Here is a 115,343-nt window from a genome sequence, read left to right as displayed (position 1 = left end):
CAGCAGGTGGATGATCGCGTTGGTGGAGCCGCCGATCGCCGCGTTCACCCGGATCGCGTTCTCGAACGCCTCGCGCGTCAGGATCGACGACGGCCGCAGGCCCTCGTCCACCATCGCCACGATCCGCTGCCCCGCCTCCTGCGCCGTCTCGAAGCGGCGCGCGTCGACGGCCGGCCACGTCGCCGAGCCGGGCAGCTGCATGCCCAGCGCCTCGGCGAGGCACGCCATCGTGGACGCGGTGCCCATGGTCATGCAGTGGCCGTTGGAGCGGGCCATGCAGCCCTCGGCGAAAAAACACTCCTCCTGGCTCATGCGCCCGGCCTTGAGCTCCTCCTCGAACTTCCACACGTGCGTGCCGGACCCGACGTCCTCACCGCGGAACTTGCCGTTGAGCATCGGCCCGCCGGTCACCATCACCGCGGGCAGGTCCACGCTCGCCGCGCCCATCAGCATCGCCGGCGTGGTCTTGTCGCAACCGGACAGCAGCACCACGCCGTCGAGCGGGTTGGCGCGGATGAGCTCCTCGACCTCCATCGCCATCAGGTTGCGGTAGAGCATGGCGGTGGGGCGCATGAGCGTCTCGCCGGTGGCCATCGTCGGGAACGCCAGCGGGAACCCGCCGGCCTGCCACACCCCGCGTTTCACCGCCTCGGCCACGCGGGTGAGGTGCACGTTGCACGGCGCCAGCTCCGACGCGCTGGTCGCGATCCCGATCACGGGCCGGCCGTCGAACACGTCCGAGCCGAAGCCCTGCGACCGCATCCACGACCGGTGGATCATCCCGGCCCGGCCCGAGGCACCGAACCACGCCGCGCTGCGCCGTTCTCCGGCCTGCTCACCCACGCGAACCTCCTGTCGCCGACGGTGCGTGCCTCCTCACTCCACCGCAGACCACCGGACAGGGCAAGTGATCAGCCCTTGACCGACCCGGTCAGCCCACCCACGATCCGCCGTTGCGCCACCACGAAGAACCCCAGCGCCGGCACCATCGACAGCGCGGTGAACGCCAGCACCCGCGCCGTGTCCTGCGAGTACTGCGACTGGAACGTCGCCACGCCCAGCGGCAGCGTGAAGTGCGCGGTGTCGTTGAACACCAGCAGCGGCAGCAGGTAGGCGTTCCAGCTCGTGACGAACGCGAGCACCGCCACCGTGGTGAGCGCGGGCGCCGAGAGCGGCAGCATGATCCGCCAGAAGAACCCGAGCCGGCTCGCCCCGTCGAGCACCGCGGCGTCCTCGAGCTCCCCGGGCACGGCGTGCATGAAGGGCCGCAGGATCACGATCGTCACCGGCAGCGAGAACGCCGCCTCGGGGATCGCGACGCCCAGCGGGTTCTCCAGCAGCCCGAGCTGGCGCAACCACAGGTACAGCGGCAGCGTCGCGACGCCCAGCGGGAACAACAGCCCGAGCGTGAACAGCGCATACACGGCTTCACGGCCCTTGAACACGTAGCGGGACAACGCGAACGCCGCCATCGACCCCAGGCTCACGGCCAGCACCGTCGCGATCACCGCGATCAGCGCGCTGTTGCCGAGGAACCGCCAGAAGTCCGGTGACGTGATCACACTGCGGTAGTTGTCCCACACCCACGGCCCCGGCAGGCCCGCCGGGTCGCGGTTGAGCTGCCCGTTGGTGCGGAAGCCGCCAAGGGCGACGAACAGCAGCGGCACCACCGTGACCACCACGACGACGACCGCGGCCACATAGCTCGCGACCAGGCCCCAGCGCCGGCCCGCCACGTCAGCTCACCGCCCGGGTCAGGGCACCCGCGGTGTCGCGGCGCAGCGCGAACCGTTGGTACACCAGCGCGAACACGAAGCAGATCGCGAACAGCACCACCGCGACGGCGCTGCCGAAGCCGAACTCGTAGCGCTTGAACCCGTGGTCCACGAGGTAGCTGGCCATCGTGGTCGACGCGTTGGCCGGGCCGCCGAGTGTCATGATCCACACGAGGTCGAACAGCTGCAGCGAACCGATGACGCTCAGGAACACCCAGATCCGGATCGTCGGGCCCAGCAGCGGCAGCACCACGTGGCGCGTGGTCTGCCACGCGGTGGCGCCGTCCAGCGCGGCCGCTTCCCGCAGCTCCGGTGGCACGCCCTGCAAGCCCGCGAGCAGCAGGATGATGCCGAAGCCGAGGAACTTCCACGTCATGACCACGAACAGCGTGTACAGCACGATCCCCGGGTCCGCGAGCCACTGGTGCACGAGCCCGCCCAGGCCCGCACCGCGCAGCAGCTCGTCCACGAACCCGTTCGGCTGCAACATGAGCAGCCAGATCACGGCGGTGATCGCCTCCGACAGCACGTACGGCGCGAACACGACCATCCGCAGCACCGTCCGGCCCTTGAGCTTGCGGTCCAGCAGCAGCGCGAGGCCGATGCTCAGCGGCAGCTGGATCACGATGGAGAGCACGGCGATGATCACGTTGTGCCCGATCGCGCCGCGGAACACCGCGCCGCCGAACGCGTCGGCGTAGTTCTGCAGCCCGACGAAGTCGGTGAGCGGGCCGAACCCGTTCCACGAGTACAGGCTGTAGTACACCGCGATGCCGATCGGCACGAGCACGAACCCGGCGAATAGCACCAGCGCCGGGCCGAGCAGCAGCGCGAGCTCCAGCCGGGTGCGGCCCCGGCGCCGCGCGGGGCGCTCGCGTGCACTGTGGACGGTCCGCGCGAGCGGCCGCGGCGGGGCGGGAGCCGCCATCACTTGTTCCCGGTGGCGGCCTGGTTCACGGCCTGCACCACCGCTTCCGGGTTGCCCTGTCCCGCGAACAGGTTCGCGACGGCGTCGTTGAGCGCCTGCCCGACGGCGGTCGGGAACGCGCGGTCGAAGTACATCTGCACGGACGAGGCCTTGCGCGTCTGCTCCGCCACGGACTTGAGCGACTCGTTCTTCAACGACGCCACCGCGTCCGCGTTCACCGGCAGGCCCGAGCCGGCCTCGGCGATCTTCTGCTGCACCGGCGTGCTCGTGAGGTACTGCAGGAACCCGGCGCACGCGGCCGCCGCGCGCGTCGTGCACGAGAACCCGTCGCCGCCGCCGAGCAGCACGGCGGGGTCACCTGCGGCGCCGGGCACGGACGGGAACGGGAACCAGCCGAGCTTGCTGTCGAGATCCTTGTCGTCGGTGAGCGAGGACATCGTGCTCGGGTCCCAGTCGCCCTGCAGTTCCATCGCGGCCTTGCCGTTGGCGACGAGCCCGGCCGAACTGCCGGCGCCCTGCTGGGCCGGCGTGCCGTTGAAGCCGGTCTGGAACGGCTGCGTCGCGAGGAAGCCCTGCAGGTCCTGGCCGGCCTTGACCCAGCACGGGTTCTGCAGCTTCACCGCCGCGATCTCGTCCTTGAGCACCTGCGGCGAGCACTCGCGCACGGCGAAGTAGTCGTAGTAGAACGCGTCGGGCCAGCGGTCCTTGCCGCCGAGCGCGATGGGTGCGATACCCGCGGTCTTCAGCTTGCCGACGGCGGCGTTGAAGTCCGCCATGGTCGTCGGCGGCGCCGTGATCCCGGCCTGCGCGAACAGATCCTTGCGGTACCAGAACCCGACGACGTGCTGCACGTACGGCACGCCGTACTGCTTCCCGCCGACCTGCCAGCCCTGCGCCATCGAGCCCAGTCCGCCGATCCAGCCCTGCACCGACGACGTCAGGTCCGCCACGCGGCCCGATTCGACCTGGGAAGCCTCGTCCCCGCCGCCCCACTGCTGGTAGAGGTCCGGCGGCGTGTTCGACTGCAACGCCAGCGGCACCTTGGTGGGGAACTCTTCGTTCTGGATCGGCTGCACCGTGAACGACACGTCCGGATGCGCCTTGTGGTAGTCGTCGGCGACCTGCTGCCACAGCGAGCGCACGGGCTCCGCGGTGCCGTTGTGCCACCAGGTCAGCGTGACCGGTCCCGACGCGGCGGCCGGGGCCTCGTCGCCACCTCCCCCGCACGCGGAGAGCACGAGCGCGGCTGTCGCGACGAGCGCGGCGAGGGGAATTCTCCGGCTGGGACGCATGGCGGATCCACTCCTGACGACTTCGGCCGAGTTGGACGGGGCGTGACGGTGCCCGGGATGGCGAAGAGTCTGCGCGCCCGAAATTCCCGTGTCAATCGTTGTCGATAACGTTTTACATCGCTAGTCTGTGCCGGTGCAGCCTCGTTCCCGTGTCACGATCCGTGACGTCGCCGCCCGTGCCGGAGTGTCGGTCGCGACGGTCTCGAAGGTGATCAACCAGCGCTACGGCGTCGCCGCCGACACGTTCGCGCGCGTCCGCGCCGTGATCGACGAGCTGGGGTACGAGGCGAGCCTCGTGGCGCAGAGCCTGCGCAACCACAAGACCAACGTCATCGGCATCCTCGTGGCCGATCTCGAGCCGTTTTCCACCGAGCTGCTCAAGGGTGCGGCCGACGCGATCCGCGGCACTGGGTTCGAGCTCGTCGTGTACTCGGCGGGCGGGCGCACCGGCGATCCGGAGGGCTGGGAGCGCCGGTACCTCTCGCGCCTGAGCGGCACGCTCGTCGACGGCGCCGTGCTCGTCACGCCCGCGGCCGAGCTCGAAGGCCTGCCCGGGACTCCCGTCGTGGCAGTGGATCCGCACACCGGGCGTTCGCCGTTGCCGGCGATCGTCTCCGACAACCTGCGCGGCGCGCAGCTGGCGACCGAGCACCTGCTGACGCTCGGGCACCGGCGGATCGCGCTGCTCGCGGGCCGGCCGGACCTGCAATCCGCCCAGCTACGCGAGACCGGCTACCGGCGCGCGCTGGCCGCGGCCGGCGTCGAGGTGGACGAAACCCTGGTCGTGGCGGGTGACTACGACGGCGAGCTGGCGGGCGCGTCGGCACGGGAGCTGCTGACGCGTCCCGACCGGCCCACGGCCGTGTTCGCCGCCAACGACACCTCCGCCCTCGCGACGCTGGACGCCGCTTCGGCACTGGGCCTGCGCGTGCCGGACGACGTGTCGGTGGTCGGCTTCGACAACATCCCCGAGTCGGCCCTGTGCACTCCCCCGCTGACCACGGTGCAGCAGCCCATCCGCGAGATGGGCCACCGTGCCATCACCGTCCTCATCGGACTCATCAACGGCGAACCCGAGGAGCGTGAGCCCGTGGTGCTCGACACGGAACTGGTGGTGCGCTCGTCGAGCGCCGCGCCGCGGGCGGGCTCGTGACGACCGAGACCGCGCCCGAACCCTGGCGCGACCCGCGGCTGCCCGTGGCCGAGCGCGTGCGCGACCTCGTCGCGCGGATGACCACGCGGGAAAAAGTGGCGCAGCTGTCCGGGATCTGGGTCGGCATGGACTCCGGCGGCGAGGTCGCGCCGCACCAGCACGACTTCGCCCACGACCCGCCGGACTGGGACGCGCTCGTGCCGCACGGGGTCGGGCAGCTGACCCGCGCGTTCGGCACGCGGCCGGTCGATCCGCAGATCGGCGCGCGGGGCCTCGCACGGACGCAGGAGGAGATCGTGACGCGCGGGCGCTTCGGCATCCCCGCGGTGGTGCACGAGGAATGCCTCACGGGCCTGGCGGCCTGGCAGGCCACGGTGTACCCGGCGCCGCTGTGCTGGGGCGCGAGCTTCGACCCGGATCTGGTGGGGCGCATGGCTTTCCGCATCGGGGAGACCATGCGGGCGCTCGGCGTGCACCAGGGGCTGGCGCCGGTGCTGGACGTGGCGCGGGACCTGCGCTGGGGCCGCGTCGAGGAGACCATCGGTGAGGACCCGTACCTCGTCGGCACGATCGGCGCGGCCTACGTCGCCGGGCTCGAGTCGGCCGGGATCGTCGCGACGCTCAAGCACTTCGCGGGCTACTCCGCGTCCAAGGCCGGGCGCAACCTCGCGCCGGTGTCGGTCGGGCCGCGTGAGCTGGCCGACGTGCTGCTGCCGCCGTTCGAGCACGCGCTGCGCGCCGGGGCGCGGTCGGTGATGAACTCCTACACCGACCTCGACGGGCTGCCGGCCGCGGCCGACCCGCAACTGTTCACCACGCTGCTGCGCGAACGCTTCGGGTTCACCGGCACCGTGGTGTCCGACTACTTCTCCGTGGCGTTCCTGCACGCCCTGCACCACGTCGCCACCGGACCGGCGGACGCGGCGGGGCAGGCGCTGACCGCGGGCATCGACGTCGAACTGCCCACAGTGGACTGTTACGGCCCGCCGCTGGTGGCCGCGCTGGCCGACGGCACCGTCGACGAGTCCCTGGTGGACCGTGCGCTGCACCGCGTGCTGACGCAGAAGTTCGAGCTGGGCCTGCTGGACCCCGGCTGGTCGCCCCACCCGGCCGGGACCGAGCTGGACGACGCCGGGTCGCGGGCGCTCGCCCGGGAGCTCGCCGAGCGGTCGGTGGTGCTGCTGTCGAACACCGGAGCGTTGCCGCTGCGTTCCGGTGTTCGGCTGGCGGTCGTGGGCCCGCGCGCGGACGAACCGGGCGCGATGCTCGGCTGCTACTCGTTCCCGATGCACGTCGGCGTCCACCACCCGGACGTGCCGTTCGGGCTCGACGTACCCACGGTCGCCGAGGCGCTGCGGGAGTCGTTCGACGTCACCTTCGCCGCGGGCTGCGGCGTCACCGGCGGCACGGACGCCGATCTCGCCGAAGCCGTCGAGGTGGCCGCGGCGGCGGATGTCTGCGTCGCCGTGCTCGGCGACCGGGCGGGCCTGTTCGGAGGCGGCACGTCCGGCGAAGGCTGCGACGCCGCCGACCTGCGGCTGCCCGGCCGGCAGGAGGAGCTGCTCGAAGCGGTGCTGGCGACGGGCACGCCCGTGGTGCTGGTGCTGCTGTCCGGCCGGCCCTACGAGCTGTCGCGCCAGGTCGAGCGCCTGGCGGCCGTCGTGTGCGGGTTCTACCCCGGGGAAGAGGGCGCGGCGGCGCTCGCCGGGGTGCTCACCGGCCGGGTCGAGCCGTCCGGCCGCCTGCCGGTGAGCTTCCCGGCCGCCGGGGCGGCCCAGCCGTCGACCTACCTCGGCGCGGCGCTGGCCGCGCGCAGCGACGTCAGCTCGGTCGACCCCACGCCCCTGTTCCCGTTCGGCCACGGCCTCGCCTACCACCCGGCCACCTGGGTCTCCGTCACCGGCGCCACCGTGTGGCCGGCGGACGGTTCGTGCCGGGTGAGCGTGACGCTGCACAACCCCCACGGCACGGAGATCTCGGAAGTCGTGCAGGTCTACCTCCACGACCCGGTCGCCGAGGTCGCGCGCCCGCTGCGGCAGCTGATCGCCGCGCCGCGCGTGACGCTCCCGCCCGGGCAGACCCGCGTGGCGCACCTGGACCTGCACGCGGACCTCACGTCCTACACCGGCCGGGCCGGCGACCGGATCGTCGACACCGGGGCCGTGGAGCTGCGCGTGGGCCCGTCGAGCGCCGTAGCGCACACCGTGCTGGCGGTGCCGGTCACGGGATCGCGGCGCGTGGTGGGCTTCGACCGCGTGCTCCAGCCGCTGGTCACGGTGGTCCCGGGCTGACCATTCGCTGATAACTCGCTGAGAACTCCGGCAAACGGGACACTCCGCGGGCGCTCCCGGCGTTGAGCCAGGTGAACGACCCACCCTGAGGAGTGTGTGATGAGCCTGATCGGAACGCTGGTCGGGTACGTGCTGACCCTGTTCATCCTCGCGCTGATCGCGCGCATGATCCTGGACTGGACGCGCCTGGCGACCACCGGGCCGGTGTGGCTCGGAAAGGCGCGCTACTACAGCCACCGCGTGACCGAGCCCGTGATCGCGCCCGTGCGCCGCGTGCTGCGGCCCGTGCGCGCCGGCGGGCTGTCGATCGACCTCGCGTTCACCGTCGTGTTCTTCGCGGCGCTGATCGTGCGGTCGATCGCGTTCGCCCTGTGACGGCTGCCCCTCGCCGCCCGGGCGAGGGGCAGCACCTTTCCCGTGCGCGAAATCGGTCCGGATGCCGGGAAAACACCACCTTGTCCCGCTTCCTGGTACGGCTACCGATCGGAGGCCGGGGTGGGTGATAGTCGGCTGGTGACCCAGGTGCTCCCCGTTCTCCCGCAGACCGCCCCGCCGGACCCCGAGCCCGCCGCCGGCCGGGTGCTCTACCGCGACGCCGTGGTAGCTCCCCTGCTCGGCTACCGGCCGCTGCTGCTCGACCTGGCCGTGCCGGCCGGTCCGCCGCCGCCCACCGGGTGGCCGGTGGTGGTGTTCGTCCACGGCGGCGCGTTCGCCCTGGGTTCGCCCAAGCACGCGCCACTCGGCCGGTACCTCGCCCAACGGTTGCCCGCGGCCGGGTTCGCCGTGGGCCTGGTCCACTTCAGACACAGCCGCGAAGCGGTGTACCCGGCGCAGCTGCACGACGTGAAGGCCGCGGTGCGCTGGCTGCGGCACCACCACGCGACGCTCGCGCTGGACCCGGACCGGTTCGCCGCGTGGGGCCACGCCGCGGGCGGGCACCTCGCAGTGATGCTCGCCGTGACCGGCGGCCGGCCCGAGCTGGAAGGCGACGTCGGCGTGCTCGGCCCGGACTCCGGCGTGCAGGCGGCCGTGGCGTGGAGCCCGCCGTCGGACTTCACGCGGCTGCCGCCGCCCCCGCCGAGCTCACCGTTCCACGCCACCGGCGAAGACCCGCACGCGTGGCTGCTCGGCGGCGCGCCCGCGCAGCACCCGGCGCTCGCCGCCGCGGCCAGCCCGCTCACGCACGTGAGCGAGTCCGCCGCGCCGCTGCTGGTCGTGCACGGCACCGCCGACGACGTCGTGCCCATCACCCAGAGCGAAACCCTCGTCGCCACCTACTGGCAGGCCGGCGCCGACGCCGAGTTCGCGTGGCTCGAGGACGTCGGGCACGTCTACGGGCTCGGTACCCGCGAACGCATGACCACCCGGGGACTCGGCTTCCTGCGCGAACAGCTCGGTGCCCCGGGCGCAAGAGCCCGAGGCACCGACGGTAACTGAGAACTACAGCTGCACACCCCGCGACAGGGCACCGTCGACGACCAGGTTCGTCCCGGTGATGAACGACGCCTGCGGGCTCGCCAGCATGGTCACCGCGTACGCGATCTCTTCCGGCGTGCCCATGCGGCCCATCGGGTTGAGGCCGAGCGCGGTGTTGAACAGCTCCGGGTTACCGCTTTCGGTGCTGTGCCAGATGCCGCCCTCGAAGTAGGTGTTGCCGGGCGACACGGTGTTGGCGCGGATGCCCTTCGGGGCGAGCTGGAACGCCAGGCCCTGGATGTAGTGCACGACCGCGGCCTTCATCGTCCCGTAGGCGGGGGCGGCGAAGTCGATCTCACGCCCGGAAACGCTGGAGATCGCGATGATCGAGCCGGCGTCGCTGCGTTCCAGGTGCGGCAGCGCGGTCTCCGCGACGCGCACGGTGTGCATGAGGTCGACTTCGAAGCTGGCGCGCCAGTTCTCCTCGGTCGGGCCGATGGACAGGGCGCTGACGTTCGCCACCACGATGTCGAGGCCGCCGAGGTCGGTCGCGGCGCGCTCGACCCACGCGGTCAGCGCGTCGGCGTCGGCGACGTCCACCGCCTCGCCCGACACCGTCGCGCCGCCGTCGCGGAACTCCTTCTCCGTGGCGCGGACCTCGGATTCGGTGCGTGCGCAGAACGCCACCGCAGCGCCCTCGCCCGCGAGCGCGGCGACGACCGCGCGCCCGATCCCCTTGGTACCGCCGGTCACCAGGGCTTTGCGCCCGGCCAGCCGCAGATCCATGCGTTTTCCTCCTAGAGCTTCGCGGCCTGCTCGCGCAGGTACCGGTGCATTCCGCCGTAGGCCTCGCCCGTGGGCAGCAGGCGCTTGGCGATCTTGGTGACGGCGCTGTAGTTCGCGTCGACGACATTGGCCAGCGGGGCCTGGCTGATCTGCGTGAGCAGCTGGTAGGCGTCGAGCGGGTCGAGCCCGTAGAGCTCGCCGAGCCAGCCGATCATGCCGTGCTGACTGGAGCGCCACGCGTCCTCCAGCGGACGCGAGGACGCGACGACCACGTAGTTCTCGTCCTGCTCGATGCGCGGCCACACCGGCGCGCCGCCCTTGATCAGCTCCACGATCAGCGTCACGTTCATGGCGCCTTCCACGGCCGTGCCGCACGCCTCGCCCTCGCCCTGGCGGTAGTGCCCGTCGCCGACCGAGAACAACGCACCCGGCACGTTCACGCCGAGGTAACAGGTGGCACCCGCCTTCATCTCCGGCGTGTCCATGTTGCCGCCGAACATGTCCGGCACCAAGGAGGTGCGGACCTCCCGCCCGGCCGGCGCGACACCGACCGTGCCGAGCATCGGCTCCACCGGCAGGTCCACGCGGAAGTCGCCGCGCAGCGCCTCGAACACCACGACCTGCTTCTCGCGGTCGAGCTGGTAGATCCAGGTCAGCTCGGGCAGCGGCTCGTGCAGCATCGCCGTGCGGTCGGTGGCCGTCAGCCCGCCGAAGAACGGGATGGTCGCCGACGCCGCCCAGTCGCGCGCCGGTTCCAGGTCCACGAAGTGCAGCGCCAGTGTGTCACCGGGTTCCGCGCCGTCCACAAAGAACGGTCCCGTCTGCGGGTTGACCTCCCGCATGTCGAGCTTCTCACTCGGCTTGTCCGACGCGCTCTGCAACCGGCCGCTGAACGCGTCCTCGGTCCAGAGTTTCAACACCGTGCCGGGCTTCACCGTCCGGATCGGGGCGACCCCGCCGAAGGTCCACGCGTACTGCTCGCGCTCGGGGGTGAACTCGACGATCTCCACACTGGCTCCTCATGCCGAAGGCTGCACACGACCGGCCCCCCGCCGCGGTCGATCTTGCCCACCCGCGCGGCCGCGGGCAAGTCAGCGCGCCGGTGTGCGCGACGGGGTTAGCATGGAATGCCTGACGTGACGGGCAGACCCAACGCCGCGCCAAACCTGTTCACCGGAGAACGAGGAAGGCGGCCAGAAGATCATGGCGGGCAACAAGGCAGTCAGCTACGTGGGACCGGGTAAGGTCGAGGTCGAGACGATCGAGTATCCCGGGTTCGTGCTCAGGGACGGGCCGGGGGTGAACCCGGCGAACGTAGGCCGGGAAACCCAGCACGGTGTGATCCTGAAGAACGTCGCGACCAACATCTGCGGCTCCGACCAGCACATGGTCCGCGGCCGCACGACTGCACCGCAGGGGCTGGTGCTGGGCCACGAGATCACCGGAGAGGTGATCGAGACCGGCCGCGACGTGGAGTTTATCAAGGTGGGCGACCTGGTTTCGGTGCCCTTCAACATCGCGTGCGGACGCTGCCGCAACTGCAAGGAAGGCAAGACGGGCATCTGCCTGAACGTGAACCCGGACCGGCCGGGTTCGGCCTACGGCTACGTCGACATGGGCGGCTGGGTCGGCGGCCAGGCGGAGTACGTGATGGTGCCCTACGCGGACTGGAACCTGTTGAAATTCCCGGACCGCGACCAGGCGATGGAGAAGATCCTGGACCTCACGATGCTCTCGGACATCTTCCCGACCGGCTTCCACGGCTGCGTCACGGCGGGGGTCACGGTGGGGTCGACGGTCTACGTGGCGGGTGCCGGTCCGGTCGGGCTGGCCGCGGCCGCGTCGGCGCAGCTGCTCGGCGCCGCCGTGGTGGTCGTGGGTGACCTCAACGCCGAACGGCTCGCGCAGGCCCGCAGCTTCGGTTGTGAGACCGTGGACGTGTCGAAGGGCGACCCGAAGGACCAGCTCGCCGCCATCCTGGGCGAGCCGGAGGTCGACTGCGGTGTCGACGCCGTCGGGTTCGAGGCGCGCGGACACGGCAAGGAGTCGGCCACCGAGCACCCGGCGGAGGTGCTCAACTCCCTGATGGACCTCACCCGCGCCGGCGGGGCGCTGGGCATCCCCGGCCTGTACGTGACGGGTGACCCCGGGGCCGGCGACGAGGCGGCTCGCCAGGGCTCGCTGTCGATCCGGATCGGGCTGGGCTGGGCGAAGTCGCATTCGTTCACCACGGGCCAGTGCCCGGTGATGAAGTACCACCGGCAGCTGATGATGGCGATCCTGCACGACCGGGTGCAGATCGCGAAGGCCGTGAACGCGACGCCGATCAGCCTCACCGACGCGCCACGCGGCTACCACGAGTTCGACCAGGGCGCGGCGCGCAAGTACGTGCTGGACCCGCACGGAATGCTCAACTGAGCACGGTTCCGGTGGAGTGGCGCTCTCGCCCGTGCCGCTCCACCGGCTCGGCTCAGACCTTGGCCAGGGCTTCGGCCTGGTCGGGCACGGGCTTTTCGAGAGCGGCGCCGTAGACGGCGATCTTCATCCGGATGTGCTCCTGGTGCCCGCGCAGCCGGTCGATCTGCTCGGCCACGCGCGTCTCGTGCTCCTGCAGCACGGCGAGGCGTTCGGCCTGGGTGCCGTCGCCCTCGCGCAGCAGCTCGACGTAGCGCAGCATCTCCGCGATCGGCATCTCGGTGTCGCGCAGGCAGCGCAGCAGGTGCAGGAACCGCAGGTCGTCCTCGGTGAAGCGGCGGCGCCCGCCCGCGGTGCGGCGGACGTCGCGCAGCAGGCCGATGCGTTCGTAGTAGCGCAGCGTGTCGATGCTGAAGCCGGTCCGGGCGGTCACTTCGGCGGGTGAGTAGGAATCCACCCGTCCAGACTCCCACCTGGAGCGCGCTCCAGGTCAAGCTCCAGGTCCGGGATCTCGGTCCGGGCTGCCACCTCAGGGGTGCTTGCGGTTCGTCGGCGAGCCGGTGGCGCCGGACCGCCGGCCGCGGTGCTCGACCGGCTCGCGGAGGTGAGCCCACCGGCGCCGCCCTTCCCGCATCCTTGCCCGGCTGCGGCGAAGGTCAGGCCTCGTCGCCGATTCGGTCCACTGTGGACGCCGGGCCGAACTCCGACTCGAAGCGCGCCAGCAGGTCGGCCAGCAGGGTGTTGAGGGCGGCCAGGCGGCCGGGTTCGAGAGCACCGGCGAAGAGGTCGCGTTCGTCGTCGGTGCGTTGTTTCGTGGCGGCGGCCCAGCGGGCGCGGCCCTTGCGGGTGAGGCGGATCGGGCGGCTGCGGCCGTCGGCGGCCGCGACGCGTTCGACCAGGCCCGCGCGGGCCAGGCGGTCGATCCGGACGCTGACGGTGCCCGAGGTGACGCCCAGCAGGTCACCGAGCTCCTTGGGCGTGAGCACGGGCGGCTCGCCGGAGCGGTGCAATGCCGAGAGGGCCTGCCAGTCGCCGGGGGTGAGGTCGTGGGCGGCGGCCGCGCGGCCCAGCACCTGCTCGAACTGCCGCGACAACCGCCCGATCCGCTGGCGCGCGGCCTCGACGTCCGCGTCGACCCCGGCGGGCATCACGCGCAGCCACGCCGCGAGGCCGGCGCCGACCGAGTCCTGGTCCACTGGACACTCCCTTGAGCCTCAAGGTAGTTTGGTTTGAGTATCAAGATACCGCGAATCGAGGAGACGGACATGAGCCGGGTCTGGTTCATCACGGGCACGAGCGCCGGTTTCGGGCGGGTGCTCGCCGAGGCGGTGCTCGCGCGGGGCGAGCGGGTCGTGGCCACCGCGCGCGACGTCGAGTCGGTGAAGGACTTCGCCGACCGGGCGCTCGTCGCGCGCCTCGACGTGACCGACCCCGCGTCGATCCACTCGGCCGTCGACGCCGCGCTCGCCGAGTACGGGCAGATCGACGTGCTCGTGAACAACGCGGGCCACGGCCTCATCGGCGCGATGGAGGAGCTCACCGACGAGCAGACGCGCAAGGTCATGGAGACCAACGTGTTCGGCGTGCTCGCCGTGACGCGCGCCGTGCTGCCCCACCTGCGGGCGCGGCGCAGCGGCCACATCGTGCAGCTGTCCTCCGTGGGCGGCGTCGTCGGCAACCCGGGCCACGCGATCTACGCGACGTCGAAGTTCGCGCTGGAAGGCATGTCCGAGGCCCTCGCCGGCGAGGTGGGGCTGCTCGGGATCCGCGTCAGCATCGTCGAGCCGGGCCCCTTCCGCACCGAGTTCGCCGGCCGCTCCATGACCTTCGCCGACCCGATCGCCGACTACGCCGACACCCCCGCCGGCCGCCTGCGCTCGCACTTCTCCGCGCAGGACGGGCACCAGCCCAACGACCCGGCCCGCGCCGCCGCGGCCATCCTGACGCTCGTCGACACCCCCGACGCACCACTGCGGCTGCCACTGGGGCCGGAAGCGGTCACGCGGATCCGGGCGAAGCTGGAGAAGCAGCTGGCGGACCTCGCGGAGTGGGAGGCCGTCGCACTGGACACGCGCTACCCGGACGCGTGAGCCGGTCCTTCCGCCGAGCCGCGTACTTCCGGTGAAAGCGATCGCCACCGGAATTGTCGGCGCCGGGCGCTACCGTGCCCGGCGTGACGATTCTGGGGTTCTGTGAGGACGACGAGTACCTGCCCGAATACGGGACCGTTGTGGTGCGTGACGTGTACCGCGAGGACCGTTTGCCCTCGCTGGGCAACGAGCTGCTCGGCGAGCTCGCGACCAACGCGTTGTCCGGCACGATCGCGACGGCGGGCGACGGATGGCTGCACGGCACGGTCGGCGATCCTGCCAAACGGTTCGCTGGGAAGCGCACGACGAGCCACCCGACGTACGGCTCGGGGACTGGGAAGACATCGTCGAGACGCCGTTTCACAGCCGCTCGGGGGTCGTGGACCTGGGAACGCTGACGGGTGGGACCTTCGGCGACGAACTGAGTCTCGGTGCGAAGGGGCTCTTTCGCGTCCGGGTGTGCCGCAAGGCCGCGGACGACGGAGAAGAAGGAGACGTCTGGCTGATCCAGTCCTGGCCGGCGCCGGGCACGCCGGAGGCACCGCGGTGGCTCAAGCGCACGCGTGCGGCGGTTCACCCGGCGAACCCGGGGTGGCAGCAGGTGCTCGGTTACCACGTCATCGAGGTGTCGTGGTTCTTCACCCTCGCAGGCATGCAGCGCCCGGACGGCTGGCTCGACGAACCGCTGCCCGACGAGCCGCGGCCGTCGGCCGGGGTGTGCGCCCAGCTGGGTGTCGATCCGCCGCGCACGCGCCGGGACGCGATCCCGTTGCTGGTCGCCGCGGGGCTGATCGTGGACGACGGTGCCGGACGATTCTCCCCGGGCACGCCACGGCGGGCCACGGAAGCGCTCGACTTACCAGGTGAACTGGCGGCCCGGGTGGATGCCGACGCAGTGCGCAGCGCGTACATCTGGCTCGCCGCCGATGTCACCGGCATCGCCGCCTGGTCGAATCCGGCGCGCATCGAGGACCTGGCCGCGTTGCTGGCTGTCCCTGGGGAAACGATCGAACCGCTACTCGAGTACGCGGCCGAAGACAACCTGATCCAACGGGGAAACGGCACTGTCACAGCGCTTCCTCGCCCGCCGTTGTGAACCGCGCCGGTACCGCGGGTGGCCCCCCGGTGCGTTCGCAGGGCGGAACCGGTGACCGTGGCCGGTGCTCCGCCGCGTGCGGGGTTCATCGCCGCCGATGGCACGGTCGTCGTGTGGCGCGCAGGGGAACCTGTCGTCTTGGGCCGGGTCGACAGCGACTGCCGCTACCGCGCGTTCGAGACCCCGGCAGGCATCTACGTCGCCGCCTCCGCCGGGCAAGGACAACTGATGACCTGGGCCGGGGCCGGGGGCCGGCTTCCGGTGGACCTGGGTTTCCAGCCCGTTCGCAGCGCAGACGGACGGCACTTGGCCAGAGTGCAGACGCACACCGGCCGGCGCCGTCTACTTCTCCACCAGATCGGGCGGAGCGGCGTTCACCACCTCTCGCTGGGTTCCGGGCCGGGAACCCGTGGCTCTCGCCTCGCCGGTGCATCGACTCGATCCGCTGTCGGGCACCGACCTGCGCGAAGACGCGCAAGGATTGGCGGTGTTCACCGCGTCGGGCGAGCGGCGGCGGAGGGTGGACACCGCGCGCGGCCGCTTCGTCCCGGGTGGCGCGAGCATGTATTCGTTCCGGCACAACCCGCTCACTTTGATGGTGCTCGACCTGACCACCGGGACCATCACCGAACACCCGCTCCCCGAGGGCTGCGAGGTCGGCGAAATCCCGCCGACCGCCCCGATCTGGGAAACCCCCGACACGCTCGTCTTCTGCCAGCCGCACCACGCGTCGACCCGCCGCATCATCCGGTGGCACCTGCGGCGAGAGGCGTTCGAGCACTTCGACCTGCCCGAGATCGCGGGGTACCGGCCGTTCCTGATCGAACCGACGCTCGCCTGATCGAGGGCCTCGCCCCGACGCCGACCCCAGATCACCCGGCCAGAAGCATGATCACGATCCGAACCACCATCGGGCAGAGCGACGTCGACCCCGGACGCGTGAGTCAGAACCGGTAGCGCAGCACGCACGTCCCCCGTCGCGACAAGGCTGTGCTGCGGGCCGCCAGGCGCGTGAACCAGCGCAGCGCGAGCGGCTGCAACGCGACCTCGGGCGCGCGGGAAGCGAACTGCTCGCCGGCCAGCTCCAGTTTCGGCACCCAGCGCTGCGGGTCGCGCGGGTCGTCGAAGCCGGGGTTGGCCACGACGCCTGCGATGGAACCGGTGCCGCGGTAGTGCTTGATGGCCCAGACGTGGAAGCGCGTGTAGCTGTTGAACGCGATCTCGCCCGTCGGGAAGCGGCCGGCGATCCCGGCGAGCAGGGCGACGAACGCGTCCTGGGGCAGGAAGGCGACGAGCCCGTCGGCGACCGCGACGGCGGGCCGGCCGGCCGGGATCCGGTCGAGCCACGCCGGGTCGGTGAGGTCGGCGGCCACCAGGTGGGCGTTCGCGGGCCGGGGCAGGAGCCGTTCGCGCACGGAGACGACGGCGGGCAGGTCGAGGTCGTACCAGTCCACTGTGGACGGCGGCTGCACGCGTTCGATCCGGCCGTCGAGCCCGCAGGCCAGCTCCAGCACCACGGCGTCGGGGTGCCGGCCGACGAAGGAGCGCACCACGTCGTCGAGCATCCGCGAGCGCACGGCGATGTCGAACACCTGGCTCTTCACCAACGGCCCCGCGGCGGGGTCGTGGCCGAGTGCCGCCACGACACCCGAGGCCGTCGGGTCGTCGAGCACCGGGCGGGGCGCGCGGGCGTCGAGCGCGCGGCCGTCGAGCGTGAGGAACAGGCTGTTCTCCACCGCGGTGAACGCCGTCGTGTCCATGGTGACCCCCTTTTCCCGATCGGGAAACTGCGACTGTCCGCCGGGGTCCGTCAACCCGGGTTTTCCTTGTGTTGCAATGGCTGTCACGAGTGCAACGACCGGCCTGCGTTGCAATGACGGCGTACGCTCGGGGGCATGCCGGGAAGCCGCCTGACCCACGAGGACCGTCGAGCCGTCGCCGAGGGGCTGACCGCCGGGCTCGCCTACGCCGAGATCGCGCGGCTGCTCGGCCGGCCGACGTCGACCGTGAGCCGGGAGGTCCGGCGCAACGGCGGCCCGCGCGGCTACCGGGCCGACCACGCCCAGGAGGCCACGCACGAGCGCGGCCGGCGCGTGCCCGCGGGCGCGCCGGCGGCGACCGGCTTCGAGGAGCGGTTCACGGAGATGATGGTCCACACCGGACTCCCCCGTATGCCCGCCCGCGTGCTCGCCGCGCTGCTGACCAGCGACCGGCGCGCCCTCTCCGCGGCGGACCTCGTGGCGCGCGTGCGGGTGAGCCCCGCGTCGGTGTCGAAGGCGATCGCGTACCTGGAGCAGCTTGAGCTGGTCCGCCGAGTCAGCGAGCCCGGCAGTCGCGAGCACTACCGCGTCGACGACGACGCGTGGTACCGCTCGTGCCGGCGCGAAGCCGACGTCTGCACCGCGTGGGCCACCTCGGCGCGCGAAGGCGCCGGCCTGCTGGCCGGCTCCCCCGCCGCCGCGCGGCTGGCCGCGATGGGCGACTACTTCGACCACGTCGGGCGCGACCTCGCCGACTCGGCCGAGCGGTGGCGGCACGTCTTCGCCGCCGGGTGAGTCAGGACGCGGCGGACAGCCCGCCGTCGATGGTGACGATGGTGCCGCTGATGTAGTCGGCGCGGCCCGAGGCAAGGAACGCCACCAGGTCGGCGACCTCGCCCGGCTCGGCGACGCGGCGCGAGGGCAGCGCGGCGAAGCTCGCGTCGACGTCTTCATTGGCGGCGCGCATGGTGGTGATCCGCTCGGTCGCGACCGGGCCGGGGTTCACGCCGACCACGCGCACGCCGTCGCGCGGGCCCTCGGCGCCGAGCGCGCGCGTGAAGGCCATCAGCGCCGCGTTGCCCGCGCCGCCGGCGATGTACTCCGGCTTGGGCCGCTCGCCGCCGGCGCCGATCACGTTGACGATCACGCCGCGGCCCTGCGCGCGCAGCCGCGCGTAGACGAGCCGGGTGAGGTCGACGTAGCCGAACACCTTGAGGTCCCACGCGTGCCGCCACCGGTCGGCACCGACCTGGTCGAGCGTGCCGGCGGGGATGTCGCCGGCGTTGTTCACGAGGATGTCGGCGTCGGCCGTGGCCTCGGCGAGCCGTTCGAGATCGGCGGTTTCCCGCAGGTCGACGACGTGCACGGTCACCTCGACCCCGTGCGCCTCCCGCAGCTTCCGAGCGAGGGCTTCGAGGGCCTCACCGCTGCGCGCGGCCAGGTGCAGGTGGCTGCCCTCGGCGGCCAGCACCTCGGCCACGGCCGCGCCGATGCCCTTCGACGCGCCGGTCACCAGGGCACGCCTGCCGCGGAGTTTCAGGTCCATCGGTGGTCCTCACGATCTTCGGGGTGGTTCCCAGTCTGCCGAAGATCGCCGGCGGGCCGCCATGTCTCGTGGGTCTCAGGGCAGGGGTCTCAGGGCAGCGTGTCCAGGAACGGCGCGTGCGCGTTCTGGAACGCCCAGCCCGAGAAGTGGTCCCAGTTGATCGACCATGTCATCAGCCCCCGCAGCCCCGGCACGGTCCCGCCGCGCAGGGTGTAGCCGCCGCAGCCGGTGCCCTTCGTGAGGCAGGTCAGGGCGGTCTGCACGTCGGCCGGGGCGGTGTAGCCGTTGCCCGCGTTGACGGTCGCCGGCACGCCCAGGGCGATCTGGTCGTCGCGCAGGCCCGGGAAGAACGCGCCGCCGGCGACGGTGAAGCCGGCTTTGAGCATGTCGGTCATGGCGATGTGGAAGTCGGCGCCGCCCATCGTGTGGTACTGGTTGTCCAGCCCCATGACCGGCCCGGAGTTGTAGTCCTGGACGTGCAGCACGGTCAGCGAGTCGCGCAGGGCGTTGATCACCGGCAGGTACGCGCCGGTGCGCTGGTCGCCGGCCGAGGAGCCGCCGTAGAACTGGTAGCCGACCTGCACGAAGAACGTCTCGGGCGCCATCGTGAGCACGAACCCGCTGCCGTAGCGGGCTTTCAGCGTCTTGAGCGCGGAGATCAGGTTGACCACGACGGGGGTGGTCGGGTTGCGGAAGTCGGTGTCGCCCGCGTTCAGCGACAGCGAGTGGCCTTCGAAGTCGACGTCGAGGCCGTCGAGGCCGTACTTGTCGATGATCGCGGAGACCGAGCTGACGAACGCGTCGCGGGCGGCCGTGGTGGTGAGCTGCACCTGGCCCTTCTCGCCGCCGATGGAGATGAGCACCTTCTTGCCCTGCGCCTGCTTCGCGCGGATCGCCGCGATGAAGTCGGCGTCGCTCTCCACGCCCGCGCATTCGGTCGCCGGGCAGCGGTTGAAGCGGATGTCGCCGGACGTCGGCGTGGTCGGCTCGCCGAACGCGAGGTCGATGATGTCCCACGCGTCGGGCACGTCGGCCATGCGCACGTAGCCGGAGCCGTTGGCGAAGCTGGCGTGCAGGTAGCCGATGAGGGCGTGCTCCGGCAGGCCGGCGTTGGTGCAGCCGCCGGTGGACCCGGACACGGTGGCGCTGCGCGGCGACTCCCCCGCCGTGTTGTAGGCGGCGACGGCGTAGCTGTGCGTGGTGCACGGCGAAAGGCCGGTGAGCGTCGCCGAGGTGCCGGTGACGGTGGCGCGCAGCGTGCCGTCCTCGTAGACGCGGTAGCCGGTCACCGTGCCCGCCGGCGCGGTCCACGTCAGGCCGATCGACGTGCTGGTGACCGCACCGAGTTTCGGCACCGTCGGAGCGCTCGGCGCGCCGGGGGTCCCGCCGCCCGGGCCGTCGAGGCTGACGTCGTCGGCGTAGTAGGTGCCGCCGCCGTACCAGCCGTGCAGGTAGAGCTGCGCCGACGTCTGGCTCGCACCCGTGGTGAACGACAGCGCCAGCCGCGTGTAGTCACCCGAGCCCGCCCAGGTCGAGGGCCCTCCGGTGACCCCCAGGTACACCGGATTGCCCCGCACCCACGCCTCCACGGCGTACGTCGTGTTCGGCCACACGGACACCGTCTGGCTGCACTGCCCGGTGTCGCTCGCGGACGCGGTCACGGCCAGCGCCCCCGCCCCCGAACGCACCGGCGAGGCCACCGTCGCCGCCCCGCCCGCACACTCCCACCCGGCCGTCGACCCGGCGTCGAACCCGGGGTTGACCAGCAGGTTCGCGGCCCCGGCACTGCCGGGCACGGCCACGAGCCCACCCAGCGCCACGGCGAACGCGGCCAGGAACACGGACAGTCGGGAACGCCTCATCGCGCACCTCCGGCTTCGGCGGGGAGGTGCTCATTGTCTGGACCAATGTGTGAAATGTCCAGACCACTTCCCGAAGCCCACCCGGACGCCGAGCCACGGCCAGGGCTTCCCCTCGCGAAGGGGGCTAGGTAGAGTTCTTGCATGGCCGGTCCGCGGATGACCCTCCCGACCCAGCTGGTGCTCCACGCGCTGCTGCGGGAGCCCACCCAGGAGCTCTACGGGCTCGAGATCTGCGCTGCCGCCGGGTTGCCCAGCGGCACGATCCACCCGATCCTTGCGCGCCTTGAGAAGGCGGGCTGGCTGCGGTCGCGGTGGGAGGAAGCGGATCCGGCGGAGGCGGGCCGGCCGCGGCGGCGCTACTACCGGCTCGACCCCGACGGTCTCGAGGCCGTGCGGGAAGCGTTGCACCGCGCGGAAACCTCGGCGCGCGCGTTGACGCGGCTGCGCCCGGGCCTGGCGGGGGACGCGCGGTGAACCCGCCGCTCGACTTGCTGCTCGGCCTGGACCGCATGCTTGGCCGGACCCACGATCGCGTCGCGGCCACGCTGCTGCCCCACCTGAGCAGCTCGTTCCGTACCGTCGACCTGCCGCTCGTCGGCGGGCTTCTCGCCGACCTGTGCCGCGAGCTCGACGTGACGGGCGACCTCGCGAGCGCCGCCGAGCTGGGGCCGGCGCTCGGCAACGCCCGCGCCTACGCGTGGCGCGCGCTGGCACTGGTCGGCGACGGCACCGGCCGCGACGACCACGACCTCGCGCGCCGCTGCGTGATCGAGGTGGTGGACCAGCTCGACGCGGCGCGCAGGGACGTCGTCACCGTGCTCTCCGACCACGGGTTCGGCTCGCGGCGTCCCCGCTGGCACGGGTGGGCGGGGCCGGCGGCGAGCCCGGCGCAGGTGATCGCGTTCTCCCGCGTGACGGCCACGTGCGCGGCGGCGCTGCTGCCGGCCGGGAGCCGGGCCGAGTACGCCGAGCTGTTCCTCTCGGAGCTGCACGACCTCGCCGAAGCGCGCAGCGGCCGGTGGGCCCAGGTGCGCTACGCCTGCCGGGTGCTCCTGAGCGCACCCCGGCTGCGGCGGGCGCTGGGCTGAGCCCGGCGGGTCGGCGGTGACACCGGTGAGCGGGCGAAATAGGCTGAGCCCCGTCCGGAAGTTCACGAACGGAGAGTGCCGGCTGATGTCCGACAGCTACACCGCAGCGATCGTCCACTCGCCCGAGGCCGGGGTGCGGCTGCGCCCCGAGGGAGGCGAGCTGCCGACGGACGCGAACGACGTCAACCTGCTCGGCATGGCCATCGCGCTGGCGCTCGGGCGGGCCGGGTACGAGCACCACCCCGAGCCGCGCGACCCGCAGTTGCAGACGCTCGACGCGCTCATCGCCGGCGACACCGTGATGCCGTGGCGCCAGCCCGGCGACGCGACCGACGAGCAGCAGCTCACGTGCACCCGTGGCGCCGGCGGCGCGTGGCGCTGCGAGGTCAAGCAGGCCTGAGCGCCGGTTCCCCGACCCTGAGGCCCGTCTCCGCGCCGGCAGGGTCAAAACGGGCCGCGTTGCTGCCCGCTCTCCCGGCAAGCCCTGTCCCCAATGGTCTGGACCTGTTAGCGTCCGGCGGTCTTCTTCCCCCGTCGAAGGGAAAACGATCGTGCTGAGACGTCTGGTCACGGCTGGGGCCGGGGTGGCCCTGGTGCTCGCCTCCCTCGCAGCGCCGGCGACGGCGACCACACCTGCTCCCACCCCGGCCGCGGCGAATCACCGGCCGGACCACAAGGTCATGGCCTACTTCGCCGACTGGGACGTGTACGCCCGCAACTACCACGTCAAGGACATCGAGACCTCCGGCTCCGCCGCGAAGCTCACCCACATCAACTACGCGTTCGGCACCGTCACGGCCGGCCAGTGCGCGTTCGGCGACGAGTGGGCCGACGCCGATCAGCCCTACGACGCCGCCACGAGCGTGACCGGCCAGGCCGACAGCGCCGAGCCCGGCGCGTTGCACGGCAGCTTCAACCAGCTGCTGCAGCTCAAGAAGCTGCACCCGAACCTGAAGATCCTGTGGTCGTTCGGCGGCTGGACCTTCTCCCCCGGCTTCACCGAGGCCGCGAAAGACCCCGCGAAGTTCGCGGACTCCTGCTACGCCCTGGTGAACGACCCGCGCTGGGCCGGGCTCTTCGACGGCATCGACGTGGACTGGGAGTACCCCAACGCCTGCGGCCTCGAGTGCGACGCCAGCGGCCCCGACGCCTTCACCGAGGTCGTCCGGGCCCTGCGCGCCAGGTTCGGCAAGCAGCTCGTGACCGCGGCGATCACCGCGGACGGCACGCCCGGCGGCAAGATCGACGCCACCGACTACGCGGGCGCGAGCCGTTACCTCGACTGGTACAACGTGATGACCTACGACTACTTCGTCGCCGGCGCCTCCCCGGCCGGTCCCACCGCGCCGCATTCGCCGCTGCGCTCGTACCACGGCATCCCCACCGCGGGGTTCTACGCGGACGCCGCGATCCAGAAGCTGCGCCGCGACGGCGTGCCGCCGGCGAAACTGTTGCTGGGCCTCGGGTTCTACGGCCGCGGCTGGGACGGTGTCACGCAGAAGCAGCCCGGCGGCACGGCGACCGGCCCGGTGAAGGGCACCACCACGGGTGAGGACGGCGTGGAGGACTACAAGGTCCTCAAGACCACGTGCCCGTCCAACGGCCTCATCGCCGGCACCGCCTACGCGAAGTGCGGCTCGCAGTGGTGGAGCTACGACACTCCCGCGACGGCGTCGGCCAAGGCCGGTTACGCGAAGTCGCAGGGGCTCGGCGGCGTGTTCGCGTGGGAGCTCTCCGGCGACACCACGAACGCCGAACTCCTCTCCGCGATCTCCCGCTGATCTCCGCCGGGGCCCGGGCCGCGAGCCCGGGCCCCGGTGAAAAGCCCGTCGTTGTCCGGTTCGGGCCGCTCTGCGAATACTGGGTGATGCCCGAAGACCCCGCCGAAGCCATGGCGGCGCGCGTGTTCGACGCCGCCGTCGCGACTTCCGACGTCATCGCCATCGCGCTCGGCGACCGCCTCGGCTACTACCGCTCCCTCGCCGGCGGCGACCGCACGCCCGCCCAGCTCGCGGAGTCGACCGGCACCGACGAGCGGTGCGCCCGCGAATGGCTCGAACAGCAGGCGGTGTCGGGGTTCCTGGAGGTCACCGGTACCGAGACCGAACGGCACTACCGCTTCGCCCCGGGCGCCGAGACCGTGCTCGCCGACCAGGACGCGCTCGCCTACCTCAGCCCGCTCGCGCGCCAGCTCGTGAGCGCCGCCGGGCACGTGCCCGAGGTCGCGGAGGCGTTCCGCACCGGCCACGGCTTCCCGTGGGCCGGCTACGGCGCCGACATGCGCGAATCCCAGGCGGCGCTCAACCGTCCGGGTTTCCTGCACCTGCTGGCGCACCAATGGCTGCCCGCGATGCCCGACGTGCTCGCGCGCCTGGCCGACGGGCCGTCGCGTGTCGCCGACATCGGCTGCGGCGGCGGCTGGGCCGCGATCGCGCTGGCGCGCGCGTTCCCCCAGACGCACGTCGACGCGTACGACCTCGACCAAGCGTCGGTGGAGCTCGCCCGGACCAACGTCGCCGAAGCCGGCCTCACCGACCGGATCACCGTGCACCGCCAGGACATCGGCACGGTCGAGGCCGAGCCGTACGACCTCGTGATGGCCTTCGAATGCCTCCACGACCTGCCCTACCCCGTCCGCGCGCTCGCGGCGATGCGCGGCCTCGGCGGGCCGGTGCTCGTGGCCGACATGAAGGTCGCCGACGAGTTCACCGCGCCCGGCGACGCCGTCGAGCGGCTGATGTACGGCTTCAGCGTGGCGATCTGCCTGCCCGACAGCATGAGCAGCACGGGCTCGGCCGCCACCGGCACCGCGATCCGCCGCTCGACCGTCGAGGCGTACGCCCGCGAAGCCGGGTTCGCCCGCATCGAGACCCTGCCGATCGACCACGACATGTGGCGCTTCTACCGGCTGGGCTGAGTGCTCACTGGATGCGCCGCTCCACGCCCGCCCAGGCCTTCTCGCGCAGCACGTATTTCTGGATCTTCCCGGTCGAGGTCTTCGGCAGGTCCCCGAACGTCACGGACTTCGGCGCCTTGAACCGCGCCAGCCGCTCGCGCACGAACTCGACGATCTCCGCCTCCGTGGCGCTCGCGCCGTCGCGCAAGGTCACGTACGCGGCCGGCACCTCGCCCCAGCGCTCGTCCGGCACGGCGACCACGGCCACCTCCAGCACGGCCGGGTGCTCGGCGATCGCCTGCTCCACCTCCACCGACGCGATGTTCTCGCCGCCGGAGATGATCACGTCCTTGCTGCGGTCGCGCAGCTCGACGTAGCCGTCCGGGTGCACCACGCCGAGGTCGCCGGTGCGGAACCACCCGTCGGGCACGGCGGCGCGCGTCGCTTCGGGGTCGTCGAGGTAGCCGAGCATGACGTTGTTGCCGCGCAAGGCGATCTGGCCGACGGTGGCGCCGTCGGCGGGCACGTCGGTGCCGTCGTCGGCGATCACGCGGGCGGTGCAGGAGATCATGTTGCCCACGCCCTGGCGGGCCTTGAGCCGCGCCTGCTCCTGCTCGTCCAGCGCGTTCCACTCGGGACGCCAGTCGCAGATCATCGCCGGGCCGTAGGTCTCGGTCAGGCCGTAGAGGTGCGTCACGTCGAAGCCGAGCTCGCTCATGCGGCGCAGGATCGCGGGCGACGGCGGCGCTCCCCCGGTGGCGACCCGCACCGTCGTCTCGACCGGCGCCGCTTCCGGGGCGTAGGCGAGCATCGACAGCACGGTCGGCGCGCCGTTGAGGTGCGTGACGCCCTGCTCGCGGATCAGCTGCCACACGCGGGCGGGCTCGACCTTCGGCAGGCACACGTGCGTGGCCGCGGCCGCGGTGACCGCCCACGGGAAGCACCAGCCGTTGCAGTGGAACATCGGCAGCGTCCACAGGTGCACGGCCGAGGGCGAGAGGCCCGTGTGGCCGACCATCGCCAGCGCCTGCAGGTACGCGCCGCGATGGCTGTAGAGCACGCCTTTCGGCCGGCCGGTGGTGCCGGAGGTGTAGTTGATCGACAGCACGGACCGCTCGTCGTCGGGCGTGATCGCCAGCGGCTCGGCGGCCGCCAGCAGCCGCTCGTACTCCTCGCCCGCGCGGATCCGGCGTGGCGCGGGCCCGGGCAGCAACGCGATGGCGTGTTCGACCAGCTCGTCGAACACCGGGTCGTGCACCAGCACCGCCGCTTTCGCGTGCTCCAGGATGTAGGCCACCTCGCGCGCCGCGAGCCGCGTGTTCACCGCGACGAGCGGCACGCCCGCCCACGGCACGCCGAAGTTGGCTTCCAGCAGCACGTGGGTGTTGGGCGCGAGCACGGCCACCGGCCGCCCGTCCGCGAGCGGCGCCAGCGCCCCGGCGAGCCGGCGGCACCGCTCGTGCAGCTCGGCGTAGGTCCAGCGGTCCTCACCGTCGACCACGGCGATCCGGTCCCCGTGCGCGGCCGCGGCGCGGTCGAGGTAGGCGGTCGGGGTGAGCGGCTCGTACGACAGGGTGCTGATGGAGTCCACGGATTCCTCTCCCGGCTTCGGCGACGGTGCCGCTGCAGAGAATAGGCCGCACTCAGCCCCCGAAACCGGGAATGTGAGGCACCAGCGACTCCGGCGGCGGCCCGGGCGGCCCCGAGACCAGCTGCACCACGGCCCCGGCCGCCGACGCCCCCGTCAGCCGCACCGCGAGCACCCCCGTCTGCGCCTGCGGCCGCGGCACGTCCCCCGAGTAGCACGCCGAGCCGCCCCCGCCTTGGAAGAACGTCGAGACGCAGCCCGTGGTCAGGTTCCCGGAGCCGCTGCCGTGGGCGCTCCTGACCTCGTAGTCCACCCCGCCGGGCCCGATGCGGGTGATCGCCACCGTGTCGACGTCCCCGCGCCCGCCGGCCGGAAGGCCGACCGGCTTCGTGACGAGGACTTCGCAGTTGCCGTCGGCGCAGGCCGCGTAGTCGCGCCCGTCGGCCGCGCCCGGCAGGTCCCCACCGGCGGGGTGTGCGTGGCCGGTCGTGCCGGTGCTGCAGCCGGTGACCGCCAGCAGAAGCACCGGGGTGAGCCACTTGCGGTCCATGGGCTGTTCCTCCCTCGCTCGTGTCGGGGGAAGGTAACGCCGCTATGGCGGGAGGGGTCCCGGTCCACTGGACCGGAACCCCTTCTCGGGCGCGTGACAACTTTCGCGCGCCAGGGTCGGGCCAGGCCGTCGGAGTTCGTCAGCCTGAAGTCGCGCTTTCCTGCTCGGCACGGCCCGGGAGCAAGTTGCCACTGCGACAGCGAAGGGGGCCCCGGTTCGCAATGGCCCGGGACCCGTCCTCGTACGCGTGACAACGTTCTCGCGCCGGAGTCGAGCCAGGCCGGCGGAGGCCGTCAGCCTGAAGTCACGTCTTCCTGCTCGGCACGGCCCAGGAGGAAGTTGCCACCGCGACAGCGAAGGGGCCCCGGTTCGCAATCGACCGGGACCCCCTTCTCGGGCGCGTGACAACGTTCTCGCACCGGGGCCGAGCCAGGCCGTCGGAGGCCGTCCGCCCGAAGTCACGTCTTCCTGCTCGGCACGGCCCAGGAGCAAGTTGCCACCGCGACAGCGAAGGGGCCCCGGTTCGCAATCGACCGGGACCCCTCCTTGCGTGCTTGCGGTCAGCCGACCGGGCCGTTGACCGGGGTCACGGTGACGTCGTGCTGCTGGCCGGTCTGGTCCACCACGGTGACGGTGAGCTTGTCGCCCGGGTGGTGGGTGTCCATGAGGGTGGTGAGGGCGGTCGCCGAGTCGACGGTCTTGCCGTCGACGGCGGTGATCACGTCGCCGCCCGTGAGGCCGGCCGAGGCGGCGGGGCCGCCCGCGACGACGTCCTGGATCTGCGCGCCGGTCGAGCTGCCCTGGGACTGGTCCGGGCCACCCTGGGACTGGCCCTGGCCGAACCCGCCGGGCGCCTGCTGTGGCTGGCCGGCGTCGCTCACCGACACGCCGAGGAACGCGCTCTGTCCGATGTGGACGGAGTCGGACGACTTGCCGCCGATGATCTGGTGGGCCAGGTCGATCGCCTGGTTGATCGGGACCGCGAAGCCCTGGTGGCCGCTCGAGGCGCCCTGCTGGCCGCTGCCGTCGCCGAGGCCGCCCTGGCCCTGGCCCGGATCGCCCTGGCCCAGACCGCCCTGACCCTGGCCGAGACCGCCGAGGCCACCCAGGCCGCCCTGACCTTGCCCGAGACCGCCTTGCCCGAGACCACCCTGCCCCAGGCCGCCCTGACCCTGACCGAGCCCGCCGCGACCGCGGCCGAGACCGCCCTGGCCCTGGCCGCCGTTGAACTGGAAGCCCTGAGACGCGGCGGTGTCGACGCCGATGACCTGGCCGTTGGCGTTGACCAGCGGGCCGCCGGAGTCGCCGGACTGGATGTCGGCGTCGACCTGAATCAGGCCGGTGAGCTGCTCCGACGAGCTGGCCGACTCGTCCGACGCGGTGATCGACTGGTTCAGCGCCGTCACCTTGCCGGCCGCCACGGCCGGGGTGCCGCCGGCGCCGCCGGCGTTGCCGATGCCGACCACGGCGTCGCCGACCGCGACCGCGGACGAGTTGCCGAGCGTCGCGGTCTTCAGGCCGGAGGCGCCGTTGAGCTTGATCACCGCGATGTCGTGGCTGCGGTCGTAGCCGAGCACGGAGGCGGTGTAGGTCTTGCCGTCGCCGATGTCGGTCACCTTGATGCTGGTGGCGCCTTCGACGACGTGGTTGTTGGTGAGGATCTCGCCGTCCGAGGTCAGCACGATGCCGGTGCCCGCCGCGGCGGCGCTCTGGTAACCGAGCTCGGTGTTCACGTCGACCAGGCCCGGGTCGACCTTCGTCGCGATCCCGTTGGGGTCGATCGACGTGCTCGACGTGCCCCCGGGAGGCGCCACGGACCCGAAGTTCTGGTTGCCCGACGCGGAATCCGAGCCCGGCGTCCACACGAAGTGCCCGATGCCGAGGCCGAGCACGACCGAAAGCCCGATGGCGCCGACGGCGATCGCCGCGCTGCGCATCGGCCGCGGCGGCCGGTGGTACGGCGTCTGCGGGAACTGCTGGGTGCCCGGGTGACCCCACGCGCCCTGCGGTGCCCAGCCCTGGTTGTAGCCGTCGTACGGGCCGTAGTGGCCCTGTTGTCCCGGGGTGCCTTGCCGGCCCGCCGCGTCCGGCTGTCCGTACTGCCCGTACGCGCCCGGCTGGGCCTGGTCACCGTGTCCGTACGGCCACCCACCGGTCGACCCCGGCTCCTGTTCGCTCATGTTCCCGCTCCAGCCTCGTCCCGCTCCTGGCTACCGCCTCGGCCAGAACACACCCCGTACCTGAGATTTTCCTTGCCGGGCTCCGTGGGAAACCTGTGGAGTTTCCCCAGGTTCGGTCGCGGATCGGGTGATTCCTCCCGCCGGCGCCCAAATCGGACTCGCCTGGTGGCCACGTGCGGCGGTGGTTACCGTCGGGGGCATGGGTGAGCTGATCGAGGACGAGGCACAGCGCGCGGCGCGGCTGCTGGACGCGCAGGCCAAGGCCGTCGAGCTGTTCGACGAGGTCGAGCGGCGCGGGTTGCTCGCGCCCGGCGTGCGCGAGACGGAGGCGAGCAACGCGCTGCGCGACCTCGCGGCGGAGCTGTTCGGCGTGGACCGCTACTGGCACAAGCGGATCGTGCGCGCGGGCGAGAACACTCTGCGGCCGTACCGGGAGAACCCGCCCGACCGCGTGATCGCCGAGGACGACATCGTCTTCGTGGACTTCGGGCCGATCTTCGAGGAGTTCGAGGCCGACTTCGGGCGGACGTTCGTGCTCGGCGACGACCCCGTGAAGCTGCGGCTGCGCGACAGCCTGCCCGTGGTGTGGCAGGCCGGGCGCGAGTACTTCGAGGCACACCCGGACGTGACCGGCGCCGAGCTGTACGAGCACGTCACCAAGCTCGCCGCCGAGGCCGGCTGGGAGTTCGGCGGCGCGCACTCCGGGCACCTCGTGGGCCAGTTCCCGCACGAGACGATCGACGGCGAGCGGATCGAGTCCTACATCGCGCCGGGCAGCGACCGGCCGATGCGCCGGCCGGACCGCAACGGGCAGACGTCGCACTGGATCCTCGAGGTCCACCTCGTCGACCGCGAACGGCGGATCGGCGGGTTCTTCGAGGAGCTGCTCGACCTCGGCCACGAGCGGTCCGGCGGCGGCTCCGACTAGACAGCGGCGGGTTTCGCGGCCAGCCAGGAGAGCTTGCCGAGCCTCGGCTGCAGCACCGTGTCCACACTCCACACGGATCCGGCGGCCGCGTAGTACAGGCCGAGCGAGGCGAAGATGTAGCCGACGGACGGTCCGAGGTCCGTCATGCCCGGCGCGTCCCACGGCAGGTGGAAGCCCTCCGCCGCCGACCAGATGCCGAACGAGAACACCGCGCTCCCGATGAACACGAGGTTCGAGAACGCCCCGAAGATCAGCCCGAGCGCGATCAGCGTCTCGATCACGGCGGTGCCCACGGCGAACGCCGCCGGGCTCCAGCTCGCAACGGTGTGCCACAGCTCCAGCCACTGGTGCACCACGGGGACTGAGATCTTGTCGGCCTTGCCCAGCTCCTTGCCGAGCGTCTGGCCGTGCACGAAGCCCGGCAGCCACTTGAACGTGGCGTCGATCGCCCACACCACACCGAACACGATCCGGGCGACCGCAGCGGCGTGCAGCCGCCGGAAGGTGGGGGACACGGAACCCGCGACGGGCGCGGCTTGAGTGACAGGGGTACTCACGGCGAAGGTCCTTTCCGGACTCAAGTGGGCTGCCCGGCAGGTCGGGCAGGGTGAGCTTAGGCAAACCTAAGCAGATGTCGAGAGTGGTGTTCGTCTCGGCTCGCGCGGTGAACCTGCGGGGATGTGTCGCCGTATGTCGGGGATTTTTCGGTCAAATCGGGATGATTGGGACTATTTCGCGTGGGGCGGTTGATCATTTGCCGTGGTGGTTTCGGCCCCGGATGACGCCTTTTCGAATATCGGGGTTTATCCCTCCCTATTGGCGGATTTGCGTGTCAGCGGGATTGATGTCGCAAAAGACGCCGGCCGCACTTTTGTCGAACCACAACGCCGAATCGTGACCGAAACGGCGTAACCGCCGGACCACCACGGCGATATGCGGGTGAACCAATGACCTCCCAGGGAGATTGCATGCGCAGAACCACTTTCGTCGTCGCCGCGGGTGCCGCGTTGGCACTCGTGCTGACGGGCTGTGGTGCCAAGGGCCAGAACGGGACGGCGTCGGGCGCCGGTGACAAACCGGAACTCGGGCTCGCCGCACCGTTCCAGAATGTGCTGGAACTGTCGGCCGCCTCGAAGCAGGTCACGCAGAAGTCGAAGTCGGCGAAAGTCTCGCTGGTGGCGAACGCGGCCGGCAAGACGGTCACGGCCCAAGGCGACTACTTGTTCCAGCCGGGCAACATCGAGCTTTCGCTGACCGAGACCGTCGAAGGCCAGCAAGTCGAGCTGCGGATCGTCGACAAGACCCTGTACGTGAAGGTTCCGCCGGGCGAGGCGAGCCAGCTGGGCACCGACAAGCCTTGGCTCAAGATCACGCCGGGTGCCGACGACGCGCTGTCGCAGGCGATGTCGGGCAGCATGGGTTCGACCTCCCAGGCGAGTGACCCGACCGAGGTGCTCGACCGGGTCGCCGAAGCCGGCCGGATCCTCAGCTCCGACCAGACCACCCTGGACGGCGAGAAAATGAACCACTACAAGGTGCAGCTCGATCTCGACAAGATCCTGGACAAGGTCACCGACTTCCTGCCGGCCGCGGCGAAGGCCAAGCTCGAGCAGCAGGTCAAGGGCAAGCACATCATGCTCCCGACCGAGCTCTGGGTGGACAAGAACCAGCTCCCGCGCCAGATCACGATGGACGAGACCGCACTGACCCAAGCCGAAGGCACGGGCGGCACCGGCCTGGGCAAGAGCACGCTCAAATACAGCGACTGGGGCACCCCCGTCACCATCACCGCCCCGCCGGCCGACCAGATCGCCGACATGAGCGAGATCGTGAAGCAGATGGGCGGCTGACCGCTTCCCTCGCCGCGAAGGGCGCCTCGACCACCGTCGGGGCGCCCTTCGCGGCGATTGCGGACTTCGAGCACGCCCTCACTGTCCGGGGCGGCGGTCTCCCCGTGCGTCGGATGCAGGAGCTTGCCCGGCCGGCTGGCGCAGCAGAACGCCGATCCGCTGCTCCTTCGGGCCGACGCGTCGGACACTATCTGCCGTGGCGATGCCGGCGCTCGTTTCGCCGGAGGACGAAGGAGCACAATGGATCTCAGACCGCCGGTACCGGAGCGCAAGCTCGGGCCACACCCGTTGACCGAGGACGGGGTCGCGGCCTTGCTGCACCGCTACGCGTTTCACGACTCCCTCGTCCGTCGCGTCATCGTCGATCAGGAATGGGGCCCGCAAGGGACACGGGTCGTCCGGCTTGTGATCGACGCCAGGGTCCTGAGCGAGGGTGCGCGCTGGGAAGATCTCCGCTGGGAACCGGTGTCCCTGGACCTGCTCGACGTGCGGCGGTTCCGCATCGACGAGAACATCGAGGGCTCGTGGGTGCTCTACGATCCCCCGCAGTTCACCCGCTTCGGCGGCCTGCTGCAGGTCGACTTGTGTGCCGAACGTTTCGGGAGCCTGCACCCGGAGAATGCCGAGGAAGTCTTCGACGGCTCGGCGCTGGTCTTCGCAGCGACCGGAGGCACCTGGAGCGCCCTGCACCCCTGGGCTCAGTGAGACTGTCGTCAATTGCGCGAACCGCACCGCGGCAACCGGATCCCGTGGGTCAGGACGCGGCGACCTCGCCCGGGAGGGTGCCGTCGAGGTCGGTGAAGGCGTAGTGGGTGGCGAGGTCCGTGGTGGTGTGGACGCGGCCCGAGCGGGTGAGCACGGCGGGGTCGGCCGCGAGGGCCGCGACGCCGCGGCCGACGAAGCGCGGGGACTCCGCCGCGGCGAGGTCGAACTCGCCGGCGCCCGGGATGTCGAGGACGGTGCGGCCGTCGGGCGTGGGGCGGCCGGCGAGGGCGAGCAGCTCGGTGCGCACGAGGCCCGGCCAGATCGAGACGGCCGCGACGCCGCGGTCGCGCAGTTCCAGCGCCATGTCGGCGGTCATCTTGTCGACCGCGGCCTTGCCGACGCCGTACACGGTGTTCTGCTGGTACGCCGCCGCGCCCGACGACGAGATGTTCGCGATGAGGCCACCGCCCGCGGCGAACAGCAGCGGGGCGGCGAACACGCTCGCCACGTAGTGCGAGCGCGCGCCTATGCCGAGGACCTCGTCCCACGCGGTCAGCGGCAGGTCCCAGAACGGCCGGTTCAGCCAGGTTGCCAGGTCAGGCGCGGAGAAGACGTTGTTCACCAGCACATCCAGCCGGCCCGCCTCCTCGGCGACGCGCGCGAAGACCGCCTCCACCTGGGCGTCGTCGTGGTGATCACACCGCACGGCGACCCCGGTGCCACCCAGCGCGGTCACCCCGGCGGCCGTCTCGCCCAGCGTGCCCGGCAACGCCCCGGGCTCCGCGGTGCGGCCCGTGACGTACACCGTCGCCCCCGCCGCCCCCAACTCGAGGGCGATGCCCTTGCCCACACCCCGCGTCGCACCCGTGACGACCGCGATCTTGCCCGCCAAAGCTCCGTTCATGATCCCGATCTTGCCCGCGCCCCGGGACCACGGCGAACGGCCGGCCCGGGAAGGCACGCTTCCTGCCCACCAGCGCCGGCCACACCGGGCCCCCGCGACGCGCCGAACCGCGATCACGCGCGCCGCCCAGGGGCGACCTGCCGCCCCGGAGGTCGCGGGTCCTGCCCACTCGCGGCGGATCCCGCGAGCCGAACTGCCTGCGTCGGCGTCACAGTCTCTTGCCCAACCGCACCGAACCAGGCCGAGCCGCCAAGCGCGAACCACCTTCCGCCTGCACCGACCGCGGCCAACTGCCGACCTCGAAGCCTCGCTTCAGGTCAGCCACGCCGGAACGCGGCAATTCGCCGGTGCGAGGGAGTGCGCTTCTTGGCCGTGCCACCAGCAGGGAGCGCACTCAGCAAGCCGCCGACCCGACGCTGCACGTCCTGCCAGACCGCACCGCGCCGAACCGCGACCACGCGCCGCGCCAAAGCCGGCTCACGCCTGCCCACCAAAACCACAGCGGGGCCGGTCCACCCTGGACCAGCCCCGCCGCGATCACCGAAACCTCAGTACCGGAACTGCTGCAACTGCCTCCCGTCGTAGGAAGGCACCCAGCCCGTGCGGGTGGCGGGGTCGAGTTGCACCGAGCGTTCGGTGAGGGAGTTGTACTCGCCGCCGAAGGGGCTCGACACGAAGTTCAGGCCGGAAACCACCGACAGCTGCTTGCCGGTCGCCAGGTCGATCACGGCGAGCTGGCTCGTGGCGTTGTTGTCGGTGATCACGCCGCCCACCTTGCCGAACTGCGAGATCACCGGGGGCGTGCGGAAGGCGACCAGGCCGAGGTGGTGCACGCCGTCCACGGCGAGGAAGGCCGCCTGCTGCTGGCGCACCGTGTACGACTCCCCCGCGGTCAGCGTGTCGCCCGCGATGGAGCCCAGCGAGGTGGTGCCGACGATGTTGAGGCTCACCGAGCGGTACACGAGCTGGTACAGCTTGTTCGCGCCCTCGTCGTAGGCCATGGCGCCGGCGCAGACGCTGCCCGCGCCCGACAGGGTCGTCGTGCCGGAGTCGAGGTCGACGCTCGCCATGGAGGCCGCGCCGCCGCCGAAGCAGATCGGGCCGCCGCCGGTGCGCGCGAGGTAGACCAGACCGGTGGCCTGGTCGAGCTCGATCATCTTGAACGCGCCCGCCACGGCACCCGGCGGGTCCGCGAGCAGCGGCGTGCCGAGGGCGCCGTCGGCCAGGGTCAGCGGCAGGACGAAGTCGGTGTTGTCCGCCGTCCGCTTGGCCAGGATCGCCACGCGGTGCCGGGTCGCGTCCACGCGGCCGCCCTGCACCGAGTAGCCGTCCGCGGTCACGGAAGCCACCCGCTGCAACGACGTCGTGTCGTACGTCTCCAGCGTCCACCCGGCGTTGGTGAAGTGCAGCAACGCCAGCCGGTGCGCCGAAGCGTCCGCGCCGAGCACCTGGTAGCCGCCGTCGCCGGATGGGTCGGACGTGAGCACCCGCCCGTACGTGCCCTTCACGGCGTCGTACTCCTGCACCGCCTCACCACCGCCGGGCGCGCGCAGCGCCGCGTACGACAGACCTTGAGCCGCCGCCGCGAAACTCGTCACCACGGCGTTTCCGGGCGCATAGCCGTCATCGACCGCGAGGAACGACGTCGGCGACGCCTGACCGAGCACCTTGCCCTGGCGGTCGGTGGCGAGCACGCGCACGTCGTAGGCCACCGAACCACCCAGCCCGAGCTTCACCGCGTCCAGCTTCGCGACGCCGTTACGCGCCGGAAGCTGCTGGTACGCAACAGATCCCGCGCTCGGGCCACCCTGGTCGCGCCGGTCGCCGTTGGCGTTGGTCACGGTGTTGAGCGAGTTGTACAACGTCGGCGCCGGAGCCGACACCTCCACCGCGGCGCCGGTCGCACCCGGCACGCCGCGCACGTCGTAGCCGAGCGAGAACGCCGGCGCCGCCCGCGTGATCTCCACGAAGTGCCCGGAAATCCCGCCCGCCGTGAGGATCGGCGCGTCGGGCCGCTGCGCCGCGCCGCCGACGCGGATCGCGGTGAACTCGCCGTAAGTCGGGTCGCCGGCGGTGCCGGTCACCGAACGCTGCACGATCCCGACGCCGTAGACGCCCGCCCCGCCGGCGAAAGCCGAAGCCGGCACGACCACGTCACCGGAAGTCGCGGTGACCGGCGCGACGAACGAAGTGCCGAACAGCGGCGCGTTGACCGGGTTCCAGTGCCCCAGCGTCGACACGACCACCTGCGGGTTCGAGAGGTTCCGCACGCCGGTGAGGTCGTAGTGCACCCGCACGTCCTTGCCCACGGCCACGGTTGCCGGCGCCACCGGGGCGAGTGCCTCGGCGTAGGTGCCGTCGGCCGGTCCGAAGGTGAGCGTCTGCGCGGCCGACGCGACCACGCGGTGTCCCGAGCGGACCTCGAAGGTGACGGGCACGGATCGGTCCTCTGTGGACACCACCGGAAGTCCCGCCGCGGCCAGGATTTCCTTCGGGCTCAGCCGCACGGCCGGAACGTCCGAAGTGAACTCGTGCCCGTGGATCTTCAGCGCGTACGTCGCGTGATCCGGCGCACCCACCACGTCGGCGCCGACGGTGACCGGGCCGACGAGGCCCTCCCCCGTGCCGCCGGTGTCGAGGTCGATGCGGCCGCCGTCGGCGTTTTCGGTGAAGGAACCGCCGAGCCCGCCCACGGTCACGCGGTGCGCCACGGAAACCCCCGCGATCGCCGGCTCCGCATGCCGATCACCGAGCACCGACTGCACCGCCGCCGTCACGTCGATCTGCGGACCGACCGTCACGGGCCGGTCCATCTGCGGCGGCGACGCGACCGGCCGCGCCGTGTGCTGCAGGACCGAGCGGACGTCGGCCGGGCTCAGTGAACGGCCGGCCAGCTTCGCCGCCTGCAGCACCACCGCCGCCGCGGCCGCGGTCATCGGCGCGGACGCCGACGTGCCGCCGTTGAGTACCGGCGTCACGTCCTGCGCGCCGCCGCTCTGCGTGTGCTCGACGACGAGGATGTTGTCGCTGGGCGCGGAAACGTCCACGCGCGTGCCGAAGCCGGAGGAGAAGTTCCCGCCCCCGTCGGTGCGGGTGGTGGCGAAGGTCGGGTTGTGCGCGGCCGCGCCGCCGGCCTGCTGCGGCACGGCGAGCGTGTCGTCGAGCGTGGTGCCGCCGACGGCGATCGCGCCGCTGTCGAGCACCTTGGTCGGGGTGGTGGAGAACTGGTCGTCGGCGATGTCCGTGGTCGCGCGGGCGTCGCGCGTCACGTCGGTGGGCGTGCTGCCGCCGTCCGGGCCGACCGCGGCCGGGGTGTAGAGGCGCGTGCCGTCGTTGGACGAGATGGTGACGACGATGTGGTACTGGTTCACGATCGTCGAGATCACCGCCTGCGCCACCGGGTCGTCTTCGAGGTAGCGGCCCGGGAAGCCCGCGCTGTCGGTGCCGACGCCGAGGCTCGCGGTGATCACGTCCGGCCGCGGGGTCTGGCGCGCGGCGGCCAGCAGCGCCACGGAGATCTGGTCGAGCGTCGGCTCCTGCGGCACCACCAGCCGGTACTGCGCGCCGGGCGCGATGCCGAGCAGGTCGGTGAAGCCGTCACCCTGGGCGCCGGCGCGCTGCGCGTCGTGCGGCAGCGGGGCCATCACGCCGAAGTCGAGCAGCACCTCGCCGAGCGCGGGGTCCTCGTTCTCCACGGAGCCGAGCGGGTCGAGCCGGCCCGAGGAGTCGGCGGTGTAGGTGGGGATCAGCGGCATCGACGGCACATCGAGGTAGCGCTGGCCGCCCTGCACGACGGTGGTCGGGCCGTAGTTGCGCACGTAGGTGTCGCCCGCGTCGGCCATGCTCTGGTCGGTGAGGTCGCCGAGCGAGACGTTGGTGATGATCTCGCCGCTGCCCGGGAGCTTCCCGTGCAGGAGGCTGTACGTACCGAGCGCGTTGGTGCCGCCGGCGTCGAGGTAGCTCTGCGCCGACGACGTCACGCCGTAGTTCGACGGCAGGCCGGTCGGCGGTTTCTGGTGCGCCTGCGGCAGTTTCGCCGCTTTCACCTTCGGCTGCGGCACGGGCACGGGGCCGGTCGACATCGCCGAGACGCGGCGGTCGGGCTGCGCGCTCACCACGCCGGGCGTGGCGGCGAGCTTCTGCACGGCGGCATCGGTGTGCTTGCTGTCGGCGAGGTGCACCAGCACGGTCTTGGCCAGCGCGGGCACGTCGGTGACGTCGGGGAACACCGGTTCGACGGAGGTCGCGCCGACCGCGGCCAGCGCCGCGTTGACGCCGTTGTCCGACGTCTTGGCCGCACGGCGACCGGCCGCGAGCGGCGCGCCGGTCACGGCCGTGGAGGCGGCGAGCTGCACGAGCACGTCACTCGGCTGCTCGGGCGTGGCGCTGCGGGTGAAGGCGGCGCGCACGGCGTCGTCGGTCGGCGCCAGCGCGCCGAGTGGGGAAGTCCCCTGCGGCAGCGCGAGCACGGTCTTGCCGAGCGTCTTGCCGTGGGCGTCGGTGCGGGTCGCGGTGCCGTCGGGGTCGACGGTGATGCTGCCGCCATCGGGCATCGCGACGTGTCTCGAAGGTGGTGGCTGATCGGGCTCGGGTGCGGCGGTGGCCGGAGCGACTGCGAGACCGGCGAAGGTCGCGGCCGCGGTCACAGCGGTCAGGACACGGCGAAACGGGATCGTTCGGGCGCGGGGCACCTGGCTCCCTTTCGGGTCGGGGGGACGGGGAGTTCACAGGGGTCGGGGACGGGGATCACCGACCGGTCGGCCAGTGATCGGATCAATTTCCCAGCGGTGGCCGCGGTGGCGCAAGATAGCCACCATGACCAATAGTCGCCAAGTGGCGGGTTCCCGCCAGCAGCTGCGGGACCTCGACGCGCTCGGCGTCCCGGCCACGGACGCGCAGGTCTACACGGCGCTGCTCGGCCATCCGCGCACGCGAGCCGTGGACCTGGTGGAACAATCCGGACTTTCCGCCCAGCAGGTGACGCGGGCGCTCTCGCGGCTCACCGCGAGCGGCATGGCGAGCCGGGTGCCCGGGCGGCCCGCGCGCTACCTCGCCGCGGCCCCCGACATCGCACTGGGTGCGCTCGCGGCCGAACGCGCGGCCGAGCTGCGAAGCGCCCGCGCGGCGATCGAGGACCTGATGACCGTGCACCGGGAAGCCAGCCGGTTCACCCACCCCGCCGAGCTCGTCGAGGTCGTGACCGGCGCGGAGAACCTCGACGCCCGCGTGCGCCGGCTGCAGGACGAGGCCCGCACGCAGATCCGCGGGTTCGACCGGCCGCCCTACGTCAGCGCGCCCGGGGGCAACCTCGACCTGGAACACCGGCGGCTCAAGGCCGGCATCGTCTTCCGCGTGATCTACGACCGCGAGGCGATCGCCGTGCCCGGCCGGCTGCAGAACGACATCCTGCTGAGCGGCACCCACGGGGAACGTTCGCGCGTGCGCCCGCAGCTGCCGATCAAGATGGTGATGGCCGACGAGGAGGTGGCGGTGATCCCGATCAGCTCGTCACCGCACGTCGTCGACGCGGCCTACATCATCCACGCCTCGGCCCTGCTCGACGCACTCGTCACGCTGTTCGAAGCGGAGTGGGACCGCGCCGTGCCGATCGCCGAGGCGTTCACCGACCCGTCGCCGGACCGCGATCCCGAGAGCATGACACTGCTGACTCTGCTCGCCGCGGGCCAGACCGACGCCGGCATCGGCCGCGCCCTCGGCTGGAGTCCCCGCACCACTCAGCGGCGCGTGCAGCGGCTGATGACCGAGCTCAACGCGACGACCCGCTTCCAGGCCGGCATGAACGCGAAAGAACGCGGCTGGTTGTAGATCCGCAGTGGACAAGTACCGGAGACCCGGTTCCGGAGCTTCGCCCGGCTCGCCGCAAGTCGAGCCGGGCGAAGCCGCGGAGATCCGCGCCCACCCGATCTCCGCCCGCCGCCGCGGCCCGAATTCGCGGAGGCGTCCGGTGGCGTGCACCACCGCGAAACAGTCCGAAGTAGACGATCAGCTCACGTGCACGTAGTCGACCACGAGCTGCTGCGGGAACTGCGTGCCACCGTCCGGGTCACCCGGCCAGTCGCCGCCCACGGCGAGGTTGAGGATGAGGAAGAACGGGTGGTCGTAGACCCACTTGTTGCCGTTGAGGTCGGCCGGCGTGCGCGTTTCGTAGGCGTTGCCGTCCACCGACCACACGATCTTGTTCGTGGACCAGTCCACCGCGTAGGTGTGGAAGTCGTCGGAGAAGTTCGGGCCGTTGTAGGCCGCGCCGATGCCGTTGGCACCGGAGTAGCCCGGGCCGTGGATCGTGCCGTGCACGGTGTTCGGCTCCTTGCCGATGTTCTCCATGACGTCGATCTCGCCGTCGGTCGGCCAGTTGCCGCCACCGAGCATCCAGAACGCCGGCCACATGCCCTGCCCGCGCGGGAGCTTCATGCGGACCTCGACGTGGCCGGAGCTCGTGGAGAACTTGCCGGAGGTGTTGAGCCGCGCCGAGGTGTACTCGCACGGGCCGTACCAGCAATTGTTGCCGGAGCTCTCCTGCTTGGCCGTGATCACCAGGTGCCCCTGGCCGTCGAGCGCCGCGTTGGCCGCGCCGGAGGTGTACCACTCGCGCTCGTGGTTGTTCACGTTGTCGCCGGTCTCGTAGTTCCACTTCGAGCCGTCGGCCGGGCTGCCCGCGGGCCCGTCGAAGTCGTCGGTGAACGTGGCGGCCGGGCTCGCCGGAGCCGCGATGCCGGCCGGTGTCGCCGTGAGCGTCACGGCTCCCGCCACGGCCAGCGCAGCCGGAATCGCCAGCAGCCGCCACCGGGCAGACGTCTTCGGAGACTTCATCGTCGTCATCCCTCGTCACTCGAGGGGCGGCCTGGCGGCGCCACCCCGGGTTTGTTGTGGATGGCAACAAAGCTAACCCGACCGGTTGTTCACCGGCAAGGATTAACGTGAGGAATTTTCCGACAACCTCACTCGGCGGTAACCGGGGCCTCCTCCAGCAACCACAGGACACCGCTCGGCGGCAGCTGCAGCACCGCCGAGGCCGCCAAGCCGTGCCACGGCTTCGCGACCGCCTCGACCGCGCCCAGGTTGCCGACCCCGGACCCGCCGTAGACCTCGGCGTCGGTGTTCAGCAGCTCGGTCCAGCGCCCGGCGGCGGGCAGGCCCACGCGGTAGTCGTGGTGCGGCACGCCCGCGAAGTTCGCGATGCACGCCAGCCGCGAGCCGTCGGAGCCGATGCGCAGGAAGCTGAGCACGTTGCCGGCCGAGTCGTTGGCGTCGATCCACTGGAAGCCCTCCGGCCGCACGTCGCCGCTGAAGAGCGCGGCCGTGGACCGGTAGATGTCGTTGAGGCGGCGCAGCAGGTCCTGCACGCCGCGGTGCAGCGGCTGCTCCAGCAGGTGCCAGTCGAGCGAGCGCGACTCCGACCACTCCTGCGGCTGCCCGAACTCGCCGCCCATGAACAGCAGCTGCTTGCCCGGGTGGGCCCACATGAACGCCAGCAGTGACCGCAGGCCCGCCGCCTTGTTCCAGTCGTCGCCCGGCATGCGCTGCCACAGCGAACCCTTGCCGTGCACCACTTCGTCGTGCGAGAGCGGCAGCACGAAGTTCTCGCTCCACGCGTAGACGAGCGAGAACGTCATCTCGTTGTGGTGGTAGGCGCGGTGGATCGGCTCGTGGCCGAGGTAGCGCAGCGTGTCGTGCATCCAGCCCATGTTCCACTTGAAGCCGAAGCCGAGCCCGCCGAGGTGCGTCGGCCGCGTGACGCCGGGCCACGCGGTGGACTCCTCGGCCACCATCACCACACCCGGGTGTCGCCTGTAGACAGTCGCGTTCAGCTCCTGCAGGAACCGCACGGCGTCGAGGTTTTCGCGGCCGCCGTACTCGTTGGGCAGCCACTCGCCGTCCTTGCGCGAGTAGTCGAGGTAGAGCATCGACGCGACGGCGTCCACGCGCAGGCCGTCGAGGTGGAACTCCTCGAGCCAGTACAGCGCGTTGGCGACGAGGAAGTTGCGGACCTCGTTGCGGCCGAAGTTGAACACGAGCGTGCCCCAGTCGGGCTGCTCGCCGCGGCGCGGGTCCTCGTGCTCGTAGAGCGGGCTGCCGTCGAAGCGCGCCAGCGCCCAGATGTCGCGCGGGAAGTGCGCGGGCACCCAGTCCACGAGCACGCCGATCCCCCGCTGGTGCAGGTGGTCCACGAGGTAGCGGAAGTCGTCGGGCGAGCCGAAGCGGGAGGTCGGCGCGTAGTACGAGGTGACCTGGTAGCCCCAGGAACCGCCGAAGGGGTGCTCGGCCACCGGCAGGAACTCGACGTGGGTGAAGCCGGTGTCGGTCACGTAATCGGCCAGCTGGTCGGCCAGCTCGCGGTAGTCCAGCCCCGGCCGCCACGAGCCGAGGTGGACCTCGTAGACGCTCATCGGAGCGTCGGCCCAGTTCGTCGCCTCGCGCCGGGCGGTCCACTCGTCGTCGGCCCACGTGTAGACCGACTTCGTGACCTTCGACGCGGTCGCGGGCGGCACCTCGGTGGCGAACGCCATCGGGTCGGCCTTCTCGTGCCAGTGCCCGTCGGCGCCGAGGATCCGGAACTTGTAGCAGGAGCCGACCGGCACGTCGGGCACGAACAGCTCCCACACGCCCGACGAGCCGAGCGAGCGCATCGCGTGCCCGCGGCCCTCCCAGCCGTTGAAGTCGCCGATCACCCGCACGCCGCGCGCGGTCGGCGCCCACACGGCGAACGACACGCCTTCGACCGCGCCGTGGGGCGTGTCGTAGTCGCGCACGTGAGCGCCGAGGACGTCCCACAGCCGTTCGTGGCGGCCTTCGCCGATGAGGTGCAGGTCGAGCTCGCCGACGGTCGGCAGCCAGCGGTACGGGTCGTCGGTGACCACGGTGTGCCCGTCGTAGTCGACCTCGAGCCGGTAGTCGCCCGGGTGCTCGGGCAGCGGGGCCGCGAACAACGCGTCGGCCACGCGCTCCAGCGGGAACCGCCGCGCCCCCGCCAGCACGGAGACGGACTTCGCCCCGGGCAGCAACGCGCGCGCCACGACGGTGCCGGGGCTCGTGCGGCCGATGCCCACCGTCCCCTGGGCGTGCACGCCGAGCACCGAGTGCGGGTCGTGGTGCGAGCCGGCCAGCAGCCGGTCGATGTCCTGCGGGGACGGAGCCGCCGCGGGCAGATCCCGGGAAACCGCGTTCACGTCTTCACTCACCTCCGTGGGCGATGCGGGCGATCGCCGCCATGGGCACGGCCAGCCAGTCGGGCCGGTTCGCGTGCTCGTAGGCCACTTCGTACACCGCTTTGTCGAGTTCGAACGCACGAAGCAGCTCTCCGTGCTCGCGCGGGTCGCCGATCGGGCCGGCGGCCCCGGCGTACCCGTCGCAAAAGGCCGTGCGGTTGCGGCGCGTCCATTCGAGCGCGCGTTCGGTCAGCGCCGGGTCGTCCGGCTGGCCCACCAGCAGCTGCCGGGCCGCGTAGTCGAACGAGCGCAGCATGCCCGCGACGTCGCGCAGCGGCGACCGCAGGGCGTGCCGCTCCTCCAGCGGCGCGGCCGGTTCGCCCTCGAAGTCGAGCAGCAGCCAGCCGCCGACCGTGCGCAGCACCTGGCCCAGGTGCAGGTCGCCGTGGATGTACTGCATCGAGATCCCCGGCCGGCCCGGCGGCAGGTCGCGCAGCGCGTCGAACACCTTGTGCAGCGCGGGCGCGTGCTCGGCCAACTGCGGGACCTCGCGCGCGACCCGGTCGAGCCGCTCGGTCATGCCCGCCACCGTGCGCTCGAGTTCGGACTCGTCCACGGGGTGCGCGCCCAGCGCCGCGGCGAGGTCGGTGTGCACGTGCGCCACCGCCGCGCCCAGGCGTTCGGCCTCGCCGGCGAAGTCGCCGCCGACCTCGTCGGGCCGCAGCTCCGGCTCGGCCATCAGGTCGCGCACGCTCGTGGTGGCCATGGCCCAGCCGTCGACGGCGTCGGGCAGGAACACCTGCAGCATCGCGATCGTCGCCGGCTCCCCGGCGAGCTCGCCGGTGATCGAGCCGACGACCTCGGCGATGTGCTCGCAGCCGGCCTTCTGCAGCGCGCGGTGCAGCAGCAGGTCCTTGTTCGTCCCCGGGCTAAGCTTGCGGAACAGCTTGAGGATGTACTGCCCGCCGTACACCAGCGACGTGTTGCTCTGCTCGGAGGTGATGGGCCGCGCGCGCAGCCCGCCGGTGAGCTGCGCACCGGGCTCGTGCTCGAACACGAGCGGGCCGACGCGGTCGCCGGCCACCACGTGGTCCAGCAGCACCGCGGTCAGGTCCGCGTCACCGCTCGCCTCGTAGAAGTTGAGGCCGCCGTCGGCGCCGATCCACGCCGACGACGAGATCTCCGGCGGGTGCGAACGGCGCCCGACCAGCAGCTGGTACGGCTCGGACCGCTCGCCCTGCACCACCTCGACGACCACGTGCAGCAGCTGCGGGTCGCCTTCGACCAGCACCGTGGACGCGAGCGGGCGGACGGCCGTGATCGGCCGGTCCTTGCCCGCGAACCACCGCTGCGCCGGAAGCCAGGCCGGCAGCTCCGCGACGAGCTGCTCGACCAGGTGCCCGTGGTCGCTCAAGGCACTCACCTCATTTCGCCTTCGGCTTCCCGCTCAAGGAGCTGGAACCAGTAGAACCCGTGTCCGGGCAGCGTGAGCAGGTACGGAAGTTCACCGACCTCCGGGAACCGCACCCCGCCGGTGAGCTCCACCGGTACCGAGCCGCGGTGGCCGGCCAGGTCGAGCTCCACCGGCTGCGGGAAGCGCGACAAGTTGTTCACGCACAGCACCACGTCCTCGCGCCCGTCCGGGCGGCGCCACTGGCGCTTGTACGCCAGCACGCTCGGGTTGGACCCGCCGAGGTCCACGAAGTCGCCCTCGGCGAACGCGTGGTGCTGCTTGCGCACCTCGATCATCCGCCGCGTCCAGTTCAGCAGCGACGACACGTTGTTCGACTGGGCCTCGACGTTGAGGGCCTCGTACCCGTAGACCGGGTCCATGATCACCGGCAGGTAGATGCGGCCGGGGTCGCAGGAGGAGAAGCCGGCGTTGCGGTCCGGCGTCCACTGCATGGGGGTGCGGACCGCGTCGCGGTCGCCGAGCCAGATGTTGTCTCCCATGCCGATCTCGTCACCGTAGTACAGAACGGGCGAGCCCGGCAGCGAGAGCAGCATCGCGGTGAAGAGCTCCTGCTGGTTGCGGTCGTTGTCCAGCAGCGGCGCCAGGCGCCGGCGGATGCCGATGTTGGCCTTCATCCGCGGGTCCTTGGCGTACTCGGAGTACATGTAGTCGCGCTCTTCGTCCGTGACCATCTCGAGCGTGAGCTCGTCGTGGTTGCGCAGGAAGATGCCCCACTGCGTGCCGCTCGGGATCTGCGGCGTCTGCAGCAGGATCTCCGAGATCGGGAACCGCGACTCGCGCCGCACCGCCATGAAGATCCGCGGCATCAGCGGGAAGTGGAACGCCATGTGGCACTCGTCGCCGCCGACGTCCGGGTCGCCGAAGTACTCGACCACGTCCGAGGGCCACTGGTTCGCCTCGGCCAGCAGGATCCGGCCGGGGAACTCGTCGTCGACGACCTTGCGGCAGCGCTTGAGGAACTCGTGCGTGCGCGGCAGGTTCTCGCAGTTGGTGCCCTCCTGCTCGAACAGGTACGGCACGGCGTCGAGCCGGAACCCGTCGATGCCGAGGTCGAGCCAGAACCGCAGCACGTCGATCATCGCTTCCTGCACGGCCGGGTTCTCGTAGTTGAGGTCCGGCTGGTGGCTGAAGAAGCGGTGCCAGTAGAACTGGCCGCGCACCGGGTCGTAGGTCCAGTTCGACGTCTCGGTGTCGACGAAGATGATGCGGGCGTCGGCGTAGCGCGAGTCGTCTTCGCTCCACACGTAGTAGTCGCCGTACGGGCCGTCCGGGTCCGAACGCGACTGCTGGAACCACGGGTGCGCGTCGGAGGTGTGGTTGAGCACCAGGTCGGTGATCACGCGGATCCCGCGCCGGTGCGCCTCGCCGAGCAGGTACACGAAGTCCTCGACGGTGCCGAACTCCGGCAGCACCGAACGGAAGTCGCTGATGTCGTAACCACCGTCACGCAGCGGCGACGCGTAGAACGGCGGCAGCCACAGGCAGTCGACGCCGAGCCACTCCAGGTAGTCCAGCCGGCTCGCGAGCCCGCGCAGGTCGCCCGTGCCGTCACCGTTCGAGTCGGTGAAGGCACGCACGAGCACCTCGTAGAACACGGCGCCCTTGAACCAGTGCGGGTCGCGCGGCGCCTCTTCGGCGTGCGCGAACTCGTCCGCCTGCGGTTCCACGAGCAGGCCCTCGGCGGTCATCGCCTCACCCGTGTGCGGAACACCGTCCAGGCCCAGAGCTGCGTCGGGCCGGCTCTCGTCGTCCATCAAACTCCACCTCGTCCCGCGTCCGGCGGTACGTTCGATCGTCCCTGCCGCGTGCCGTGCGTGCAGGGTGGCTGGAAAATTCGTTCAGGGGACCCGGTTACCCGGCGAGCCGGCGGCGGACCGCGACGACGTGCGCGACGGCACGCCACGGTTCGAGCCGGACGAAGTTGGCCTGGCCCCAGTCCCAGGTCTCCCCGGTGACCTCGTCGTGGGCGATGAGCCGCTCGTGCCAGTCGAAGCCGAGCGACTCCAGGTCGAGCCACAGGGTGCCTTCCTGCGCACCGTGCGGATCGAGGTTCACCACCGTGACGACGGTGTCGCCGGTCGCCGGGTCCTGTTTGGAGTAGGCGAGCAGCGCGCCGTTGTCGACGTGGTGGAACCGCAGGGTCCGCATGCCCTGCAACGCCGGGTGGTTCTTGCGGATCGTGTTGAGCTTCGTGAGCCACGGTTCCAGCGAACGGCCTTCGGCCAGCGCCCGCTCGAAGTCGCGCGGACGCAGCTGGTATTTCTCCGAGTCGAGGTACTCCTCGCTGCCCTCGCGCACCGGCTGGTGCTCGTAGAGCTCGTACCCGGAGTAAACGCCCCACGTCGGCGACAGCGTGGCGGCCAGCGCCGCCCGCAGCGCGAACATGCCCGGGCCGCCGTGCTGCAGCGACTCGTGGAGGATGTCCGGGGTGTTCACGAACAGGTTGGGGCGGCCCTCGTTCCAGTGCTCGACCAGGTCGGTCCCGAACTCGGTCAGCTCGTCCTTGCTCGTGCGCCAGGTGAAGTAGGTGTAGCTCTGGGTGAAACCGAGCTTCGCCAGGCCCCACAGCCGCGCCGGGCGCGTGAACGCCTCGGCCAGGAACAGCACGTCGGGGTGCGCGTCCTTGACCGACTGGATCAGCCACGCCCAGAAGTCCGGCGGCTTGGTGTGCGGGTTGTCCACCCGGAAGATGCGCACCCCGTGCGACACCCAGTGGAGCACGACGCGGAGCACCTCGTCGTAGATGCCGCGCGGGTCGTTGTCGAAGTTGACCGGGTAGATGTCCTGGTACTTCTTCGGCGGGTTCTCGGCGTACGCGATCGTGCCGTCCGGGCGGGTGGTGAAGAACTCCGGGTGCTTGAGCACCCACGGGTGGTCGGGCGCGGCCTGCAGCGCGAGGTCGAGCGCCACCTCCATGCCGAGTTCCTCCGCACGGGCGACGAACGCGTCGAAGTCGTCGAACGTGCCGAGGTCCGGGTGGATCGCGTCGTGCCCGCCCTCGTCGGCGCCGATGGCCCACGGCGAGCCGACGTCGTCGGGAGTGGCAACGAGGGTGTTGTTCGGACCCTTGCGGTTCACTCGCCCGATCGGGTGGATCGGCGGCAGGTAGACCACGTCGAAGCCCATGTTCGCCACCCGGTCGAGTGAACGCGCGGCGGTGGCGAACGTGCCGTGCACCGCATTGCCGTGCTCGTCGACCCCGCCCGTGGACCGCGGGAAGAACTCGTACCAGGAACCGAAGGCCGCGCGTTTGCGGTCGACCCACAGCTTCAGCGGTTTGCCCTTGGTGATCAGTTCCCGCACGGGGAATTCGTGCATCAAGTGGCGCACTTCGGGCGAAAGCGCGGCGCCCACGCGTTCGCCGAGATCGCGGCCGGCGTCGCGCAGGTCCGCCGCCGCGCCCGCGAGCAGCGCGCGCTCGCCGCGGCGCTCGGGCCGGCGGGACACGCGCTCGAGCAGCCGCGCGCCGTTCTCCAGGTCGTTCGCGAGGTCCTCGGGTCCTTGTCCCGCAGCGATCTTGACCTCGACGGCGTGTTCCCACGTCGCCCACGGATCGCTCCAGGCGTCCACGCGGTAGGTCCACAGGCCTTCGGTGTCGGGCACGATCACGGCGGCGAACAGATCCAGGCCCTTGCCGCGTTCGGCCATCCGCGTCTGACGCGACACCCGGTCACCCGGACCGCGCCAGGCGACGGTGGCCGCCACGGCGTCGTGACCCTCGCGCCACACCGTGGCGGAGACCGGAAAGTGTTCTCCCACAACGGCTTTCGCCGGGTACCGACCGCAGCTGACGGTCGGGTTGACGTCGTCGATACCGAGCCGGCCGGTCATGGCAACGCCCCTCTTGGCTGTGCTGATTTCCGTGCGAACGCGAGCACGGTCAGTGTGCCTGATTCCCTCAAAGCCCTTGACAGCGGGGCCTTTTACGGTTGTACCCGCCACCCGGTCGGGCGAAACGGATCCGGCCTGCCGGAGTTTCCGCCCTTTCCCACACGTTCGCAGCGGGCGCAACTCGAACGGCGGAACAATCACCTGAGCCTGTTTTTCGCAGTTTCCCCGTAACACAGAAGTCGAACAACGTTCACAGTTCCTCGCGCGAGTCGACGACCCCGGCGGATTCGCGCCCGACTGTCCACAGTGGGCGCCGGACACAGCACCGCGCCGCCGGTCCGGGGGCTCTCCCGGTCCGGCGGCGCGGTGGACGACTACCGGCTCAGCCGACGCGGGCCGGCAGCGCGGCGAGGATGTCCTGCACCCGCTCCTTGGCGTCGCCGAAGAGCATCTGGCTGTTCTCGCGGAAGAACAACGGGTTCTGCACACCCGCGTAGCCCGGCGCCATGGACCGCTTGAACACCACGACGTTGCCGGCTTCCCAGACCCGCAGCACCGGCATGCCGGCGATCGGGCTGCCCGGGTCCTCCGCGGCCGACGGGTTCACGGTGTCGTTGGCCCCGATGACGAGCACGACGTCGGTGTCGGCGAGGTCGTCGTTGATCTCGTCCATCTCCAGGACGATGTCGTAGGGCACCTTCGCCTCGGCGAGCAGCACGTTCATGTGCCCGGGCAGCCGGCCGGCGACGGGGTGCACCCCGAACCGGACGTTCACGCCTTGCTCCCGCAGCCGCCGCGTCAGCTCGGCCACCGGCGACTGCGCCTGCGCCACCGCCATGCCGTACCCCGGCGTGATGACCACCGAGCTCGCGCCTGCCAGCAGCTCGGCCACCCCGGCGGCGTCGATCTCGCGGTGCTCGCCCGTGACCTCGGCCGGGCCGCTGGTCGCCGGCGCGCCGAAGCCGCCCGCGATGACGGAGATGAACGACCGGTTCATCGCCTTGCACATCACGTAGGACAGGTACGCACCGGAAGAGCCGACGAGCGCGCCGGTGATGATCAGCAAATCGTTGCCCAGCAGGAAGCCCGACGCGGCCGCGGCCCAGCCGGAGTAGCTGTTGAGCATCGACACGACCACCGGCATGTCCCCGCCGCCGATCGACGCGACCAGGTGCACGCCGAGCGCCAGCGCGAGCACCGTGACCACCACGAGCAGCCATGTGGCGGGAGTGATCACGAAGAACACCGTGAGCACCGCGAACACGACCAGCGCGCCGAGGTTGAGCATGTTCTTGCCCGGCAGCTGCAACGGCGCCGACGGGATCCGCGCCGACAGCTTCAGGAACGCGATGATCGAGCCGGTGAACGTCACGGCGCCGATGAACACGCCGATCACGACCTCGGCGTGGTGGATGCCCAGCAGCGACCCCACGAGCTCGGTCTGCGCGTCGTTCCCCTCGACCTCGAGGAACCCGTTCCAGCCGACCAGCACCGCGGCGAGGCCGACGAAGCTGTGCATCAGCGCGATCAGCTCGGGCATGCCGGTCATCTCGACCACGCGCGCCCGCCACACGCCGATCGAGGCGCCGATCACGAGCGCGATGAGCAGCAGCGTGATGCCGAGGCCCGAGGCCAGGCCGAGCGCGGTGGCCGCGGTCGCGATCAGCGCGATCGCCATGCCCGCGATCCCGAACCAGACCCCGCGGCGCGAGGTCTCGTGCTTGGCGAGCCCCGCGAGGCTGGCCACGAACAACAGGGCGGCGATCAGGTACGCCGCCGACTTCCACGTTTCAGCGTGCACTGTTCGCTCAGCTCCTCGAGAACATCGACAACATCCGGCGGGTCACCATGAACCCACCGACGATGTTGATGGCGGCCAGCAGCACGGCGGCGGCGGCCAGGACGGTGGTGGCGATCCCGCCGCCGGCGATCTGCAGGATCGCGCCGACGACGATGATCCCGGAGATCGCGTTGGTGACCGACATCAGCGGCGTGTGCAGCGCGTGGTGCACGTTGCCGATCACGTAGAAGCCGATCACGATGGCCAGCACGAAAACCGTGAGGTGCCCGGCCAGCTCCGGCGGTGCGAACGCCGACGCCAGGAACAGCAGCACCGCGCCGACCGCGGCGACCGTCGCCCGCGCCCACGGCGAGCGGGGCTTCTCGGGTTCCGGTGCCGGCTTCGGCGCCGCCGGCGCGGCCTGCGGCGCCGCGCTCACCGACACCTTCGGCGGCGGCCACAGGACCTCGCCGTCGCGGACCACGGTGAGCCCGCGCTGCACCACGTCCTCGAAGTCGAGCGCGAGCCGGCCGTCCTTCCCGGGCGTGAGCAGCTTGAGCAGATTCACCACGTTGGTGCCGTAGAGCTGCGAAGCCTGCGCGGGCAGCCGGCCCGGCAGGTCGGTGTAGCCGATGATCGTGACCCCGCCCTCGGTCGTCACGACCTCGCCGGCCTCGGTGCCGGCGACGTTGCCGCCCTGCGCGGCGGCCATGTCGACGATGACGCTGCCCGGCTTCATCGACGCGACCTGCTCGGCCGTGAGCAGTTTCGGCGCGGGCCGGCCCGGGATGAGCGCGGTCGTGATGACGATGTCGACGTCGGCGGCCTGCTCGGAGTAGATCTCCGCCGCCCGCTTGTCGTAGTCCGCCGAGGTCGCCTTGGCGTAGCCGTCGGTGCTGGCCTCCTGCTCGACCTCGACGGCGAGGTACTCGCCACCGAGCGAACGGACCTGGTCGGCCACCTCCGGCCGGGGGTCCGTCGCGCGGACCACGGCACCCAGGCTGTTGGCCGCGGCGATCGCCGCGAGCCCGGCGACCCCGGCGCCCGCGACGAGCACCTTCGCCGGCGGCACCTTCCCGGCCGCCGTGACCTGGCCCGTGAAAAACCGGCCGAACACGTGCGCGGCCTCGATCACGGCCCGGTAGCCGGCGATGTTCGCCATCGAGCTGAGCACGTCCAGCGACTGCGCCCGCGAAATCCGCGGAACCGCGTCCATCGCGAGCGCGGTGACGCCGCGGGCGGCCAGCGCCGCCAGCCGGTCCGGCTCCAGCGCGGGCGCCAGCATCGACACCAGGACCGTGCCCGGGCCCAGTTTCTCGATCTCGCCGGGATCGGGCGCGTTGACGGTGACCACGACGTCCGCGTCCCACACCGGATCGGGGGTGACGTCGGCGCCCGCGGACAGGTAGGCCTCGTCGTCGAACCCCGATCGCACGCCGGCCCCGGACTCCACCAGCACGCGGTAACCCAGGCCGATGGCCTTGCGCACGGTGTCCGGCGTCAGCGCGACGCGGGTCTCGGTTTTCGTCGACTCCGCGACCAGTCCGATGCGCAGACCGGGCTCGGATCCAGTGCCGTCGTCGCTCATGCACTTCTCCTCGGGGATAGCCACGCTGGATTTCAGCATCCAACGATCCGGATGACGAGGGGGATTCCGGCGTTCCGGGGTGAGAGTGATCTCTTGACCGATTTCTGCGAAACCTCTTGATCGATGCACCCCGGGAGCCGCCGGACCCCCGCGCTAAAGCGGCTGGGGGCCCGGCACGAAGTCCCGCGGCGCTCGGAGCAGCTGCAACGATCGGGCCGCCACCACGATGCGCGTCTTCGGATCCAGCGCCCCGACGTACGCGGGGCTGCCATCGGCAGTGCCGGTGTCCAGCGTGGGTTTGTACGTGGCACCGTACTCGGGTCCGGGCAGCACCACCTCCACGTCGTCCTCTCCGGCGTGCAGGATCAGCAGCCAGGAGTGGTCGGTGACGAGCTCGCCCTCGCGGTTGCGGGCCTGCGAGTTGGAGCCGTCGATCCACATGCACAGCGTGCGGCGGCTCTCGTCGAACCAGTCGATCTCGTCGAACTCCTCGCCGTCGGGCCGGAACCAGACGAGGTCCGGTTTGCCGGTGGGCGTGGTGCGGCCTTCGAAGAACTCCGGCTGGCGCAGCGCGGGGCTGCTCGCGCGCAGACGCACCACCCGCCGGGCGAAGGCGAGCATCGGCTCCGACGCGGCCGAGGGCGTCCAGTCGACCCACGACGTCTCGTCGTCGAGGCAGTAGGCGTTGTTGTTGCCGCCCTGGGTCCGCCACATCTCGTCGCCCGCGACGAACATCGGCGTGCCGGTGGACAGCAGCAGCGTGGCGAAGAGGTTGCGCGCCTGCCGGGTGCGCAGCGCGACGATCGCCTGGTCGTCGGTCTCGCCCTCCACGCCGTGGTTCCACGAGCGGTTGTCGGTGGTGCCGTCGCGGTTGTCCTCGCCGTTGTCCTCGTTGTGCTTTTCGTTGTAGGACACCAGATCCCGCAACGTGAAGCCGTCGTGCGCGGTCACGAAGTTGATCGACTGCCACGGTCGGCGCAGGTTGTGGTCGTAGAGGTCCGACGACCCCGAAAGCCGGTAGGCGAGGTCGCGCACACCCGTGACGCCGCGCCAGAAGTCGCGCAGGCTGTCGCGGTAGCGGCCGTTCCACTCGGCCCACTGCGCGCCGAAGTCGCCGACGCGGTAGCCCTCCCCCGTCGCGTCCCACGGTTCGGCGATGAGCTTGCACCGCGACAGCACCGGGTCGGTCGTGATGGCCGTGAGCATGGTGGAGTCGCGGTCGAACATACCGCCGCGCGGACGGCCCAGCGTGCTCGCGAGGTCGAACCGGAAGCCGTCGACGCCGAGCTCCTGCGTCCAGTACCGCAGCGAATCGGTGACGAGCCGGACCACGGTCGGCGAGCCCGAGTCGAGCGTGTTGCCGCAGCCGGTGATGTCGGCCATCTGCCCGCGCTTGGTGTGCAGGTAGTAGGCCGGCGCGTCGAGGCCGCGCAGGAACAGCGTGGGCCCGTCGGGCCCGCCCTCGCAGGTGTGGTTGAACACGACGTCGACGATCACCTCGATGTTGGCCGCGTGCAGCGCCGCCACCATCGTCCGGAACTCCTCGATCTCCCGGCCGGGTTCGCTCGCGTACCCCGGGTGCGGGGCGAAGTAGCCCAGCGGCGAGTAGCCCCAGTAGTTGTGCCGGCCCGCGCGCACCAGCGCCGGCTCGTCGGCGAACGCGTGCACCGGCAGCAGTTCCACTGTGGTCACGCCGAGCCGCGTGAGGTGCTCGATCGCCACCGGGTGCGCGAGACCCAGGTAGGTGCCGCGCAGCGCTTCCGGGATGAACGGGTGCAGCTCGGTGAAGCCCTTCACGTGCAGCTCGTAGATCACCGACTCCTCGAACGGCACCTCGGGCCGCACGCCCGTGTCCGGTCCGCCGGGAGAGGTGACCACCGAGAGCGGCACACTGCCGAGTGAGTCCACAGTGGACGCGGGACCGCGGTCCGGGTCGCCCACGAAGCCCTGCGCGGCCGTGAGGTCGGTCAGCCGGCCGCTGATCCGGTGCGCGTACGGGTCCACGAGCAGCTTCGCCGGGTTGCAGCGAAGCCCTCGGGCCGGGTCGTACGGGCCGTGCACGCGGTAGCCGTAGCGCTGGCCCGGCGTGACGCCCGGGACCAGCCCGTGCCACACGCCGAACGTCCGCTCGGTCAGCTCGATCCGGCGCTCGCTGCCGTCGTCACCGAGGAGGCAGACCTCCACGGCGTCGGCCACCGCCGAGGTGACGGCGAACCGCACCCCTCCGGCTTCCGGGTGAGCGCCGAGCGGAAAGGGTCGGCCGGCCAGGACCTGGGTGTCGGAAGCGGGTCGTGTTGCCATGGGGTGATCCTCCCAAACCGGCCGGTCCCGCGGGTCCGGCTACCCGGCTGAACTTTCCGGGGAAAGTGCCGGACTTCCCGCGTAGGCGCCGGTCAGGAGGTGACCACCAGCACGAAAGACGCGCCCGGAAGCCGGACGGATTCACCGGCATGGTCGAACTCCGGCGTGTCCCAGGACGCCAGGATCTCGCCCGGCGTCCCGCCCAGTGGGACGGTCGCCGGGGTTCCGCCGAAGTTGCACGCGAGCCGCAGCGCGCCGCGGTGCAGCACCAGCCACGAATCGTCCGGGGCCGCGCACACGACGAACCCGTCGAGGTTCGGGTCCGCGAGCTCCGGCCGTTCGCGGCGCAGCCGGATCAGCCTGCGGTAGGTCCGCAGCATCTCCTGGTGCCCGGGCTGTTGCGGCTCGGTCCAGTCGAGCCGCGAGCGCGCGACGGTCGCCGGGTCCATCGGGTCCGGCACGTCGGCCTCGCCCCAGCCGTGGCGGCCGAACTCGCGCCGCCGGCCCGTGCGCACGGCCTCGGCCAGCTCCGGGTCCGGGAAGGAGGCGAAGAACTGCCACGGCGTGCTCGCCGCCCACTCCTCGCCCATGAACACCATCGGCGTGTACGGCGAGCAGAACACCACCGCGGCCGCGGCCGCGATCAGGCCCGGCGCGACGGTGGCCGAAAGCCGGTCGCCGGTGGCGCGATTGCCGATCTGGTCGTGGTTCTGCAGGTACGCGAGGAACCGGTGGCCCGGCACCTTGCGCGTGTCCACCGGGCGGCCGTGGGTGCGCTCGCGGAACGACGACCAGGTGCCGGCGTGGAAGAACACCTCGCGCAGCGTCTTCGCGAGCGCGCCGGGCGCGGCGAAGTCCGCGTAGTACCCGGAAGTCTCGCCGGTGATGCGGACGTGCAGCGTGTGGTGCAGGTCGTCGGACCACTGCGCGTGCACGCCGTAGCCGCCGCCTTCACGCGGGGTGACGAGCCGCGGGTCGTTCTGGTCCGACTCGGCGATCAGGGTGAGCGGGCGGCGCAGCGCCGCGGACAGCTCGCCGACCTCGGTGGCCAGCTCCTCCAGCAGGTGCACGGCGCGCTTGTCCACCAGCGCGTGCACGGCGTCGAGCCGCAGCGCGTCCACGTGGAAGTCGCGCAGCCAGCCCAGCGCGTTGTCGAGCACGTACCGGCGCACCTCGTCGGAGCCGGGGCCGTCGAGGTTGAGGCCCGCGCCCCAGTCGGTGTGGCCGGCGAAGTACGGGCCGAAGCGGTCGAGGTAGGCGCCCGACGGGCCGAGGTGGTTGTAGACCACGTCCAGCACCACGGCGAGGCCGCGGGCGTGGCACGCGTCGACGAAGCGCTTGAGGCCGTCCGGCCCGCCGTAGGGCTCGTGCACCGCGCCCCAGAGCACGCCGTCGTAGCCCCAGCCGGCCGTGCCGTCGAACGAGTTCACCGGCAGCAGCTCGACGTGCGTGATGCCGAGGTCCACGAGGTGGCCGAGCCGCTCGATCGCCGAGTCGAACGTGCCGCCCTCGGTGAAGGTGCCCAGGTGCAGCTCGTAGACGACGCCGCCGGGCAGCTGGCGGCCGGTCCACGCGCGGTCGGTCCACTCGAACTCGGCGTGGTCGTACACGCGCGAAGCCTCGTGGACGCCGGCCGGCTGGCGCAGCGAACGCGGGTCCGGCAGCGGTTTCCCGTCGTCGCCGAGGAGGAACGCGTAGTCGGTACCGGTGACCTCGGCCTGCCACCAGCCGCCGGCGGTTGGGCTCATCTCGTGGTCAGTGCCGTCGACGCGCACCCGCACGCGATCCGCGGCGGGCGCCCACACGGTGAACATTCAGGAATCCCCTCGCACCAGAAGAGCCACCGGGTACCGGTCGAACAGCGCGGCGGCCGGCGGCGCGTCGCCGAGCGCCCGCCCGGTCAGCACGTCGGTCCAGAAGCCGTCGGTCAGCGGCAGCACGGTGTCGCGCCAGCCGCCGGACTTCTCCAGCCCGACGGGCAGCCGCGTCACGGCCACCGCCAGGTTCTCGCCGCGCTGGAACGCCAGCAGGTGCTCGGCGGCCGCGCCCTCGGCCTTCAGCGGGCGGTAGCCGGTGAACAGCTCGGGCCGTTCGCGCCGCAGCGTCAGCGTCCGGTGGACCACGAGCAGTTTCGCGGCACCGGTTTCGTCGACCTCCGGCTGTTCCCCGGCCAGCACGCGCTCCAGGATCTCGCGGCGCACGCCGTAGTCGACCGCGCGCCGGTTGTCCGGGTCCACGAGCGAGAAGTCCCACAGCTCGGTGCCCTGGTAGACATCCGGCACGCCCGGCCCGGCCAGCTGCACCAGCTTTTGGCCCAGCGAGTTCACCCAGCCCGGCCCGCGCAGCTTCCCGACGAACTCCTCGATCTCGGCCACCAGCTCGGCGTCGCCCAGCACCTGCTCGGGCCACGCGGCCACGGCCTGCTCGAACTCCTCGTCGTGGTCGGTCCAGGTGGTGCGGAGCTTCGACTCCTTGGCCGCCTTGTCGAGGTAGTCGCGCAGGCGCCCGGGCGCGATCGGCCACGCGCCCACGAGGGTCTGCCAGGCCAGCAGGTTGAGCGCCGGCTCGTCGATGCCGCGCCGCTTCGTCCAGCGGCGCACGGCGTCGCCGAACTCGTCGGCCAGCTCGGACAGCGCGGCCTGCCGCGCCCGCGTGTCCTCGGAGCGCTTGGTGTCGTGCGTGGTCAGCGTGGTCATGCTCGCCGGGCGGCCGGCGGCGCGGGCCCCGGCCAGCTCGTGGAACTCGGCCACCGTGCGGCCGAACCGGTCCGGGTCGCCGCCGACCTCGTTGAGCGCGGCGAAGCGGGTGAAGCGGTAGAAGGTGGTGTCCTCGGTGCCCTTGGCCACGACCATGCCGGACGTTTGCTGGACGCGCGTCGCCAGCTCGCCGGCGGGCTCCGCGCGGACCTGCGTATCGAGCGCGGTCAGGGCTTCGTCCAGGTCGGGCCGGCGCGCCCGCGCGCGCTCGACGGCCGCCGTCCACTCGGCGGCGCCCTCCGGCAGATACGAGCGGTAGACGCCGAAGGCGATCATCACCTCGGCCACGGCGGCGCGCGCGGCTTCCGGCTCGACGCCGTCGACCAGGCCCGCGATGCGGTGCACCTCGGCCACGAGGATCCGGTCGGTGACCAGCCGCCGCGCTTCTTCTTCCACGGCGGGATAGTCGGTGCGCCCGCCCAGCTCGCCCGCGAGCCGCGTGAACGCCGGCTCCGCGGCCGGGTCGACGAACACGCCCGTGATCTCGTTCAGCGCGTCATAGCCGGTGGTGCCGTCGACCGGCCAGCTCTGCGGAAGCGCCTCGCCCGGGTGCAGGATCTTCTCAACGACCAGCCACGCGTCGGGCGCGCCTGCGCGCAGCCGGCGCAGGTACCCGCCGGGGTCGGCCAGGCCGTCCGGGTGGTCCACGCGCAGGCCGGCGACGTCGCCGTCGGCCACCCAGCGCAGCACCTCGCCGTGGGTCTCGGCGAACACCTCGGCCTTCTCGACCGTGACGGCCGCGAGGTTGGTGATGTCGAAGAAGCGGCGGTAGTTCAGCTCGGCGTTGCCGCGGCGCCAGCCGACGAGCTCGTAGTTCTGGCGCGCGTGCACCTCCTGCGGCGTGCCCTCGCCGGTGCCGGGCGTGATCGGGAAGCGGTGGTCGTAGTAGACCAGCTCCTCTCCCTCGACGGTCAGCTCGGCGACGGCTGCGTCCTCGCCCAGCACGGGCAGCAGCACCTTGCCGCGGCTCCAGTCGATGTCGAAGAAACCAGCGTGCTCCGACGCCGGCCCGTGGCGCAGCACGTCCCACCACCAGCGGTTGAGCTTCGGGACCTCCACCGACATGTGGTTCGGCACGATGTCGACCACGAGCGTGAGCCCCGCGGAGGCCAGCCGCGTGACCAGCACCTGCCGGGCTTCCTCGCCGCCCAGCTCCGGCCGCGCCCGCGTCGGGTCGACCACGTCGTAGCCGTGGGTGGAGCCGGTCGTCGCGTCGAGCACCGGCGACGCGTAGAGCGCGCCCGCGCCGAGCGAGCGCAGGTAGTCGACGATCCCGGCGGCGTCGGTGAAGGTGAACTCCGGGCGCAGCTGCACCCGGTACGTCGAGGACGGCGCGCTCACTCCTGCTCCTCCCGGCCGGTGCGCTGCAGCACGACGAGCGACCGCGCGGCGAGCGTGTGCTTGCCCCCGCCCGGGATCGGCTCCACGTCGGTCTTGCCGACCTGGCCGGTGGCTGTGTCGACGACGACCGTCCACTCGGTGCCGTACCCGTTGGCGGGCAAGGTCATCGCGATGTCCTCGTAGTGGGCGTTGAACGCGAGCAGGAACGACTCGTCGACCACCGGCATGCCCCGCGGGTCGAGGTCGGAGATGCCCTCGCCGTTGAGGAAGATGACCACGGACTTGCCGAAGCCGTCGTCCCAGTTCTGCTCGGTCATCTCCTCGCCGGCCGGAGTGAACCAGGCGATGTCGCCGAGCTCCTCGCCCTTGCGCACCGGCTTTCCCTGGAAGAACCGGCGGCGCCGGAACACCGGGTGCGCCTTGCGGAACGCGGTGAGCGCCGCGGTGAACTCGACGAGGTCGACGTTCTCCTTGGCGAGCCCCCAGTCCATCCAGGACAGTTCGGAGTCCTGGCAGTACGCGTTGTTGTTGCCCTGCTGCGTGCGGCCCAGCTCGTCACCGTGCAGCAGCATCGGCACGCCCTGGGACAGCAGCACGGTGGCGAGCAGGTTGCGGCGCTGGCGGGCGCGCAGCGCGAGCACCTCCTCGTCGGTGGTCGGGCCTTCCACGCCGCAGTTCCACGACCGGTTGTCGTCGGCGCCGTCGCGGTTGTCCTCGCCGTTGGCCTCGTTGTGCTTCTCGTTGTAGGACACCAGGTCCTCGAGCGTGAAGCCGTCGTGCGCGGTGACGAAGTTGATCGACGCGAACGGCCGGCGCCCGTCGTCCTGGTACAGGTCCGACGAACCCGTGATGCGGGAGGCGAACTCCCCCAGCGTCGACGGCTCGCCGCGCCAGAAGTCGCGCACGGTGTCGCGGTACTGCCCGTTCCACTCCGTCCACAGTGGCGGGAAGTTGCCCACCTGGTACCCGCCGGGTCCGACGTCCCAGGGCTCCGCGATGAGCTTGACCTGGCTCACGATCGGGTCCTGCTGCACGAGCTCGAAGAACGTGGACAGACGGTCGACGTCGTAGAACTCGCGCGCCAGCGCGGAGGCGAGGTCGAAGCGGAACCCGTCCACGTGCATCTCGGTGACCCAGTAGCGCAGCGAGTCCATGATCAGCTGCAACGTGTGCGGGTTGCGGACGTTGAGCGAGTTGCCCGTGCCCGTGTAGTCCATGTAGTACTGCGAGTCGTCCTCGACCAGCCGGTAGTAGGCCTCGTTGTCGATGCCGCGCATGGACAACGTCGGGCCCAGGTGGTTGCCCTCGGCGGTGTGGTTGTAGACGACGTCGAGGATCACCTCGATGTTGGCCTCGTGCAGGGCGCGGACCATGCCCTTGAACTCCTGCACCTGCCCGCCCTGGCCCGGCATCGCCGCGTAGGCGTCGTGGGGCGCGAAGAAGCCGATGGTGTTGTAGCCCCAGTAGTTGCGCAGGCCCTTCTGGTCGAGGCCGTGGTCGGTCACGAACTGGTGCACCGGCATGAGTTCCACCGCCGTGACGCCGAGCTTCTTCAGGTGCTCGATCACGGCCGGGTGCGCGAGCCCGGCGTACGTGCCGCGCAGGCGGTCGGGCACGAACGGGTGCGTCATCGTCATGCCGCGCACGTGGGCCTCGTAGATCACGGTCTCGTGGTAGGGCGTGCGCGGCGCGCGGTCGTTGGCCCAGTCGAAGAACGGGCTGACCACCAGCGAGTACGGCACGTGCCCGGCCGAGTCCTGGTCGTTGCGCTGCTCCGGGTTCTCGAACTCGTACCCGAACAGCGCCTCCGACCAGTCGACGCCGCGCGAAAGGGCCTTGGCGTACGGGTCGATCAGGACCTTGTTCGGGTTGCAGCGCAGGCCGCGCTCGGGGTCGTACGGGCCGTGCACGCGGAAGCCGTAGCGCTGGCCGGGACCGATGCCGAGCAGGTAGCCGTGGTGGACGAAGCCGTCGACCTCCTCCAGGCGCGAGCGCGTTTCCGTGCCGTCCTCGTCGAACAGGCAGAGCTCCACGTACTCGGCGACTTCGGAGAACAGGGCGAAGTTCGTGCCCACCCCGTCGTAGGTGGCGCCGAGCGGGTAGGGCCTTCCGGGCCAGGGACGCACGGGACTCTCCTTGGGGGACATCGGTTTGTCGGGTTGCTCGGGGAAGACTGACTTACCCGCGCGGGCGGGTCTCGAACCACGAGGACCGGCCCGGGCGGTTACGGGAGCGGACGGGCGGCCTTGAGCGGGGCGACCGCCGCACGCACCCGCGCGTCGGCGAAGAACCCGTCGACGGTGACGGGGAGCGGGATCCGCCAGTTAGGGTACTGGTCGATCGTCCCGGGCAGGTTGGGCTGGCGCCGTTCGCCGACCACGTCGGCCGGTGAGGTGAGCACCAGGCGTGACGCCGCCGAGGCCAGGAGCGTGTGCAGGGCCACCACCGGGTCGTCGGCGGGGATGCCTTCGCGCGCAACGAGGTCGAGCAGCGCGCTGCGCTCGGCCGCCGCCTCGGTGTACTCCTGCTCCACGGGCCGGTCGAGCAGTCCCAGCTCGGCGCGCACGCGCACGTGCTCCGCTTCGAGCCAGCCGGACACCGTCGGCAGGTCGTGGGTCGAGATGCTCGCCATCGCGTGCGGATCCCAGTCCGCGGGGCGGACGAACGGTTTGCCCGGTGCGTCCCAGTCGCGCTGGAACCACAGCACGGCGGAGCTGAGCACGCCGCGCTCGTGCATGGTCTCGGTGACGATGTCCTCGACCGTGCCGAGGTCCTCGCCGACCACCACGGCGCCGGCGCGGTGGGCTTCCAGCGCGAGCACGCCGAGCATCGCCTCGGCGTCGTAGTGCACGTACGTGCCGCGGCCGGCGGGCTCGCCCGGCGGGATCCACCACAGCCGCCACAGCCCGGCGATGTGGTCCACGCGGATGCCGTCGGCGTGCTGCAGCACACCGCGGATGACGTCGCGGAACGGCGCGTACCCGGCCTCGGCGAGGCGGTCGGGCCGCCACGGCGGGAGGTTCCAGTCCTGGCCCTGCTGGTTGAACGCGTCGGGCGGCGCGCCCACGCGCACCCGGGCGGCGAACACCTCGCGCAGCGCCCACGTGTCGGCGCCGCCGGGGTGCACGCCGACGGGCAGGTCGTGCACGACCCCCACCGTCATCCCGGCCTCACGCGCCGCGTGGCGGACCTCGTCGAGCTGTTCGTGGCACAGCTGCTGGAGCCAGCCGTGGAACTCGACCCGGTCGGCCAGCTCGGCGCGCGCGGTCGCGACCTCGGGGCTCGCGGGGTCGTGCAGGGCCTCGGGCCACTCGCGCCAGTCGGCGCCGTGCACCTCGGCCAGCGCGCCGAACGTCGCGAAGTCGCGCAGGTCGCCGTCGAGCTCGACGGGCCGCGGGTGGTGCGGGCGCAGCAGCTCCAGCGCGGTGCGCTTGGCGTCCCACACGGCGTCGTAGTCGATGAGGTCCGGAACCGCGTCCGGGGCCAGGGCCAGCACCTTTGCGCGCGTGGCCTCGTCGGCCCCGGCGAACGCCTCGGTGTCGGTGACCCGCAGGTACACGGGGTTCGCGAAGCGGCGGCTCGACGGCGAGTACGGCGAGCGCTCCACGGGGTGCGCGGGCGCGAACGCCTGCACCGGGTTGACCAGCAGCACGCCGGCGCCGAGCTCGGCGGCCGAGCGGGTGGCGGTGGTCCGCAGGTCGCCGAAGTCGCCCATCCCCCACGACCCGGCCGAGTGCAGGGCGTAGAGCTGGAGCATCCAGCCCCACGCGGCGGGCACCTCGGGCAGCTTCGCCGGGACCACGGCCAGCGGCACCCGGCGCTCGCCGTCGACGACGTGGTGCCAGCCCAGCGGCAGGTCGGCCGGCAGCGTGGTGCCGACGGCGCGGGTCGTGCCGTCCTCCAGCTCGACGGTCACCTCCCGGCCCAGTTCGCGCGTGTCACCGGCGCGCACGACGATCGTGGGCGGCAGGTCGGCCGACGCCCGCGCCGCGCGCACGCCCTCCAGTGCCCGGCGGATCGACTCCTCGTTCGAGGCGTCCACGTCGAACTGCGCGAGGACGGCGACCACCACCTCGGCCTCGACCTGCACTTCCACGCGGTCGGAGTTCTCGTAGTGGGTCGCCACGCCGTAGGCGGCGGCCAGCTCGGCCAGCTCGGGCGAAACGTCGGGGGTCGGTGATCCGGAGGCGGTCGGGCTCTGCACCGGCCCAGTCTTGCGGCCCGCGCCGGGGCGCGCCAATCGCCTCGCCGGGCGGCACCCGAATGCCGGATGCGTACAGCGGTGACCGGCCAGTCGGGGGGCGTGCCGGCCGGTCACCGCCACACCCACCGAGAGGACATCCGGTGAACAGAATGACGCGCGGTGGCGCACTTCACTATTTCGGGTGAAGTGCGGCTCGCTCAGCGCGCGAGTGAGCCCGGGTACAGGTATTGGGCAGGCGGGATCACGGAGCTGTGCGCCCACGCCGTGAAGAAGCCCGACAGGTCTTGGCCCGCCTGCGCCGACGCGAAGTGCTCGAAGTCGGGCCAGGACGCGTTGCCGTCGCGGTGCGCGGCGATCCAGTGGTTGAGCAGACCGAAGAACTTGTCGTCGCCCATCGTGCGGCGCAGCGCGTGGAGCATGAGCGAGCCCCGGTCGTAGAGCGCGTAGTCGAGCGGGCGATCTTTGCCCGGGTCGTAGATCGGCACCTGCCAGTAGGCGGCGTCGCCCGCGTTCTGCTCGACGATCGAGCGGTAGCTCTCGTCGAGGTCGGCGCCGTTCTCGGCCTCGTCCCACAGCTGCCCGGTGTACTGGGCGAAGCACTCGGCGAGGCAGCCGTCGCGCCAGTCCGAAAAGGACACCGCGTCGCCGAACCACTGGTGCGCCAGCTCGTGGACGGCCGAGGCGTCGAAGAACGCGCCGTCGTAGGTCGGGCGGGTCTGCGTCTCCAGCGCGAGGCTGCCCTCGGTGGCCTCCGGGGCGACGACGATCGCGCCGGTCGAGTCGAACGGGTACGGGCCGAACGTCTTCGTCAGGAAGCCCATGATCTTCGGCAGCAGGGCCTCGGAGTCGGGGAGGTAACTCGTGTTCTGGCCGTACGCGGTGATCACGGGAGTGCCGTCGGCGAGCTTCGAGGTGTGCACGGTGAACTTGTCGATCGCCATCGTCGTGGCGTAGGAGACGATCGGGTGGTCCTCGTGCCAGCGGAACGTCGTGCGGCCGGCGGAGGTGGTCGTCGGGCCGGGCAGCCCGTTGCCCAGCACCGTCCACCCGGTCGGCACGGTCGCCTCCAGGTGCAACGCCGCCTTGTCCGACGGGTGGTCGTTCAGCGGGAACCAGGCCGTCGCCGAGTGCGGCTCGCCGCTCACGTCGATGCCGCCGCCCACGAGCCGGTGCCAGCTCGCGCCGACCGGCTTGCCGGAGTACACGACGCGCACGGCGAAGGTGCTGCCGCGCAGCACCCGCGTGCGCGGCGTGATCACCAGCTCGTGCGCGCCCGACCGCGCGATCGCCTTCGCGGGCGCGCCGTTCACGGTCACGGCCGAGACCGTGAAGCCCTCCAGGTCGAGGTCGAACCGGTCGAGGTCCTGGCGCGCGGCCGCGTGCACCGTGGTGTCGCCGGTGAACGAACCGGGATCCGCGGGGTCGTACGACACCTTCACGTCGTAGCGCGAGACGTCGTAGCCGCCGTTGCCGTCCTGTGGGAAGTACGGGTCGCCGACGCCGTCCGCGCCGATCGCCGGCGGCTGCGCCATGCCGAGCGCCGCCGCTCCGCTCGCGACGAGGGCGAGCGCTTTGTACCAGCTCATGCGTTGTCCTTCAGGGTTCCGGGGTGGAGGTAGGGCTCGGGCGGGATCACGGTGCTGTGGGCCCACGCGGTGAAGAAGCCGGTGAGGTCGTGGCCGTACTCCTGGGCCGCGAGGTGCTCGAAGTCGGCCCAGGAGGCGTTGGCGTCGCGGTGCTGCGCGAGGAAATCACGCAGGGTCCGGAAGAACACGGCGTCGCCGACGGTGCGGCGCAGCGCGTGCAGCATGAGCGGGCCGACGGTGTAGGAGCCGCCGTAGAAGCCGGCACCCGGGTCCGCGAGCGGGACCTGCCAGAAGTCCGGGCCGGCGCCGGCGAGCGCGGTGCGGTAGTCGGCGTCGAGGTCGTGGCCCTCCTTCGCCTCCCGCCACAGCCATCCGCGTAGGTGGCGAAGCACTCCTTGAGGCAGATGTCGGACCAGCGCGCGACCGCGACGCTGTCGCCGAACCACTGGTGCGCCTGCTCGTGCACGATGTCGGTGAACTGCTCGGGCGGAACCCCGCCCGGGTACACGGGCCGCTCCTGCATCTCGAACCCGCCACCGGTGCCGCCGGGGTAGAAGACGCCGCCGGCCGCGGAGAACGGGTACTTCCCGAAGCGCGAGGACAGGAACCCGAGCACCTCGGGCAGCCGGTCTTCGAACGGCTTCGCGGCTTCGGCGCCCGTGGTGTACGCGTCCACGACCGGGGTCCCGTCGGCGAGGTGTCCCGTGTGGACGGTCATCCGGTCGATCACCACACCCGTCAGGTAGGAGGCCACGGGGTGGTTTTCCGTCCACGAGAACGTCTTGCGGCCGTCGCGCACCACCGGCGGCGCGGGCACGCCGTTGCCCACCACCGCCCAGCCCGGCCGGTCCGGCATCGTCACGGCGAGGTGGAACGTCGCCTTGTCCGACGGGTGGTCGTTCACCGGGTACCAGCTGGACGCGGAATGCGGCTCGCCGAACGCGTGCACCGCACCGGCGTCGTCGGCCGTCATCCAGAAGAACCCCGGCGTGCCCTGGTAGCGCACGCGCACCCGGAAGGACTGCCCGCGCCGCAGGGGTTTCGCGGGCGTGATCACGAGCTCGTGCTCCCCGGTGCACGTGAACGCCGCGGGCGCGCCCGCGACCGTGACGCTCTGCACGGTGAGGCCTTCGAGATCGAGGTCGAAGCGGCTCAGGTCCTGGGTGGCGACGGCGTCGGCTGCCGTGTCGCCGGTGAGGTGGTCGGGTTTCGCCGGGTCGTAGTCCAGCGCGACGTCGTAGTGGCTCACGCGGTAGCCGCCGTTGCCGTCCTGCGGGAACAGCGGGTCGCCGGCGCCGTCGGACCCGGGGCTCGGGGCGGCGACCGCCGTGCCCGAGATGAGCACGAGGATCGAGCCGGTGGCGACCGCGGTCGCCCACACTCTCTTCAGCACCGCGCCAGGCTGGCAGAACGGCGGGCCGAATCGGTCAGGAACTTGTCAGGGTCGGATGAGGGTTCTGTGATCGAGTTTGCCCGCGAGCCGTCCGAGCCAGGCCACGACTTCGGCCGGCTCGCGGTCCGGCAGCCCGAAGATCACTTCCGTGACACCGGCCGCTTCGAGCCGTGCGAGGCCTTCGGGATCGGGCCGCGGGCCGAGTGCGGCCACCGCCGGCTCGCCGGCGCGGCCCTCGGTGCGCCAGATCTCCCGCAGCAGCCCGACATTCGCCTCGACGTCCACTTCGGACGGTGTGGTGAGCCAGCCGTCGGCCGAGCGTGCGATCCAGCGGAACGTGCGCTCGGTGCCGGCCGCGCCCACGAGCACGGGAACCCGCTCCTGCACCGGTTTCGGCCACGCCCAGCTCGGCCCGAACGCCACGTGCTCGCCCTCGTGGCTCGCCACCTCGTCGGTCCACAAGGCACGCATCGCGTCGAGGTACTCGCGCAGCACGGTGCGACGCCGGCCCGCGGGCACGCCGTGGTCGGCCAGCTCGTCGGTGTTCCACCCGAACCCGACGCCGAGCGTGACTCTCCCACCGGAGAGGTGGTCCAGCGTGGCGATCGTCTTGGCGAGCGTGATCGGGTCGCTCTCCACCGGGAGCGCGACCGCCGTGGCCAGGCGGATGCGCGTGGTGACCGAGGCCGCCGTGGCGAGCGAGACCCACGGGTCGAGCGTGCGCAGGTACCGGTCGTCGGGCAGGCTCGCGTCGCCGGTGCGCGGGTGCGCGGCCGTGCGCCTGACCGGGATGTGGGTGTGCTCGGGAACGTAGAAGGTGTCGAACCCGGCCGATTCGGCCGCCCGCGCCGCCGCCGCGGGGGTGATCCCGCGGTCGCTCGTGAAGAGCACGATGCCGTATCTCACGGCTCCCGACAGTATTAGAACGTGTTTCAGTTTGCAACGAAATCCGCCTGACGGCCGGAAGTGTTCTACAGTGAGCAGGTGGCCTCCGGGCCACGGAGCACCGCACCACCCGTCCGGTTTGGCGATTATTCCTGGAAAAGCGGCGCTTGACGTGGGGTGGGCCCGGGGATTCAACTGGTAGGGCGATCACCCGGCCCGATCCGTCCTGAGGAGGGGGTCATGCTTCCCCATCGTGACCGCAGTGCACTGCGGAAGATCGAAGAAGAGCTGGCCGCGAGCGACCCCGACTTCGTCGCGGCCCTGAGCGCCGGCGCCCCGCCCGTGCGATCGCGCACGTGGCTCGCCACGTTGATCCTGGCCGACGTCACCGTGGTGCTGATGATCGTGGTCGGGCTGCTGGCCGGCAGCACCGGCATGTTCCTGTGGGGCCTCGTCACGGTCCCTGTGCTCGTCTGGGTCCACCGGTCGATCCTGATGCGCAAGCGCAATCACACGGCCGACGACGCGAAGGCCTAGCGCAGGCTCAGAGCATCGCGGTGATGTTCGGCCGGATACCGAGCAGCGCCTTCCCGTAGATCTCGTGGTTCACCGCCGGCTGTGCCATCGCGTGGGTCAGTGCGAAGTTCGCGTCGCGCCAGATGCGCTGCAACGGATGCGCGTCGGCGAACCCTCCTGTGCCGTGCGCCGCCACGAGGATCCCGATCGCGTCGACGACGCTCTGCACCGCCAGCCCGATGTCCCCGTGCACTCGCCCCCGCGCCAGTTCGGTCATCGGTTCCCCACTCGCGAGGGCCGCGTCGACGTCACCCGCGGCTCGCGCCGAATGCAGGTGCGCGGTGTCGATTTTCAACGCCGCCTCGGCGAACCGCACCTGGAACACCGCCGAATCGGCTTGGCGCGCATACACGGTTCCGGTCACACCTTTTGCCGACGCGGCCTCGCGCACCAGGCGCAGCGCGGCCCGGCCGAGTCCCAGCTGCGGCGCCGCGAGCACCACGGTCAGGTACGGCGCGAAGACTGAAACACGTTCCAGAAGGGCGGCCGTACGCACAACGCGGTGCTCGGGCACGAAGAGCTCGTCCGCGACCACCGTGTCACTGCCCGTGCCGCGCATGCCGGCGACGGCCCACGTGCGCTCGACGGCGTAGTCACCCGCCGGCACGAGCGCCATCGCGGGTTCGCCGTTGTCCCCCACCGGGATCCCCAGCAGCGCCCAGCCCGCGTGCGTGATCCCCGACGCGTACGGCCAGCGCCCGCCGACGCGGTACCCGCCGGGCACCCGCTCGGCCCGGGCCGTCGGCGCGAGCGCGCCGGCGATCTTCGCCTGTGCGTCCGCGCCGAACACGTCGTCCTGCGCCGGCTCCGGGAAGAGACTCACCACCCACGCGCACGCGTTCACGAGCGTGAGCACCCACGACGTCGCGCCGTCGGCCTCGCCCGCCTCCGCGCCGACGTCCAGCAGTGTCCGCAGGCTCGCCTCGTGGCCGCCGAAGCGCCGCGGCGTGCCGAGCCGGAACAGGCCGGCGTCGTCGAGGGCGCGCACGGCCTTGTCGGTGAGCCTGCGGTCGGTCTCCCCCTGCGCGGCCTCGGCGGTGAGCAGGGGCCGCAGCTCCCGCGCCCGCGCGACAAGATCGTTCACGGCTCCAGTGTGCCCGCGCGGCTCACTTCCCGGCCACCGCGCGCTCCAGCAGCGGCGTGATCCGGTAGGGCACCATCTCGCGCATCACTAGCGCGTTGTGCGTGCGCTCCACGCCGGGGATCTCGAGCATCTGCCCGGCGATGCGGTAGAGGTCGTCGGCCTCGCGGGCCACGACGTGCACCAGCAGGTCGGACTGCCCGGTCAGCCCGCGCACCTGCAGCACCTCCGGCACCGCGGCCAGCGCGCGGCCGACCTCGTCGAGCAGCCGCTGCGTGACCTGCACGGTCACGAACGCCGTGAGCGGGTAGCCCAGCGCGGCGGGGTCGATCCGGTGCTCGACCGAGCGCAGCGAGTCGCCCTGTTCCAGCCGCGCGAGGCGGCTCTGCACGGTGTTGCGCGAGAGGCCGAGCTCGTCGGCCAGCGCGACCGCGGTGGCACGCGGGTTGCGGTTGAGCGCGAGCAGGATCCGGGCGTCGGTGGCGTCGAGCCGCTGGCCACTGGGCATGGTGCGCAGTCCTCTCGGCGCCTGAAGGCGCGATTCTGGGCGTTCTGCTCACTGAACAGACCATCGGTTGTGCAGCATACCCAGCTCTGTTGGACTGAAGACCGCGTTACGCCCAAGAAGATCGCAGAGAGGTCGTTGTCGTCGTGAGCAGTCCAGCCGCCGAGCGCACACCGGGAACCGCAGCGGACACAGAAGTCCTGCGCGAGGTGCAGAACCGCGTGCTCTGGCTTTCGACCGCGATCATCGACCACGCCAACCGCGTGCGCCCGAACCCGACCGGCCTCAAGGTCGGCGGCCACCAGGCCTCCAGCGCGTCGATGGTCTCGATCATGACCGCATTGTGGTTCGCGCGGCTGCGCGCCGAGGACCGCGTGTCGGTGAAGCCGCACGCCTCCCCCGTGCTCCACGCGATCAACTACCTGCTCGACGGCCTCGACGAGAAGTACCTGACGTCGCTGCGCGAGTTCGGCGGACTGCAGAGCTACCCGTCGCGCTCGAAGGACCCCGACCAGGTCGACTACTCCACGGGCTCGGTCGGCATCGGCGCCACCGCGCCGATCTGGGGCGCGCTGGCGCGGCGCTACGTCGAGTCGACCACCGGCGGCGCGGGCACCGGCCGCCAGTACTCGCTCGTCGGCGACGCGGAGCTCGACGAAGGCGCGGTCTGGGAGTCCATTCTCGACCCGAACGTGCAGGAGCTCGGCGAGGTCGTGTGGATCGTCGACCTCAACCGCCAGTCGCTCGACCGCGTGGTGCCCAACATCGGCGCCACGCGCCTGCAGGGCATGTTCGACGAGGCGGGCTGGCAGGTGCTCACCGTCAAGTACGGCCGGCTGCTTCAGGAGCTGTTCGAGCGCCCGGGCGGCGAGGCCCTGCGCCGGCGGATCGACGACATGCCCAACCCCGAGTACCAGCGCCTGCTGCGCTGCACGCCGGCCCAGCTGCGCGAGCGCCTGGCGTCGGCGGAGCTGGCACCGCTGCTGGACTCGCTCGACGACGAGACGCTGCACGCCGCGATCCGCAACCTCGGCGGCCACGACCTGTCCGCGCTGCTCGACTCGTTCGACGCCATCGACGACCGCCGTCCCACGGTGATCTTCGCCTACACCGTCAAGGGCTTCGGCCTCGCGAGCGAGGGCCACCCGCAGAACCACTCGTCGCTGCTCACGGCCGAGCAGCTCGGGCAGCTGGCCGAGCGCGTCGGCACGTCGGTCGACGACCCGTGGCACAAGTTCCCCGAAGGCTCGGCCGCGGCCCGTCTGTGCGCCGAGACCGCGGCGCGGCTGCACCGCGAACCCGTGGTGGCCCACGAGGTTCCGGCCATTCCCGCCGACATCGGCCGCACGCCCTCGGGTCGCACGACCACGCAGGCGGCGCTCGGGCGCGCGCTGCTCGACCTGACCCGGGAAGCGCCCGAAGCCGCGAAGCTCGTCGTGACGCTGTGCCCCGACGTCTCGTCGAGCACCAACCTCGGCGGGTGGGTCAACAAGGTCGGTGTGTGGTCGCCGCAGGAACGCGTCGACTGGTTCGCCGACGACCCCGAGACGATCCTGCACTGGCGCGAACGGCCCACCGGGCAGCACCTGGAGCTGGGCATCGCCGAGGTGAACCTGGTGAGCGCGCTGGGCGAGCTGGGCACCACGTGGTCGCGCTGGGGCCGGCCGCTGCTGCCCATCGGCGTGCTCTACGACCCCTTCGTGGAACGCGCGCTGGAGCCGTGGTCGTTCGGCATCTACGGCGGCGGGCAGTCGATCCTCGTCGGCACGCCCTCGGGCGTCACGCTGGCGCCGGAGGGCGGCGCGCACCAGTCGGTGACCACACCGTCGGTCGGGCTCGAGCAGCCGGGCTGCATCACCTACGAACCGGCGTTCGCGATCGACGTCGAGTGGACGCTGCTGGCTTCGCTGGGCCGCCTCGGCCGGCCCGACGGCACGTCGGCGTACCTGCGGCTCTCGACCCGGCCCGTGGAGCAGAACCTCGCCGCGGTGCCCACGGACCTCGCCGCGCGCGAACGCCGGCGCCGCCAGGTCGTGGCCGGCGCCTACCCGATCCGCACGGCCGCGGTCGCCCGCCCGGACGTGACGATCGTGGCGATGGGCGCGATGGTCACCGAAGCGCTGGCCGCCGCCGACCGCCTCGACGCGCTGGGCAAGCACGCCGACGTCGTGTGCGTGACGAGCGCGGGCCTGCTGTTCCGCGCGCTGCAGGCGCGCTCGGGCCAGGACACCGCCGACACGTGGATCCTCGACTCCGCGCTGCCGTCCGAGCGCTCGGCGCCGATGGTGACGGTGCTCGACGGGCACCCGCACACGCTCGCGTTCCTGGCCGGCGTGCACCGCGTGCGGGCCGCGCACCTGGGCGTGACCCGGTTCGGGCAGTCGGGCGACCTGGAGAGCGTCTACCGCCACCACGGCATCGACACCGACAGCATCATCCGCGCCGCGCTGGACGTCGCGGACTGACGCGCCGGTCGCCCGCGGTGGGCTCCGAAACGGCTAGAGGCCGCCGCGGGCGATGAGCTGGCGCACGATCACGTCCTGCTGGATCTCGTTGGTACCCTCGCCGACGATCATCAGCGGGGCGTCGCGGAAGTAGCGCTCCACGTCGAACTCGGTGGAGTAGCCATACGCGCCGTGCACGCGGATGGCGTCGAGTGCCACCTCCATCGCGGCCTCGGAGCAGAACAGCTTCGCCATACCGGCCTCGAGGTCGGAGCGCGCGCCGGAGTCGTACTGCCGTGCGGCGTGCAGGATGAGCTGGCGCGCGGCCGTCAGCTTCGTCGCCATGCCGGCCAGGTGGTTGCCCACCGCCTGGTGCTTCCAGATCGGCTTGCCGAACGACTCGCGTTCCTGCGCGTAGCGGAACGCGTCGTCGAACGCGGCCCGGCCCACGCCGAGCGCGCGCGAGGCGACCTGGATCCGGCCGATCTCCAGGCCGCGCATCATCTGCGCGAAGCCGCGGCCCTCTTCCCCGCCCAGCAACGCCGACGTGGGCACGTGACAGTCCGAAAAGGACAGTTCACACGTCTCCACGCCCTTGTAGCCGAGCTTGCCCAGGTCGCGCGAGACCTCGAAGCCGGGCACCTTCTCCATCAGCAGCACGCTGATGCCGCGGTGCTTGGGTTCGGCGTCGGGATCCGTCTTGCACAGCAACGCCACCAGCCCCGCGCGGCGCGCGTTGGTGATCCACGTCTTCGTGCCGTCGACCACGTACCCGTCGTCGACCCGGCGGGCCCGCGTGCGCATCGCCTGCAGGTCGGAGCCGCCGCCCGGTTCGGTGAGCGCCATCGCGGCCCGCAGCTCGCCGGTCGCCATGCGCGGCAGGAACTTCTGCTTCTGCTCTTCCGTGCCGTACATGAGCAGCAGCTTCGCGACGACGGTGTGCCCGCCCATCGCACCCGCCAGGCTCATCCAGCCGCGCGCCAGTTCCGCGGTGACGAGCGCGTAGCACGGCGTGGACACCTTGACCTCGCCGTAGGGCTCCGGGATGGCCAGGCCGAAGACGCCGAGCTCCTTCATGCGCTCGATCAGCGCCTCGGGGTAGGTGTCCGAGTGCTCCAGATCGCGCGCGACGGGGCGCACGTCGCGGTCGACGAACTCGGCCACGGTGTCCACAATGGCCTGTTCCTCGGTGTCGAGCTCTCCCATCAGACCTCCGCGATCCGGATCAGCGACCGAGCGCCCTGGCCCGCGCGCATGCGGTCGAACGCCTCGGGCACCTCGTCGAGGGAAATCCGGTGCGTCACCAGGCTTTCCAGGTTCAGCTCGCCGGAGCGCACCTCTTCGGCGAGCACCGGGATGTCGCGGTCCGGGTCGGACGCGCCGTAGACGGTGCTGGTGAGCGTGCGCGCGAAGTGGAAGATCTCCAGCGGGTTGAAGACCACCTCCTGGTCACGCCGCCCGACCCCGACCACCGTGCAGTGGCCGCCGCGGCGCACCGAGCTCCACGCCGTGCGGATCGTCGCGGCCGCGCCCACGCACTCGAAGGCGTGGTCGGCGCCGCGGCCCTCGGTGAGGCCGCGCACCTGCTTGGCGAGCTTTTCCTCGCTCAGCAGGAAGTGCGTCGCCCCGGCTGCGCGGGCGAGCTCTTCCTTCTCCGGCGAGACGTCCACGGCGATGATCGGCGACGCGCCGGCCAGCTTCGCGCCCAGCACCGCGCAGAGCCCGATGCCGCCGAGGCCGACCACGAGCACCGACTGTCCACTGCGGACCTTCGCGGTGTTGCGCACGGCGCCGACGCCCGTGAGCACGGCGCAGCCCATCAGCGCCGCCAGGTCGAGCGGCACGCCGTCGGGCAGCGGCACCACGGACTTGCCGGGCAGCACCGTCTCCTCGGCGAACCCACCGACGCCGAGCACGACGTTGAGCGGCTCGCCGTCCACCTCGCCGCGGGGCAAGGTCGTGATGCCTTCGATCGTGGAGCACAGCCACGGTTCTCCGGCCTGGCAGAACCAGCACTCACGGCACGCCGCGGCCCAGTTGAGCACGACCCGGTCGCCGGGCTTGACGTGCGTGACCTCCGCGCCGGCCTCGGCGACGATGCCCGAAGCCTCGTGGCCGGGTACGAACGGGTACTGGGGTTTCAGCGTGCCGTCGACCATCGACAGGTCGGAGTGGCAGACGCCGGCGGCGGCGATCCGCACCCGCACGTCGGCCGGGCCGACAGGCGGCAGCACGATGTCGCGGACCTCGGGCACGGCACCCGGCTCGCGCACGACCACGGCTTTGACCACGGTGTCTTCTCCTTCGTCGCGCTCGAGTGGCTCAGAGCTGGATGGACTTGATCTCGGTGAACTCGTCGAGCGCCGGGCGGCCCATCTCGCGGCCCACGCCCGAGGACTTGTAGCCGCCGAAGGGCGCCAGCGGGTTGTAGGCGCCGCCGTTCACGTCGATCTGGCCCGTGCGCACGCGGCGCGCGAACGCCAGCGCGCGGTCCTGGTCGCCCGACCAGACGGCTCCGTGCAGGCCGTACTTCGAGTTGTTGGCGATCCGCAGCGCGTCTTCCTCGTCGTCGAACGGGATGATCGACAGCACCGGGCCGAAGATCTCCTCCTGCGCGATCGTCGAGTCCGGGTCCACACCCGCGAACACGGTCGGGCGCACGAAGTAGCCGGTGTCGAGCCCCTCGGGGGTTTCGGCGCCGCCGGTCACCAGCGTCGCGCCTTCGGAGACGCCCTTGGCGATGAACTCCCGCACGCGTTCGCGCTGGGCCGCCGACACCAGCGGGCCGAGTTTCGTCTTCGCGTCCAGCGGGTCGCCGGGCGTGAAGCCCTCGGCGAACTTCTTCGCCAGCGCAACGGCTTCCTCGTGCTTCTCGCGCGGCACGAGCATGCGCGTCCACGCGGTGCAGGTCTGGCCGGCGTTGAGGAAAGCGTTGGAGACGCCCACCTTCACGGCGGTGGCGAGGTCGGCGTCGTCGAGGATCACGTTGGCGGACTTGCCACCCAGCTCCAGGGTCACGCGCTTGACCGAGCGCGCGGCGACCTCGGCCACGCGCGTGCCGGCGCGCACGGACCCGGTGAACGACACGACGTCGACCTCCGGGTGCGTCGCGAGCGCCTCGCCGACCACCGGGCCGTACCCGGTGACCAGGTTGACCACACCGGCGGGGAAACCGGCCTCGTGGATCGCGTCGAACAGCTGGTAGGCGCTCAGCGGCGCGACCTCGCTGGGCTTGACCACCACGGTGCAGCCGGCGGCCAGCGCGGGCGCGATCTTGCACGTGATCTGGTGCAGCGGGTAGTTCCACGGCGTGATCGCCGCGACGACCCCGGCGGCCTCGCGCACGATCAGCGAGTTGCCGACCTTCTCCTCCGGCGCGTCTTCGCCCAGCAGGTCCACATACGTCTGCACGTCGGTCTGCGGCAGCGCGGCCTGGATGCGCGTGGCGATGCGCAGCGGCGTGCCGACGTCGCGCGCGATCGTCTCGCCGATCTCCTCGGCGCGCTTGGCGAGTCCTTCGTGCAGCTTGCGCAGCAGCTCCGCGCGTTCGGCGCGGGTGGTGGCCGACCAGGCCGGGAAGGCCTCGCGCGCGGCCCGCACCGCGCGGTCGACGTCGTCGGCCGAGCCTTCCGGGATCTGCGCCTGCACCTGTTCGGTGGCCGGGTTCTCGACGGCGATCGTGGCGGCGCCCGCCGCCGGGACCCACTCGCCGCCGATGTACAGCACGTTGCGCTCTTGCACCGAGTCTCCTTCGACCGGGAACCGCCTTCGCGGCGGATTCTATAGAAAACTCGCGCGCACTGCCCAGTGCGGATTCGTCACTCGCCCGCGAGCACGCCCTGCGCCGCGAGGAAGTCGACGAGCAGATCGCCGGCGAGGCGGATGTGCGCGCTCATCGCGGTGCGCGCCGGCGCGGTCGCCCCTTCGCGCAGCGCGGCGAGGATCGGTTCGTGGCCGTCGCGCGCGGCGAGCGGCCAGCCGGGGATGTCGGCATAGGCGGTGAACGGCACGTACCGCAGCGTCAGCGACAACATCCAGGTGAGCTTCGGCGCGGCCGCTGCGTGGTTCACGCGGCGGTGCAGCTCGAAGTCGGCGCGTTCGGTGGCGTCGAGATCCCCGGCGGACACGGCGCGTTCCAGCTCGTCCTGCAGGTCGGCCAGACCGGCGAGATCCGCGGCGGTGAGCCGCCCCGCGGCGCGGGCCGCGAGCTCGCCGGAGAGGTAGGCCTGTGTGTCGTAGAGGTCGGTCACGTCCTGGCGGGTCACCGGAACCACGCTGAAGCCGCGGCCGGGCCGGAAGTCGACCATGCCCTCGCCGGTCAGCGACATCAGTGCCTCGCGCACCGGAGTCGCGCTCACGCCGAGCTGTTCGGCGAGGTGCTCGGTGCGCAGCCGTTCGCCGCCGCGCACGGCGCCGCTCATGATGAGGTCGCGGACCTGCTTGGCCACCCGCGGGCTCAGCCGCTCCCCCGGCTGCCGCGTCTGTCCGGCTTCTGCCACGAAACGACCACCCTGCGGGGCTCCGGCGACGATTCACGCCATCGTAGCGCCGGACGATCCGCCGTGCGGCCGCTACCGCGCGGGCGCCGCCCGGCCTAGCGTTCGCCGCATGGAATCCCGCTTGGAAAACCTCGACGCGGCCGGGCAGCGGATCGCCTACCGCACCAGCCCAGGTTCCGGCCCCGCCGTGGTGTTCGTGCACGGCAACTCCTCGTCCTCGGCGGCGTGGGCTCACGTGCTCGACGGCCCCTTCGGGCGGCGGTTCCGCGTGCTCGCGCTCGACCTGCCGGGCCACGGCGAGTCCGCGCGCGCGAAAGACCCGGCCACCTACTCGATCCCCGGTTATGCACGGGTGGTCGCGGACTTCGCCGCGGCGGCGGGCGCCGGCGACGCCGTGCTCGTCGGCTGGAGCCTCGGCGGGCACATCGCGCTCTCGGCCTCGACGCGGCTGCCCGGCGTGCGCGGGATCGTCGTGCACGGCACGCCGCCGGTCTCCTCGCCGGCGGACCTCGCCACGGCGTTCCTGCCGAACCCGGCCGTGGCCACGGGGTTCACCGGCGAAGTGTCCCGAGAGGACGCGGCGGAGTACGCCCGCGCCCAGCTCGCGCTCGGCTCGCCGCTGCCGCTCGACGCGGCGGTCGCGCACATCCTCGCCACCGACCCCGAGGCGCGCGCGGGGCTCGGCCGCAGCCTGCAGAGTGCCGAGAACGCCGACGAGCGCGCGATCGTCGCCGGCGCCCGCGTGCCGGTGGCGATCCTGCACGGCGCGCTCGAGCAGCTGGTGAACCTCGAGTACCTGCGCACCGTCACCTCGCCACGGCTGTGGCGCGGTGAAGTCCAGGTGCTGCCCGGCGCCGGCCACACCCCGCAGGACGAAACTCCCGACGCGTACGAGGCGGTGCTCACCGCGTTCCTCGACGATCTCGCGTGATCCGGATCACCCGGAGAACCTCCGCCGCCACCGCGAGCGTCTTGCCCGGATGAGTCCCACGCCGTGGGGCCGTGCGGCAGGTGTCCGAAGTGGACACCCGAGGAGGGAGAACACCGTGGGGAACCGGAAAGCGGTGCTGGTGGCGGCCGTGGCGGTGACGCTGGCGGCGGCGGGCACGATCGGGATCACCACCGCGTCGGCGAGCGGCGACCAGCCGCCGGAGGGCGCGCGGGCCACCGTGCACGTGAGCCCGAACCCGGCCACCGCGCGGGGCCAGGAAGTGTCGATCACCGGCGACTGCGGGAGCGGCACCGGGCTGAAGTCCGTGCTGGGCGGGCTGCCGGACCACCCGGCGCTCGTCGACATCCGCGTCGTCGACCCGAACCCGGCGCACTACGGGGCCATGGCCCGGGTGTCGGACGGGATCGGTTCGGGCGTCGGGCCGGTCCTGGTCGACTGCGGGGGCGAAGCGGGCGTGACCCTGCTGGTCACGCGCTTCTGAGCCGAGCACGGGGATCCCGCCGCCGGGATCCCCCGGACCGGCGCCGCCGTTCGGCACCACTGTGAGGTTGCTGTGCATCCGGGCACTCAGCGTGCTTTGCGCCCGAAAGCGTGCTGACCTGGACGAGTGGTGATCAACGTTTCGCGGGCGACGCTGGCGGTGGCGGCCGCCGCGGTGCTGGTGCTGACGGGCGGCGCGGCAATGTCCACGTCGGTCGCGGACTCCGACGGGCTGCTCGGCGGCGACCCGGTCGCGAGCGCGGCCGTGCCCTCGTCACCCGCACCGGCACCCACGACCGCGGCCACCGACGCGGTCGGCGCGTTGTTCTCCGGGGGCAAGCACTTCTGCTCCGCCAGCGTGGTGCACAGCCCGGCCGGCGACCTCGTGCTCACCGCCGCGCACTGCCTCGGCGGCGGCACCGAGGGCCTCACGTTCGAGCCCGGCTACCACGACGGCGTCGCCCCGTACGGCAGCTGGACGGTGACCGCCGCGGCCGTGCCGGCGGGCTGGACCGCCTCGGCCGACCAGGACCTCGACTTCGCGTTCCTCACCGTCACCCGGCCCGGCACCGCCGCGTCGCTGGAAAGCCTGACCGGGGCGAACCGGCTGGGGGTGGACCGGGGCTTCACGAACCCGATCACGCTCACCGGCTACCCGGACACGGCCGACGCCCCGGTCGTCTGCGCCAACACCACGACCCAGTCCGACACCTACCAGCAGCGCGTGGAGTGCCCCGGCTTCCCCGACGGCACCAGCGGCGGCCCGTGGGTCACGGCGGCCGACCCGGCGACCGGGCTCGGCACGGTGGTCGGCGTGATCGGCGGCTACGAGCAGGGCGGCGACACCCCGGACGTGTCCTACAGCGCCTACTTCGACGGCGACATCCAGCGGCTCTACGACTCCGTCACGGCTGGTTCCGGCAGGTAACAACCAGCACAGTCTCTTGTAGGGACGGACTTCCGCCAGCTAGGTTGCTTTTGCCAACCGAGTCGACGGGAGCCCCGTTCATGTCCCCAGCCCCGGTCCGTCCCGGCGCGGTCCTCCTCGTGGTCTCGGCCGCGACCTTCCTCGCGAGCCTCGACCTGTTCATCGTCACGGTCGCGTTCCCGGCGATCCGCACGGCCTTCACCGGCGCCGATCTCGCGACGACGTCGTGGGTGCTCAACGGCTACACCGTGCTCTTCGCCGCCTTCCTCGCCCCGGCGGGCCGGCTGGCCGACCGCTACGGCCGCCGTCGGCTGTTCCTGCTGGGCGTCGCGGTGTTCACACTGGCCTCCGCCGCGTGCGCGGCGGCGACGTCGATCGAGCTGCTGGTGGCGTTCCGCGCGCTGCAGGCGGTGGGTGCGGCGCTGGTGATGCCGACCGCACTGGCGCTGCTGCTCACGGCGTTCCCGCCGCACCGGCGGTCGATGGCGGTCGGGGTGTGGGCGTCGATCGGCGCGGTGGCGGCGGCGCTCGGCCCGCCCGTCGGTGGTCTGCTGGTGGAAGCGTCGTGGCGCTGGGTGTTCCTGGTGAACCTGCCGATCTGCCTGCTCACGCTCGGGTTCGGGCCGCGGGTGCTGCGCGAGACGCGCGACGGCACCACCGGCGTGCCCGACCTCCTCGGCGCGCTCGGCCTGCTCGTGGGTGTCGGGGCGCTCGCATACGCGCTGGTCGAGGCGCCCGACCGCGGCTGGGGTTCGCCGACGGTGCTCATCGCATTCGCCGTCGCCACGGTGGCGCTCGCGTGGGTCCCGTGGCGCTCGGCGCGCCACGCCGTGCCGGTGCTCGACCTGCCGGCGCTGCGCGTGCCGACGCTGTGGCTGGCGTGCCTCGCGGTCGCCGTGTTCTCGGCGGGCTTCGGCGCGATGCTGTTCGGCAACGTGCTGTTCCTGACCTCGCAGTGGCACGACTCGATCCTCGTGGCGGGCCTCTCGCTGGCGCCCGGCCCGCTCGTGGTCGTGCCGATGTCTCAGCTCGCCGGTCGGCTCGCGCACCGCACCGGCCCCGGGCCGGTGATCGCGGCCGGCGGCCTGGCCCTCGCGCTAGGCGTGACGGTGTGGCTGCTGCGGATGGGGCCCGAGCCGGCGTACCTGTCAGCGATGCTGCCGGGGCAGCTGCTCACGGGCGTCGGCGTGGGCCTCACCATGCCGAGCGTCTCCGGCATCGTCGCCACCGTCCTGCCCGCCGCCCGCTGGGGCGCGGGATCGTCGATGATCAACACCAGCCGTCAGATCGGCACGGTGCTCGGCACGGCCGTGCTCGTCGCGATCTACGCCGGCGCGCAGGACCTCGCGGCCTTCCGCCGCGGCTGGCTGCTCATCGTCGGCACCGGCCTCGCCACGTCGTTGGCCGGCGTCGCGATCGCCACCCGGCGGCGCACGGACCACGTGCCCGAGAGCGCGCCGGAACCCACGCTCGCCACGCGAACTTGACCTGGAGCGCGCTCAAGCTCCTCACCGCCCCGCTCGACCTCGCAGCTCCGGCCGCGGCATCGACCTGTTCATCGGCGGCGCGGGCGTGCTGGCCCACCGGCTGGAACGCGTCGGCCCCGGCGGGGAACGGCAGTTCGCGAATCGCGGGAGGCGGACTAGTACCGCTGTGCGTACCAGGTCGGCGGCTCGCCGAACATGCTCTTGAAGTCGCGGATGAAGTGGCCCTGGTCGGCGTAGCCGAGGTCCGCCGCCAGCGCGGCCCAGTCGATCGCCCCGTCCGCAGCCATGCGCGCGGTCACCTCGTGCAGGCGGTAGCGGCGGATCACCCACTTGGGCCCGATGCCGACGTACTCCGCGAACAGCCGTTGCAGCCCCCGCACGCTCAGCCCCAGCTCGTCGGCGAGGCGTTCGACCCTCGTCACGGCCGTGTCCTCGGCGATCAGCTCGACCGCGGCCACCGCCTGGCGCACCCGGGGGTCGTCGTCCGGCAGGTGTTTCAGCAGGAACGCGTCCACGGTCGGCACGTCGAGCGTCGTGGGCAGGTCGGGGCCGAAAACCTCGGCCGCCGGGACGACGCGGTCGGTGATCGTCGAAACGGAGGCGCCGAGGAACGAGCGGAAGCAGCCCGGCCGGAACGCGACGCCGAAGACGTGGTCGCGGCCCCCGAGGACCTTGATCCGGTAGCCGCTGCACACGCCGTTGACGTCCGCGCGGCCGCCGCCGAACGACAGGTGCACGTTCGGGTAAGGCACGATCTTCTGCCGGTAGGGCTCGGCGTAGTCCCAGCGCGCCTCCCAGTACCGCTCCACCCAGGGCGCGAGCGCCGGCGACGGGTCGTGGAACGCGTGGCTCTGATACCTGGTCCACGCACTCCGCAGCTCACGAACATCCCGCCCCACCCGGCAGAGTGTACGTCGCCTTTGTCCAATACCCCCCGGCCCGCACCGCCTAGCGTCGCCCCCATGTCACACGTATCCGACGCGGCCGGGGCCATGGCCGCCCTCGCCGGCACCATCACCGACGACCAGCTCGCCAACAAGACTCCGTGCACGGAGTACGACGTGCGGGCGCTGGTCAACCACCTCCTGTTCTGGGGTCCGTCGCTCGCCGGCGCCGGCCGCAAGGAGTCCGTTCCGCAGCCGGCGGCGGCCGAGTCCGATGTGGACCTGACGGCCGGCGACTGGCGCGGTCGCCTGCTCGCCCTGCTGGACGACCTCACGTCGTCGTGGGCGCCGCCGAGCGCCTGGCAGGGCGAGACGACCATGGGCACACCGCACACGCTGCCCGCGCCCGTCATGGGCGACATGATCGTCGGCGAGCTGGCCGTGCACGGCTGGGACCTGGCCGCCGCGACCGGGCAGCGGCTGGACCTGCCCGCCGACCTGCTGGCGCACCTGCACGACACGGTGCTCGCCGGCGTGGAGCAGGGGCGGGCGATGGGCATGTACGGACCGGAGGTCGAGGTACCAGCCGACGCACCCACCTTGGACCGCATCCTCGGCCTGACCGGCCGCGATCCCGCCTGGACGTAGTCTCCCGGCCGGTGAGGTGACCGCAGCCGGCCCGGCGTGGACGCCCGAGAAGACCCGCGCGATGGGCGGACGACGTAGAATTGTGTTGTGCCACAACGCGAATACAGCACTGCGGACATCAAGCTGATCGAGTTCGACGAGTCTGTTCGCCACTGGCCGGGGATGTACTTCGGTGTCACTCTCGACGACCCGAAGCTGCCGACCGACGTCCTCATTGGCGTCATCGGCCACGCCGTCCATCCCGCAACGCATCTGGCTGACCCGCGCAGCCCTGTGGTCCGAGTCGAGATTCTCGGTGACCTCACCTTCTCGATCACCGACGACCAGCTCTGCCCGGCCGAGCGCTGCCGCGTGCCGGAACGCGGTTACTTCGAATCGCTGCTGGGCCCGGACCGATGGACACTCGCGGCCGCCGCAGTCGTGAGCCGACGGACGGTCGTCGAAGTGTGGCGGGCCGGGAGTGGCCTGAGCCAGGAGCTCTCCGGCCTGCGCCCGGTCGGATCGCCCGAGTCATTCACCGCATCCCACGGGCGGGGCACCACCGTGACGATCGAATTGGATCCCGACTGCCTTGGCGCGAACGCGGCGATCACCACCGATATTGACACGCTTGCCCTGTATCACCAGGACGACTGCGGGACCGCCGCGCCGCACCAGGTCACCATCAACGACCGCCGTGGCGGGCGCTGACTCGGGAGAGGCGGGGCGTGGTCGGTGAACAGCTCGACGAGCTGCCGAAGACCGCGGCCGCCGAGCAGGCCGAGCGCCGCAGTGGCGCGGCTGTGGCGGCGTTCCGCGGAGCTGGTCGACGGGCTCGCGGGCTGAAAGTCCGAAGTGGACGCTCAGCGCGAACTCGGTGGCGCAGCCGGCACCTGATGCAGCGTCAGGTTCGGCCCGACGGCCGGGTCGGCCGTCCACGCGCCCGACTCGGCCGTCCAGGTCTGGCCGGCGAAGGTGACCTTGTCGACGCCCACCGTGGCGGCGCGGGCGACCAGCCAGGTGCTGATCGCCCAGCCCTGTGCGGCCGGGTGGGCGCCGCTGAGGCGGGCCGTGCCCAGTTCGGCGTCGGCGGTCTTCACGAGGTCGGCGGTGGCCGGGCCGACGGTGATGTTGCGGCAGGTCAGCGCGGCCGGGATCTGGCCGGTCAACGCGCTCGCCGCAGCGCGCGCGACGGGTTCCCACTGGGCGTAGGCGTCGGGTGCGGCGGAGCGCTGCACCGCCTGCGCCGCCTCGGTGATGGGCATCGACTCCCAGCCCGAGAGCTTGGCGAGCTTCGTGTAGAACGCCGTGGCCGCGTAGACCGGGTCCTGCAGCTGCGCCGGCGTGCCCCAGCCCTGGCTCGGCCGTTGCTGGAACAGGCCGACCGAGTCGCGGTCACCGCCGCTGAGGTTGCGCAGCTTCGACTCCTGCAACGCCGTGGCCAGCGCGACCGTGACGGCGTGCGACGGCAGCCCCTCCTTCGAGGCGACCGCGGCGATCGTCGCCGCGTTGCTCATCTGGTCGGGCTGCAGCGTGTACTGCGTCGCGTCCTGCTGACCCGGCTCCTTCGGCAACGTGACCGTGCACCCGGGTGTCGAGACGTCGCTGCCCCGCGACAGCACCACCACCACGACGACCACGGCCACGAGGACCACGACGACCGCAGCGATCGCCGCTTTGACCCCGCACCCGCGCACCCGTCCTCCCCCACCCTTCTCACAAGACCTGTTCGGACAATTCTGCCCGGACGACCGGTAGGGCCCGTGTGTGGGTGAAGGAGGACGGGCCGGGATCACTTGCCGTCGGCGGCGCCCAGGAAGATCGGGTTGGACATGGCGACCATCGCGTTCGGCGTGGTGGTGTTCGGGCCGCCCGACGGACGCCGCACCTCCACGCGCACCCACCGGCTGTAGCGCGGGTAGGTGGTCCACGTCACGGTGGCGGTACCGCCGGCGGGCACCGTCTCGACGTGCTCGGGGCCGAGCTGGTCGAGGAACGTGACGGTGGTGCCCGGCGCACCGGTCACCGTCGCGCTCACCGTGACCGCGGTGCCGGTGCCGGCCGTGAGCCGCTCGCCGATGCCCGCGCTGCGCCCGCCGCCGGACACGCCGAACTCGAGGTTCACGTCCTTCGACTCGGCCAGCCACGACTGGCCCGCCTTGAGGCCGGCCAGCAGGTCGGCGCGGCGGAGGCTGTTGGCCTTCACCACGGTGTGCGGCAGGGCCACGACCTGGTCCGGGTTGTGCGCGTCGGAGTCGCCGATCGCCGGGATCCAGCGGCCGCCGCGCAGCAGGCCGTCCCAGTGCGTGACGCTGGCCTCGTCGTCCTGGGTCCACGGGCCGTTCCAGACCTCGACGAGGTCGGCGATCTCGTAGGCGAACTCGTACGTGCAGCCGAAGCAGTTCGCGAACGGGTGCGCGGCGGTGACCAGGCCGCCCGCGCGATGCACCTGGTCGGTGAAGTGCCGGAAGTCCGCGGCGTCGGACGCGCGGTAGCGCCAGTCGATCCAGGTACCGGCGGGCAGGCCGATCGCGGGCCAGTGCCCCGAGCGCGTGGTGACCTCTTCGCCGTTGAGGATCAGCAGGTCGTCGGTGGCGTAGTCGCCCCAGATCAGCTGCGAGCTCTTGGTGTTGTGATCGGTGGAGACGATGAAGTCCAGCCCGGCCGCGCGGGAGTCGGCGACGAGCTGGTCCGGCGTGCGCTTGCCGTCGGAGTGCACGGTGTGCAGGTGGCAGTCGCCGCGGTACCAGGACTTGCCGCGCTGGCGGGCCGGCGCCGTCTCCGGCGCGGGGTTCGGTTTGAACGGCTTGTCGTCCGCGCCGAACGTCAGAGTGATGTCCACCCGGTAGTTCATGCCCTGCGGCGCCACCGTGTACGGGCCGAGGATCACGTGCCAGCGGCCCTGCTTGATCGGACCGGCGACGTACCCGGGGGTGGCCTCGGAAGCGCTGATCGAGAAGCGGTCGCGGAACCCGCCGGACCAGCCGCGGAAGCCGCGGGCGTTGCCGAGGTCGTGGCCCTCGGGGCCGAACATGCCGATGTCACAGGCGTTTCCGCGCACGCCGGCGGGCACGGACGGCCGGTCGTAGGAGTACACGACATCGATCTGCTTGACCCCGCGGGGCACGTCGACGGGCAGGTAGTACCAGTCCGGCACGTCGGGCTTGAACGTGCCCGTGACCGTCTTGGTCTGCTGCGCCGTGCCCGGCGCGGGAGCCGCGAACGCGACGCCGGGCAGCATGCCCATCGCCGCTCCGGCCGCCACGACACCACTCACGCGCAACAAGTTACGCCGGCTGAGATCCCCAGTGGACATGCGTTCCTCCGCATAGGTCGAAGACGGCCCGACGCTAGGCGAGGGCGAGCGCCGCCATCAACGACGCGCGGGTGAACACTCGGCGACCCGGGCTACTCACCTGTTCCCGCGGGGAAAACCCCGGCCAGCCAAGTGGTCCAGGCCACTTCGCTCTCCGCCGGGCCGTCGAAGACGTGCGCCGCGACGGCGACCGGCCAGCCCCACGCGTCGCGGCCGTAGACGCGGTAGAGCGCGCCGGGAGTGCGGATGCCGAGGAAGCGGTCGGTGCGGTAGTCGACGACGCCTTCGATCGGCGCCGGTCCCGCGGCCACGACCCGGTCGCCGACGGCCGCGTCGCCCACGCCGAGCGCGTCGCACACCGCCGTGAACCCGCCGTCGGCCGAGGACTCCGGCGCTCCGGCCGACACGTACGTCGCGTCGCGGCCCGCGAAGTGGCGGACGTACTCGGTGAGCGAGTGGTAGTAGAACTTCGTGTGGTGCAGGCACGAGTCGAGCTGCACGTCGTGGTCCTCGCCGAGGACCGAACGGTGCCGGTAGCGCAGCAGCGTGCCGGCTTCTCGCGGCTCGAGGTCGTAGTCGAGCTGGTTGAACCACCCGTCGGCCGAGTCCGCGCGCGTCACGAACCGCCGCGCCGGGTCCCACTCGACGACGGTGCCGCCGGTCGGCGTCAGGCCACGCTCGGCACCGCCGCGGCGCGGCTCGTACGCGATCTCCCACAGCCAGCCGCCGGTGCGCGCGGTGAACGCGTCCCACACCTGCTCCGGCGTCCCCGCCAGCACGCCTTCCCACCGGACGTCGATCTCCGTGCCCATGTCGGCTCCTCCGCTCCGAGGGACGCCAGGTGCGCCCCGTCACGGATGCGTCGAAGGAGGCGGGCGCGCTTCGACAAATCGGCGCGGAAGAATTTCAGGCGGGTTTGCGTGGCCCCCGGTACGGCAGCGTCTGGCTGTAGACGACGTTCGTCGTCGTGCTGCCGAACCGCGCCAGCTCCCCCATGAGCTGCTCGAGGTGCGCCATGGACGTGGCGGCGACCTTGAGCGTGTAGCAGTCGTCGCCGGTGGTGCGCAGGCATTCGAGCAGCTCGGCGCGTTCGGCCAGCAGCCGGTGCAGCGCCTCGTGGCGGTTGCCGGGGAACTTCAGCCGCACCACGGCCAGCACGCCGAACCCGACCTTGGTCAGGTCGACCTCGGCGCGGTAGCCGGTGATCACGCCGAGCGCCTCGAGCCGGCGCACGCGCTCGGTGGCCGCCGACGCGCTGAGGCTCACGCGCTTGCCCAGCTCGGTGAGCGCGAGCCGGCCGTCCTGCTGCAGCTCGGTGAGGATCGCCCAGTCGGTGTCGTCGAGAGTCTCGGCCATTCCCGCAATCTACCGGCAGATCCACGGCCATCGGGCCGATATCCCGGACGGAATCCCTTCACCGGCCCGGGTCCGCGTCGATAGCGTTGGCGGCGTGCGACTCGGTGTGAACATCCCGAACTTCGGCCCCGGCGCCGACCCCGGTGTGCTGCGCGCGTGGGCGCAGACGAGCGAGGGGCTCGGCTACGACCTGCTGATGGTGTCCGACCACGTCGCCATCACCCCCGACGTGGCGGCGCAGTACCCCGCGCCGTTCTACGAGCCGTTCACCACGCTGTCGTGGCTGGCGGGCGCGACGACGGACGTGCGGCTGGGCACCACCGTGCTGATCCTCCCCTACCGGCATCCGCTGCTCACGGCGCGCATGGCCGCGAACCTCGCCGACCTCAGCGGCGGCCGGTTCGTGCTCGGCGTGGGCGTCGGCTGGGCGCGAGAGGAGTACGCGGCGCTCGGCGTGCCGTTCGAACGCCGCGGCGCGCTGACCGACGCGCACCTGGCGACCATCCGCAGCGCGTGGGCCGACGAGGACGACTACCGCGCGGGCCGGGTCCCGCTGTGGATCGGCGGCGGCAGCGACGCGGCGCTGCGCCGTTCGGTGCGCTTCGGCGACGCGTGGCATCCGCTGCGCTTCCGGTTGCCCTGGGTGCGCGACGCGCTCGGCCGGCTGCGGGACCACGCCGCCGCCGAGGGCAAACCCGTGCCCGGCTTCGCGCCGCGGATCGTCCTGCGGCTCACCGACGCGCCACCCGCCGACCGGCTCGCGGGCGAGGGCACGCTGGAGCAGATCGTGGGCGATCTGGAGGAACTTCGGCGCCTCGGCGCCGAAGACGTGGTGTTCGACCCGTTCTCGGGCGACCCTGAAGAGACCCGGCGGCCCTCGGCGGCCTGGCAGGCACTCGCGGCCGTCGCGGACGCCTGGAAGCAGCACTCCCTCGAAAGGGGACCACGATGACCGAGGCCCTGCTCCGCCGTGCGATCGAGCTCGCCGCCACGGCGCGGGCCAGCGGGAACCCGCCGTTCGGCTCGCTGCTCGCCAGCGCCGAGGGGAAGGTGCTCGTCGAGGAGTGGAACACGTCGCTCACCGACCAGGACGTCACGGCGCACCCCGAGCTGAAGCTCGCGCGCTGGGCCGCGCGCGAGCTCAGCCCCGAGACGGCCGCGCTGACGACGATGTACACGAGCTGCCAGCCGTGCGGGATGTGCACCGGCGCCATCGAACGATCGGGACTCGGCCGCGTGGTCTTCGCGTTGTCCACGCAGCAGCTGGCCACCCTCAAACCACCGGCACCCGGCGCGAGTTTCGAACTGCAGGGTCCCGCTTTGTTCGACGAAGCCCGCGTGCCCGTGGCCGGTTATTACCACTGAATTGCAATTGCACGACGAACCGGCGAATATCAGCCGCGAGTGGTGATCAATTCTCTTTCTTCGGCTCCCCGGCCGACTTCCCGGCGCACGGGAACACAGGCCAGGAGCAGGGAAACAGCCACGACGCCCAGGAGCACGTGGCCGGCGAGGGCGCACAATCCGCACAATGCGGTCCATAGGACGATCTTCATTCACCGAGTGTAGGGCCCGGTCCACAATGCAGCGGAAAACTTGGGAAAGACTTAGGGTTCCCATTCGGGTACACCCGAGAACGTAGGTGAGCCTCAATTCCTCGCCACGGCGCGGATGCGGGAAGATCACCTCGTGCCCGCTCCCGGAACCAGTGCCCTCGTCGTCGAGCTCCCGGCCGCGGCCGGCCTGCTCGAAGCCGCCGTCGCGGTCAGTCCCGCGCTCGTGCGGCCCGGCCTGCCCCCGCACGTCACGGCGCTCTACCCGTTCCTGCCCGCCACCGAGCTCACGGACGAGGCCGACGCCGCCGTGATCGCGCTGGCCGCCGCCCACGAAGCGGTCGACGTCGCGCTGGCCGACCTCGTGGTCGCCCCCGGGTCCGTCGCCGCGCCGGCCCCGGCGCTGCAGCCGCTCGCCGACGCCGCGTGCGACCGCTGGCCCGGCGTCCGGCCGTACGGCGGCCGCTTCGGCCCGCACCCGCCGGCCCACGTCACGGTCGCGATGGGCGGCAGCGACGAGCAGAACTCCGAGGTGGCGCGGCGCGTGGAGCAGCTCCTGCCGCTGACGGCGCGAGCCGAGGCGCTGCACCTGGTCGTGCTCACCGAACAGGGCTGGCAGCTCCGGCTGACCGCTCCGCTCGCAACGCCCGCGCGATAGCCCGCAGCCGCGCGACGTCGGCCGCGAACGCGGTGTCGCCCTGCCGGTCGCCCTCGGGCACCAGCTCGTCCGCCACGGCGTCGCCACCGCCGGCCCGCAGCAGCTCGGCCGCCGCCTCGGGCGGAGCCGACGGCGGGATGCCGGCGAGCAGCAGCCCGTCGTTGACCTCGCTCAGCACCGTCAGCAGCCGCTCGCGCCCGGTCGCGCCCGCGCGACCCAGGCGCACGACATCGGGGAAGCGCCCGGCGAGGTGCTCGCGCAGCGGGCGCAGCTCGGCCCGCGTCCGCGCGTCGCGCACCGCGCGCCCGGCCGCGGGCAGCGCGGGCACGGTCAGGCCGACCACGATCAGCAGCACCGAGATCGCCGGGAAACCCACGGCCAGCGCGCAGTCGACCGTCGAGAACGCGCCGCGGCAGACCACGGCGACCGGGTGCTCGGCGCTCACGTCGGCGACGAGGTCCACGATCTTGCCCGCGAGGTAGGCCAGCGCGAACACGCACGCCACGAGCATCAGCCCGAGGCCGGCCCGCAGCGCGCCGGCGCCCGCGCGGACCGCGCCCGCCGACACGATCGCGATGTCCACCACCGCGAACCCGAGGTAGAGCGTGTAGACCACGACGTAGGCGACCAGCGTCGGATTGGTCCGGTACAGCTCGTCGAACAGGCCGATGCCCACCGGCAGGCCACGGGTCGAGAAGAACGAGACCACCAGCACGACCAGCGCGACCACGAGCGCGGCGAGCCGGCCGCGGCGCCGTTTCTCCGCCACACCACCGATCTCGGCGACGGTGACCTCGATGCCGTACGCCGCCACCATCGTCGCGAGGTTCGACAGCAGCCGCCCGAGGCTCGGGTAGATCCGGCTCTCGATCGCCTGCGCGCTGTCGGCCAGCAAGAACAACGCGAGACCGAGCGCGATCAGGCTCGTCGCCAGCCCGGTACCCGCGCCGGTGCGCCGCGCCCGCACGGCGCGCCAGGCGCCGACGGCCACGGCGACCAGCCCGACCCCGAAGAACAGCGCGTCGATCATCCGGCCGCTACCCGAGCAGCGACGCGAGCCGCCGCGCGCGATCGGCGGAGCGCCCGGACGCACCGGGCTTGAGCGGTTCGGCCTCGGCCGTCGCCGCGCTCATCAGCAGCACCGCGATGAGCTCGGCCTCGTACTCGTCGACGTCCGTGGTCACACGCGTGAGCAGGTGCGACAGCGTGTGGGCACTGAGGTCGGGTGCGAGCGCGGCGGCCTCCGCGTCGGACATCACGCAGGACCCGCGGTGCTCGCACAGCAGGTGCGCGAGCTCGTGGGCGATGATGTGGTCCTGGTGCAACGGTGACGTGCCGGCGGTGTAGGCGACGAGGTCGTAGTCCGCGCGCCGCTGCCAGGCGCCCGACGGCCGGCCCGGCTCGTACTCCACCGCCACCAGGTCGATGTCACGGCCGCGGTGCCGTTCCAGCCGGTCGACCCACGCGTTCATCGACCAGGGGCGCGGCGGCGGCACGTCGCGCAGCAGCTCGCGCACTCGGGTGCGGGCGAGCCCTCTCAGGCTCGGGTCGATGACCCCTCCCGGTGCGCTCGGCGGCTGGACCAGCCGGGTGCACCGCGGCGCCCCGGCGATGATCAGCATAGCTACTCGGGCTTGCGCCCGCGGCGGGTGCGCTCGCGCCCGGCGTCGTAGCTGTTCAGCTGGTCCACCAGCGCCGACACGGTGTCGCGGTCGCGTTCGGAGAGCCGCATCGCGCGCTGTGCGAGGTCGCGGGCGCCGGTGTCGCGCCAGGCGACGACGTCGGCGATCTGCCCGTCGACGCGCTCGGCCACGTCGTCGTCGAAGAAGTAGGTGACGGGCACGCCGAAGAAGCGCGCGAGCGCCTGGATGTGCGAGCGTTTCGGGTCGCGCCGCGCCCCGACCGCGAGCTGCTGCACGTGGGTGGCCGACATGCTCACCCCGGTGAGCTCGGCGACGCCCTGCGCGATCTCCCGGTAGGAGTAGGGCTTGCGGTCCGGCGGGTGCACCGTCGAGATCAAGTGCGCGAGCCGTTCGGCGAAGCTGGTGTCCTCGCCGGGACCGCTCGCCGCGTCCCCGGTGTCCGGCGTCCCGGTCATCAGTCCCCCAACCGTCCTCCGCTCGTGACGACGTGAAGCATAGCTGTCACGAAAACTTGACATCAACCGTCCCGTGAACGATACACTCCCCACCAAGGGATGTCGCGAAAACGAAACGGGCGCCCGCGTGTGGTCACTGGGGGTGGCCACACGCGGGCGCCGGGGGCGGGCGGACCTACCGGACATCCGGGACCGAACGGCGATCGACCGGCGCCGCGGCGATCGTCCGCTGTCCTGGCTCACAGGCTGCGGAGGTAGGTTGTGCGCCATGGTGCTGGAGAACGGTCCTGAAAGGACACCCGTCGTCGTCACCGGTGGCAGCGGCTTCATCGGCCGCGCGGCCGTACGCGAGCTGCGTGATCGCGGCTACCCCGTCACCGTCGTGGACCGGGTCCCGTACGTCACCGAAGACGAGGGCGTGCGCGTGGTCACCGGCGACCTGCGCGACGCGGAGACTCGCGAGGCCGCCGTCACCGCGGGTACGGGCGCCATCGTCCACCTCGCGGCGCTCACGTCGGTGCTGAAGTCGGTGGAGCTGCCCGACGACACGTTCACCGAGAACGTCGCCGTGACCCACGGGCTGCTGGAGCTCGCGCGCGAACGCGGGGTGCAGACCTTCGTGCTCGCCTCCACCAACGCGGTGATCGGCGACGTCGGCACATCGACCATCACCGTGGACCTGCCCACCCGGCCGCTCACTCCGTACGGGGCCACGAAAGCCGCGTGCGAGATGCTGCTGTCGGGCTACTCCGGCGCGTACGGCATGACGACGTGCGCCCTGCGATTCACCAACGTCTACGGCCCCGGCATGTCGCACAAGGACAGCTTCGTGCCGCGCATGATGCGCGCCGCGATGGCGGGCGAGGGCGTGCGCGTGTACGGCACGGGCGAGCAGCGCCGCGACCTCGTGCACGTGGACGACGTGGTGCGCGCCATCGCGCTGGCGCTGGAAAGCGGCTACAGCGGCCGGGCGATCGTCGGCGCCGGCCACTCCGTGTCGGTGCTGGAGATGGTGCAGACCGTGCGCGACGTGACGGGTGCCGAGCTGCCCGTCGAGCACGTGGCCGCGCCCAAGGGCGAGATGCCAGCGGTCGTCGTCGACGTGTCCGCCAGCGCCGGGACCATCGGCTTCACCCCGGCGATCTCGCTCGCCGACGGCCTCGCCACCGCCTGGAAGTACTTCTCGGAACTGGACCTGAAAGCGACCCCGTGAGCTTGTTCCTCCGCCGCCACGCCTTCCTGCTCGTCCTGCTCGTCCTCGGCACGACGCTGCGGGTGCTGACCTGGGTCGCGTACCGGCCGGCGATCATCTACATCGACACCTTCCGCTACCTCGACAACCTGCACGCGCTGCGGGCCGATCAGCTGAATCCGATCGGCTACGACCTGGTGCTGCGGCCGTTGCTCGCGATCGGCGGGCTGTCGTTCGTCGCCGCGCTGCAGCACCTGGGCGGGCTGGCGATCGCGGTGGGGATCTACCGGCTCGCGCTGCGCCTGGGCGCGCGCCGCTGGGTCGGCGCGCTGGCGACGGCGCCACTGCTGCTGGACGCCTACCAGCTGCAGATCGAGCAGAACATCATGTCCGAGGTCGTCTTCGAGGCGTTGCTGCTGGGTCTGCTGTGGCTGCTGCTGGCGAAGGGGAAGCCGAACTGGCGGCGGATCGCCCTGGCCGGTCTGGTCATCGGCTTCGCCGTGGTGGTGCGGCTGATCGGCGTCGTGCTCGCGGCGCCGTTCCTGCTGTACGTGCTGAGCGCGGGCAGCGCGTGGCGGTCGTGGCGCGGCTGGCGCAACGCCGGCGTCGGGCTGCTCGCGATCCTCGTCGTGCTCGTGCCGTACGCGGCGGAAGTCAAGGCGCAGACCGGAAAGTGGGGCTTGAGCGGTCCGTCCGGCAGCATGCTCTACGGGCGCACGGCCGCCGTCGCGGACTGCGCGAAGCTCGACCTCGACCCGACGCTGAAGGTGTTCTGCCCGACCGAGGACGTCTCCACCCGCCTCGTCGACAACTACACGCACGCCGACCTCGACCCCGCGTGGCCCGGCCCGCTGCCGCCCGGTGCGGACAAGACGGCGCTGGCGCACGAATTCTCGGTGCAGGTGCTCAAGGCGCAGTGGTGGGACGTCGCGAAGGCGATCCTCAGCGACTTCTCCAAGAGCTTCCGGTTCACCCGCGCCACCGCGATCAACGACGTGCCGGTGGACCGCTGGCAGTTCCAGCAGACCTATCCGTACTGGTCCGATCCCCCGGTGACCGCTTTCTACACGCAGCAGTACGACGGCGTGGATCCGAGCGTGAACGAGCCGATCGCCACGTTCCTGCGCGACTACCAGATCAACGGCGGGTTCGTGCCCGGCGCGGTGCTCGGGTTCTTCGCACTGCTGGGGCTGCTCACCTTGCTGCGCCGCAAGAAACCGCGGGACAAGGCCCGCAGCGGTGCGCTTTTCGCCGCCGGCACCGGGCTTTTCCTGCTGTTCGCGTCGGCGGTGTTCGAGTTCTCGTGGCGGTATCAGCTGCCCGCGCTCGTGCTGCTGCCCGTCGCGGGCGCACTGGGCTTCACCACACTCACGGCCGCGAGCCGTCGGCGCCTCGCCGCGTACCCGGACGCCGTGGACGTGGGCGCGGTCGCGGACTTCGACGACCGGCACCCGGGCGCGAAGCTGTCGGAGCTGACGGTGGTGATCGCCGCGTACAACGAGGCCGGCGGAATCGGCCAGGTGCTGGAGAAGATGCCCGACGAATGCCTCGGCCTGCCGGTCGACGTGCTCGTGGTCGTCGACGGCGGCAGCGACGACACGGCCGCCATCGCGGAGGACCACGGCGCGTACGTGTGCGTCGCGCCGACGAACCGGGGCCAGGGCGCGGCTTTGCGCCTCGGTTACCACCTCGCGGCCGAACGCGGCGCGCGCTACGTCGTGACGACCGACGGCGACGGCCAGTACGACAACAGCGAAATGGCGGAACTGGTCGCACCACTGCTCGACGACACCGCCGACTTCGTCACGGGATCGCGGCGGCTGGGCCACGAAGAGGCCGACAGCCGCATGCGCTGGCTCGGCGTGCGCGTGTTCGCGTGGCTGGCTTCGGCGCTGACGTGGCGGAAGATCACCGACACGTCCTTCGGGTTCCGGTCGATGCGCGCGGAGCTCGCGTGCGCGGTCCCGCTCAACGAGCCGCAGTACCAGTCTTCGGAACTGCTGCTGGGAGTCACCGCGCGCGGTGCCCGGGTGCTCGAACGGCCCATGAGCATGCGGCTGCGCAAGGCCGGCAAGAGCAAGAAGGGCGGCAGCGTCGTCTACGGCGCGAACTACGCGCGGGTCATGACGGGGACGTGGTGGCGGGGGTACGTGCTGCGCCGCGGGCGAACACGAAGCGGTCGAGCATCGTGAACTTCACCACGAAAACCAGAGCGTAGCTGAGCACGTACGCACCGTCGATCAAGATGACCCACCACGCGTGCGGCAGGTTCAGCGGCGCGAGCAGGTGACCGGTGAGCGTGGTGAGCCCGACGGAGGCGAGCCCGCCGATCGAGATGACGACGACGTAGGGCAGCAGCTCGCGCCCGACCTCCGGCCGGCCGCGCCGGCCCCAGACCCAGCGGCGGGTGAGGAAGAAGTTCAGCACCGCGCCCGCGGCGAACGCGAACGCGCTGGCCAGCCACGGAGCCCCGCCGATGGCGAGCACCGTGAGCAACGCCGCCTGGCTGAGCAAAGTCGCCGCGACCGAACTGGTGGCCGCGCGGAAGAACCTGCCGGCGAGGCGACGCAGGGGCCGGGGTGAATCCTCCGTTGTGCGAGGCTCCACCGGGTTGGTTACCGTCGTCATGTCCCCCAGTCTCCCCTCGGGCCGATCGGCCTGCCGTCCGGCCCCCCGACGCACAGTAGATTCACAGCTGTCTGCCAGGTGATCATCAGCACCTGGTCGATAGGTTCGGACGTGTTCAAGGCGTCATGTACAAAGAGGAATCAGCGTGCTTGTCGCGTAAACGATACGGAAAGGCTCTTCAATGCGAGTGCTGGTTCTCGGCGGTGACGGCTACCTCGGCTGGCCCACGGCATTGCACTTGTCGGACAAAGGCCACGAAGTGGCCGTTCTGGACAACTACGCCCGCCGCAAGTACGACGTGGAGCTCGAAGCCGAGAGTCTCGTCCCCATCGAAGACCTGCCCACGCGCATCGCGGCGTGGGAAGAGGTGTCGGGCAAGAAGATCGCTCTGTTCGAGGGCGACCTGTGCGACGCCGAGTTCACCTACTCGGCCGTGCGCGACTTCGCTCCCGACTCGATCGTCCACTTCGCCGAGCAGCGGTCCGCGCCGTACTCGATGATCGACCGCGAGCACGCCGTCTACACGCAGCAGAACAACGTCGTCGGCAACCTGAACGTGCTCTACGCGATCGCCGAGATCAACCCGGACATCCACCTGGTGAAGCTCGGCACGATGGGCGAGTACGGCACGCCCAACATCGACATCGAAGAAGGCTGGCTCGAGGTCGAGCACAACGGCCGCAAGGACCGCATGCTCTACCCGAAGAAGCCGGGCTCCTTCTACCACCTGTCGAAGGTGCACGACTCCCACAACATCGAGTTCGCGTGCCGCATCTGGGACCTGCGCGCGACCGACCTCAACCAGGGTGTGGTGTACGGCCAGCAGACGCCGCAGACCGCGCTCGACCCGCGCCTGGCGACCCGGTTCGACTACGACGCGGTGTTCGGCACCGTGCTGAACCGCTTCGTGATCCAGGCGGTGCTGGGCCAGCCGCTGACCGTCTACGGCAAGGGCGGCCAGACCCGCGGCCTGCTCGACATCCGCGACACCGTGGAGTGCATCCGGCTCGCCGTGGAGAACCCGGCCGACCGCGGGGAATTCCGCGTGTTCAACCAGATGACCGAGAGCTACTCGGTCGCCCAGATCGCGGAGATCGTGGCGAACACCTTCCCCGGCCCGGTCCAGATCGAGAACCTGGACAACCCGCGCGTGGAGCAGGCCGAGCACTACTACAACGTGAAGCACACCGGGCTCGTGGAGCTGGGTCTGCAGCCGCACCTGCTGTCCGACACGCTGATCGAGTCGTTGTTCGACATCGTCGGTTCGAACAAGCACCGCGTGAACGACGAGCGCATGCGCCCGACCGTGCGCTGGCGGGGTGCGGTCAAGTCCTGACCCCGTTCGCCGCGTTGGCACGCTGAAACGCCGGATCGCCGTTGCGCGGTCCGGCGTTTTTCGTCAGTAGGCGGGCCAGGGGCCGAGCGGGGGCAACGGTCCGGTGAGGCGCTCGCCGTCACCGCGGCCGGCGAGCCAGGCCGCCAGGTCGCGGATGGCTCCGGCGACCCCGTCACCCTCACCCCAGCGCTGCGGAACATCGGTGGCCGTCATGCTCGTGCCGGCCGGGATCCGTGTCCTCAGCAGATCAACGGCGTGGCAAGCGAAATCCACGTCCCAGTCGTCCGGACCGACGCCGATGTCCAGGTCCACAAGGTGGATCCAGACTTCGCGCCAGCGCGTGTACACCGCCGGAATGAAGGCTGGCCAGTCCTCGACGCGCTCCCACACGCGTTCGAGTGTTTTTGCGTGCGCGTCAACAGCGGTGCGGTGCTCGTCGGCGCTCCGGCAGGCGGTGGCCTCGATGATCGCGTCCCGCTCCCCCGCCGCCCACATCGCGACGGCTTCACCGCGCAGTGCGAATTCGACGACTCGCGCGCGGGCGCGCGCAGCGTCGGCGAGGTGAGCCAGTACGTGGCCGCGGGTCCAGCCGGGCAATCGCGAGGATTCTCGCACGGCAACGTCCGTGAGGTCGGTGAGCGCTGCGGCGAGGCGCCGGTGGGCGTCGGCGACGGCGTCGACAGGTGGGATCGTGGGGCCGGATCGTATCGGCAGCACATTTTGTCGGTCGCGGATGAGATGCTTCTCCGGTCAGCCCCTCACGGGGGTCGGAAACACGGAGCGGCAAGGGAAACGTGGCCGAACAGGTGGCAGCGCGCTGGAGTCCCGAGCAGGTCGCCGGGCTCGCGCCGGACCCGGCGTCGGCCAAGGCCGGGCGCGGGCTCGCGGTGCCGGCGAAGTGGTCGGGCGCCGGCGCTTCGGCGCGGGCGGTGTGGGGTTCGTGCAAGGGCAGTGGCGCGAAGCCGTACCGCACGGTGGTCGAGCTGGCGGGGCCGGCGTTCAAGTGCACGTGCCCGTCGCGGAAATTCCCGTGCAAGCACGCATTGGGGTTGCTGCTGCTGTGGTCGGCCGAGCAGGTGCCTTTCGCCGCCGAGGAGCCCGACGTCGCCACGTGGCTCGCGGAGCGTGAGGCGCGGGCATCGCGCGCCGAACGCAAGCCGGACGCGCCGAAGGACCTGGAAGCCGCGGCGAAACGCGCGCAGGAGCGGCTCGCGCGCGTGACCGCGGGCGCGGCCGAGTTGCGTGGCTGGCTGGCCGATCGCGTCGGGGCCGGTCTCGCGACCTTCGAGAGCAGTGGTTTCGCGGATGGCTCGGGTTCCGGCGGCGGCGCCGAGCAGCTGCGCGCGGTCGCCGCACGCATGATCGACGCCCAGGCCCCGGGTTTGGCGGGCGGTCTGCGTCGCGCGGCCGGGCTCGTCGGCCGCGGCCGCGACTGGCCGGGTGACCTGCTGGCCGAGCTGTCGCTGCTGTACGTGCTGGCCGGCGCGGCCCTTCGCCTGGACGAGCTGCCCGCGCCGCTGGCCGAAACCGTGCGCACCCGCCTGGGGTTCTCGGCGGGCACCGCGCAGGTGCTGGAGTCGGGCGAACGCGTCGCCGACCAGTGGCTCGTGACCGGCGCGGTCGACGACGAACAGGACAACCTCCGCACCCGCCGCACCTGGCTGCGCGGCCGGCACTCGGGGCGCGTCGCGTTGGTCCTGTCCTTCGCCCCGCCCGGCCGTCCGCTGGACAGCTCCCTGCCGCCCGGCTACGTCGTCCCCGGCGAGCTCGCCTTCCACCCGGGCGCCCTGCCGCTGCGCGCGCTCGTCGCGGACCGCACCGAGGCCGTCCCGACCCCGATCCCCCGCGGCGACACCGTCGCGGATGCCCTGGCCTCGTTCGCCGACACCCTCGCCGTCGACCCGTGGCTCGACCGCTGGCCCGTGCTCCTGTCCGACCTCACCCCCGCCCGCCACGCCGGCGGCTGGGCCCTGTCCGATGTGGACGGTGCCGCCCTGCCACTGCTGCCGGGCGTCGACCCGTGGCCCCTGCTCGCCCTCGCCGCGGAACACCCGGTGACCCTCGCGGCCGAACTCACCCCGGCCGGCCTGCGCCCCCTCACGTGCTGGCACCCGAACGGCGTGGTGCGCCTGTGACCCCGAACCCCAGGGAGACCCCGAAACCCTTGGAACCACAAGAAAACCTGCCCACACGACGCCGACGCCCGGTGCCGGGGACGCGGCCTTGTCGCCTCACGAACCCGGCCACGCCAAGACTTCGCCCGAACGCCCGCGCGCCGTTCCCGGCGCGATCGATCACCCACCCCGCGGCCGCGCGGTGGCGCGTGCGTCGGCTGGCTTCGGGGAACGGCGGGAAGGCCGAGGCGGTGATGGGCCGATGAAGGCGTGGGAAGACCTGGTCGGCACGGCTCTGCTGGGCACGCGCCGCCGGGGGCTGGACGTGAGTGGGTTGCCGGACGAGGTGCGGGAGGTTGCGGGCAAGGCCGGGGACCAGGCCGACGCCGTGCTCGTCACGGCGGCGCTGCTCACCAACTACCGCCGGGCGGGCCGGTTGCCCGTGGCGAACGCGCACCGCGAAGAGCCGGCCAAGCCCGACGGCCGGAGGTTCGTGCCGCCGCTCGCGCGGGAGCGGCTGGCGCGGTTGCTGCACGCGAACCGGCCCGAGCTGCTCGAGGAGTGGCTGCAGACGGCGGCCGAACGGGGGTTCCGGGTGGCCCCGGAGCTGGTGCCGGCGCTGGCGGACGCGGCGCGGGCGCGGGTGTCGTTGCGGGCGCCGCTCGCGGAGGTGGCGGGGCCGGTCGGGGCGTGGCTGGGTGCGCGCAACACCGACTGGGCATTCCTGGTCGCCGAGGTCGAGGACGACAGCGACGACGCGTGGCAGTTCGGCACTCCCGCGCGGCGCCAGGCATGGTTCGAACGAGCGCTCGCGCAGGATCCCGCGGCGGCGCGCGCGGCGCTCACCGCGACGTGGCGCACGGAGCCCGCCGACCTGCGCGTGGTGTTCCTCGCCTTGCTGGGCCGCCACCTCACGCAGGAAGACGAGCCGTTCCTCGACGCGGCCCTCGCCGACCGCGCGGCGGCGGTGCGCGACACCGCCGTGCGGCTGCTCGGCGGGCTGCCCGGCACCGGGCTCGGCAAGCGGATGGCGGCGCGGCTGCGGGAGTGCGTCACCGTGCGCAGCCGATCGCTGCGGGCCGACGTCCTGCAGGTCACGCTGCCGGGGCCGGACGACTCGCTAGTGCGCGACGGCGTCCGCGTGCCCCACGGGCCCGGGCAGGACACCGCGCGGCTGCGGGCGATCATCGCCGCCACTCCCCTGGAGTTCTGGGCGGAGTTCGGCACGCCGGGCGACCTCGTGGGCATGCTCGTCGAAGGTTGCCCGCTCGCCGTGGTGCGCGAAAGCTGGGCCACGGCGGCGATCCGGCAACGCGACGAAGCGTGGGCACAGGCGCTCGTCGAAGCCGAACCGGGCGGCCGGGCGACGGCGGCGCTCGTCGGGGTGCTGGCGCCGGAGAAGCAGGCCGCCACCGTCGCGAAGCTGGCGCGCGGCCTGCAGGTCGAAGCGCTCACGAGGCTGATCCTCGACCTGCCGCAACCGTGGCCCGAGGAGCTGGGCCGGGTGCTGCTCGACTGGGTCGCCGCGCAGCAGGACCACCGGCTCGTGGCCCACGCCGCCGCGCTCATCGCCAAGGCCGTGCCGCCGGCGTGCCTGCGCCACCGGCTGTCCCTGATCCCCCAGCCCGGCGAAGCCGCCCCGTGGCGGCGGGCCGTGGCCGAAACGCTGACTTTCCGCCGCGAAATGCACGAGGAGCTCTCATGACGTCCGCGGTCCTCCGGCCCCACGCCGAGCAGGAGTACGCCGGTGAACTGGCCGCGCTGGCCGCGGCCGACGACCGCACGAAGCCGCCGTCGTGGCTGCTGTCGCCGTGGGCCGTGGTCACGTACCTGCTGGGCGGCACGCTGCCCGACGGCACCGAGATCAGCCCGAAGTACGTCGGCCCGCGCCGGCTGATCGAGGTCGCCGTCGCGACGCTCGCCACCGATCGCGCCCTGCTGCTGCTCGGCGTGCCGGGCACGGCCAAGACCTGGGTGTCGGAGCACCTCGCCGCCGCCATCAGCGGCGACTCCACGCTGCTCGTGCAGGGCACGGCGGGCACGGCCGAAGAGCAGATCCGCTACGGCTGGAACTACGCCCGCCTGATCGCCGAGGGCCCGAGCGAGCAGGCGCTGGTGGAAAGCCCCATCCTGCGCGCGATGCGCGACGGCAAGGTGGCCCGGCTCGAGGAGCTCACCCGCATCCCGGCCGACGTGCAGGACTCGCTGATCACCGTCCTGTCGGAGAAAACCCTGCCCGTGCCCGAGCTGGGCACCGAGGTGCAGGCGCGCCCCGGCTTCACGCTCGTGGCCACCGCGAACAACCGCGACAAAGGCGTGAACGAGCTGTCGAGCGCGTTGCGCCGCCGGTTCAACACCGTCGTGCTGCCGCTGCCGGACACCGCCGAGGCCGAGGTGGAGATCGTCACCCGCCGGGTCGCGCAGCTGGGCGCCTCGCTCGCCCTGCCGGCCGAAGCCGCCGAGCTGACCGAGATCCGCCGCGTAGTCACGGTGTTCCGCGAGCTGCGCGCCGGCCGCACCGAAGACGGGCGCACGGCGGTCAAGACCCCGTCGGGCACGTTGTCGACGGCCGAGGCGATCAGCGTCCTCACCGGTGGCCTCGCGCTCGCCGCGCACTTCGGCGACGGCGTGCTGCGGGCGCAGGACGTCGCGGCCGGCATCCACGGCGCCGTGGTGAAGGACCCGGTCGCCGACCGCGCGATCTGGATCGAGTACCTCGAGACCGTGGTCCGCGAACGCGACGGCTGGGCCGACTTCTACCGCGCGGGGCAGGAGATCAGCGGATGACCACGCACCTGCTCGGGATCCGGCACCACGGGCCGGGTTCGGCTCGGGCGGTGGCCTCGAGGCTCGCCGAGCTGGAGCCCGACGTGGTGCTCATCGAGGGCCCGCCCGAAGCCGACCAGCTCGTGGACCTGGCGGCCGACGAGGACATGCGGCCGCCCGTCGCGCTGCTCGCATACGCGGCCGACGACGTGTCGCGCGCGGCGTTCTGGCCGTTCGCGGTGTTCAGCCCCGAGTGGCAGGCCCTGCGCTACGCCGCGGAAGCCGGGGTGCCGGTGCGGTTCTGCGACCTGCCGGCCGCGCACCAGTTCGCGCTCGGCGACGAGGACCGCGTGCCGCGCGGCGACCCGCTCGCCGAGCTGGCCGCCGCGGGCGGGTACGACGACCCCGAGCGCTGGTGGGACGACGTCGTGGAATCGCGGCGCGGCGGGGAGTCGCCGTTCGAGGTGATCGCGGAGGCGATGACCGCGCTGCGTGAGGACGATCGCCCGCCGGACCTCCACGAGCAGCGCCGCGAGGCGTACATGCGCGGCGTGCTGCGCAAGACACGCAAGGAAGGCTTCGAGCGCATCGCCGTGGTGTGCGGTGCGTGGCACGTGCCGGCGCTGGCCGATCCGCTGCCTCCGGCGAGCCGTGACCAGACCGTCCTCAAAGGACTGCCCAAGCGCAAGGTCGTCTGCACGTGGGTGCCGTGGACCCACGGCCGGCTCGCCACGGCGAGCGGCTACGGCGCGGGCGTGCGCTCGCCCGGCTGGTACCACCACCTGTTCACCACGGCCGACGACGTCACCGCCCGCTGGCTCACCGCCGTCGCCGGGGTGCTGCGCGAGGAGGACCTGCCGGTCTCGACGGCGCACGTGATCGAGGCGGTGCGGCTGGCCGAAACGCTGGCCGCGCTGCGCGGCCGGTCCTCGGCGGGGCTGGCGGAAGTCGACGCCGCCACGCGCTCGGTGCTGTGCTCGGGCGACGACGTGCAGGCCGACCTCGTCACGCGCAAGCTCGTCGTCGGCGAACGCCTCGGCGAAGTCCCCGAAACCGTGCCGCAGGCTCCGCTCGCCGCCGACCTGATCGCGACCGCGCGCCGGCTGCGGCTCAAGCGCGAGCCGACCGCGCGCGAGCTCGACCTCGACCTGCGCACGCCCGGCGGCCTCGACCGCTCACGGCTGCTGCACCGGCTGCGCCTGCTCGACATCCCTTGGGGCAGCCCGGAAATATCGGCGACGCGCAGCAAGGGCACCTTCCGCGAGACGTGGACGCTGTGCTGGGAGCCGGGCTTCGAGGTCGACCTGGTCGCCGCCGCCGTCCACGGCACCACGGTCGCCTCGGCGGCCTCGGCCCGCGTACGCGAGGCCATGGCAGGCAAGCCGCCGCTCGCCGACATCACCACGGCTGTCGAGGGCTGCCTGCTGGGCGGCCTCGGCGACGCGCTGCCGGAGGTGCTGACCGCGCTCGACGCCCGCGCGGCTGCCGACACCGACGTCGCCGACCTGATGACCTCGCTGCCCCCGCTGGCCCGCTCCACCCGCTACGGCGACGTCCGCGGCACGGACACCGCGCAGCTGCGGGAGGTCGCGGACCGCCTGCTCACCCGCGTGTGCGCCGGGCTGCCGCCGGCCGTTCACGGCATCGACGACGACGCGGCCCGGAAGTTCTGCGACCTGGTCGACAACGTCCACGAAGCCACCACGCTCCTCGGCGACGCGGCGCGCGACCGCTGGCTCACCGCCCTGCGCAAGCTCGCCGGCCGCGACTCCCTGCCGCCGCTGCTGGCCGGGCGCGTCGTGCGGCTGCTGCACGACGCCGACCTGTTCGACAGTGCGGAAGTCGAGCTGCGCCTGGGCCGCGCGCTCACCCCGGGTGTCGAGCCGGCCGCGGGTGCGGCGTACGTCGAGGGCTTCTTCGCGGGCGGCGCGCTCCTGCTGGTCCACGACGAGCGCATGCTGCGAGTCGTCGACACCTGGCTGGGCACCATCCCGTCCGACGTGTTCACCGAAGTGCTTCCCTTGCTGCGCCGCACTTTCGGCGCCTTCGCCGGCCCGGAGAAACGCGCCATCGGCGAACGCGCGGCCGGCCTCTCCGGCGGCGCCCCCGCGGCCCGCTCCGTCGCCGACGAGCTGGACGAGATCCGTGCCCGCAGTGCCCTGCCCGTGCTCGCGACCCTTCTCGGAGCGGCGTCATGACCACCCCGGACCCCGACCGCCTGCGCCGCTGGCGCCTCGTGCTCGGCGGCGGCGCGGACGGCACCGGCCGCTCACTGTCCGAAGAGGACAGTGGCCTCGACGCCGTGCTCGCGGCCCTCTACGACCGACGCGAGGAGTCCGTCCGCTCGGGCGACCGCCGCGGCGCGACCCTGAACTCCTCGGCGCCGCGCGTCGCCCGCTGGCTCGGCGACATCCGGCGGTACTTCCCGGGTTCGGTCGTGCAGGTGATGCAGCGCGACGCCGTCGACCGCCTCGGGCTCACCCGCATGCTCATGGAGCCCGAACTGCTGAGCGCGGTCGAGCCCGACGTGCACCTGGTCGGCACGCTGCTGTCGCTCAACGGCGTGCTGCCCGAGGAGACGAAGGAGACGGCGCGCTCGGTCGTGCGCACGGTCGTGGCCGAGCTCGAGGAACGGCTGGCCGAGCCCACCCGCGCGGCGATCCGGGGCGCGCTCGACCGGGCCGCCCACACGCAGCGCCCGCGCGCCGCGGACATCGACTGGGCCCGCACCGTGCGCACGAACCTGAAGCACTACTCCCCCGAGCTGAAGACCATCGTGCCCGAGCGGCTGGTCGGCTTCGGCCGGCGGCAGCACAGCGTGCAGCGCGAGGTGATCCTGGCCGTGGACCAGTCGGGGTCGATGGCGGAGTCGGTGGTCTACTCGGGCCTGTTCGGCGCCGTACTCGCCTCGATGCGGGCGCTGAGCACGAAGTTCGTCGCGTTCGACACGGCCGTGGTGGACCTCACCGAGCACCTCGACGACCCCGTGGAGCTCCTCTTCGGCACCCAGCTCGGCGGCGGCACCGACATCAACCGCGCCATCACCTACTGCCAGGGCCTCGTCGAGCGTCCCGAGCAGACGCTGCTGGTGCTCATCAGCGACCTCTACGAGGGCGGCGTACGCGACGAGCTGCTGCGCCGCGTCGGCGAGCTGGTCGGCTCGGGCGTGCAGGTCGTGACCCTGCTGGCACTCTCGGACTCCGGCGCGCCGTTCTACGACCACGAGAACGCCGCCGCCCTGGCCGAGCTCGGCGTGCCGGCCTTCGCGTGCACCCCGGACCTGTTCCCGGAGCTGATGGCCGCGGCCCTGCGCCGCGAGGACCTCGGCCGCTGGGTGAGCGCCGCCACCGCGAGCGGGGATTAAACCGACCGGTCATCTGGTTGGAGAAGACAGAACGAGACTTCGAAGAGAGGACGGGTAGCCATGAAGGTTCGCGCGTCGGTCAGGTCGCTGGCTCGCCAGCAGGGGGCGCAGGTCATCCGCAGGCACGGCAAGGTCCTCGTGATCAACCGTGACAACCCGCGGAACAAGGCTCGCCAGGGCTGAGCTGCACAGCGTCGGGCGCCATCCACCTCAGGTGGGTGGCGCCCCTTTTTTGTGCTCGGCCGCGGCCTCAGGCCGGCGCCGGGATGCGTTCGTCCGCCCGGCGGAAGGCCATGACGCCGTCGTCGAGCCGGTTGAGGCGCATGTCGGCCAGGTCCAGCAGGTAGTTCTGGCGCATCACCCACGGGCGGCGCCCGCCCTGTTTCGGCAGGGCCGGAGTGGCCCGTTTGATGTAGCCCGACATCAGGTCGACGACCGGGCGCAGGCCCGTGGTCGGGGCGCGGCCCGGGTCCGGGGCGCACGCGACGTAGCCGTGGCGGTCCATGTGCGAGATCAGCCGGCAGACGTACTGCGAGGCCAGGTCGGCGCGCAGCGTCCACGAGTTGTTGGTGTAGCCCACGCACCACGCCAGGTTGGGGATGCCGCCGAACATCATGCCCTTGTAGACGAGTTGCTCGCCCGGGTTGATTTCGCGGCCGTCGACGGTCAGCGCGACCTGCCCGAACGCGACCATCCGCAGGCCGGTCGCGGTGACGATGATGTCGGCGGGCAGCTCGCGGCCGGACTCAAGCCGGATGCCGTCCGGGGTGAAGCGGCTGATGTGGTCGGTGACCACGTCTGTCTTGCCGCTGCGCAGCGCGCGGAACAGGTCGGCGTCGGGCACCAGGCACAGGCGCTGGTCCCACGGGTTGTAGTCGGGCACGAAGTGCGGGTCGACGGGGATGGACGGCGGCAGCTGCTTCGCGACGCCGTCGCGCAAGACCGCGGCCGCGCGCTCGGGCAGGCGGCGCATGAGCTGGAAGAACAGCGTGCCCATCACCACGTTCTTGCCGCGCACCAGCCGGTGCGCCAGGTTCTCCGGCAGTACGGCCCGCAGGCGGTCGGCGAGCGCGTCGGCTCCGGGGCGCGCGACGACGTAGCTCGGCGAGCGCTGCAGCATGGTCACCGAAGCCGCTTCGGGCGCCAACGCCGGCACCAGCGTCACGGCGGTGGCGCCGCTGCCGATCACCACCACGTTCTTGCCCGCGTAGTCCAGGTCCGCGGGCCAGTGCTGCGGGTGCACGATCTCGCCGGCGAAGTCCTCGCGACCGGGGAAGTCGACGACGTGGCCGCTGTCGTAGCTGTAGTAGCCGCTGCACAGGTACAGGAACGAGCACGTGTACGTGACCGTCGAGCCGTCGTGCTCGGCCTCCACCGTCCAGCGGGCCTCGGCCGAGGACCACGAAGCGGACACCACGCGGTGCCCGAAGCGGATGTGGCGCTCGACGCCGTAGGCCTCGGCCGTGGCGCGGATGTAGCCGAGGATCGAGGGCCCGTCGGCGATGGCCTTCGGGTCCTTCCACGGCCGGAACGGGTAACCGAGCGTGAACATGTCCGAGTCGGACCGGATGCCCGGGTAGCGGAAGAGGTCCCAGGTCCCGCCGATCGAGTCGCGGGCCTCCAGGATCGCGTACGTCTTGCCGGGGGTCCGAAGCTGGAGGCGGCACGCCGCCCCGATCCCGGACAACCCCGCACCCACCACGAGGACGTCGACGTGCGTGGCGATCGTGATCACTCTCCCCGGCTCGAGTGTGTTCCCGAGATCGTACCGTCGGAATGCGCTTTTCCGCCGGGCACGGGCAGAACGAGATTCGGAAGTGGGGCCCTGCCGGGCCGGGCGGGGAATCACCGGCCCGGCAGGGAAACCTGGGGTCAGCGCGGCAGGTGCACCACCTGGGTCGCGCCGAAGGTGCCCTTCAACGGGACCTCCACGGTCTGGCGCCGCACCGTCACCCTCACGCTGTCCTGCGACTGCGTCGGATCCGAGACGGCGAGCTGCCAGCCCGAGCCGCTGCGTCCCAGGGCCACCGAAGCCGGACCTGAGACAGTCACCTCATCTACAGTATCCGCCTTGTAGAAGTTCGCGAGGAGTGTGTTGTCCCACAGCCGAATCGCCTGAACGGCGGCTGTGTTCGCCCGCACTCGCCATGCCAGCACCGAAGCGACGGTGCTCACCACCGAAGCCGCGGGCAACACCGCGTACGCGTACTTCGCGTCCGACGGCTTCACTCCGTGCTCGATCACCAGCTTCTGGTAACGCCGCGTGTACGGATCGGTTGTGCCCTTGGTGTTCGCGCCCGTGTCGATGTCGCGCCACGCACCGGTGCGGTCCTCGCGCAGCGCGGTCACCTCGGCCTTGTCGAGCAGCACGTAGCCGGCGACGTTCCCGGCGGCACCGTCGAGGTGCAACCAGCGCGGGTTGCGCAGCGACGTCGTGCGCCCCGGCGCGGACGACACGAGCCGTGCGTCGGCCAGCAGCGTGCCCCGGCCGTTCTCCCCCAGGCTGCGGTTCTCGATGGTGGTCCGCACCTGCTGCCCCGACGTGTCGGTGATTCCCGCGCCGAGGCAGACGACGCCCGCCGGGGTGAAGAACCACGACTTCTTCGCGGTGAGCGTGCCGTCGAGCGACACGAAGTCCATCGCGTACGCGCCGTGGCGCGCGTCCCAGCGCACGCCGCCGACGTGGGCCTTCGTCGACATCGGCGTGGACTGCAGCGCGCCCGTCGGTCCGGCTTTGGTGGTGGCGCCCGGCAGCAGCAGCGGGTCGACGGTCGGCCAGTAGGCGTCGGAGTAGTGGCCCTTGGCGTTCGGCAGGAACAGGTAGAGCACGCCGTCGCCGACGTACCAGCCGTGCTGGTTCATGCCGTTGATCGACTCGTAGCGCGAGATCCGGGTGGACCCCACCGCGAGCGAGCTCGACCAGCCTTCGGTCACGTGCAGCATCCGGTCCTGCTGGCCGAAGATCCGGTGCGTCGCCGTGATCGGCGTCGGCCGCACGTGGGTCGCGAGCATCTCCTGCGCGAACTCGATGCCCGGCGTCGCCACGAGATCCGGGCCGGGCGCGAACCGCTCCGGGTCGGGGATCTCCAGGAACGGCGCGTAGGTGCCTTCGGAGATCCACTTCGCCGCGAGGCCCGACAGCTCGGCTTTGGCCGCACCGGTGGCCGCGCGCGCCAGCACGAGCGTGGCGACGGTGAGCTGGTGCCCGATGTCGTGGCCGGTCTCGCCCTGGCGCGAGAGCATCCGCCCGCGCACAGGCTCCATCAGCGCGCCCGCGTAGACGAACGGGGCGAAGGTGTCGGGCACGAGCGCGTAGATCTTCTGCTTGAGATCCTCGGGCAGTGCGTACTCGGTGCCCTCGGTCACATGGATCGCGCCGGAGAGCGCGGTCAGCAGCACGATGCCGTAGTGCCCGGGGTACGGGATGGTGTCGTGCTGGATGAACGAGCCGTCCACGTGGAAGCCGTCGCTGCCGGCCTTGTCCAGTTTGGCCACGAGGCTCGCCGCGCCGCCGCCGGCGACGTCGGTGAGTGCGTCGATGCCCGTCTTGATCCACGCGGTGTCGCCGATGAGCGCGCCGGAGACGATGGAGATCAGGGCCTTGTCGGCGCGGTTGGCGCCGGTCTCGACCGTGCCCGGGCTGTTGGCCCGCACGTTGGGGTTGCCCACGAACCGCTTGATCGGGCTGACGTAGCGCGCGAGCTCGTCGGCCGTCAGCTCGTCGGCGACCGTGACGAGGGTGTGCAGTACGTAGTACGGCACGCCGATTTCGTAGGTGTACCAGTTGCCGATCTCGCCGACCTGCGGGTTGTACTGGCTGGCGTAGATCAGCTCGAGCGCCTTCTTGATGCGGTCGAGCACCTGCGGGTCGCCCGAGAGCGTGCCGCCCGGCGTACCCCAGTCGACGGCGATGGCGCGCAGCCGCGCGTACATCGACGTGGTGTAGTCGCTGCCCGGTCCGAGCGGCAGGTCGGTCCACAGTGGACCGCCGGTGACGGTCATCGTGTCGTTGTAGGCCTTCGCGACGCGGCCGAGGTTCTTCAGCGCGGCCGTGCGCTCCGGTGACGGCCGGTTGATCCCAGTCTGCAGCTCGCGGTAGCCGGCCACGATCGCTTTCAGCGGATCCGTGGCCGCACCGTTCGCGGCGGGCACGGAACCCGCCGCGACGGCGCCCGCGGCAAGAGCGGGGTGCGCGGCGGCGGTCAGGGCCACCGAGGCGGCCGCGACGGCGCCGCCGCGCAGGGCAGTTCTCCGGTTTACGGGCATGACAATGCCTCCCAGGATCAAGACGTCCTTGGCTTGCGGGATTTTCGGGGACCTCGAAGGGGAATTCAGTTGTGGTGACGCCGCGGAAAACTCAGGCGGGAAAACCGGTCAGCGCGCTCCGTCCGTGCGCCGCGGCAGCTGCCACGGGTTGTCCTCCTGCAGCGGCTCGGGCAGCAGCGCGTCGGGGAAGCCCTGCCACGCGACCGGGCGCAGGAACCGCTCGATGGCGGCGGTGCCGACCGACGTGCTGGTGGGCGCGGTGGTGGCCGGGTACGGGCCGCCGTGCTGCTGCGCCCAGCTCACCGTGACGCCGGTGGGCCAGTCGTTCCACAGCAGCCGCCCGGCCAAACGGGTCAGCGCGGGCAGCAGCGGGCGGACGTAGTCGGCCTCGTCGGCTTCGCCCTGCACCGTCGCGGTCAGGCCCGGCTCCAGCGTGTCGAGCACGCCGATGAGCTCGTCGGCGTCGCTGTAGGTGACGATGAGCGACGCGGGACCGAAGTGCTCCTCGCGCACCGCTTCGCCGCCGGCCAGGAACTCCTTGGCCGTGGTCGAGAGCAGGCTCGGGGTGAACGACTCGCCCTGATGCGTGCCGTCGACCACCGTGGTCACGCCCGGCGCCTGGCGCAGCTCGGAGAGCTTGTGCGCGAAGCCCTGCGCGATGCGCTCGTTGAGCATCGGCTGGCCCGCGACGGCGCCGACGGCTTCGCGCAGCACGTCGTCGAGACCGTGGCCCTCCGGCAGGAACAACAGGCCCGGCTTCGTGCAGAACTGGCCGGCCCCGAGGCTGAACGACCCCGCGTACGCCTTCGCCACGGCCTCGCCGCGCTGGGCGACCGCGCCCGGCGTGACGACGACCGGGTTCACGCTGCCGAGCTCGCCGTAGAACGGGATCGGCGTGGGCCGCGAGACGGCGATGTCGAACAGCGCGCGCCCACCCGGCACGGAGCCGGTGAACGACGCGGCCTGGACGCGCGGGTCCTTGAGCGCGGTCACGCCCTGCTCGAACCCGTGGATCACGGCGAACACACCCGCGGGCGCCCCGGCGGCGGCGAGCGCGCCGACGACGATCTCGCCCGTGCGCGTGGACAGCTCCTCGTGGCCCGGGTGCGCCTTGAGGATCACCGGGCAGCCCGCGGCCAGCGCGGACGCCGTGTCGCCACCCGCGACGCTGAACGCGAACGGGAAGTTGCTGGCCGCGAACACCAGCGTCGGGCCGATCGGCACGAGCACCCGGCGGATGTCGGGGCGCGGGCCCATGGGCCATTCGGCGTCGGCGTGGTCGACGGTGGCCCCGAGGAACGCGCCGTCGCGCAGGACCTGGCCGAACAGCCGCAGCTGGAACGTGGTGCGGGCGAGCTCGCCCTTCAGGCGCGGCGCGGCGGGCAGGTGGGTCTCGGTGTGGGCGAGGGCGATCAGCTCCTCGGCTTCGGCGTCAAGAGCGTCGGCGGCGGCTTCGAGCCAGCGGGCGCGCTCGGCGGGCGTGCTCGCCGCGAACGGGCGGGCGGCCGCGGCCGCGGCGGCGAGGGTGCGCTCGAGCTCCGGTGCGGAGGTTTCTCGGCTCATGGTGGAACGTGTCTCCTCGGTGGATCGCTCAGGGTCGGGCACGGTTTCAGGGCAGGCTGTGTGCGGCCGCCGTGGCCGCGTGCAGGTCCGGCCACCGGCCGGGACCCGCCAAGCCCAGATGGTAGAGGTGCAGCTCGGCCGCGCCGGCCTTGCCGAGCTCGGTCACGTACGCGTCGATGTCGGGCACGGGGCTCGCTGCGACGGCGGTGATGTAGCTGCCCACCGCGACGTTCTCGGGCAGCGCCCGGCGGGCCGCGGCCACGGCGTCGACGCTGCCCTGGCCCGGCGCCCAGTTCTGCAGCACGACCACGGCGGCGTCGCCGGCCGCGGTCGGCGTGAGGCCCGGCAGCGCGCCGGTGACCCACGGGTCGAGCGCGCCGTGCAGCACGATCCGCGTGCCCGGCGCCAGCTCGGCGAGCACCGCGGCGCGCAACGCGTCGGTGGCGCGCTGACGTCCGGCGAGCACGATGTCCTTGAGCGCGGCCGGCAGCCGGTCCGCGGTCACGGTGAGGTCGGCCGTGTCGAGCAGCCTGCGGACCTCCGTGCGCAGTGTCTCGCGCACCTCGGCGGCGTCGAGACCGGTCCAGCCCTCGCCGCACGCGGTGCAGCAGCAGATCGACAGCAGCCGCGCCACGCCCGGCGCCCACACGCCGTCGGTCTTCTCGTGCTGGTGCTGGTGCACCGCGCCGAGCGGGCCGCACGCCTCCAGGATCACCGACGAGAGCTCCAGGCCCGCCACGGCCTCGGCCGTCAGTGTCGCGGCGTACTCGCGCACGGCGGGCTGAGCCGGGCACAGCGCCCACGGATAGGAGTCGCCGAAGCAGTTCTGCACGGTGTACTGCGGAAAAGCCGTGCCCAGCTGCGAGTTGTGCGTGAGCACGATCCAGGCGGCGGCGGGAATCCCGGCGGCGTTGAGCAGGCGCACGGCGTCGCCGCCGCTGTCGGGCCGCGCGACCCAGTCCGGAGTGGACGGACGCAGCTCCCGGCCCTGCCACGCTTCGTCGCGCACGGGCCGGTAGCTCGCCGCCGTGCGCGCGATCACCGAGGTGCGCTCGGCGGAGTACGGCGTGGCGGCCCGGGCGCTGTGGTAGGTCAGCGCCACGGCGACCTCGTCCACCTCCAGGTCCTGCACGCGCTCCACGAAGCCGGGATCGCCGAGGACGTCCCAGGAGTAGGCGTATCCGGTCACCTTCACGGGATCACCACCGGGCCGCGTTGGGGGCGAAGTCCGGTACGTAGGAGCGCATGTAGGTCACGTCGTCCCGTTTCGTCAGTCCACATCGGACGTAGTCCTCGTGCGCGCGGGCCAGCGCGTCCTGATCCAGCTCGATGCCCAGCCCCGGCTTGTCCGGCACCGCCACCGCGCCCTCGATGAAATCCAGTACCCCGGGCACGATCACGTCGGTGGTCTTCCACGGCCAGTGCGTGTCACACGCGTAGGTCAGGTGCGGCGTCGCCGCGGCCACGTGGACCATCGCGGCCAGGCTGATGCCGAGGTGGCTGTTGGAGTGCATCGACAGCCCGACCCCGAAGGTCTCGCACAGGACCGACAGCGCCTGGGTGTCGCGCATCCCGCCCCAGAAGTGGTGGTCCGACAGGAGAACCCCGATCGCGCGGGCGCGGAACGCGGGCTCGATGTCGCCGAAGTTGACCACGCACATGTTGGTGGCCAACGGCATGCTCGCCTCGGCGGCGACCCGGGCCATGCCCTCGATGCCCGGCGTCGGGTCTTCGAGGTACTCCAGCACGCCGTCGAGCTCCCGGGCCACGCGGATGCTCGTTTCGACGGTCCACGCGGCGTTCGGGTCGATCCGCAACGGGTGCCCGGGAAACGCCTCGGCCAACGCGCGGATGCCCTCGATCTCCTGGTCCGGCTCGAACACGCCGCCCTTGAGCTTGATCGAGCGGAATCCGTACTGCTCGACCATCCGCTGCGCTTCGCCGACGAGCGTTTCCGGCGTGACCACCTCGCCCCAGGAATCCGCCTCGGCCCCGACGTGCGCGCCGTACTTGTAGAAGAGGTACGCGGAGAAATCCACGGCGTCGCGAGCCTTGCCGCCCAGCAGATCGACCACCGGACGCCCCAGCACCTGCCCCTGCGCGTCCAGACACGCGACCTCGAACAGCGAATACACACTGGCGATCGTCTTGCGGATGGAGAACCCGCCGATCAGCCCGTGCTCGTCCGTCAGCACCGTCCCGGCCAGTACGCGCGTCACGATCTGCTTCAACCCCGGCAGGTCGAACACGTCGTGCCCGGCCAGCTCCGGCACGACCTTGCGCACCTCACCCAGAAACGCCGCGTCGCCGTAGGACTCGCCCAGGCCGACGACCCCGTCGTCGCACACCACCTGCACGACGCTGCGCAACGCGAACGGCTCGTGCACCCCCATCACGTTCAGCAGCGGCGGATCCGCGAACGCGACGGGCGTGAGCACCACATCCCGGATCTTCATCGGCCCTCGATCCCCTTGAGCACCTCGAACCCGCGCTCGACGATCCCGCCGAGCCGGTCGATCTGCTCGGTCGTCGGCTCCACCAGCGGCGGCCGGACCGTGCCGACCTTGTCCCCGCGCAACCGCGCCGCGGCCTTGACCAGCGACACCGCGAAGCCCGGCGTCTCGTCGCGCAACGCCACCAGCGGCAGGTAGAACCCGGCCAGCAACGTGTCCATCACCTCGGTGTCGCCCTCGGCCAGCGCACGGTGGAAGCGGTGCGCGATCTCCGGCGCGAAGCAGTGCACCGCCGAGGAATACCGCGCCACGCCGATCGCCGCGTACGCCTTCGCGGAGACCTCCGCCGTCGGCAACCCGTTGAAGAACAGGAAATCCGCGGACCGCTGCGTGCCCAGCGACCGGATGGTGGTGACGATGCGCGTCATCACCTCCGCGTCGCCGTACCCGTCCTTGAGCCCGACGATCGACGGGATGTCGAGCAGCCGCGCCGCCGACGGCGCCGTGAACACCCCGGTGCTGCGGTGGTACACGATCACCGGCACCGACGTGCCGCCCACGGCGAACCGCACGAAATCGACCAGCCCCGCCTGCGGCCCGGACACCAGGTACGGCGGCAGCAGCAGCACCCCGTCGGCGCCACCGGCCTGCGCCGCGGCCACGCCCGCGCGCGCGGCGGCCGCACCGCCACCCGCCCCGACCCACACCGGCACGCGCCCGGCCACGACTTCGCGCGCCCGCGCCAGCAGCGCCGCGACCTCGTCGGGCGACAGCGAGGAGAACTCGCCCGTGCCGCAGGCGACGAACAACGCCCCCGCGCCGGCGGCCACGTGGCTCTCCACGTTCTCCGCGAACCCGTCGAGGTTCACCTCGAGGTCCTCGGTGAACGGCGTCAGCGGGAACGCCAGCAGGCCGTCCAGCTCGATCTTGGGCTGTGCCATCAGTTTCTGCTCTTTCCGTCCTCGTCGGGGCGTCCGGGTGGCGTGCCCGGTCACGGGTTCGACGATCCCACCGCCGCCGTCTGATCGCTCGAGACCGCCCCGGTGTTCACATTCTTGAATGGAGTCTGTTATGCTGATTATGTTCATCCATAAGAATGCTGTTCGGGACGCTAATATGGCCGGAGTCACAAGTCAACGGCCCGGTTGGAGGACGCACATGGCGCAGAAGCCGGCCACCGCGGAGCGGATCGCGACGCCCGGTGCGGAGAGCGCGGGCGTGAAGTCCGCGCGGCGCGCCATCGACCTCATCGAGACGTTCGCGGCCAACGACGTGTGGCTGTCGCTCTCGGACCTGCACGCGCGCACCGGCTTCCCGCGCTCCAGCCTCCACGGCCTGCTGCGCACGCTGCTGGAAGCCGGCTGGCTCGAAGCCGACGCGAACACCGCGCGCTACCGCCTCGGCGTGCGCGCGCTGATCTGCGGCACCGCCTACCTCGACCGCGACGCGATCGTCCCGTTCGCCACCGAGGCGCTGGAGCGCATCCGCGAGAAGACCGGGTTCACCGCGCACTTCGCGCGCCGCAACGGCACCGAGGTCGTGTACCTCGAGACCCGCGAGTCGCAGCACTCGACGCACCTCGTCTCGCGCGTCGGCCGCACGCTGCCCACCCACGCCACGGCGCTGGGCAAGGCGCTGCTCGCCGAGCTGACGCACGACGAGATCGAAGAGCTGATGCCGGCGAAGCTCCCGCCGCTCACCCCGCACACCATCACCACTCGCGAGCAGCTCCACGCCGACCTCGCGCGCACCCGTGAAGTCGGCTACGCCGCCGAGATCGAGGAAGGCACGCTCGGCGTCCGCTGCGTCGCCGCCGTGATCCCCTACCGCATCCCCGGCACCGACGCGATGAGCTGCTCGATGCCGGTCGGCCAGGTCACCGACGCCGACGTGCAGCGCGTCGGCGAACTCCTGGCCGAGACGACCGCCGAGCTCGGGCAGCAGCTGCGCCGGGCCGGCATCCGCTGACCGCCGCCATTCCCCTGTTGCGAAGCGTTTCGAGAGGAACCCCATGGCAGACCAGCGCGTGCTGATCACCGGATCGGCAGGCATCGTCGGCACCCTGATGCGCCCGCGGCTGCGCAAGCCCGGCCGGGTGCTGCGGCTGCTCGACCTGGCCGAGCAGGCCCCGGCCGAGACCGGTGAGGCCGTCGAGATCGTGACCGGCTCGGTCACCGACCGCGAGGCGATGGCGGCGGCCTGCGCCGGTGCCGACGCCCTGATCCACCTCGGCGGCCACAGCCGCGAGAACACGTGGGAAGCCACGCTCGACGTCAACATCAACGGCACCCACACCGTGCTCGAAGCCGCCCGCGAAGCCGGGATCAAGCGGGTGATCCTCGCGTCGAGCAACCACGCCGTGGGCTTCCGCCGCAACGCCGACGCCGGTACCGCCGGGCTGCCTGCGGACTCGAGCCCGCGCCCCGACACCTACTACGGCGTGAGCAAGGCGGCCATCGAGTCGCTGGGCAGCCTGTACGCGTCGCGGTTCGCGATGGACGTGATCGTGATCCGCATCGGCTCGTGCTTCGAGACACCGCTGCCGCTCGGCCCGCGCGGCCTGACCACCTGGCTCTCCCCCGACGACGGCGCGCGCCTGTTCGAGGCCTGCCTCAGCGCACCCTCTCCCGGCTACCGCCTGGTCTGGGGCGTCTCGGACAACACCCGCCGCGTCTACTCGCTCGCCGAGGCCGAAGCGCTGGGCTACAAGTCCCTCGACAACGCCGAGACCTACGCCGACCAGCTCGCCGGCAAGCCCGCCCCGACGGGCGCTGCCGCCGAGTTCGTGGGCGGCCCGTTCTGCACCGCACCGCTCGGGCAGTTCAACCCGCTCTGAGCCGGCTCGCTCGGCTGGGCTGTCCCAGCCGAGCGTTCGGCCGGGGAGGCCGGTGCTGTTCGGGAAGTACGAACCGCTCCGCCACGGACCGGCCGGGTCGCGGAAGCAGACGCGGTGGCGAGGGCCAGGCCGAACGCAGCGTGGTCGTGGACGTGCGCGCTTTCGGGCGCGGCCGGCGGGCGTCGGCATGAGCCCCGGCGTCACCGACTGAACCTGCACAAGCCACCCACGTCAGGCCCGCTCGGCAGCCGACCTCCGCGGCCCCAGCGGCCCGCGCACCGCCCGGATACGGACCTCCCGCGCATCCCCGAACCGGGGTGTCGCGACCGGTCCGAGAGCCCGAGCCGCCCGTGAAGGCCCGCCGACCTGCCCGGCGGGCCTTCACGCGTCCGGCGGAGCCGCGCGGGCGCCTACACTCGTGGTGTTCGGAGACGGCGTGACAAGGAGGGCGCGGGTGGGTGAGCTTTCGGCCGCCGACACCAACGGCATCCTCGCGCTGCCCTGGATCCGGCCCGAACGCACCAGCGCCGGTCTCGGCTGGGAGCACCTCTACCTGTCGAAGCAGCACGAGCGGCCCCACCGCGGCCTGTTCGGGGCCGCGCCGACCCACCAGCTGATCCTGCACCTCGCCGGGCCCGTGACGGTCCGCCGGCGGGTCGGTACGCCCCGCGAGCAGAGCCGGCGCGTGCCGGCCGGTGGGCTGTTCCTGCAGCCCTCGCACGCGGACCTGTCCGTGGAGCTGGGCGGGGAGCTCGACACGCTGCACGTGTACGTCGCCGACTCGGCCGTGCAGGAGGCCGCGGGCACCGACACGCCGATCCGGCTCTCGGAGGAGCTCGGCACCGTCGACCCGCTGCTGGAGCAGCTCCTGCTCTCGCTCGACGGCGTGGTCCGCGACTGGGAGCCGAGCGCCCGCACGTACGCCGACCAGCTGTGCGCCCTCGTGGCCACGCACCTCGCCCGCCGCCACCGGGCCGGGGGCACCGCCGCCGAACCGGCCCCGGCGGCGCCCGCCGCGTTGTCGGACCGGCAGTTCGGCCGCGTGCGCGACCTGATGACCGAGCGGCTCGCGGAACCCCTGGGGCTGCCGGAGCTCGCGGCCGTGACCGGGCTGAGCGTGAGCCGGTTCGCCCGCCGCTTCAAGGCCCGCACCGGCCTGCCCCCGCACCAGTACCTGCTGAAGCTGCGCGTCGAGCAGGCCCGGCTGCTGCTGCGCACGTCCAGCGACCCGATCGCCGACATCGCGGCGGGCTGCGGCTTCTCACACCAGGAGCACCTCACGCGGGTGCTGCGCACGCAGCTCGGTACCACTCCGGCCGCCCTGCGGCGCGAGGGATAAGCACCCCTCCGGGTGACGCGCGCGTTTCGTGCTGCCTGTGCGGCAGGAACGTGCAGGAAACCGGGCGGCGACATCCGGATACTCGAGGCACCCGCGTGGAAGGACCAACGATGTTCAGCTACACCGCGAACCCGGCCCGGGTCGTCTTCGGCAGCGGCACCCTCGCCTCGCTGCCCGACGAGGTGCGCCGCCTCGGCGCCACCCGCGTCCTGCTGCTGGGCAGCCCGCCGCTGGCCGGGCCTGCGGACCGCGTCGCCGACTCGCTCGGCCCGCTGCTCGCCGCCCGCTTCGACGAGGCCGCGATGCACACCCCCGTGGACGTGACCGAGCGCGCGCTCAAGGTCGTGACCGAGAACGACGTCGACTGCGTCCTCGCCATCGGCGGCGGCTCGACGACCGGTCTGGCCAAGGCGATCGCGTTGCGCACGGATCTGCCGCAGATCATCGTGCCCACCACCTACGCCGGCTCCGAGATGACCCCGGTGCTCGGCGAGACCGCCGACGGACGCAAAACCACGCAAACCACACCCAAGGTGCTGCCTGAGGTCGTCGTCTACGACGTCGACCTCACCCTGAAACTGCCGGTCCAGGTGTCACTCACCAGCGGCGTCAACGCCATGGCCCACGCCGTCGAGGC

Annotated in this window: 97 protein-coding genes and 1 pseudogene (1 of these 98 running past the window's edge); 43 read left to right on the top strand and 55 right to left on the bottom strand. The window is 71.9% G+C overall.

Annotated features, from left to right (window positions below):
* From AB0878_RS30205 to AB0878_RS30190, 4 genes are all read right to left on the bottom strand, one after another.
* Nucleotides 1–843 carry the start of an IlvD/Edd family dehydratase gene (locus AB0878_RS30205; RefSeq protein WP_366583609.1) on the bottom strand. 891 nt of this gene lie to the left of the window's left edge, so the window shows 843 of its 1,734 coding nt (coding positions 1–843); its start codon is at nt 841–843; its stop codon lies beyond the left edge, outside the window.
* 68 nt (nt 844–911) lie between these two features.
* Complete coding sequence (locus AB0878_RS30200; protein ID WP_366583608.1) at nt 912–1,736, bottom strand: carbohydrate ABC transporter permease; 825 nt, start codon at nt 1,734–1,736, stop codon at nt 912–914.
* A gap of 1 nt (nt 1,737) precedes the next feature.
* On the bottom strand, nt 1,738–2,703 hold the full coding sequence (locus AB0878_RS30195) for a sugar ABC transporter permease (RefSeq protein WP_366583607.1): 966 nt from the start codon (nt 2,701–2,703) through the stop codon (nt 1,738–1,740).
* Nucleotides 2,703–3,995, bottom strand: coding sequence for an extracellular solute-binding protein (locus tag AB0878_RS30190; RefSeq protein WP_366583606.1), 1,293 nt, complete (start codon nt 3,993–3,995; stop codon nt 2,703–2,705). The genes AB0878_RS30195 and AB0878_RS30190 overlap by 1 nt, the downstream gene beginning before the upstream one ends.
* 133 nt (nt 3,996–4,128) lie before the next feature.
* On the opposite strand from AB0878_RS30190, the gene AB0878_RS30185 reads away from it, so the two are divergent.
* The 4 genes from AB0878_RS30185 to AB0878_RS30170 all read left to right on the top strand — a co-directional run bounded on the left by AB0878_RS30185 (nt 4,129) and on the right by AB0878_RS30170 (nt 8,876).
* Nucleotides 4,129–5,148 carry a LacI family DNA-binding transcriptional regulator gene (locus AB0878_RS30185; RefSeq protein WP_366583605.1) on the top strand — a complete coding sequence of 340 codons (1,020 nt, stop codon included), beginning with the start codon at nt 4,129–4,131 and terminating at the stop codon, nt 5,146–5,148.
* The gene (locus tag AB0878_RS30180) at nt 5,145–7,439 is read left to right on the top strand and encodes a glycoside hydrolase family 3 N-terminal domain-containing protein (protein WP_366583604.1); all 2,295 of its coding nucleotides are present in this window, start codon (nt 5,145–5,147) and stop codon (nt 7,437–7,439) included. The genes AB0878_RS30185 and AB0878_RS30180 overlap by 4 nt, the downstream gene beginning before the upstream one ends.
* Before the next feature lie 99 nt (nt 7,440–7,538).
* Nucleotides 7,539–7,814, top strand: coding sequence for a YggT family protein (locus AB0878_RS30175; RefSeq protein ID WP_366583603.1), 276 nt, complete (start codon nt 7,539–7,541; stop codon nt 7,812–7,814).
* Nucleotides 7,815–7,952: 138 nt separating this feature from the next.
* On the top strand, nt 7,953–8,876 hold the full coding sequence (locus tag AB0878_RS30170) for an alpha/beta hydrolase (RefSeq protein WP_366583602.1): 924 nt from the start codon (nt 7,953–7,955) through the stop codon (nt 8,874–8,876).
* A 3-nt stretch (nt 8,877–8,879) separates the two neighbouring features.
* Here AB0878_RS30170 and AB0878_RS30165 read toward each other — a convergent pair whose 3' ends face one another.
* Nucleotides 8,880–9,641 carry an SDR family oxidoreductase gene (locus AB0878_RS30165; RefSeq protein WP_366583601.1) on the bottom strand — a complete coding sequence of 254 codons (762 nt, stop codon included), beginning with the start codon at nt 9,639–9,641 and terminating at the stop codon, nt 8,880–8,882.
* An 11-nt stretch (nt 9,642–9,652) separates the two neighbouring features.
* Entirely contained in the window at nt 9,653–10,651 is a 999-nt protein-coding gene (locus tag AB0878_RS30160; RefSeq protein ID WP_366583600.1) for an acetamidase/formamidase family protein, read from the bottom strand.
* Nucleotides 10,652–10,844: 193 nt separating this feature from the next.
* Here AB0878_RS30160 and fdhA point away from each other — a divergent pair, with 193 nt between their 5' ends.
* Complete coding sequence (gene fdhA, locus AB0878_RS30155; protein ID WP_366583599.1) at nt 10,845–12,059, top strand: formaldehyde dehydrogenase, glutathione-independent; 1,215 nt, start codon at nt 10,845–10,847, stop codon at nt 12,057–12,059.
* Between the two features lie 52 nt (nt 12,060–12,111).
* Here the strand turns inward: fdhA and AB0878_RS30150 are convergent, their stop codons facing one another.
* Nucleotides 12,112–12,513: a MerR family transcriptional regulator gene (locus tag AB0878_RS30150; protein ID WP_366583598.1), complete on the bottom strand. Its 402-nt coding sequence runs from the start codon at nt 12,511–12,513 to the stop codon at nt 12,112–12,114.
* Nucleotides 12,514–12,712: 199 nt separating this feature from the next.
* Complete coding sequence (locus AB0878_RS30145) at nt 12,713–13,252, bottom strand: MarR family transcriptional regulator (protein ID WP_366583597.1); 540 nt, start codon at nt 13,250–13,252, stop codon at nt 12,713–12,715.
* 69 nt (nt 13,253–13,321) lie between these two features.
* Between AB0878_RS30145 and AB0878_RS30140 the strand changes: the two genes are divergently transcribed.
* From AB0878_RS30140 to AB0878_RS30125, 4 genes are all read left to right on the top strand, one after another.
* Nucleotides 13,322–14,146 carry an oxidoreductase gene (locus AB0878_RS30140; protein ID WP_366583596.1) on the top strand — a complete coding sequence of 275 codons (825 nt, stop codon included), beginning with the start codon at nt 13,322–13,324 and terminating at the stop codon, nt 14,144–14,146.
* An 83-nt stretch (nt 14,147–14,229) separates the two neighbouring features.
* A complete protein-coding gene (locus AB0878_RS30135) occupies nt 14,230–14,544 on the top strand; it encodes a hypothetical protein (protein ID WP_366583595.1) in 315 nt (104 codons plus the stop codon).
* Complete coding sequence (locus tag AB0878_RS30130; protein ID WP_366583594.1) at nt 14,526–15,242, top strand: hypothetical protein; 717 nt, start codon at nt 14,526–14,528, stop codon at nt 15,240–15,242. Before AB0878_RS30135 ends, AB0878_RS30130 begins: the two co-directional genes overlap by 19 nt.
* Before the next feature lie 427 nt (nt 15,243–15,669).
* Entirely contained in the window at nt 15,670–16,083 is a 414-nt protein-coding gene (locus AB0878_RS30125; RefSeq protein WP_366583593.1) for a hypothetical protein, read from the top strand.
* A 103-nt stretch (nt 16,084–16,186) separates the two neighbouring features.
* Here AB0878_RS30125 and AB0878_RS30120 read toward each other — a convergent pair whose 3' ends face one another.
* Nucleotides 16,187–17,002, bottom strand: coding sequence for a class I SAM-dependent methyltransferase (locus tag AB0878_RS30120; RefSeq protein ID WP_366583592.1), 816 nt, complete (start codon nt 17,000–17,002; stop codon nt 16,187–16,189).
* Between the two features lie 135 nt (nt 17,003–17,137).
* Between AB0878_RS30120 and AB0878_RS30115 the strand changes: the two genes are divergently transcribed.
* Entirely contained in the window at nt 17,138–17,797 is a 660-nt protein-coding gene (locus AB0878_RS30115; protein ID WP_366583591.1) for a helix-turn-helix domain-containing protein, read from the top strand.
* Between the two features lies 1 nt (nt 17,798).
* On the opposite strand, the gene AB0878_RS30110 is transcribed toward AB0878_RS30115, so the two are convergent.
* A complete protein-coding gene (locus tag AB0878_RS30110) occupies nt 17,799–18,548 on the bottom strand; it encodes a short-chain dehydrogenase/reductase (RefSeq protein WP_366583590.1) in 750 nt (249 codons plus the stop codon).
* An 89-nt stretch (nt 18,549–18,637) separates the two neighbouring features.
* On the bottom strand, nt 18,638–20,410 hold the full coding sequence (locus AB0878_RS30105) for a glycoside hydrolase family 18 protein (RefSeq protein ID WP_366583589.1): 1,773 nt from the start codon (nt 20,408–20,410) through the stop codon (nt 18,638–18,640).
* A 141-nt stretch (nt 20,411–20,551) separates the two neighbouring features.
* On the opposite strand from AB0878_RS30105, the gene AB0878_RS30100 reads away from it, so the two are divergent.
* The 5 genes from AB0878_RS30100 (at nt 20,552) to AB0878_RS30080 (ending at nt 24,415) form a co-directional block, all read left to right on the top strand.
* Nucleotides 20,552–20,884: a PadR family transcriptional regulator gene (locus AB0878_RS30100; protein WP_366583588.1), complete on the top strand. Its 333-nt coding sequence runs from the start codon at nt 20,552–20,554 to the stop codon at nt 20,882–20,884.
* Nucleotides 20,881–21,498, top strand: a complete 618-nt coding sequence (locus AB0878_RS30095; protein ID WP_366583587.1) for a hypothetical protein — start codon at nt 20,881–20,883, stop codon at nt 21,496–21,498. Before AB0878_RS30100 ends, AB0878_RS30095 begins: the two co-directional genes overlap by 4 nt.
* A gap of 85 nt (nt 21,499–21,583) precedes the next feature.
* Entirely contained in the window at nt 21,584–21,898 is a 315-nt protein-coding gene (locus AB0878_RS30090) for a hypothetical protein (RefSeq protein ID WP_366583586.1), read from the top strand.
* A 151-nt stretch (nt 21,899–22,049) separates the two neighbouring features.
* Nucleotides 22,050–23,279 (top strand): glycoside hydrolase family 18 protein, encoded by a 1,230-nt coding sequence (locus tag AB0878_RS30085; RefSeq protein ID WP_366583585.1) that lies wholly within the window; start codon nt 22,050–22,052, stop codon nt 23,277–23,279.
* Between the two features lie 86 nt (nt 23,280–23,365).
* Nucleotides 23,366–24,415, top strand: a complete 1,050-nt coding sequence (locus AB0878_RS30080) for a class I SAM-dependent methyltransferase (protein ID WP_366583584.1) — start codon at nt 23,366–23,368, stop codon at nt 24,413–24,415.
* A 4-nt stretch (nt 24,416–24,419) separates the two neighbouring features.
* Here AB0878_RS30080 and AB0878_RS30075 read toward each other — a convergent pair whose 3' ends face one another.
* The 3 genes from AB0878_RS30075 to AB0878_RS30065 all read right to left on the bottom strand — a co-directional run bounded on the left by AB0878_RS30075 (nt 24,420) and on the right by AB0878_RS30065 (nt 28,712).
* Nucleotides 24,420–25,976 carry an AMP-binding protein gene (locus tag AB0878_RS30075; RefSeq protein ID WP_366583687.1) on the bottom strand — a complete coding sequence of 519 codons (1,557 nt, stop codon included), beginning with the start codon at nt 25,974–25,976 and terminating at the stop codon, nt 24,420–24,422.
* A 61-nt stretch (nt 25,977–26,037) separates the two neighbouring features.
* Nucleotides 26,038–26,532 carry a hypothetical protein gene (locus AB0878_RS30070; protein ID WP_366583583.1) on the bottom strand — a complete coding sequence of 165 codons (495 nt, stop codon included), beginning with the start codon at nt 26,530–26,532 and terminating at the stop codon, nt 26,038–26,040.
* Between the two features lie 560 nt (nt 26,533–27,092).
* A complete protein-coding gene (locus AB0878_RS30065) occupies nt 27,093–28,712 on the bottom strand; it encodes a trypsin-like peptidase domain-containing protein (RefSeq protein WP_366583582.1) in 1,620 nt (539 codons plus the stop codon).
* A gap of 199 nt (nt 28,713–28,911) precedes the next feature.
* On the opposite strand from AB0878_RS30065, the gene AB0878_RS30060 reads away from it, so the two are divergent.
* Nucleotides 28,912–29,640 (top strand): M24 family metallopeptidase, encoded by a 729-nt coding sequence (locus AB0878_RS30060; protein ID WP_366583581.1) that lies wholly within the window; start codon nt 28,912–28,914, stop codon nt 29,638–29,640.
* Here the strand turns inward: AB0878_RS30060 and AB0878_RS30055 are convergent.
* The gene (locus AB0878_RS30055) at nt 29,637–30,197 is read right to left on the bottom strand and encodes a hypothetical protein (RefSeq protein WP_366583580.1); all 561 of its coding nucleotides are present in this window, start codon (nt 30,195–30,197) and stop codon (nt 29,637–29,639) included. The two genes, AB0878_RS30060 and AB0878_RS30055, sit on opposite strands and share 4 nt — an antisense overlap.
* Nucleotides 30,198–30,608: 411 nt before the next feature.
* Here AB0878_RS30055 and AB0878_RS30050 point away from each other — a divergent pair, with 411 nt between their 5' ends.
* Together AB0878_RS30050 and AB0878_RS30045 are read left to right on the top strand one after the other, a co-directional pair.
* On the top strand, nt 30,609–31,490 hold the full coding sequence (locus AB0878_RS30050; RefSeq protein ID WP_366583579.1) for a hypothetical protein: 882 nt from the start codon (nt 30,609–30,611) through the stop codon (nt 31,488–31,490).
* Between the two features lie 123 nt (nt 31,491–31,613).
* Nucleotides 31,614–32,195 carry a hypothetical protein gene (locus AB0878_RS30045; protein ID WP_366583578.1) on the top strand — a complete coding sequence of 194 codons (582 nt, stop codon included), beginning with the start codon at nt 31,614–31,616 and terminating at the stop codon, nt 32,193–32,195.
* Between the two features lie 49 nt (nt 32,196–32,244).
* Here AB0878_RS30045 and AB0878_RS30040 read toward each other — a convergent pair whose 3' ends face one another.
* The gene (locus AB0878_RS30040) at nt 32,245–33,099 is read right to left on the bottom strand and encodes an SDR family NAD(P)-dependent oxidoreductase (RefSeq protein ID WP_366583577.1); all 855 of its coding nucleotides are present in this window, start codon (nt 33,097–33,099) and stop codon (nt 32,245–32,247) included.
* A 548-nt stretch (nt 33,100–33,647) separates the two neighbouring features.
* Nucleotides 33,648–37,652 carry a S8 family serine peptidase gene (locus AB0878_RS30035; RefSeq protein ID WP_366583576.1) on the bottom strand — a complete coding sequence of 1,335 codons (4,005 nt, stop codon included), beginning with the start codon at nt 37,650–37,652 and terminating at the stop codon, nt 33,648–33,650.
* 262 nt (nt 37,653–37,914) lie between these two features.
* On the opposite strand from AB0878_RS30035, the gene AB0878_RS30030 reads away from it, so the two are divergent.
* Nucleotides 37,915–38,925 (top strand): helix-turn-helix domain-containing protein, encoded by a 1,011-nt coding sequence (locus AB0878_RS30030; protein WP_366583575.1) that lies wholly within the window; start codon nt 37,915–37,917, stop codon nt 38,923–38,925.
* Between the two features lie 180 nt (nt 38,926–39,105).
* On the opposite strand, the pseudogene AB0878_RS30025 reads toward AB0878_RS30030, so the two are convergent.
* From AB0878_RS30025 to AB0878_RS29955, 15 genes and pseudogenes are all read right to left on the bottom strand, one after another.
* Nucleotides 39,106–39,930: pseudogene (locus AB0878_RS30025) on the bottom strand (glycoside hydrolase family 16 protein); the annotation flags it as partial.
* 128 nt (nt 39,931–40,058) lie between these two features.
* Nucleotides 40,059–42,287, bottom strand: coding sequence for a 1,4-alpha-glucan branching protein GlgB (glgB, locus tag AB0878_RS30020; RefSeq protein ID WP_366583574.1), 2,229 nt, complete (start codon nt 42,285–42,287; stop codon nt 40,059–40,061).
* 4 nt (nt 42,288–42,291) lie between these two features.
* The gene (locus AB0878_RS30015; protein WP_366583573.1) at nt 42,292–43,680 is read right to left on the bottom strand and encodes an aminoglycoside phosphotransferase; all 1,389 of its coding nucleotides are present in this window, start codon (nt 43,678–43,680) and stop codon (nt 42,292–42,294) included.
* Between the two features lie 5 nt (nt 43,681–43,685).
* The gene (gene treS / locus AB0878_RS30010) at nt 43,686–45,494 is read right to left on the bottom strand and encodes a maltose alpha-D-glucosyltransferase (RefSeq protein WP_366583572.1); all 1,809 of its coding nucleotides are present in this window, start codon (nt 45,492–45,494) and stop codon (nt 43,686–43,688) included.
* Between the two features lie 97 nt (nt 45,495–45,591).
* Complete coding sequence (locus AB0878_RS30005) at nt 45,592–47,571, bottom strand: maltotransferase domain-containing protein (RefSeq protein ID WP_366583571.1); 1,980 nt, start codon at nt 47,569–47,571, stop codon at nt 45,592–45,594.
* A 382-nt stretch (nt 47,572–47,953) separates the two neighbouring features.
* Nucleotides 47,954–49,372 (bottom strand): Re/Si-specific NAD(P)(+) transhydrogenase subunit beta, encoded by a 1,419-nt coding sequence (gene pntB / locus AB0878_RS30000; protein ID WP_366583570.1) that lies wholly within the window; start codon nt 49,370–49,372, stop codon nt 47,954–47,956.
* A 7-nt stretch (nt 49,373–49,379) separates the two neighbouring features.
* A complete protein-coding gene (locus tag AB0878_RS29995) occupies nt 49,380–50,939 on the bottom strand; it encodes a Re/Si-specific NAD(P)(+) transhydrogenase subunit alpha (RefSeq protein WP_366583569.1) in 1,560 nt (519 codons plus the stop codon).
* A gap of 153 nt (nt 50,940–51,092) precedes the next feature.
* Complete coding sequence (gene glgX, locus AB0878_RS29990; RefSeq protein WP_366583568.1) at nt 51,093–53,240, bottom strand: glycogen debranching protein GlgX; 2,148 nt, start codon at nt 53,238–53,240, stop codon at nt 51,093–51,095.
* A 92-nt stretch (nt 53,241–53,332) separates the two neighbouring features.
* Complete coding sequence (treZ, locus tag AB0878_RS29985) at nt 53,333–55,054, bottom strand: malto-oligosyltrehalose trehalohydrolase (protein WP_366583567.1); 1,722 nt, start codon at nt 55,052–55,054, stop codon at nt 53,333–53,335.
* Nucleotides 55,055–57,337 carry a malto-oligosyltrehalose synthase gene (treY, locus tag AB0878_RS29980; RefSeq protein WP_366583566.1) on the bottom strand — a complete coding sequence of 761 codons (2,283 nt, stop codon included), beginning with the start codon at nt 57,335–57,337 and terminating at the stop codon, nt 55,055–55,057.
* Nucleotides 57,334–59,463: a glycogen debranching protein GlgX gene (gene glgX, locus AB0878_RS29975; protein WP_366583565.1), complete on the bottom strand. Its 2,130-nt coding sequence runs from the start codon at nt 59,461–59,463 to the stop codon at nt 57,334–57,336. Before glgX (AB0878_RS29975) ends, treY begins: the two co-directional genes overlap by 4 nt.
* A 98-nt stretch (nt 59,464–59,561) precedes the next feature.
* Nucleotides 59,562–61,541 (bottom strand): 4-alpha-glucanotransferase, encoded by a 1,980-nt coding sequence (gene malQ / locus AB0878_RS29970; RefSeq protein ID WP_366583564.1) that lies wholly within the window; start codon nt 61,539–61,541, stop codon nt 59,562–59,564.
* 197 nt (nt 61,542–61,738) lie between these two features.
* Nucleotides 61,739–63,127: a M1 family metallopeptidase gene (locus AB0878_RS29965; RefSeq protein WP_366583563.1), complete on the bottom strand. Its 1,389-nt coding sequence runs from the start codon at nt 63,125–63,127 to the stop codon at nt 61,739–61,741.
* Nucleotides 63,128–63,173: 46 nt separating this feature from the next.
* Entirely contained in the window at nt 63,174–64,520 is a 1,347-nt protein-coding gene (locus AB0878_RS29960) for a M1 family metallopeptidase (protein WP_366583562.1), read from the bottom strand.
* Between the two features lie 45 nt (nt 64,521–64,565).
* Nucleotides 64,566–65,426: an LLM class F420-dependent oxidoreductase gene (locus tag AB0878_RS29955; protein ID WP_366583561.1), complete on the bottom strand. Its 861-nt coding sequence runs from the start codon at nt 65,424–65,426 to the stop codon at nt 64,566–64,568.
* A 219-nt stretch (nt 65,427–65,645) separates the two neighbouring features.
* On the opposite strand from AB0878_RS29955, the gene AB0878_RS29950 reads away from it, so the two are divergent.
* The gene (locus AB0878_RS29950; RefSeq protein ID WP_366583560.1) at nt 65,646–65,942 is read left to right on the top strand and encodes a DUF3040 domain-containing protein; all 297 of its coding nucleotides are present in this window, start codon (nt 65,646–65,648) and stop codon (nt 65,940–65,942) included.
* A gap of 7 nt (nt 65,943–65,949) precedes the next feature.
* Here the strand turns inward: AB0878_RS29950 and AB0878_RS29945 are convergent, their stop codons facing one another.
* A complete protein-coding gene (locus tag AB0878_RS29945; protein WP_366583559.1) occupies nt 65,950–67,065 on the bottom strand; it encodes an oxidoreductase in 1,116 nt (371 codons plus the stop codon).
* A 22-nt stretch (nt 67,066–67,087) separates the two neighbouring features.
* Complete coding sequence (locus tag AB0878_RS29940) at nt 67,088–67,570, bottom strand: Lrp/AsnC family transcriptional regulator (RefSeq protein ID WP_220241846.1); 483 nt, start codon at nt 67,568–67,570, stop codon at nt 67,088–67,090.
* Between the two features lie 143 nt (nt 67,571–67,713).
* Between AB0878_RS29940 and AB0878_RS29935 the strand changes: the two genes are divergently transcribed.
* Nucleotides 67,714–70,032, top strand: coding sequence for a transketolase C-terminal domain-containing protein (locus tag AB0878_RS29935; RefSeq protein ID WP_366583558.1), 2,319 nt, complete (start codon nt 67,714–67,716; stop codon nt 70,030–70,032).
* Between the two features lie 33 nt (nt 70,033–70,065).
* Here AB0878_RS29935 and AB0878_RS29930 read toward each other — a convergent pair whose 3' ends face one another.
* The 4 genes from AB0878_RS29930 to AB0878_RS29915 form a co-directional block, all read right to left on the bottom strand.
* Nucleotides 70,066–71,217, bottom strand: coding sequence for an acyl-CoA dehydrogenase family protein (locus tag AB0878_RS29930; protein ID WP_366583557.1), 1,152 nt, complete (start codon nt 71,215–71,217; stop codon nt 70,066–70,068).
* Nucleotides 71,217–72,302, bottom strand: a complete 1,086-nt coding sequence (locus tag AB0878_RS29925; protein ID WP_366583556.1) for a Zn-dependent alcohol dehydrogenase — start codon at nt 72,300–72,302, stop codon at nt 71,217–71,219. Before AB0878_RS29925 ends, AB0878_RS29930 begins: the two co-directional genes overlap by 1 nt.
* Before the next feature lie 31 nt (nt 72,303–72,333).
* Entirely contained in the window at nt 72,334–73,752 is a 1,419-nt protein-coding gene (locus AB0878_RS29920; protein WP_366583555.1) for an aldehyde dehydrogenase family protein, read from the bottom strand.
* Nucleotides 73,753–73,829: 77 nt separating this feature from the next.
* The gene (locus AB0878_RS29915; RefSeq protein WP_366583554.1) at nt 73,830–74,510 is read right to left on the bottom strand and encodes a GntR family transcriptional regulator; all 681 of its coding nucleotides are present in this window, start codon (nt 74,508–74,510) and stop codon (nt 73,830–73,832) included.
* 109 nt (nt 74,511–74,619) lie between these two features.
* Here AB0878_RS29915 and AB0878_RS29910 point away from each other — a divergent pair, with 109 nt between their 5' ends.
* The 4 genes from AB0878_RS29910 to AB0878_RS29895 all read left to right on the top strand — a co-directional run bounded on the left by AB0878_RS29910 (nt 74,620) and on the right by AB0878_RS29895 (nt 78,357).
* The gene (locus AB0878_RS29910; RefSeq protein ID WP_366583553.1) at nt 74,620–75,441 is read left to right on the top strand and encodes an alpha/beta hydrolase; all 822 of its coding nucleotides are present in this window, start codon (nt 74,620–74,622) and stop codon (nt 75,439–75,441) included.
* Nucleotides 75,442–75,556: 115 nt separating this feature from the next.
* Nucleotides 75,557–75,943, top strand: coding sequence for a hypothetical protein (locus tag AB0878_RS29905; protein ID WP_366583552.1), 387 nt, complete (start codon nt 75,557–75,559; stop codon nt 75,941–75,943).
* Between the two features lie 201 nt (nt 75,944–76,144).
* Nucleotides 76,145–76,870, top strand: a complete 726-nt coding sequence (locus AB0878_RS29900; protein WP_366583686.1) for a trypsin-like peptidase domain-containing protein — start codon at nt 76,145–76,147, stop codon at nt 76,868–76,870.
* An 80-nt stretch (nt 76,871–76,950) separates the two neighbouring features.
* Nucleotides 76,951–78,357 carry an MFS transporter gene (locus AB0878_RS29895; protein ID WP_366583551.1) on the top strand — a complete coding sequence of 469 codons (1,407 nt, stop codon included), beginning with the start codon at nt 76,951–76,953 and terminating at the stop codon, nt 78,355–78,357.
* 155 nt (nt 78,358–78,512) lie between these two features.
* Here the strand turns inward: AB0878_RS29895 and AB0878_RS29890 are convergent, their stop codons facing one another.
* Nucleotides 78,513–79,256 (bottom strand): helix-turn-helix domain-containing protein, encoded by a 744-nt coding sequence (locus AB0878_RS29890; protein WP_366583550.1) that lies wholly within the window; start codon nt 79,254–79,256, stop codon nt 78,513–78,515.
* A gap of 63 nt (nt 79,257–79,319) precedes the next feature.
* On the opposite strand from AB0878_RS29890, the gene AB0878_RS29885 reads away from it, so the two are divergent.
* Together AB0878_RS29885 and AB0878_RS29880 are read left to right on the top strand one after the other, a co-directional pair.
* Nucleotides 79,320–79,889 carry a TIGR03086 family metal-binding protein gene (locus AB0878_RS29885; RefSeq protein WP_366583549.1) on the top strand — a complete coding sequence of 190 codons (570 nt, stop codon included), beginning with the start codon at nt 79,320–79,322 and terminating at the stop codon, nt 79,887–79,889.
* An 87-nt stretch (nt 79,890–79,976) separates the two neighbouring features.
* Nucleotides 79,977–80,579, top strand: a complete 603-nt coding sequence (locus AB0878_RS29880; RefSeq protein WP_366583548.1) for a hypothetical protein — start codon at nt 79,977–79,979, stop codon at nt 80,577–80,579.
* A gap of 152 nt (nt 80,580–80,731) precedes the next feature.
* Here the strand turns inward: AB0878_RS29880 and AB0878_RS29875 are convergent, their stop codons facing one another.
* The 4 genes from AB0878_RS29875 to AB0878_RS29860 all read right to left on the bottom strand — a co-directional run bounded on the left by AB0878_RS29875 (nt 80,732) and on the right by AB0878_RS29860 (nt 84,540).
* On the bottom strand, nt 80,732–81,565 hold the full coding sequence (locus AB0878_RS29875; protein WP_366583547.1) for a hypothetical protein: 834 nt from the start codon (nt 81,563–81,565) through the stop codon (nt 80,732–80,734).
* Nucleotides 81,566–81,660: 95 nt separating this feature from the next.
* Entirely contained in the window at nt 81,661–83,184 is a 1,524-nt protein-coding gene (locus AB0878_RS29870; RefSeq protein WP_366583546.1) for a CehA/McbA family metallohydrolase, read from the bottom strand.
* Nucleotides 83,185–83,276: 92 nt separating this feature from the next.
* On the bottom strand, nt 83,277–83,996 hold the full coding sequence (locus AB0878_RS29865; RefSeq protein WP_366583545.1) for an SRPBCC domain-containing protein: 720 nt from the start codon (nt 83,994–83,996) through the stop codon (nt 83,277–83,279).
* Between the two features lie 94 nt (nt 83,997–84,090).
* On the bottom strand, nt 84,091–84,540 hold the full coding sequence (locus tag AB0878_RS29860; protein WP_366583544.1) for an Lrp/AsnC family transcriptional regulator: 450 nt from the start codon (nt 84,538–84,540) through the stop codon (nt 84,091–84,093).
* Nucleotides 84,541–84,634: 94 nt separating this feature from the next.
* Between AB0878_RS29860 and AB0878_RS29855 the strand changes: the two genes are divergently transcribed.
* Nucleotides 84,635–85,492, top strand: a complete 858-nt coding sequence (locus tag AB0878_RS29855; RefSeq protein WP_366583543.1) for an LLM class flavin-dependent oxidoreductase — start codon at nt 84,635–84,637, stop codon at nt 85,490–85,492.
* Complete coding sequence (locus AB0878_RS29850; RefSeq protein ID WP_366583542.1) at nt 85,489–85,905, top strand: nucleoside deaminase; 417 nt, start codon at nt 85,489–85,491, stop codon at nt 85,903–85,905. Before AB0878_RS29855 ends, AB0878_RS29850 begins: the two co-directional genes overlap by 4 nt.
* Nucleotides 85,906–85,934: 29 nt before the next feature.
* Here AB0878_RS29850 and AB0878_RS29845 read toward each other — a convergent pair whose 3' ends face one another.
* Nucleotides 85,935–86,096: a hypothetical protein gene (locus AB0878_RS29845; RefSeq protein WP_220241868.1), complete on the bottom strand. Its 162-nt coding sequence runs from the start codon at nt 86,094–86,096 to the stop codon at nt 85,935–85,937.
* Between the two features lie 133 nt (nt 86,097–86,229).
* Here AB0878_RS29845 and AB0878_RS29840 point away from each other — a divergent pair, with 133 nt between their 5' ends.
* A complete protein-coding gene (locus tag AB0878_RS29840) occupies nt 86,230–86,751 on the top strand; it encodes a 2'-5' RNA ligase family protein (RefSeq protein WP_366583541.1) in 522 nt (173 codons plus the stop codon).
* Here the strand turns inward: AB0878_RS29840 and AB0878_RS29835 are convergent.
* From AB0878_RS29835 to AB0878_RS29825, 3 genes are read right to left on the bottom strand one after another with little or no spacing between them, the layout of a single operon-like run.
* On the bottom strand, nt 86,693–87,781 hold the full coding sequence (locus AB0878_RS29835; RefSeq protein WP_366583540.1) for a hypothetical protein: 1,089 nt from the start codon (nt 87,779–87,781) through the stop codon (nt 86,693–86,695). The genes AB0878_RS29840 and AB0878_RS29835 overlap by 59 nt on opposite strands.
* Before the next feature lie 7 nt (nt 87,782–87,788).
* Nucleotides 87,789–88,373: a hypothetical protein gene (locus tag AB0878_RS29830; RefSeq protein WP_366583539.1), complete on the bottom strand. Its 585-nt coding sequence runs from the start codon at nt 88,371–88,373 to the stop codon at nt 87,789–87,791.
* Between the two features lie 2 nt (nt 88,374–88,375).
* Entirely contained in the window at nt 88,376–88,849 is a 474-nt protein-coding gene (locus AB0878_RS29825; RefSeq protein ID WP_366583538.1) for a helix-turn-helix transcriptional regulator, read from the bottom strand.
* A 268-nt stretch (nt 88,850–89,117) separates the two neighbouring features.
* Here AB0878_RS29825 and AB0878_RS29820 point away from each other — a divergent pair, with 268 nt between their 5' ends.
* Entirely contained in the window at nt 89,118–90,062 is a 945-nt protein-coding gene (locus AB0878_RS29820; protein WP_220241873.1) for an NAD(P)-dependent oxidoreductase, read from the top strand.
* Nucleotides 90,059–92,233 (top strand): glycosyltransferase family 2 protein, encoded by a 2,175-nt coding sequence (locus tag AB0878_RS29815; protein WP_366583537.1) that lies wholly within the window; start codon nt 90,059–90,061, stop codon nt 92,231–92,233. The genes AB0878_RS29820 and AB0878_RS29815 overlap by 4 nt, the downstream gene beginning before the upstream one ends.
* Here AB0878_RS29815 and AB0878_RS29810 read toward each other — a convergent pair.
* Entirely contained in the window at nt 92,163–92,669 is a 507-nt protein-coding gene (locus AB0878_RS29810) for a GtrA family protein (RefSeq protein ID WP_366583536.1), read from the bottom strand. The genes AB0878_RS29815 and AB0878_RS29810 overlap by 71 nt on opposite strands.
* 181 nt (nt 92,670–92,850) lie before the next feature.
* Between AB0878_RS29810 and AB0878_RS29805 the strand changes: the two genes are divergently transcribed.
* On the top strand, nt 92,851–94,005 hold the full coding sequence (locus tag AB0878_RS29805) for an NAD-dependent epimerase/dehydratase family protein (RefSeq protein ID WP_366583535.1): 1,155 nt from the start codon (nt 92,851–92,853) through the stop codon (nt 94,003–94,005).
* 63 nt (nt 94,006–94,068) lie between these two features.
* On the opposite strand, the gene AB0878_RS29800 is transcribed toward AB0878_RS29805, so the two are convergent.
* Entirely contained in the window at nt 94,069–94,722 is a 654-nt protein-coding gene (locus tag AB0878_RS29800) for a maleylpyruvate isomerase family mycothiol-dependent enzyme (RefSeq protein WP_366583534.1), read from the bottom strand.
* Nucleotides 94,723–94,799: 77 nt separating this feature from the next.
* Between AB0878_RS29800 and AB0878_RS29795 the strand changes: the two genes are divergently transcribed.
* The 6 genes from AB0878_RS29795 (at nt 94,800) to rpmJ (ending at nt 102,432) form a co-directional block, all read left to right on the top strand.
* Nucleotides 94,800–96,140, top strand: a complete 1,341-nt coding sequence (locus AB0878_RS29795) for an SWIM zinc finger family protein (protein ID WP_366583533.1) — start codon at nt 94,800–94,802, stop codon at nt 96,138–96,140.
* A gap of 241 nt (nt 96,141–96,381) precedes the next feature.
* Nucleotides 96,382–97,824: a DUF5691 domain-containing protein gene (locus AB0878_RS29790; RefSeq protein ID WP_366583532.1), complete on the top strand. Its 1,443-nt coding sequence runs from the start codon at nt 96,382–96,384 to the stop codon at nt 97,822–97,824.
* The gene (locus AB0878_RS29785) at nt 97,821–98,906 is read left to right on the top strand and encodes an AAA family ATPase (protein WP_366583531.1); all 1,086 of its coding nucleotides are present in this window, start codon (nt 97,821–97,823) and stop codon (nt 98,904–98,906) included. Before AB0878_RS29790 ends, AB0878_RS29785 begins: the two co-directional genes overlap by 4 nt.
* Nucleotides 98,903–101,083, top strand: coding sequence for a DUF5682 family protein (locus AB0878_RS29780; protein WP_366583530.1), 2,181 nt, complete (start codon nt 98,903–98,905; stop codon nt 101,081–101,083). The genes AB0878_RS29785 and AB0878_RS29780 overlap by 4 nt, the downstream gene beginning before the upstream one ends.
* Nucleotides 101,080–102,249, top strand: coding sequence for a VWA domain-containing protein (locus AB0878_RS29775; protein WP_366583529.1), 1,170 nt, complete (start codon nt 101,080–101,082; stop codon nt 102,247–102,249). Before AB0878_RS29780 ends, AB0878_RS29775 begins: the two co-directional genes overlap by 4 nt.
* 60 nt (nt 102,250–102,309) lie before the next feature.
* Entirely contained in the window at nt 102,310–102,432 is a 123-nt protein-coding gene (gene rpmJ, locus AB0878_RS29770) for a 50S ribosomal protein L36 (protein WP_326836634.1), read from the top strand.
* A gap of 67 nt (nt 102,433–102,499) precedes the next feature.
* Here rpmJ and AB0878_RS29765 read toward each other — a convergent pair whose 3' ends face one another.
* The 6 genes from AB0878_RS29765 to AB0878_RS29740 all read right to left on the bottom strand — a co-directional run bounded on the left by AB0878_RS29765 (nt 102,500) and on the right by AB0878_RS29740 (nt 111,472).
* Entirely contained in the window at nt 102,500–103,975 is a 1,476-nt protein-coding gene (locus AB0878_RS29765; protein WP_366583685.1) for an NAD(P)/FAD-dependent oxidoreductase, read from the bottom strand.
* A 146-nt stretch (nt 103,976–104,121) separates the two neighbouring features.
* A complete protein-coding gene (locus AB0878_RS29760; protein ID WP_366583528.1) occupies nt 104,122–106,515 on the bottom strand; it encodes a polysaccharide lyase 8 family protein in 2,394 nt (797 codons plus the stop codon).
* A gap of 108 nt (nt 106,516–106,623) precedes the next feature.
* Entirely contained in the window at nt 106,624–108,120 is a 1,497-nt protein-coding gene (locus tag AB0878_RS29755) for an aldehyde dehydrogenase (NADP(+)) (RefSeq protein ID WP_366583527.1), read from the bottom strand.
* A 4-nt stretch (nt 108,121–108,124) separates the two neighbouring features.
* Nucleotides 108,125–109,273 carry a hypothetical protein gene (locus tag AB0878_RS29750; RefSeq protein WP_366583526.1) on the bottom strand — a complete coding sequence of 383 codons (1,149 nt, stop codon included), beginning with the start codon at nt 109,271–109,273 and terminating at the stop codon, nt 108,125–108,127.
* 4 nt (nt 109,274–109,277) lie between these two features.
* Nucleotides 109,278–110,534 (bottom strand): glucarate dehydratase family protein, encoded by a 1,257-nt coding sequence (locus AB0878_RS29745; protein ID WP_366583525.1) that lies wholly within the window; start codon nt 110,532–110,534, stop codon nt 109,278–109,280.
* A complete protein-coding gene (locus AB0878_RS29740; RefSeq protein WP_366583524.1) occupies nt 110,531–111,472 on the bottom strand; it encodes a 5-dehydro-4-deoxyglucarate dehydratase in 942 nt (313 codons plus the stop codon). Before AB0878_RS29740 ends, AB0878_RS29745 begins: the two co-directional genes overlap by 4 nt.
* Before the next feature lie 217 nt (nt 111,473–111,689).
* Here AB0878_RS29740 and AB0878_RS29735 point away from each other — a divergent pair, with 217 nt between their 5' ends.
* The 4 genes from AB0878_RS29735 to AB0878_RS29720 form a co-directional block, all read left to right on the top strand.
* The gene (locus tag AB0878_RS29735; RefSeq protein ID WP_220241887.1) at nt 111,690–112,499 is read left to right on the top strand and encodes an IclR family transcriptional regulator; all 810 of its coding nucleotides are present in this window, start codon (nt 111,690–111,692) and stop codon (nt 112,497–112,499) included.
* Nucleotides 112,500–112,542: 43 nt separating this feature from the next.
* Nucleotides 112,543–113,367 (top strand): NAD(P)-dependent oxidoreductase, encoded by an 825-nt coding sequence (locus AB0878_RS29730; RefSeq protein ID WP_366583523.1) that lies wholly within the window; start codon nt 112,543–112,545, stop codon nt 113,365–113,367.
* 454 nt (nt 113,368–113,821) lie between these two features.
* Nucleotides 113,822–114,706, top strand: a complete 885-nt coding sequence (locus AB0878_RS29725) for an AraC family transcriptional regulator (RefSeq protein WP_366583522.1) — start codon at nt 113,822–113,824, stop codon at nt 114,704–114,706.
* 110 nt (nt 114,707–114,816) lie between these two features.
* A partial coding sequence (locus AB0878_RS29720) for an iron-containing alcohol dehydrogenase (RefSeq protein ID WP_366583521.1) occupies nt 114,817–115,343 on the top strand: 527 nt, incomplete at its 3' end.

The organism is Amycolatopsis sp. NPDC047767, assembly GCF_040704195.1.
Taxonomy (GTDB): Bacteria; Actinomycetota; Actinomycetes; order Mycobacteriales; family Pseudonocardiaceae; genus Amycolatopsis.
Note: the sequence above shows the minus strand (reverse complement) of the source record. Positions and strands in the feature narration are given on the sequence as shown.

Coding starts and splice junctions, on each gene's coding strand:
- AB0878_RS30195 (WP_366583607.1), bottom strand. CDS start 2,703: ATGGCGGCTCCCGCCCCGCCGCGGCCGCTCGCGCGGACCGTCCACAGT.
- AB0878_RS30190 (WP_366583606.1), bottom strand. CDS start 3,995: ATGCGTCCCAGCCGGAGAATTCCCCTCGCCGCGCTCGTCGCGACAGCC.
- AB0878_RS30175 (WP_366583603.1), top strand. CDS start 7,539: ATGAGCCTGATCGGAACGCTGGTCGGGTACGTGCTGACCCTGTTCATC.
- AB0878_RS30165 (WP_366583601.1), bottom strand. CDS start 9,641: ATGGATCTGCGGCTGGCCGGGCGCAAAGCCCTGGTGACCGGCGGTACC.
- fdhA (WP_366583599.1), top strand. CDS start 10,845: ATGGCGGGCAACAAGGCAGTCAGCTACGTGGGACCGGGTAAGGTCGAG.
- AB0878_RS30140 (WP_366583596.1), top strand. CDS start 13,322: ATGAGCCGGGTCTGGTTCATCACGGGCACGAGCGCCGGTTTCGGGCGG.
- AB0878_RS30120 (WP_366583592.1), bottom strand. CDS start 17,002: ATGGACACGACGGCGTTCACCGCGGTGGAGAACAGCCTGTTCCTCACG.
- AB0878_RS30115 (WP_366583591.1), top strand. CDS start 17,138: ATGCCGGGAAGCCGCCTGACCCACGAGGACCGTCGAGCCGTCGCCGAG.
- AB0878_RS30110 (WP_366583590.1), bottom strand. CDS start 18,548: ATGGACCTGAAACTCCGCGGCAGGCGTGCCCTGGTGACCGGCGCGTCG.
- AB0878_RS30105 (WP_366583589.1), bottom strand. CDS start 20,410: ATGAGGCGTTCCCGACTGTCCGTGTTCCTGGCCGCGTTCGCCGTGGCG.
- AB0878_RS30100 (WP_366583588.1), top strand. CDS start 20,552: ATGGCCGGTCCGCGGATGACCCTCCCGACCCAGCTGGTGCTCCACGCG.
- AB0878_RS30090 (WP_366583586.1), top strand. CDS start 21,584: ATGTCCGACAGCTACACCGCAGCGATCGTCCACTCGCCCGAGGCCGGG.
- AB0878_RS30080 (WP_366583584.1), top strand. CDS start 23,366: ATGCCCGAAGACCCCGCCGAAGCCATGGCGGCGCGCGTGTTCGACGCC.
- AB0878_RS30070 (WP_366583583.1), bottom strand. CDS start 26,532: ATGGACCGCAAGTGGCTCACCCCGGTGCTTCTGCTGGCGGTCACCGGC.
- AB0878_RS30065 (WP_366583582.1), bottom strand. CDS start 28,712: ATGAGCGAACAGGAGCCGGGGTCGACCGGTGGGTGGCCGTACGGACAC.
- AB0878_RS30060 (WP_366583581.1), top strand. CDS start 28,912: ATGGGTGAGCTGATCGAGGACGAGGCACAGCGCGCGGCGCGGCTGCTG.
- AB0878_RS30050 (WP_366583579.1), top strand. CDS start 30,609: ATGCGCAGAACCACTTTCGTCGTCGCCGCGGGTGCCGCGTTGGCACTC.
- AB0878_RS30040 (WP_366583577.1), bottom strand. CDS start 33,099: ATGAACGGAGCTTTGGCGGGCAAGATCGCGGTCGTCACGGGTGCGACG.
- AB0878_RS30035 (WP_366583576.1), bottom strand. CDS start 37,652: ATGCCCGATGGCGGCAGCATCACCGTCGACCCCGACGGCACCGCGACC.
- AB0878_RS30030 (WP_366583575.1), top strand. CDS start 37,915: ATGACCAATAGTCGCCAAGTGGCGGGTTCCCGCCAGCAGCTGCGGGAC.
- treS (WP_366583572.1), bottom strand. CDS start 45,494: ATGGACGACGAGAGCCGGCCCGACGCAGCTCTGGGCCTGGACGGTGTT.
- AB0878_RS30005 (WP_366583571.1), bottom strand. CDS start 47,571: ATGACCGGCCGGCTCGGTATCGACGACGTCAACCCGACCGTCAGCTGC.
- AB0878_RS29995 (WP_366583569.1), bottom strand. CDS start 50,939: ATGAGCGACGACGGCACTGGATCCGAGCCCGGTCTGCGCATCGGACTG.
- glgX (WP_366583568.1), bottom strand. CDS start 53,240: ATGGCAACACGACCCGCTTCCGACACCCAGGTCCTGGCCGGCCGACCC.
- treZ (WP_366583567.1), bottom strand. CDS start 55,054: ATGTTCACCGTGTGGGCGCCCGCCGCGGATCGCGTGCGGGTGCGCGTC.
- AB0878_RS29965 (WP_366583563.1), bottom strand. CDS start 63,127: ATGAGCTGGTACAAAGCGCTCGCCCTCGTCGCGAGCGGAGCGGCGGCG.
- AB0878_RS29950 (WP_366583560.1), top strand. CDS start 65,646: ATGCTTCCCCATCGTGACCGCAGTGCACTGCGGAAGATCGAAGAAGAG.
- AB0878_RS29940 (WP_220241846.1), bottom strand. CDS start 67,570: ATGCCCAGTGGCCAGCGGCTCGACGCCACCGACGCCCGGATCCTGCTC.
- AB0878_RS29930 (WP_366583557.1), bottom strand. CDS start 71,217: ATGGGAGAGCTCGACACCGAGGAACAGGCCATTGTGGACACCGTGGCC.
- AB0878_RS29910 (WP_366583553.1), top strand. CDS start 74,620: ATGGAATCCCGCTTGGAAAACCTCGACGCGGCCGGGCAGCGGATCGCC.
- AB0878_RS29900 (WP_366583686.1), top strand. CDS start 76,145: ATGTCCACGTCGGTCGCGGACTCCGACGGGCTGCTCGGCGGCGACCCG.
- AB0878_RS29895 (WP_366583551.1), top strand. CDS start 76,951: ATGTCCCCAGCCCCGGTCCGTCCCGGCGCGGTCCTCCTCGTGGTCTCG.
- AB0878_RS29885 (WP_366583549.1), top strand. CDS start 79,320: ATGTCACACGTATCCGACGCGGCCGGGGCCATGGCCGCCCTCGCCGGC.
- AB0878_RS29870 (WP_366583546.1), bottom strand. CDS start 83,184: ATGTCCACTGGGGATCTCAGCCGGCGTAACTTGTTGCGCGTGAGTGGT.
- AB0878_RS29865 (WP_366583545.1), bottom strand. CDS start 83,996: ATGGGCACGGAGATCGACGTCCGGTGGGAAGGCGTGCTGGCGGGGACG.
- AB0878_RS29860 (WP_366583544.1), bottom strand. CDS start 84,540: ATGGCCGAGACTCTCGACGACACCGACTGGGCGATCCTCACCGAGCTG.
- AB0878_RS29850 (WP_366583542.1), top strand. CDS start 85,489: ATGACCGAGGCCCTGCTCCGCCGTGCGATCGAGCTCGCCGCCACGGCG.
- AB0878_RS29845 (WP_220241868.1), bottom strand. CDS start 86,096: ATGAAGATCGTCCTATGGACCGCATTGTGCGGATTGTGCGCCCTCGCC.
- AB0878_RS29835 (WP_366583540.1), bottom strand. CDS start 87,781: ATGATCGACGCGCTGTTCTTCGGGGTCGGGCTGGTCGCCGTGGCCGTC.
- AB0878_RS29830 (WP_366583539.1), bottom strand. CDS start 88,373: ATGCTGATCATCGCCGGGGCGCCGCGGTGCACCCGGCTGGTCCAGCCG.
- AB0878_RS29825 (WP_366583538.1), bottom strand. CDS start 88,849: ATGACCGGGACGCCGGACACCGGGGACGCGGCGAGCGGTCCCGGCGAG.
- AB0878_RS29820 (WP_220241873.1), top strand. CDS start 89,118: ATGGTGCTGGAGAACGGTCCTGAAAGGACACCCGTCGTCGTCACCGGT.
- AB0878_RS29810 (WP_366583536.1), bottom strand. CDS start 92,669: ATGACGACGGTAACCAACCCGGTGGAGCCTCGCACAACGGAGGATTCA.
- AB0878_RS29805 (WP_366583535.1), top strand. CDS start 92,851: ATGCGAGTGCTGGTTCTCGGCGGTGACGGCTACCTCGGCTGGCCCACG.
- AB0878_RS29790 (WP_366583532.1), top strand. CDS start 96,382: ATGAAGGCGTGGGAAGACCTGGTCGGCACGGCTCTGCTGGGCACGCGC.
- AB0878_RS29785 (WP_366583531.1), top strand. CDS start 97,821: ATGACGTCCGCGGTCCTCCGGCCCCACGCCGAGCAGGAGTACGCCGGT.
- AB0878_RS29780 (WP_366583530.1), top strand. CDS start 98,903: ATGACCACGCACCTGCTCGGGATCCGGCACCACGGGCCGGGTTCGGCT.
- AB0878_RS29775 (WP_366583529.1), top strand. CDS start 101,080: ATGACCACCCCGGACCCCGACCGCCTGCGCCGCTGGCGCCTCGTGCTC.
- rpmJ (WP_326836634.1), top strand. CDS start 102,310: ATGAAGGTTCGCGCGTCGGTCAGGTCGCTGGCTCGCCAGCAGGGGGCG.
- AB0878_RS29760 (WP_366583528.1), bottom strand. CDS start 106,515: ATGCCCGTAAACCGGAGAACTGCCCTGCGCGGCGGCGCCGTCGCGGCC.
- AB0878_RS29745 (WP_366583525.1), bottom strand. CDS start 110,534: ATGAAGATCCGGGATGTGGTGCTCACGCCCGTCGCGTTCGCGGATCCG.
- AB0878_RS29740 (WP_366583524.1), bottom strand. CDS start 111,472: ATGGCACAGCCCAAGATCGAGCTGGACGGCCTGCTGGCGTTCCCGCTG.
- AB0878_RS29735 (WP_220241887.1), top strand. CDS start 111,690: ATGGCGCAGAAGCCGGCCACCGCGGAGCGGATCGCGACGCCCGGTGCG.
- AB0878_RS29730 (WP_366583523.1), top strand. CDS start 112,543: ATGGCAGACCAGCGCGTGCTGATCACCGGATCGGCAGGCATCGTCGGC.